The 84,801-nt window shown below is 63.5% G+C and carries 95 protein-coding genes, 1 tRNA gene and 1 pseudogene; 69 read left to right on the top strand and 28 right to left on the bottom strand.

Going from position 1 to position 84,801, the window contains the following annotated elements; translation table 11 throughout:
* Positions 1-3: 3 nt before the first annotated feature.
* From DTS01S_RS31080 to DTS01S_RS29780, 28 genes are all read left to right on the top strand, one after another.
* The gene (locus DTS01S_RS31080) at positions 4-243 is read left to right on the top strand and encodes a hypothetical protein (protein ID WP_255247324.1); all 240 of its coding nucleotides are present in this window, start codon (positions 4-6) and stop codon (positions 241-243) included.
* A complete protein-coding gene (locus DTS01S_RS19150) occupies positions 243-677 on the top strand; it encodes an antiterminator Q family protein (RefSeq protein ID WP_061288462.1) in 435 nt (144 codons plus the stop codon). Before DTS01S_RS31080 ends, DTS01S_RS19150 begins: the two co-directional genes overlap by 1 nt.
* A gap of 129 nt (positions 678-806) precedes the next feature.
* A complete protein-coding gene (locus tag DTS01S_RS30580; RefSeq protein ID WP_139223872.1) occupies positions 807-1,154 on the top strand; it encodes a hypothetical protein in 348 nt (115 codons plus the stop codon).
* A 933-nt stretch (positions 1,155-2,087) separates the two neighbouring features.
* Entirely contained in the window at positions 2,088-2,612 is a 525-nt protein-coding gene (locus DTS01S_RS19145) for a P27 family phage terminase small subunit (protein ID WP_061288460.1), read from the top strand.
* Positions 2,613-2,619: 7 nt separating this feature from the next.
* The gene (locus tag DTS01S_RS19140; protein WP_254788036.1) at positions 2,620-4,377 is read left to right on the top strand and encodes a terminase large subunit; all 1,758 of its coding nucleotides are present in this window, start codon (positions 2,620-2,622) and stop codon (positions 4,375-4,377) included.
* Entirely contained in the window at positions 4,374-4,589 is a 216-nt protein-coding gene (locus DTS01S_RS19135; protein ID WP_074931962.1) for a hypothetical protein, read from the top strand. The genes DTS01S_RS19140 and DTS01S_RS19135 overlap by 4 nt, the downstream gene beginning before the upstream one ends.
* Positions 4,590-4,592: 3 nt before the next feature.
* Entirely contained in the window at positions 4,593-5,867 is a 1,275-nt protein-coding gene (locus DTS01S_RS19130; protein ID WP_061288456.1) for a phage portal protein, read from the top strand.
* The gene (locus DTS01S_RS19125) at positions 5,864-6,817 is read left to right on the top strand and encodes a S49 family peptidase (RefSeq protein ID WP_061288454.1); all 954 of its coding nucleotides are present in this window, start codon (positions 5,864-5,866) and stop codon (positions 6,815-6,817) included. Before DTS01S_RS19130 ends, DTS01S_RS19125 begins: the two co-directional genes overlap by 4 nt.
* A 68-nt stretch (positions 6,818-6,885) precedes the next feature.
* Positions 6,886-8,199 (top strand): phage major capsid protein, encoded by a 1,314-nt coding sequence (locus tag DTS01S_RS19120; RefSeq protein WP_061288452.1) that lies wholly within the window; start codon positions 6,886-6,888, stop codon positions 8,197-8,199.
* Positions 8,200-8,249: 50 nt separating this feature from the next.
* Positions 8,250-8,594 carry a hypothetical protein gene (locus tag DTS01S_RS19115; protein ID WP_061288450.1) on the top strand — a complete coding sequence of 115 codons (345 nt, stop codon included), beginning with the start codon at positions 8,250-8,252 and terminating at the stop codon, positions 8,592-8,594.
* 2 nt (positions 8,595-8,596) lie between these two features.
* Positions 8,597-9,142: a hypothetical protein gene (locus DTS01S_RS19110; RefSeq protein ID WP_061288448.1), complete on the top strand. Its 546-nt coding sequence runs from the start codon at positions 8,597-8,599 to the stop codon at positions 9,140-9,142.
* A gap of 10 nt (positions 9,143-9,152) precedes the next feature.
* Positions 9,153-9,500: a head-tail adaptor protein gene (locus tag DTS01S_RS19105; RefSeq protein ID WP_061288446.1), complete on the top strand. Its 348-nt coding sequence runs from the start codon at positions 9,153-9,155 to the stop codon at positions 9,498-9,500.
* A complete protein-coding gene (locus DTS01S_RS19100) occupies positions 9,493-10,125 on the top strand; it encodes an HK97-gp10 family putative phage morphogenesis protein (protein WP_061288444.1) in 633 nt (210 codons plus the stop codon). Before DTS01S_RS19105 ends, DTS01S_RS19100 begins: the two co-directional genes overlap by 8 nt.
* Positions 10,122-10,517 carry a hypothetical protein gene (locus DTS01S_RS19095; RefSeq protein ID WP_061288442.1) on the top strand — a complete coding sequence of 132 codons (396 nt, stop codon included), beginning with the start codon at positions 10,122-10,124 and terminating at the stop codon, positions 10,515-10,517. Before DTS01S_RS19100 ends, DTS01S_RS19095 begins: the two co-directional genes overlap by 4 nt.
* The gene (locus DTS01S_RS19090) at positions 10,514-10,696 is read left to right on the top strand and encodes a hypothetical protein (RefSeq protein ID WP_061288440.1); all 183 of its coding nucleotides are present in this window, start codon (positions 10,514-10,516) and stop codon (positions 10,694-10,696) included. The genes DTS01S_RS19095 and DTS01S_RS19090 overlap by 4 nt, the downstream gene beginning before the upstream one ends.
* A 50-nt stretch (positions 10,697-10,746) precedes the next feature.
* Entirely contained in the window at positions 10,747-11,667 is a 921-nt protein-coding gene (locus DTS01S_RS19085) for a phage tail tube protein (protein WP_139223871.1), read from the top strand.
* A gap of 1 nt (position 11,668) precedes the next feature.
* Positions 11,669-12,109 carry a hypothetical protein gene (locus DTS01S_RS19080; protein WP_139223870.1) on the top strand — a complete coding sequence of 147 codons (441 nt, stop codon included), beginning with the start codon at positions 11,669-11,671 and terminating at the stop codon, positions 12,107-12,109.
* Between the two features lie 68 nt (positions 12,110-12,177).
* Positions 12,178-12,522: a DUF1799 domain-containing protein gene (locus tag DTS01S_RS19075; protein ID WP_061288434.1), complete on the top strand. Its 345-nt coding sequence runs from the start codon at positions 12,178-12,180 to the stop codon at positions 12,520-12,522.
* Positions 12,523-12,524: 2 nt separating this feature from the next.
* Positions 12,525-17,621 (top strand): phage tail length tape measure family protein, encoded by a 5,097-nt coding sequence (locus tag DTS01S_RS19070; RefSeq protein WP_061288432.1) that lies wholly within the window; start codon positions 12,525-12,527, stop codon positions 17,619-17,621.
* Complete coding sequence (locus DTS01S_RS19065; protein WP_061288430.1) at positions 17,618-18,574, top strand: hypothetical protein; 957 nt, start codon at positions 17,618-17,620, stop codon at positions 18,572-18,574. The genes DTS01S_RS19070 and DTS01S_RS19065 overlap by 4 nt, the downstream gene beginning before the upstream one ends.
* On the top strand, positions 18,571-19,767 hold the full coding sequence (locus tag DTS01S_RS19060; RefSeq protein WP_061288429.1) for a hypothetical protein: 1,197 nt from the start codon (positions 18,571-18,573) through the stop codon (positions 19,765-19,767). The genes DTS01S_RS19065 and DTS01S_RS19060 overlap by 4 nt, the downstream gene beginning before the upstream one ends.
* On the top strand, positions 19,764-20,462 hold the full coding sequence (locus DTS01S_RS30575) for a hypothetical protein (protein WP_139223869.1): 699 nt from the start codon (positions 19,764-19,766) through the stop codon (positions 20,460-20,462). The genes DTS01S_RS19060 and DTS01S_RS30575 overlap by 4 nt, the downstream gene beginning before the upstream one ends.
* A 13-nt stretch (positions 20,463-20,475) precedes the next feature.
* Positions 20,476-21,015: a hypothetical protein gene (locus DTS01S_RS19055; protein WP_061288427.1), complete on the top strand. Its 540-nt coding sequence runs from the start codon at positions 20,476-20,478 to the stop codon at positions 21,013-21,015.
* Positions 21,016-21,080: 65 nt separating this feature from the next.
* Positions 21,081-21,407, top strand: a complete 327-nt coding sequence (locus DTS01S_RS19050; RefSeq protein WP_139223868.1) for a hypothetical protein — start codon at positions 21,081-21,083, stop codon at positions 21,405-21,407.
* Positions 21,404-21,853: a D-Ala-D-Ala carboxypeptidase family metallohydrolase gene (locus tag DTS01S_RS19045; RefSeq protein ID WP_061288425.1), complete on the top strand. Its 450-nt coding sequence runs from the start codon at positions 21,404-21,406 to the stop codon at positions 21,851-21,853. The genes DTS01S_RS19050 and DTS01S_RS19045 overlap by 4 nt, the downstream gene beginning before the upstream one ends.
* Positions 21,854-22,378 (top strand): DUF2514 family protein, encoded by a 525-nt coding sequence (locus DTS01S_RS19040; protein ID WP_061288423.1) that lies wholly within the window; start codon positions 21,854-21,856, stop codon positions 22,376-22,378.
* 247 nt (positions 22,379-22,625) lie between these two features.
* A complete protein-coding gene (locus DTS01S_RS29785) occupies positions 22,626-23,618 on the top strand; it encodes a reverse transcriptase domain-containing protein (protein ID WP_082774929.1) in 993 nt (330 codons plus the stop codon).
* A gap of 3 nt (positions 23,619-23,621) precedes the next feature.
* Positions 23,622-24,959: an AAA family ATPase gene (locus DTS01S_RS29780; protein ID WP_074931958.1), complete on the top strand. Its 1,338-nt coding sequence runs from the start codon at positions 23,622-23,624 to the stop codon at positions 24,957-24,959.
* An 86-nt stretch (positions 24,960-25,045) separates the two neighbouring features.
* Here DTS01S_RS29780 and DTS01S_RS19035 read toward each other — a convergent pair whose 3' ends face one another.
* The gene (locus DTS01S_RS19035) at positions 25,046-26,704 is read right to left on the bottom strand and encodes a recombinase family protein (RefSeq protein WP_082774928.1); all 1,659 of its coding nucleotides are present in this window, start codon (positions 26,702-26,704) and stop codon (positions 25,046-25,048) included.
* Between DTS01S_RS19035 and rimO the strand changes: the two genes are divergently transcribed.
* Both rimO and adhP read left to right on the top strand, forming a co-directional pair.
* Positions 26,703-28,097, top strand: coding sequence for a 30S ribosomal protein S12 methylthiotransferase RimO (rimO, locus tag DTS01S_RS19030; RefSeq protein ID WP_034399347.1), 1,395 nt, complete (start codon positions 26,703-26,705; stop codon positions 28,095-28,097). The two genes, DTS01S_RS19035 and rimO, sit on opposite strands and share 2 nt — an antisense overlap.
* A gap of 150 nt (positions 28,098-28,247) precedes the next feature.
* Positions 28,248-29,276 carry an alcohol dehydrogenase AdhP gene (gene adhP / locus DTS01S_RS19025; protein WP_061288421.1) on the top strand — a complete coding sequence of 343 codons (1,029 nt, stop codon included), beginning with the start codon at positions 28,248-28,250 and terminating at the stop codon, positions 29,274-29,276.
* A 63-nt stretch (positions 29,277-29,339) separates the two neighbouring features.
* Here adhP and DTS01S_RS19020 read toward each other — a convergent pair whose 3' ends face one another.
* From DTS01S_RS19020 to DTS01S_RS19000, 5 genes are all read right to left on the bottom strand, one after another.
* Positions 29,340-30,761 carry an MATE family efflux transporter gene (locus DTS01S_RS19020; protein ID WP_046983666.1) on the bottom strand — a complete coding sequence of 474 codons (1,422 nt, stop codon included), beginning with the start codon at positions 30,759-30,761 and terminating at the stop codon, positions 29,340-29,342.
* A gap of 47 nt (positions 30,762-30,808) precedes the next feature.
* Positions 30,809-31,408: a DUF2239 family protein gene (locus tag DTS01S_RS19015; protein ID WP_017406154.1), complete on the bottom strand. Its 600-nt coding sequence runs from the start codon at positions 31,406-31,408 to the stop codon at positions 30,809-30,811.
* A gap of 153 nt (positions 31,409-31,561) precedes the next feature.
* Positions 31,562-32,116 carry an elongation factor P gene (gene efp / locus DTS01S_RS19010; protein WP_016445346.1) on the bottom strand — a complete coding sequence of 185 codons (555 nt, stop codon included), beginning with the start codon at positions 32,114-32,116 and terminating at the stop codon, positions 31,562-31,564.
* A 163-nt stretch (positions 32,117-32,279) separates the two neighbouring features.
* Positions 32,280-33,413 (bottom strand): elongation factor P maturation arginine rhamnosyltransferase EarP, encoded by a 1,134-nt coding sequence (gene earP / locus DTS01S_RS19005; protein ID WP_061288419.1) that lies wholly within the window; start codon positions 33,411-33,413, stop codon positions 32,280-32,282.
* Positions 33,414-33,418: 5 nt separating this feature from the next.
* The gene (locus DTS01S_RS19000) at positions 33,419-34,303 is read right to left on the bottom strand and encodes a LysR family transcriptional regulator (RefSeq protein WP_017406152.1); all 885 of its coding nucleotides are present in this window, start codon (positions 34,301-34,303) and stop codon (positions 33,419-33,421) included.
* A 168-nt stretch (positions 34,304-34,471) separates the two neighbouring features.
* Between DTS01S_RS19000 and DTS01S_RS18995 the strand changes: the two genes are divergently transcribed.
* From DTS01S_RS18995 to DTS01S_RS18960, 8 genes are all read left to right on the top strand, one after another.
* Positions 34,472-35,689, top strand: a complete 1,218-nt coding sequence (locus DTS01S_RS18995) for a CaiB/BaiF CoA transferase family protein (protein WP_016453012.1) — start codon at positions 34,472-34,474, stop codon at positions 35,687-35,689.
* Positions 35,686-36,675: a hydroxymethylglutaryl-CoA lyase gene (locus tag DTS01S_RS18990; protein WP_017406150.1), complete on the top strand. Its 990-nt coding sequence runs from the start codon at positions 35,686-35,688 to the stop codon at positions 36,673-36,675. Before DTS01S_RS18995 ends, DTS01S_RS18990 begins: the two co-directional genes overlap by 4 nt.
* 51 nt (positions 36,676-36,726) lie before the next feature.
* A complete protein-coding gene (locus DTS01S_RS18985; RefSeq protein WP_016445351.1) occupies positions 36,727-37,713 on the top strand; it encodes a Bug family tripartite tricarboxylate transporter substrate binding protein in 987 nt (328 codons plus the stop codon).
* Positions 37,714-37,771: 58 nt separating this feature from the next.
* On the top strand, positions 37,772-39,724 hold the full coding sequence (gene uvrC, locus DTS01S_RS18980; protein WP_016453009.1) for an excinuclease ABC subunit UvrC: 1,953 nt from the start codon (positions 37,772-37,774) through the stop codon (positions 39,722-39,724).
* Between the two features lie 77 nt (positions 39,725-39,801).
* On the top strand, positions 39,802-40,371 hold the full coding sequence (gene pgsA / locus DTS01S_RS18975) for a CDP-diacylglycerol--glycerol-3-phosphate 3-phosphatidyltransferase (RefSeq protein WP_026062576.1): 570 nt from the start codon (positions 39,802-39,804) through the stop codon (positions 40,369-40,371).
* 452 nt (positions 40,372-40,823) lie between these two features.
* The gene (locus DTS01S_RS18970) at positions 40,824-41,096 is read left to right on the top strand and encodes an HU family DNA-binding protein (RefSeq protein ID WP_012204727.1); all 273 of its coding nucleotides are present in this window, start codon (positions 40,824-40,826) and stop codon (positions 41,094-41,096) included.
* Positions 41,097-41,110: 14 nt separating this feature from the next.
* Positions 41,111-41,186 (top strand) — tRNA-Val (locus DTS01S_RS18965).
* Positions 41,187-41,355: 169 nt separating this feature from the next.
* The gene (locus DTS01S_RS18960; protein WP_061288417.1) at positions 41,356-42,474 is read left to right on the top strand and encodes a site-specific integrase; all 1,119 of its coding nucleotides are present in this window, start codon (positions 41,356-41,358) and stop codon (positions 42,472-42,474) included.
* On the opposite strand, the gene DTS01S_RS18955 is transcribed toward DTS01S_RS18960, so the two are convergent.
* The 8 genes from DTS01S_RS18955 to DTS01S_RS18920 form a co-directional block, all read right to left on the bottom strand.
* Entirely contained in the window at positions 42,421-42,678 is a 258-nt protein-coding gene (locus tag DTS01S_RS18955) for a helix-turn-helix domain-containing protein (protein ID WP_034368642.1), read from the bottom strand. The genes DTS01S_RS18960 and DTS01S_RS18955 overlap by 54 nt on opposite strands.
* On the bottom strand, positions 42,675-43,367 hold the full coding sequence (locus tag DTS01S_RS18950) for a hypothetical protein (RefSeq protein ID WP_061288415.1): 693 nt from the start codon (positions 43,365-43,367) through the stop codon (positions 42,675-42,677). Before DTS01S_RS18950 ends, DTS01S_RS18955 begins: the two co-directional genes overlap by 4 nt.
* Positions 43,360-43,911 carry a hypothetical protein gene (locus DTS01S_RS18945; RefSeq protein ID WP_061288413.1) on the bottom strand — a complete coding sequence of 184 codons (552 nt, stop codon included), beginning with the start codon at positions 43,909-43,911 and terminating at the stop codon, positions 43,360-43,362. Before DTS01S_RS18945 ends, DTS01S_RS18950 begins: the two co-directional genes overlap by 8 nt.
* A gap of 1 nt (position 43,912) precedes the next feature.
* Positions 43,913-44,107, bottom strand: a complete 195-nt coding sequence (locus DTS01S_RS18940) for a hypothetical protein (protein WP_061288411.1) — start codon at positions 44,105-44,107, stop codon at positions 43,913-43,915.
* Positions 44,100-46,187, bottom strand: a complete 2,088-nt coding sequence (locus tag DTS01S_RS18935; protein ID WP_061288409.1) for a hypothetical protein — start codon at positions 46,185-46,187, stop codon at positions 44,100-44,102. Before DTS01S_RS18935 ends, DTS01S_RS18940 begins: the two co-directional genes overlap by 8 nt.
* A gap of 145 nt (positions 46,188-46,332) precedes the next feature.
* Entirely contained in the window at positions 46,333-48,171 is a 1,839-nt protein-coding gene (locus DTS01S_RS18930; protein WP_061288407.1) for a DNA cytosine methyltransferase, read from the bottom strand.
* Between the two features lie 8 nt (positions 48,172-48,179).
* Positions 48,180-49,259, bottom strand: coding sequence for a DNA-methyltransferase (locus DTS01S_RS18925; protein WP_061288404.1), 1,080 nt, complete (start codon positions 49,257-49,259; stop codon positions 48,180-48,182).
* Positions 49,256-49,504: a DUF7220 family protein gene (locus DTS01S_RS18920; RefSeq protein WP_061288403.1), complete on the bottom strand. Its 249-nt coding sequence runs from the start codon at positions 49,502-49,504 to the stop codon at positions 49,256-49,258. The genes DTS01S_RS18925 and DTS01S_RS18920 overlap by 4 nt, the downstream gene beginning before the upstream one ends.
* A gap of 87 nt (positions 49,505-49,591) precedes the next feature.
* On the opposite strand from DTS01S_RS18920, the gene DTS01S_RS30570 reads away from it, so the two are divergent.
* Together DTS01S_RS30570 and DTS01S_RS30565 are read left to right on the top strand one after the other, a co-directional pair.
* Complete coding sequence (locus DTS01S_RS30570; protein WP_139223867.1) at positions 49,592-50,173, top strand: hypothetical protein; 582 nt, start codon at positions 49,592-49,594, stop codon at positions 50,171-50,173.
* A 190-nt stretch (positions 50,174-50,363) separates the two neighbouring features.
* On the top strand, positions 50,364-50,543 hold the full coding sequence (locus DTS01S_RS30565) for a hypothetical protein (RefSeq protein WP_156493773.1): 180 nt from the start codon (positions 50,364-50,366) through the stop codon (positions 50,541-50,543).
* Between the two features lie 7 nt (positions 50,544-50,550).
* On the opposite strand, the gene DTS01S_RS18910 is transcribed toward DTS01S_RS30565, so the two are convergent.
* The 10 genes from DTS01S_RS18910 to DTS01S_RS31425 form a co-directional block, all read right to left on the bottom strand.
* A complete protein-coding gene (locus tag DTS01S_RS18910; RefSeq protein ID WP_061288399.1) occupies positions 50,551-50,904 on the bottom strand; it encodes a hypothetical protein in 354 nt (117 codons plus the stop codon).
* Entirely contained in the window at positions 50,864-51,703 is an 840-nt protein-coding gene (locus DTS01S_RS18905; protein ID WP_061288397.1) for an HNH endonuclease signature motif containing protein, read from the bottom strand. Before DTS01S_RS18905 ends, DTS01S_RS18910 begins: the two co-directional genes overlap by 41 nt.
* Positions 51,700-52,029 (bottom strand): hypothetical protein, encoded by a 330-nt coding sequence (locus DTS01S_RS18900; protein WP_061288394.1) that lies wholly within the window; start codon positions 52,027-52,029, stop codon positions 51,700-51,702. The genes DTS01S_RS18905 and DTS01S_RS18900 overlap by 4 nt, the downstream gene beginning before the upstream one ends.
* Positions 52,030-52,055: 26 nt before the next feature.
* Positions 52,056-52,271 carry a hypothetical protein gene (locus DTS01S_RS18895; RefSeq protein WP_061288393.1) on the bottom strand — a complete coding sequence of 72 codons (216 nt, stop codon included), beginning with the start codon at positions 52,269-52,271 and terminating at the stop codon, positions 52,056-52,058.
* Positions 52,249-52,377 (bottom strand): hypothetical protein, encoded by a 129-nt coding sequence (locus tag DTS01S_RS31285; protein WP_255247323.1) that lies wholly within the window; start codon positions 52,375-52,377, stop codon positions 52,249-52,251. Before DTS01S_RS31285 ends, DTS01S_RS18895 begins: the two co-directional genes overlap by 23 nt.
* A gap of 13 nt (positions 52,378-52,390) precedes the next feature.
* Positions 52,391-52,624, bottom strand: coding sequence for a hypothetical protein (locus DTS01S_RS18890; protein ID WP_061288391.1), 234 nt, complete (start codon positions 52,622-52,624; stop codon positions 52,391-52,393).
* 28 nt (positions 52,625-52,652) lie between these two features.
* Positions 52,653-52,904, bottom strand: coding sequence for a hypothetical protein (locus DTS01S_RS18885; RefSeq protein ID WP_061288389.1), 252 nt, complete (start codon positions 52,902-52,904; stop codon positions 52,653-52,655).
* On the bottom strand, positions 52,901-53,242 hold the full coding sequence (locus DTS01S_RS18880) for a hypothetical protein (protein WP_139223866.1): 342 nt from the start codon (positions 53,240-53,242) through the stop codon (positions 52,901-52,903). Before DTS01S_RS18880 ends, DTS01S_RS18885 begins: the two co-directional genes overlap by 4 nt.
* 742 nt (positions 53,243-53,984) lie before the next feature.
* Positions 53,985-54,284, bottom strand: a complete 300-nt coding sequence (locus DTS01S_RS18875; protein ID WP_061288466.1) for a hypothetical protein — start codon at positions 54,282-54,284, stop codon at positions 53,985-53,987.
* 153 nt (positions 54,285-54,437) lie between these two features.
* Positions 54,438-55,160: a S24 family peptidase gene (locus tag DTS01S_RS31425; RefSeq protein WP_061288385.1), complete on the bottom strand. Its 723-nt coding sequence runs from the start codon at positions 55,158-55,160 to the stop codon at positions 54,438-54,440.
* 75 nt (positions 55,161-55,235) lie between these two features.
* Between DTS01S_RS31425 and DTS01S_RS18865 the strand changes: the two genes are divergently transcribed.
* Together DTS01S_RS18865 and DTS01S_RS30560 are read left to right on the top strand one after the other, a co-directional pair.
* On the top strand, positions 55,236-55,508 hold the full coding sequence (locus DTS01S_RS18865) for a transcriptional regulator (protein WP_074931955.1): 273 nt from the start codon (positions 55,236-55,238) through the stop codon (positions 55,506-55,508).
* Positions 55,501-56,046 carry a hypothetical protein gene (locus tag DTS01S_RS30560; protein ID WP_139223865.1) on the top strand — a complete coding sequence of 182 codons (546 nt, stop codon included), beginning with the start codon at positions 55,501-55,503 and terminating at the stop codon, positions 56,044-56,046. Before DTS01S_RS18865 ends, DTS01S_RS30560 begins: the two co-directional genes overlap by 8 nt.
* Positions 56,047-56,143: 97 nt before the next feature.
* On the opposite strand, the gene DTS01S_RS18855 is transcribed toward DTS01S_RS30560, so the two are convergent.
* A complete protein-coding gene (locus tag DTS01S_RS18855) occupies positions 56,144-56,407 on the bottom strand; it encodes a hypothetical protein (protein ID WP_254788035.1) in 264 nt (87 codons plus the stop codon).
* 12 nt (positions 56,408-56,419) lie between these two features.
* Here DTS01S_RS18855 and DTS01S_RS18850 point away from each other — a divergent pair, with 12 nt between their 5' ends.
* From DTS01S_RS18850 to DTS01S_RS30550, 26 genes and pseudogenes are all read left to right on the top strand, one after another.
* Positions 56,420-56,950 (top strand): phage regulatory CII family protein, encoded by a 531-nt coding sequence (locus DTS01S_RS18850; protein WP_061288377.1) that lies wholly within the window; start codon positions 56,420-56,422, stop codon positions 56,948-56,950.
* Positions 56,940-57,788, top strand: coding sequence for a hypothetical protein (locus tag DTS01S_RS18845; protein WP_061288375.1), 849 nt, complete (start codon positions 56,940-56,942; stop codon positions 57,786-57,788). The genes DTS01S_RS18850 and DTS01S_RS18845 overlap by 11 nt, the downstream gene beginning before the upstream one ends.
* Before the next feature lie 29 nt (positions 57,789-57,817).
* Positions 57,818-58,159, top strand: coding sequence for a hypothetical protein (locus DTS01S_RS18840; RefSeq protein WP_061288373.1), 342 nt, complete (start codon positions 57,818-57,820; stop codon positions 58,157-58,159).
* Between the two features lie 24 nt (positions 58,160-58,183).
* Positions 58,184-59,251, top strand: a complete 1,068-nt coding sequence (locus tag DTS01S_RS18835; protein ID WP_061288371.1) for a YdaU family protein — start codon at positions 58,184-58,186, stop codon at positions 59,249-59,251.
* 199 nt (positions 59,252-59,450) lie between these two features.
* On the top strand, positions 59,451-59,939 hold the full coding sequence (locus DTS01S_RS18830) for a hypothetical protein (RefSeq protein WP_061288369.1): 489 nt from the start codon (positions 59,451-59,453) through the stop codon (positions 59,937-59,939).
* Positions 59,936-62,032, top strand: coding sequence for a phage terminase large subunit family protein (locus tag DTS01S_RS18825; RefSeq protein ID WP_061288368.1), 2,097 nt, complete (start codon positions 59,936-59,938; stop codon positions 62,030-62,032). Before DTS01S_RS18830 ends, DTS01S_RS18825 begins: the two co-directional genes overlap by 4 nt.
* Positions 62,033-62,036: 4 nt before the next feature.
* Positions 62,037-62,390 (top strand): Mor transcription activator family protein, encoded by a 354-nt coding sequence (locus DTS01S_RS18820; RefSeq protein WP_061288366.1) that lies wholly within the window; start codon positions 62,037-62,039, stop codon positions 62,388-62,390.
* A 53-nt stretch (positions 62,391-62,443) separates the two neighbouring features.
* The gene (locus DTS01S_RS18815; RefSeq protein WP_061288364.1) at positions 62,444-62,674 is read left to right on the top strand and encodes a phage head-tail joining protein; all 231 of its coding nucleotides are present in this window, start codon (positions 62,444-62,446) and stop codon (positions 62,672-62,674) included.
* 2 nt (positions 62,675-62,676) lie between these two features.
* Positions 62,677-64,182, top strand: coding sequence for a phage portal protein (locus DTS01S_RS18810; RefSeq protein ID WP_061288362.1), 1,506 nt, complete (start codon positions 62,677-62,679; stop codon positions 64,180-64,182).
* 53 nt (positions 64,183-64,235) lie between these two features.
* Positions 64,236-66,317 (top strand): prohead protease/major capsid protein fusion protein, encoded by a 2,082-nt coding sequence (locus tag DTS01S_RS18805; protein WP_061288360.1) that lies wholly within the window; start codon positions 64,236-64,238, stop codon positions 66,315-66,317.
* A 41-nt stretch (positions 66,318-66,358) separates the two neighbouring features.
* Entirely contained in the window at positions 66,359-66,718 is a 360-nt protein-coding gene (locus tag DTS01S_RS18800) for a DUF2190 family protein (protein ID WP_061288357.1), read from the top strand.
* A gap of 17 nt (positions 66,719-66,735) precedes the next feature.
* Positions 66,736-67,044 carry a head-tail joining protein gene (locus DTS01S_RS18795; RefSeq protein WP_061288355.1) on the top strand — a complete coding sequence of 103 codons (309 nt, stop codon included), beginning with the start codon at positions 66,736-66,738 and terminating at the stop codon, positions 67,042-67,044.
* A gap of 13 nt (positions 67,045-67,057) precedes the next feature.
* Positions 67,058-67,516 (top strand): hypothetical protein, encoded by a 459-nt coding sequence (locus DTS01S_RS18790; protein ID WP_254788033.1) that lies wholly within the window; start codon positions 67,058-67,060, stop codon positions 67,514-67,516.
* Positions 67,517-67,528: 12 nt separating this feature from the next.
* Positions 67,529-68,197, top strand: a complete 669-nt coding sequence (locus DTS01S_RS18785; protein WP_061288351.1) for an InlB B-repeat-containing protein — start codon at positions 67,529-67,531, stop codon at positions 68,195-68,197.
* Positions 68,198-68,264: 67 nt separating this feature from the next.
* Positions 68,265-68,702, top strand: coding sequence for a hypothetical protein (locus DTS01S_RS18780; RefSeq protein WP_061288348.1), 438 nt, complete (start codon positions 68,265-68,267; stop codon positions 68,700-68,702).
* Positions 68,703-68,836: 134 nt separating this feature from the next.
* Positions 68,837-69,166 carry a phage tail assembly chaperone gene (locus DTS01S_RS18775; protein ID WP_061288346.1) on the top strand — a complete coding sequence of 110 codons (330 nt, stop codon included), beginning with the start codon at positions 68,837-68,839 and terminating at the stop codon, positions 69,164-69,166.
* A gap of 15 nt (positions 69,167-69,181) precedes the next feature.
* Positions 69,182-69,832, top strand: a pseudogene (locus DTS01S_RS31270) (tape measure protein); the annotation flags it as partial.
* A 684-nt stretch (positions 69,833-70,516) separates the two neighbouring features.
* A complete protein-coding gene (locus DTS01S_RS18770; RefSeq protein WP_255247325.1) occupies positions 70,517-74,155 on the top strand; it encodes a hypothetical protein in 3,639 nt (1,212 codons plus the stop codon).
* Positions 74,152-75,102, top strand: coding sequence for a hypothetical protein (locus tag DTS01S_RS18765; protein ID WP_061288342.1), 951 nt, complete (start codon positions 74,152-74,154; stop codon positions 75,100-75,102). Before DTS01S_RS18770 ends, DTS01S_RS18765 begins: the two co-directional genes overlap by 4 nt.
* Complete coding sequence (locus DTS01S_RS18760) at positions 75,099-76,322, top strand: hypothetical protein (RefSeq protein ID WP_061288340.1); 1,224 nt, start codon at positions 75,099-75,101, stop codon at positions 76,320-76,322. The genes DTS01S_RS18765 and DTS01S_RS18760 overlap by 4 nt, the downstream gene beginning before the upstream one ends.
* Positions 76,319-77,014: a hypothetical protein gene (locus DTS01S_RS31420; protein WP_074931952.1), complete on the top strand. Its 696-nt coding sequence runs from the start codon at positions 76,319-76,321 to the stop codon at positions 77,012-77,014. The genes DTS01S_RS18760 and DTS01S_RS31420 overlap by 4 nt, the downstream gene beginning before the upstream one ends.
* A gap of 8 nt (positions 77,015-77,022) precedes the next feature.
* Positions 77,023-77,544, top strand: coding sequence for a hypothetical protein (locus tag DTS01S_RS31260; RefSeq protein WP_254788032.1), 522 nt, complete (start codon positions 77,023-77,025; stop codon positions 77,542-77,544).
* 8 nt (positions 77,545-77,552) lie between these two features.
* Positions 77,553-77,855, top strand: a complete 303-nt coding sequence (locus DTS01S_RS18750) for a hypothetical protein (protein ID WP_034392018.1) — start codon at positions 77,553-77,555, stop codon at positions 77,853-77,855.
* Entirely contained in the window at positions 77,852-78,463 is a 612-nt protein-coding gene (locus tag DTS01S_RS18745) for a lysozyme (RefSeq protein WP_061288336.1), read from the top strand. The genes DTS01S_RS18750 and DTS01S_RS18745 overlap by 4 nt, the downstream gene beginning before the upstream one ends.
* The gene (locus DTS01S_RS18740; RefSeq protein WP_061288334.1) at positions 78,460-78,969 is read left to right on the top strand and encodes a hypothetical protein; all 510 of its coding nucleotides are present in this window, start codon (positions 78,460-78,462) and stop codon (positions 78,967-78,969) included. The genes DTS01S_RS18745 and DTS01S_RS18740 overlap by 4 nt, the downstream gene beginning before the upstream one ends.
* Before the next feature lie 144 nt (positions 78,970-79,113).
* Positions 79,114-80,406: an AAA family ATPase gene (locus DTS01S_RS30550; protein ID WP_139223864.1), complete on the top strand. Its 1,293-nt coding sequence runs from the start codon at positions 79,114-79,116 to the stop codon at positions 80,404-80,406.
* Between the two features lie 167 nt (positions 80,407-80,573).
* Here DTS01S_RS30550 and DTS01S_RS18735 read toward each other — a convergent pair whose 3' ends face one another.
* From DTS01S_RS18735 to DTS01S_RS18725, 3 genes are read right to left on the bottom strand one after another with little or no spacing between them, the layout of a single operon-like run.
* The gene (locus DTS01S_RS18735) at positions 80,574-80,789 is read right to left on the bottom strand and encodes a hypothetical protein (RefSeq protein WP_082774927.1); all 216 of its coding nucleotides are present in this window, start codon (positions 80,787-80,789) and stop codon (positions 80,574-80,576) included.
* Between the two features lie 14 nt (positions 80,790-80,803).
* Positions 80,804-82,090, bottom strand: coding sequence for a Y-family DNA polymerase (locus DTS01S_RS18730; protein WP_061288332.1), 1,287 nt, complete (start codon positions 82,088-82,090; stop codon positions 80,804-80,806).
* A 7-nt stretch (positions 82,091-82,097) separates the two neighbouring features.
* Positions 82,098-82,541 carry a LexA family protein gene (locus DTS01S_RS18725; protein WP_061288330.1) on the bottom strand — a complete coding sequence of 148 codons (444 nt, stop codon included), beginning with the start codon at positions 82,539-82,541 and terminating at the stop codon, positions 82,098-82,100.
* Between the two features lie 307 nt (positions 82,542-82,848).
* On the opposite strand from DTS01S_RS18725, the gene DTS01S_RS18720 reads away from it, so the two are divergent.
* Complete coding sequence (locus DTS01S_RS18720) at positions 82,849-84,744, top strand: SurA N-terminal domain-containing protein (RefSeq protein ID WP_061288328.1); 1,896 nt, start codon at positions 82,849-82,851, stop codon at positions 84,742-84,744.
* Positions 84,745-84,801 lie beyond the last annotated feature (57 nt).

Here is an 84,801-nt window from a genome sequence, read left to right as displayed (position 1 = left end):
TTCATGCCCGAGGTCTACAGGACAATCCAGCGCTATGCAGAGAAAGACGCCAGGGTGTGGCGTCTGGTGCGGATGGGGTTGGCTGGCCGGCCTGGCTGCTTTTGGGCCACAGAGGCGGGGCAGGTGGCAGGTACGCCCTTCACCAAGCTGAGCCGGACTGTCGAGGTCTCGCGCCTCATCTCGCGAATGGGCTGTGCACACGTCTGCATCATCGCCGGCCATGGTGATCTGGGGGCGAATTGATGGCACGCATCGAGCACATCAAGCGCAAGCTGGACAACTGGGCGTTGTGGAAATCCCGGCTCAACAGCACTGGCCTCGGGTTCCATTCGGTCAGCGTGCTGGCCGTCGATGTCTGGGGCCGCAACAGCTACGGCGGTTGCCAGATTCCACACATCGACCAGGAGGCCGAAGAGGTGGACAAGGCGGTGCAGGAAATGGAGCAGGCAAAGCGCCATCTCTATGCAACGGTTTGCGACTACTACCTGCTGGATCTGGGTGTGTCGGAGATTGCCCGCAACATGGGGAAGGGACCGAGCACCATCCATGCCCAACTTGGCCAGGCCGACCAGTTCATTGACCGCTGGCTGCAGGAGCAGCAGCGCATCAGGGAGGAACGCGAGGCGCTGGCCCGTGGCCGTGAGTACATGCGACGCGCGGGGAGTTTTCCACCATAGAGAGTTGGGCTACATTTGCGGCAAGCTAGTGCTCAGTGCCCCTAACCGCTGAACACTTGCCAGCCCCGCCCGGTGCAGACCCGGCGGGGCTTTTCTTTAAGCCGGGCTCTTTTTATTTCTGGAGGTGCTATGGACGATGAAGGTAGGGCTGTAGCTCAGCCTGCTGAGGCGCACGCGCCATTACCCGTGATCGATTCTTCGCATCCCTTGAGCAACCATCCGGCCAACTTCCAGCGCGAGGTTGGCGAGGCGGCAATGTTGCCAAAGACCTGTACCAAAAGGATCACGGTTGTCGGCGATTCATGTGGAGGTGGCGGCAGCGTGCTGCCGGCCTCAGACTCCAGCCCCGATGGCGTAGCGCTCCTCGTGCAGCTGCTGGCCGACGAGTTGCGTACGCTGCGGCAGGAAGTGCAGACCATGCGCGAAGCTGCTGCACATGGTGTAGTTCCAATGCGTGTGGAATGCTACCCGGGATGAGAGGCCATATCGATCACAAGTAGCGTCTCATGTTGCTTGGCGATCCAGCGGCGACCAGTGACGACGAATCGTTGATCTGAATCTGGGTATGCGAAGACGTCGCCTGTTTGGGGCACTCCAGTAAGAGACGTGAAAGCTACCCTCTGCATGTTTTCTGATCCTGTGCCATCCGGGAAGCTTAGTACTACCTTGGTTTCGAGACTCATGTTCGCCCTCCTGGCGATAGGTTGTGTGGAAGCTCTTATCGTATGCCAGCAGGGCAATTCATTTAGTCGGTTGACTTGCCAGCGCCGGATCCGTAACCGGCTTTATGCCAGCCCCATCAAGCCAGTTTTGATGGGGTTTTTCTTTGTCCCCCTCGGAGCATCTATGACGCCGGAGACCCGCCGAGCCATCAGTCGTCAGGACCACGATGAGCGGCGCGGTTCCGCCTCCTCGCGTGGCTACGGTGCGGCCTGGCGCGCTGCTCGGGACCAGTTCTTGCGGGATCACCCGCTTTGTGCTGAGCACGGAAAGCGTGGCGAGTCGATCCCGGCCCAGGTCGTGGATCACATCGTGGCGCCGCGCCTGGCTGAAGCTCGGGAATCTGGAGACCCGGAGCGCATGGGCGAAGCGCAGCGGCTTTTCTGGAGCCGGTCAAACTGGCAGCCGCTGTGCAAGCTGTGCCACGACTCGGACAAGCAGCGCCTGGAGAAGTCCGGGCGTGTCGCCGGCTGCGGGCCTGATGGTCGCCCGCTGGACCCGCGTCATCCGTGGAATCGGCCCGCCGCATCGACGATTTCGGCGTTTTTGGCCCGACCTGGACAAAACTGGCTCCGAGGGGGTAGGGGGGTGAAAAACTTTCGCCCTTTTTAGCAAGAGACCGACCGTTCCTCTCCGTACGCAAAATGCGGGAAATATGGGGAGGGGGGGTATACGACAGGAGGCACCTCGATGGCTGGAAACGCCAATTCCGGGCGCAGTGCAAAACCGCCGTTCCTGCATCTGGCGGGTGGCAACCCCGGAAAAAAAGACGCGGCTGCACTGCTGCGCGAGCAGGAGGCCAACACAGTTTCCGCCAGCGAGCCTGACATGCCCGAGGTGCTTACGCCGGAAGCGCGGGAAGAGTGGAAGCGCGTGATGCCCGACTTGCTGCTGCTGGGCTGGGTGCACCGTATCGATGTCATGGCGCTTTCGTCCTACTGCGAGGCGGTGGCCGACTGGCGGCGCTTTCGCGCGCTGATCGTCAAGAAGAATGCAGAGCAGGCCGAGGCCGGCGATGTGCAGACCTATGCGACGGGCGCCAAGCAAATCAGCGTGTGGCGGCAGCTCGCCAACGATGCCGAGAAGCGGGCGAACGCCGCCGGCGCGTTGTTCGGAATGTCGCCCCTGGCGCGACGAAACATGAAGGCCCAAGCGGCGCCGCAAGGGGAGTTGTTCGGCAATGACGAAAAGGACGCTGCCGCTCGCTACTTCTGACTGCCGAGTGAAGAAGTTCGCCCGCCGCGTGCTGCAGGGGCGAATCATTGCAGGGCCGTATGTGCGGGCCGCGTGCAAGCGCCATCTGCAGGATCTGAAGCAGGGGCACAAGCGTGGCCTGGTGTGGGATCAGGCGGCGGCAGACCGAGCCATCGGATTTTTCGAGGATGTGCTCAAGCTCAACGGCGGCGAATACGAAGGCAGGCCTTTCCTGCTGGCCCCCTGGCAGGCCTTCATCGTGGGCAGTCTGTATGGCTGGTACACCGAGGACGGCTACCGGCGCTTTCGCGTGGTGTACATCGAGACCGGCAAGGGATCGGGGAAGAGCCCGCTTGTCGCTGGAATCGGGTTGTACGGCCTGACGGCGGACAAAGAACAGCGCGCCGAAATCTACGCTGCCGCGACAAAGAAGGACCAGGCTCAGATCCTGTTCCGCGATGCCGTGGCGATGGTCAACCAGTCGCCGCATTTGCAATCGCGCCTGGTGCAGTCGGGCCGTGATGAGAAGGTTTGGAACCTCTTCTATGCGGAGACGAACAGTTTCTTTAAATGCATCTCTGCAGATGAAGGGCAGTCCGGCCCGCGTCCCCATGTCGGGCTGATCGATGAGGTGCATGAGCACAAGACGGCGACGGTGATTGACATGATGGTGGCCGGCATGAAGAGCCGCCGGCGTGCCATGGTGGTGATGATCACCAACAGCGGCAGTGACAAGACGACGCCGTGCGGCCAGTACCACGACTACGGTGCAGACGTGTGCACTGGGCGTGCACAGGATGACCATTTCTTTGGCTTCATCTGCTCGCTGGACAAGGGCGATGACCCGTTCAAAGACGAACGGTGCTGGCCGAAGGTCAACCCGTCGCTGCGCTTTCGCCTGGCAGGGCAGCGCGAGGGCATCCCGGGCTATCAATATCTCCGTGCCCAAGTGCAGAACGCGCGAGGCATGCCGGCGAAGCTGGCCAAGGTTTTGCGCCTCAATTTCTGTGTATGGACACAGGCTGAATCGCCATGGCTCGACTGGGAGATATGGGCGGCGGCCGAGGGGAGGGTGCCGCTGCAGCTGCTGCGACATCGCAAGGCGGTGGGCGCGCTGGACCTGTCCAGTACGACCGACCTTACGGCATTCGTTCTGCTGTTCTTTCCGACGCTGGAAGATCCCTACTGGCGGTTGATGCCGTATTTCTGGATTCCGGATCACGACCTGGACGAGCGGGAGAAACGCGACAAGGTGCCGTATCGGCAGTGGATTGCCGAGCGCTGGCTGGAGACAACGCCAGGCCGAGCGGTGAGCCGGCTGTTTGTGCTGCGGCGCCTGCAGGCCATCAGCGCCTATTTCACGGGGCTGGAGCGCATCGCGTTCGACCGTTGGCGTATCGAAGACGTGATTCAGCTGATGGCCGAGCACGGGATAACACTGCCGCCCCTGATTGGCTTCGGTCAGGGCTATGAGTCTTTCGGGCCGGCCGTCGATGAATTTGAACGCCGGCTGCTGGGTGCGCCGGTGGATGCGGGAAGTGCGGACGAGCCGGCCGAGCCGCTCGCCGAAGTGGAGCAACTGCGCCATGACGGCAACCCGGTGCTGACTTGGAACGCCGCAAATGCGGTGTTGACCCATGACCCGGCCAATAACCGCAAGGTGGACAAAGCCAAGTCCGTGGGCCGTATTGACGGCGTTGTGGCCTCAATCATGGCCTGTGGCATCAGCGGCAAGGGCCGCAAGCTGGGCGGCCCGTCCGTCTATGACAAGGGGATCAAGATATGAAGTTTCAGCTGCCGAGTTTTCGGGTGGCACTGGTGCTGCTGTCGCTGCTGTGCGGCCTGCTGGGCTTCGGCTTGGTGGTGGCGGGCATCTGGCGCATGCACCCACCAACTGCCATGGTGGTGGCGGGCGTGGCCCTGGTTGCCTACGCTTGGCGTGTTGACCGCGCCGCATCTGGGCTGGCTGCGCTGACGGTTGCGCGCGGGGAGGGATAAGACATGTTCTTTTCGTCCTTGGTTGGCGCCAATGAGGGCTTGGTTTCTGACGGCTCCAGCGGCTTTTGGCGTGGACTGATCGGCGCCGCTCGCAGCAGCTCCGGCATGCGTGTGACGCCAGAAACTGCACTGGCCCTGCCGATCATTCAGAACTGCGTCACGCTGCTTGCCGAAAGCCTGGCGCAGTTGCCGCTGGAGTTGTATGAGCGCAAGGGTGGCGGGCAACGCGAGTCTGCGAGCAGCCATCCTCTTTATCAGGTGCTCCGGTTCAAGCCCAACCCGTTCCAGACGCCGTATGACCGGGTGGAGCTGTCGCAGATGTCGGCAGGCCTGCGGGGCAATTCGTACACGTTCATTGAACGTGGGCGGGACGGCCAGGTGGCGCAGCTGTGGCCCCTGGATACGGCAAAGGTGACGGTGCTCAAGGGGCCTGACATGCTGCCGTACTACCAGGTGGCTGGCGTGTCCGATCCTCTGCCTATGCGCCTGGTCCATCACGTTCGATGGCATTCCCACAACGGCTATGTCGGGCTGTCGCCTATCGAGCTGCACGCCGACTCCATCGGCCTGGCTCAGGCGGTACGCCAATACACCGGCAAATCGTTCGCTAACGGCGTCACGCTGTCAGGGGTGATCGAGCGGCCGAAGGAAGTCGCCGCGATCAAGGAGCAGGGCACCATTGACTCCATCGTGAACCAGTGGGGCAGCAAATTCAGCGGCGTGGACAACGCCAGGAAAGTGGCGCTGCTGCAGGAGGGCATGACCTTCAAGCCGGTGTCCATGAGCAATGTGGACGCGGACGTGGCGGCCATCCTCAAGCTGTCGGGCGTGGACGCGGCGCGCATCTACAAGGTGCCGCTGCCCATGGTCAACGACCTGGACAAGGCCAACTACAACACGATTGAGCAGCTGCTGATTCACTTCGTGGTGTTCGCATTGTTGCCCTGGGCCAAGCGGCATGAGCAGGCCATGATGCGCGACTTTCTGCTGGACGATGAGCGGCCGCGCTACTTCATTGAATTCAACCTGTCGGGCCTCATGCGGGGCGATCAGAAGAGCCGCTATGAGGCCTACGCCATTGGGCGGCAATGGGGCTGGCTCTCTGTCAACGACATCCGGCGCCTGGAAAACCTGCCGCCCGTGGCCGGCGGCGATACCTACCTGCAGCCGCTCAATATGGTTGCGGCGGGTGCTGCGGCGCCCGATCCGAAGAATCCCGCAGTGCGGGCACAGCTGGAGATCCAGCGGCAAGAAATCGAAAGGCTCCTGACCCAATGAAAAGCTATCTTCGCGCAGCGGGCCTGCTGTTCAATCAGCCGCTGCTCACTACCTCGGATGCCATGGACATGGCGGTGCGCTGGGCCAATCAGGTGATGAGCCTCAACATCATCAATCTGGCCCCGGTGGCAGAGCCCCGCATGTGGCACGACGATGATGACTATGAGTCGCGCATTGCCCGCGAAGAGGAACGGCGCCGGGCCAACCTGCAGGCCACGGGCGTGCAGGTGATCCCCGTCCATGGGCTGCTGGTCAGCCGTGCGGCGCACCTCAATGTCTGCGAGACCATGACCAGCTACGAGGATCTGCGCAGCCAGCTGCGCCAGGCGGTGGCTGATCCCCTGGTCGAGCGCATCGTGCTGGACATCGACAGCCCGGGGGGAGCGGCCACCGGCGCATTTGAGCTGGCGGCGGATCTGCGGTCCATGGCTTTGCAAAAGCAAATCATCGGCCTGGTCAATTTTTCGGCCTACAGCGGCGGCTACCTGATCGGTGCGGCGTGCACCGAACTGGTGGTAAGCCGCACCAGCGGCGTGGGCAGCATCGGAGTGATCGCCAAGCACATGGACCGCTCGGCCATGCTGGAGCGAGAAGGGATCAAGGTCACGACCGTATATGCCGGCGCGCACAAAAACGACCTGTCGCCGCATGAGCCGCTGACAGAACAGTCCATGAAGTTCCTGCAGGAACTGGTCAACGAAGGCTATGACATGTTCGTGAACGCCGTGGCCGAGTACCGGGGCCTGAGCGCCTCTATCGTGCGCGCCACTGAGGCCGGTCTCTACCGTGGCCAGACCGCTATCGCCGCTGGCCTGGCCGACCGGTTGCAGACCCCCACCGATGCCCTGGACGGTATCACTCGCGCCGTGGCCGAAAGCCGCGCCAATCGACCCGCGCCTGGCCGGTTGGCTGTGCGTGCTGCTGCAGCCCATCTGCAATCCCAGATCTGACCGCGTTCGCGGCAGTTTTCCGGCCCGCCTCGGCGGGCTTTTTTCATTGCTCTTTAGGAAGCAAAACCATGTCCCTTGTGACCCAACTGCGTAGCGAACGCGCCCAGCTCAATGACACGCTGCAGGCCCTCGCAAAGAAGGATGCCGCCGGCGAGCAACTGTCTGCAGAAGAGCTGCAGCAGTTCACATCGCTGGAAACCCAAATCGGCGAGCTGTCCGCCAAGATCGCACGCGCCGAATCCGCCGAACGCCTCAATGCCGCGGCGGCGGTGCCCGTCAACGAAAGTGCGCGCGGCATCAACGGCCCGCCCGCCGGCGCCCACGTCACCGTGACCGACAACGCCCCGCCGGGCGCATCCGTCGCCCAGGTGGCGCGCCTGCTGGCCGCTGCTGGTGGCAACCAGCAGCATGCGGCCCAGATGGCGCAAGAGGGCGGCTTCGGGCAAGACATCGTGCAGACCCTGAGCACGGTCACTCCGGGTGCGGGTGGCGTGCTGATCCCCGCCAACATGGCCGCCTCGGTGATCGAGGCGCTGCGCCCTCGCTCTGTCGTGCGCTCCATGGGGGCGGTCAGCCTGCCCCTGGTCAACGGCAACATGACGCTGCCGCGCATCAAGGACTCCACGGTGGTGGGCTACATCGGCACCGAAACCGATATCCCGGTGACCGACATGACCTTCGCGGACATGAAGCTGCAGGCCAAGAAGATGGGCGCCCTGGTGCCGATCAGCAATGACCTGCTGTCGTTCGCTGGCATCAATCCGCGTGTGGACAGCATCGTCGCCAATGACCTGCTGATCAGCACCGGCCTGGCCGAGGATCTGCACTACATCCGCTCGGCGGGCAGTGCCCTGCTGCCCAAAGGCCTGCGCTATTGGGCGCTGCCGGGCAACGTGGTGGACGCGCCCGTCGATCCAGACCTCAAGGCCATCGATCTGTTCCTGGGCGGCCTGATGCTGCGCCTGGAAGCCGCCAATGCCGCGATGGCCAACTGCGGGTGGCTGATGCATCCGCGCACCATCCGCTGGCTGCAGTCGCTGCGCGACGGCAACGGCAACAAGGCCTATCCCGAGATCGATCAGGGCCAGCTCAAGGGCTACCGCTTCGGCCTGTCCACGCAGATCCCGGTGAACCTGGGCGCCGGCGGCGATGAGTCGGAAATCTACTTCGTGGACTTCTCCGATTGCTACATCGGCGAAACGGGGCAGCTGTCCATCGCCTACAGCACTGAGGCCTCCTACAAGGACGCGGGCGGAAACATGGTGTCCGCCTTCCAACGCGATCAGACCCTGGTGCGTGTGATCGCGCACAACGATTTCGGCGTGCGCCATGTCGAGTCCGTTGCGGTCGGCGCCAAGTTGAAGTGGGGCGCGGGCATGTGAGATGACGCCCCGGCAGGCGCCGGGGCGCAACCAATCGAAAGGACAAGGCGATGAGCAAGCAAGAAGCAGGCAAACAAGAGATCGTTGCGGTGGTGTTCCTGAAGCACTGGCGCGGCTACAACCCGGGCGAAACCGCAGCATTTCCGGCGGACCAGGCGGACCGCCTGGAAGCGGGTGAGGTGGCCGAGAAATCGGGCACGGCCAGCAGTGCAGCAACCAGCGGACGCAGTGCACGGGGTGCGGGGCGCGGCGGCAAGTCCGCAGCGCGTGATCAGGCGCAAACGGTGGACCCCGAAAACGGTGGTGACGGCGCGCCGCCTGTCGCTGCACCTGCTGCTGCCAGCACGGAGGCAGGGGCGGGCGATACGGGCAACCTCAACGCTGACCGGCCCTGACCATGGCCCGGCGCAAGCGTTACGCAGGCGAGCCCGTGCTGTCTGCGGCCGAGGTCGCGCAATGGTGCCGCGAGCACATCGATGACCTGCAGCGCTCGCTGGTGGAAAACATCATCGTGCCGGGCGTGACGCAGATGTGCGAGGCGGAAACCGGGGCGGCCATCCGTACGGCTGAGTATGTCGAAGACTGGCCGCAAGACCGTTTGGGCAATGTGCTGGATGTCGGCCAAGTGCGGTCCATCAGCAGCGTGAGCCTGCTGCGCGCTGGGGCAGATTCGATCCCGGTTGAGGGCTTCGAGCTGGAGGTGGACCAGCGTGTCGGCCGCCTCGTTTTTGCGGGCGGCCGGCCATCTGGCCGTCTGCGCATCGAGTACGTGGCTGGGGTCGATCTTGACGCATACCCATCGGTACGCACCTGGCTGCTGCTGCAGGCGGGGACGCTGTATCAACAGCGGGAAGCCCTGGTGACCGGAACCATTGTTTCCGAACTTCCCTTGAAATTCCTGGGCAGTATGCTGGCGGAGATCGCCGTGCCGCCCCGATTCTGAAAGGTGGGCCATGCTGCAATCAGGAAGGCTCAGGCGCCTTATCGTGATAGAGGCCCTCCAGCAGGGCAAGGACAAATCAGGAGGCAGTGAGCAGGTATGGATTCCGGTCACGCCAGCAGATGGCATCTATGCCGGGCACACCAGCGATTCGGGCACATTGCGTCCCGCCACCAAGGCGGCGGGGGGCGAGGTTCCCGTGTCTGCGGAGGTGTTCACACTCCGGTGGCGCGATGGCATCAGGGCCGGTATGCGCGTGGTCAGTCGCGGTCTGTACTACCAGATTCGACATGTCAAAGATTTGGCGGATCGCCATGAAACGCTGATCCTGACCTGCGAAACGGGGGTGCGCGATGGCTGACAAACCCGATGTCACAGGCGTGCCCGACCTGACCGCAGCGTTCCGCGAAGTCCGTGAGGACATGGCGCAAAAGGTCTCGCGCCGCATGGTGGTCGCCGGGGGCAAGGTGATCACGGAGCGCGCCAAGGCGATTGCCAAGGCGAACGGATCAGTGATCACCGGCGCCATGGTCGAGAACATCGCCATCAAGCGCGAGCCCAACGCCCCGGACGGAACGGCGCAGTACCACATCGGGGTGCGCCACGGCCGCGACCAGACCAAGCGCGTACAGGCCAAGGGGCAAAAGCGCCTGGTCGTGAGCCGAGGACGCATCAAGGTGCGGCGCGACAACGACCCGTTCTATTGGCGCTGGGTCGAGACCGGCCGCCGTGTGGTCCCCGCATCGGTCAAGTCCGGCACCACGACATACACCCAGCGGCTGCGCAATGGCCGCGTGGTGGTGCGCTCGCGCAAGTACGAGGCCTCAAGCCTGCGTGCTCGCCGGCGTGCTGCATCGCAGGGCGTGGTCGGCCGCAAGCCGTTCATTGAGCCCGCGCTGCAGCAGGAGCGTGACAACGCCATCACGGCCATGGACCGGGCGCTGCAGCGCTACCTGGCCAGCGAAAGAAAGAAGGGAGGCGCATGACGGCAGCCCCGAGCATCCACCAGCGTTTGCTGCCTGTACTGGAGTCTGCGCTGGGCAATACATGGTGGCTTGAACTGCCGGCGCGTCCTACCTGGCCGGCGGCAGTTTTCAGCGTCGAGACGGCACCGGAGCCCGGATGGTGCGCCGGCGGCGGCTACGACGCACACGACGCCACGGTGATCGTGCTCAGCCGCAGCGCGGTCGAGCTGGACACCCTGCTGCCGACCAGCGGCGGCGGCAGCGTGCGCGCGGCTGTCGAGGCCATGGAGCACTACCAATGGGAAGTGGGCTGCGAGGACGCGGACTATGAAGACGATCCGCAGGTCTACGCCCGCGCCCTGATCGTGCGCTTGCGCACGCCCCGATTCACCACAGCAAAGGACACGCCATGACGGCAAAGAAAGACAAGGACGAGGCAGTGCACACGTCTGCACCGGCACCGCAGAACGCCAAGCCGGCGAAGCCCGCGCACCACCAGGCCACTACTCTGCCGCCCCCCGATGAATTCCACGGCAAGGCGGGCCGCTACGTGCGCGACCCCGCCACCGGCCTGCGCGTGCCGCAGGACTGATCGCCAGCCCTATCCCTCAACCTCTGAAAGGAACCCCCATGGCAAAGTCCATGAAACAGATGCTGCTGCTGGCGATGGTCCAGACGGCGGCGGGCGCAGCAGCCACGCCCACGGCGGCGGCCAATGCCATCCTGTGCCGGGCGCTGATGCCCGAGCCCATCACGGCCGACCAGGTGGCGCGTGATCTGATCCGCCCCTACAAGGGCAACAGCGGCAAGCTCACGGCCGGCGAGCATCGCAAGCTGTCGTGCGAAGTGGAAATCGCCGGCAGCGGCACGCCGGGCGTGGCGCCTGCCTATGGCGACCTGCTGCAGGCCTGCGGCTTCGCGGAGACCGTCACGGCCGGCACCGATGTGCAGTACACGCTGGTGAGCGGCGGTGAGCCGCTGCTGACGCTGTATGGCTATCTGGATGGCACGCTGTTCAAGCTCGTGGACGCCAAGGGTACGGTCAGCTTCGAGCTGAACCCCAAGGGCATTCCCGTCATGAAATTTGAGTTCCTGGGCGCCTACTCCAAGCCGGAAGAGGGCGCCATGCCCACGGGCGTGGATTACTCGAAGTTCATGCAGCCCAAGGTCGTTGGCAAGACCAACACGCCCACGCTCACGATCTTCGGGCACAGCGCCTGCACCAGCGCGTTTTCGGTCAACCTGGCCAATCAGTTGAACTGGCGCGAGCTGATCAACTGCGCAGGCGCCGCCAGCCCCGACCGCCAGCCCACGGGCTCCATCACCATGGAGTTTCCGAAGGTCACGACAAAGGACTGGACCGAGATCGTGCGCAACAGCGAGCGCGGCGCGGCCGTGATCGTCCACGGCGTGGACCCCGGCAACATCGTTGAGGTGCAGATGCCCAACATCCAGCCCGGCCCGTTCACGCTCAGCGATGACCAGGGCGTGGCAATGATGGCCTTGCCCTTCGACCTGGTGCCCATCGTCGGCGATGACGAATTGGTGCTGATCGTGCGCTGACGTGATTTCCCTTCCCCTGCCGCCAGAGGCCGCCTTGTGCGGCCTTTTGCTTTTGGTGCTCGCACGGGCCGCCGTGCGCCGCCGCATCCGCTTCCTTATTCAACAACTCTGGAGTTCATCCATGTTCAATCTCACCCCCTCGGAAACCTTCAAGGAAACCGTAAAGATTCAGGTCAAGACCGAAAGCGGCTCTTGGCGCGAAGAGTCGTTCACGGCTATTTTCCAGCGCTCCGATGAAGAGCGCCGCCAGGAACTGCACAACAAGCCCTTTGCGGAAGTCGTGGACGAATTCCTGGTGGGCTGGGAAATGAAGGATCTGCAGCGCCTGCCGGTCGAGTTCACTCCGGACAACAAGGCCGCGTTCATGCGCCTGCCTGCCGCCGTGCGTGAAACGGCCATCACTTACCTGCGCACCAACGCGGGCGCCAAAGAAAAAAACTGATTGAGGCCGCGCGCTGGTGGGCGGGCATCCGTCCGCTGCCGGTCGATCCCTTCGCGCCGCAGGAATCCATGCTGGATGCCATGCGCGCGATGGGGGCGCCGGCCGGGGACATCGAGCGCGTGGCACAGGCCATTGCCGAGCAGCGCGCAGCCGTCGATCAGTCCCCCGAGGAATTCGGGATCTACCGGGATAACTGGCCCGTTGTCACGGCCTGGCGAGCGCTGGAAACGCAATGGCATTTCGCGGGCATGGATGGCACCCGCATGGGCCTGCACTACGGCTGCGCCTCTGCCTGGCTGGACATGTTCGTGCCCCAGCGGCAGCGCCGCAAGGTCATGGTGGGCCTGATGGTCATGGAGCGCGGCGCGCTCGCGGCCATGAATGAAATCCGAGAACAAAGCAAGGAGGACTAGCAATGTCTGCATTGGGATCGCTGGTCGTCAAGCTCGCGCTGGAGTACGCGCAATTCAGCCAGGGGCTGCAGTCCTCTGAGCAGGACGTGAAGCAGCACGCCAAGCGCGTGCAGGATGCCTATGACAACATGGCCGCTGGCGTGTCGGCCCGCATGGACAGCCTCAAGGGCGCCGTGCTGGGCGCCATCGGTGGTGCCATCAGCGTGGTCGGGATCACCTCGGCCATCGCCAAGATCAAGCAGGAGACCATCGACGCCGAAAAGGAGCAGACCCAGCTCGCGGCTGCGATCAAGTCCACGGGGGGCGCGGCTGGCTGGAGCGTTGAACGGCTCAACGCCATGGCCGACAGCATGGAAAAGACCAGCACTTTCAGTGCCGGTCAGATTAACCAGGCGCAGACCCGCATGCTCAGCTATGCGGGCGTGGTGGGCGATCAGTTCCCGCGTGCCATGCAGGCCGTGATCGACATGTCCGAGCGCATGGGCTACGAGGTCACGGCCTCGGCCGAGACCATCGGCAAGGCGCTGGACGTGCCCAGCGAAGGGCTGACGGCGCTGTCAAAGCAGGGCTTTCGGTTCACCGATGCGCAAAAGGAGCTGGTCAAGCAATTCGAGCGCACGGGCCAGACCGCCAAGGCGCAGGACATCATCCTGCAGGCCCTGGAGTCCAGCTATGGCGGCGCGGCCAAGGCGGCGCGCGACACGCTGGGCGGTTCGCTGACGGCTGTCGGCAACACCATCAACAGCCTCATGACGGCGGACAGCGCGAGCCTGCCAGGCCTGCGCGATAGCGTCGAAGGGCTTAACAGCATGCTCAACAGCGATGACGTGCGCAACGGCTTTCAGACGCTGATCAGCGGGCTGATCGATGTGGGCAGCTTTGCCGCCAGCAGCATGGCCGGCATCGTCAAGCTGGGCCAGGCCGTGGCTGAGCACAAGGGCGAGATTGGTGTGGTGCTGGGCATGATCGCCGGCACGGCCACGGCTGCCGGGGCGCTGCAGGTTGCCAATGCCATCGGCGCCGCTGGCGGCGTCTGGGGGGCATTGACCAAGGTTCGCGGCGCGGTGATCGCGCTGAGCCTGGCCCTTGCGGCGAACCCGGCCACCCTGGTGCTGCTGGGCATTGGTGCGGCCACGGGCGCTGCCATTGCGTCGAACTTGGGCGACCCTGTGGGCGACCGGCTCAGCAAGGAAATTGAGTTCCAGACCGAGCGCCTGGCACAGGCCGAGGCTTTGCTTGCGCGCGCTGGTGGCCCCAAGGGGCAGATGACGGCCAAGCTTGAAGAGCGCATTGCCGGCATCAAGAGCCATCTGGATGTCTTGCGAACTGCCGCCGGCGCTGCAAAGCCAGCTGTTGAGGAGGTGGCTAATCAGGTTGCCGGTGTGGCAGCTGCCGCCAACAGCACGCAGATCCCGCTGGGCCAGTCCGAAGACTGGATCAAGAAATACGGCACGGCGGCGCAGAAAGCCGCGCTGGAAGTCGAGGAATGGAAACGCAAGCTCGGCTCTGCATTCACGCCCGAGATGCAGCGCCAGGTGGAAGAGACCTATGCCAAGCAGGATGCGGGGGCCAAGGCCAGCGCTCAGTCGGCCAAGCAGCTGCAAACCAGCTACGACAACCTGCTGCAGTCCATCGCAGAGAAGACGGCAGAGCAGCGACAGGAATTGTCCAGCGGCCAAGCTCTGGCCGAGTCCGACAAGATCCGCATCAAGTTCAATGAGGATCTGAAAGACAGCCTTAAGGGCCTGACAGCTGCCCAGCGCGCCAACGTGCTGGCCAAGATCGATACGCTGGCGGCGCTGGAGAAGGAAAACGAGGCCGCGAAGAAGGCAAAGAAGGCCGCCGAGGAAGAGCGCAAGTACCGCCAGGAATGGCTTGGCGTACAGGCCAAGACGGTCGAAGAGCTGGAGGCCGGCAACAAGTCCCTGCGCGAAGAGATTGAGCTGATCGGCCTGAGTGCGGACCAGCAGCGGGCGGTCCTTGAGCTGCGGCAACTGGCTGTGATCCTGTCCAAGGAACAGCAGCTGGCTGAGATGGAGCGTGCTGCTGCCTTGACCGGCACCATGACGGCCGAGCATGCGCTGCTGCAGCAGGAAATCGCCCTGCTGCGCGAGCGCTTGGCGCTGACCTCCCAGAAGGACGGGAAAGAGGCCGCTGCCAAGGCCTCGGCCGCCAGCGTGACCGAATGGCAAAAGGGCGTTGACCAGATCGGCCAAAGCCTCACGGACCAGCTGATGGCTGGAGGGCGGTCGTTCGGCGACTACCTCAAGAACCTGGCGCGGACGTTGATCCTGCGGCCGCTCATCATGCCGATGGTGCAGCCTGTGGCCGCCTATGCGGCGAACATGCTGGGCCTGTCTGATGGCGGTGGTACGCAGGGCAATGCCCTGGCTGGCGTCAAAAGCGTGACGGATATCTGGTCTTCGTTCTCGGGCGGCAGCTCGGGAGTGGTCGCATCGGGCGTGATCGGTCTGGGCAAGCTCATGGGCAGCAGCTTTCTGGGTGAGCTGGGCGCGGGCATCGCTGCAGGCGGGCAGCTTGGAATCGGTGGTGTGGCTTCCCTGTGGGGATCTGCCAGCGGCACGACTGCGGCCGGCATGGGTTTGGGCGCTGCCATTCCCTACATCGGCGTTGCGATTGCGATTTTCTCGCTGCTCAAGAGCGGCCTGTTTGGTTCCCGTGGCCCCAACCACTCGGGCGGTGTCTATTCGACCAGGACGGACGACTGGGACGACGCCACAAAGCAGGCGCTGGGCCAGGATGCGTGGGGCAATGCGCTGGGCGACTTCACCAAGCGCGGCAACAAGGAACTGGGCGAGCAGCTGGGCACCACGGTGAAAGCCTTGGCCGAGGTCTACAAGTCCCTGTCCAAGTACGCGAGCGGCAACGTGCGCGAGGTGGACATTGCCGCAGGCTTTGCGACGAACCCGAAGTATGGCGATGAGGACGCGCACGGCTATTTCCAGATCATCGACAAGGTGACGGGCGAAGTGCTCAAGTCGTACAAAAACCGCGACTTGGGCAACGACCCGGAAAAGGCCTTCACGCAGTTCGTCGCCGACATGGGCGGCGCGCTGGTGGGTGAGCTGAAAAAGGCTGACCTGCCGACATGGATGCGCGATGTCTTTGATGAGCTGGGCGACGACATCACGCTGGAAAGCTTCAATGCGATGCTGCAAAAGGTCCAGCTCACGGCCACGGCGGTGGAGGGGTGGACAAACAACATCGTCAACTTCGGCGAGATGGGCGACAAGGCGATTGCCAAGCTCATCAAGGACATGGGGGGCATCGAGAACGCGATAGCGGGCATCGACGCCTTCTATGCCGGCTTCTACACCGAAAGCGAACGGGTCGAGAACGCCGCGAAGGTGCTGGACAAGTCGCTGAAGGATCTGAAGCTGGAGATTGACCCGCGCCAGGGCCAGGCCGCAAAAGAGCAGTTCCGCAAGCTGATCGAAGCGGCGATGGCCGCCGGCGATGTCGAACTGCTCGCCAAGCTGCTGCCCATGGCACAGATGTTCGGCGAGGTGGCCGATGCTGCTGGCCGCGTGCTGGATGGCCTGAAGGAGGACCGCTCCAAGCTGGAGGCCGAATATCTGCGCGCAACGGGCCAGACGGACAAGTACCGCGAGGCCCTGCGCAAGCTGGCGACCGAAGGAATGACTGAGGCCGAGCGCGCCGCGTGGGACTACAACGAGGCGCTGCGTGCCGAGATCGCAGCACGCGACAAGCAGACGGATCTGGAGCGGCAGTTGCTGGAGCTTTCCGGCGACACGGCCGAGCTGCGCCGGCGCGAGCTGGCCGCGCTGGACCCGAGCAACCGCGCGCTGCAGCAGCGGATATGGGCGATTGAGGACGAGCGCGAGGCCGTGACAGCGGCCCACGATCTGTTCCGGCGCGCGTACCAACGCGACCGCGATGCGCTGCAGGACCAGGCGGCAACGCTGCAAAGCACCATCAGTGCGATCAGCTCGGCCGTGGGCATGCTCAACAGCACGGCCAATGATTTGTGGGGCAGCGTGGACAGCACGCGGCAATTGCTGGCAGCGCAGGGGATGGTCTACATCGAGCGCGCGCTGGCGGGCATGCGTGCCGGGGCTTCGGTCACGGACTATGCAGGCCTGCAGGACGCCATCGGTGCAGCGCGCAATGGCATCACCAGCGGGGAGTACACCAGCGAGTTTGAACGCCGGCGCGACACCAAGGTGCTGGCGGGTCAACTGGCCGAGATGGGCGAGATTGCCGGCATACAGCTGTCGTTTGAAGAGCGGCAACTGAAGGCGGTGCAGACCCAGATCGAGCAGCTGGATGCCCTGGCCAATACCGCTGACGAGCTCGTCAACGGCACAGCTGCGCTCAGCGACACGGTGCGCGGGTACTTCGACAAGCTGCTGGCGGCGCTTGGCACGACAAAGCCGAGCACGCCGGGCAAGCAGCCTGGCAAGGACGACGGCGGCGCAGTGTGGGGGCCTGGAGGTGGCGGCACCGATCCCGTGGACTCAAAGTATTCGCGGCCGCGCATTGATGGCTCTGGCGGCACTTGGTATGAGCCTGTCGTGGACGCCGGGACTGTCGGCAAGCTGGATGGCTTGTTTGACAAGTACCACGCCTATGACGGCACGGGCGACCTCAACAGTCTCATGCAGACCATGCGGGACGCCGGCGCCACGCTCCAAGACCTGGAGGCCTTGAGCGGGTTCTACGCGCGCGATTGGGCCGAGGTCGAAAAGATCACCGGCATCAAGTTGCCCGCCTTCGATATCGGCACCAACTACGTTCCGTTCGACATGCCGGCCATCGTGCATGCGGGCGAGCGCATCGTGCCTGCGGCCGACAACCGCAGGCTGATGGCTGCGCTGGATGGTGCTGGCGGCCCTGCAGGCGGGGCAGTGCTGGAGGTGCTGCAGGCGGTGCGCGAAGGGATCGATGCCCTGCGCGAAGCGGCCGAAGCAACCGCAGGACACACGAGCGTGCTGCCCGATTACACGGACCAGCGCGACCGCGTGAGCGGCGGCGGAAATGCGGACTACGTGGTGATTGCCAATGTGGAAGAGGTGGCCGAAGGGCTGGCGAAGGTATTGGAGAAAGGAACGGCATGAACATACTTTTGCCCATCACGATCACGGAAGCCATGATTGCGGCCGGGACCACCATCCCGGCCGTCGATGCGGGCATGGGGGAGGTGGCGTGGGTGGCCGGCGACTATGCGCTGGGCGCCCGGCTCACCTACAAAGGGTGGACCTGGCAGTGCACCAAAGCCATTGCCGGTGCCCCCGTCAATGCCTACACGCCCGACGATCCGCGCGCATCGCAGCACTGGGAAAAGGATGAGACCTCTCCCACGAATCGAATGGCGCCGTTTGACGAATATGTCTTCACGGCAGCGAAGCAACGCGGGGGCCTCAAGTATGTCTTGACGCCCCCGTTTTTCAATGGGGTGGCGATGTACGGGGTGGAGGCGGACCAGACCGATATCAAGGTCTATGAGCCAGGTGCTGCACCTGGTGCGCCGCCCATTCACTCGCATGGGCAAACCATGTGGGAACAGGCGTTTGGCGAGTGGGAATACCTGTTCGGCAATCTCGACAAGACCAACAAATACACGGGCTCGGGTTATCCAATCCGGCCCGTGTCTTCGTTGGAAATCACGCTGAGCCGCAGCGATCCGCAGGCCATGGCCGAGCTGGGCTATCTCAGCATCGGCCAATGGCAGCAGCTTCTTGCGCCGCTGTCGGACAAGGGCGGCACGGAGTTTGGCGCGGAGGTTTCGCCCAAACGCTATGGCCTCTGGAAAGCCAATGGCGACGGCACCTACCTGCGGCAAAAAGGCCGCGTGGCCAAGCTCATCACCGCATCGGTGCTGATCAATGCCAAGGACGCCCCGCGTGTCTCGCGGCTGCTGGAAAAGATCATCGATATCCCCGTGGCTGTCGAGGCCAGCGATCTGCCGCAGTACGGCCATATCTCAACAGTCGGTTTTGTTACCGGCACGGTGCGCGCTGAGCGCGCCACTTACGCAAGAGTCAATATCAAAGTAGAGGGCAACGTATGAGCCTGATCCCTGAAATTCCGGCGGCACCATTCGTGCCGCTCTATCCGGCCCTGGGGAGCCTGAATTTCAACCAGGAGGCCTATGCCTATGGCACGGCCATGCCTGGCGTGACGACGCGGCTGCGGGAGATTGCGGCTGCTTGCCGTGAGTGTGCCCTTGCTGCCCGTGAAGATGCGATGTCGGCAGAGGCCTCGCGCATGCAGTCAGCGCAGCAGGCTGACCAGGCCATGAGCTATCGCAACCAGGCAGCGAACTCGGCGACCGCTGCAGCTGGCAGCGCGGCCACGGCGAGCACTCACGCGAGCAACGCCGTGGGGGCTTACACGCAGATGCAGGCCCTGTATCTGGGGGCGAAGACCTCCAACCCTATCAAGGACAACCAAGGCAATGCGCTGCAGCTCGGTGCCTGGTACACCTATGTGGGCACTGACCCGGCTCTCAAGGGGGTGTGGCTATGGTGGGACGGCACAGGCTGGAATCCCGGGATCGGGCCTGTGATCGGCACGCTGATGCCTAAATCTGGTGGCAAGTTCACGGGGTACGCATCCGGCCCTGCGGGTGCCAAGGGCGAGGAGTTTCCGCAGGCCCAGGAAGTGCTGCCACGCAAGGTGGTCAATCTTGCAACGGCTACTGCCGACCTGAACCTGTTGCCGCATGAAGTGATGTTTGCGGATGGCGCCGACTTGTCGAACAGGCCGGCTTCTGGCGATACATGGCACTACTTCTTTCAGATTCCGCACTCTTCACCGGGCTACAAGCTGCAGATATCTGCGGGGCTCACGGCGAACACACCTCTGTTTTTCCGCCGGCAGGTAAACGGCCAGTGGAACACCCCAGGTGGCTGGCGGCGCTTGCTTGACGCCATGGATTGCACGCCCGATGTCAAAGCCGAAGCCATCGCGTCTAGCGTGACGGACTGGGAAATCAATGCGGGCGCTGGTGCGATCCAGCAAGTCTACATATCAGGTCCGATTAAGTTCTGGATGGCTCCACATCGCAGGCCTTCGGAAACTGTGATCCTGAAAGTCCAGTTCCTTGGCGCCCCCCACGCAATCGCTTTTGACGCTGCCGTCATCCAGCCAAAAACGCCTATCCCTCCCTACGCTGCTAATGATGTGCTGACCATGTTGTTTATGCACCGGGTGGGCACAAGCCGGTACGACCTCTACTACTGCGGAGTTAACCTGCCGTGATCCATCTGTACTTGCTGGCTGCGGCGGCACGAACGGCCGTCGTCAACATCAATGCACACGCATGGAAGCCCAATGTGCTCGCGCTCGCGCAAGCGGCCGGCTGGCGCCTTGGGATGATGCTTGAGGTGAATGTGGCGGCGGGTGTCAACGTCTGCAATCTTGTCTTCACCGGGCTCCCGCATGACATCGCCACGCTGACAAATCGCGGGGATATCGGTGGGGAGCGCAATAGTGGCACAGGCCTCAAAACTGACGTACGCATTCGCGTCAACAACCTCAATCGAATTTTTGGAGGTGGCGGCGGTGGAGGCAGTGGCGGCGGCGCGTCGGGCAGCTACAGCACCGCGAGGCTCTTTGGCTACGGCGGTGCGCCAGGCGACGGGGCTGGTTTCTACCAAGCCGGTAGCTCCTTTGTGCTGGGCACAGCGCAAAGCGGTAGCTGGGGCGGGTACGAGGCATACAGCGGGGCTTTGTTCGGTGGGGACTCCATGCCTTGGGTTTCTGGTGGAGGTGGCGGCAACGGCGGAGCGCTGGGACAGTCCGGCAGCTATGGAGGACCTGGCAGCTATGGCGGCTCCATCTGGAGTCCTGCTGCAGACAACGGATGGGAGGGCGGCCGGGCGGGCTATGCGGTAGAGGGCAATGCCCTTATTACCTGGATAGCTCAAGGAACGATCACTGGCCCCCGTATCTGAAGGGCATCAATCTATGAACTACATCGACAAAGAAACAGACGCATGGCCGCTGACGGTAGAGGCCATCGCGCAAGCGCATCCCGAATGGGCCAACCCTTGGCTGCTGCCGCGCTATTCCTCTATCACTGAGGCGCAAGCTCCTGACTACGACAGGCTCACGCACAAGCTGGTCCGCAAAACGGTGCTTGATGTGATGGACGGAGAGCATGTGTGGGACTGGGAGACTGTGCTGCTGGATGCTCAAGAACTGGCCGACGTGCAAGCCCAGGAGCAGGCCCGCAGGCAGGCGCAGTTGGAGGCCATCCGCCTCGCGCGGCGCGTAACGAAGCGCCAGGCCCTGCTTGCGCTGTGGGACCTGTGCGGAATCAAGGAGGCCGATCTGCTGGCCGTCATTGATGCAGAGCAAGACGAGAACGCACGCTACAGGACACAAATCGACTGGCAGGGTGCCGCATACATCGAGCACGACAGTCCCACGGTGCTGATGCTCGCACAGGCACTCAATATCACTCAACGGCTCGGCGAGCTATTCGACTACGCGGCTGCCCAGTAGCAGTGTGCAGCGCGATCCCATCACAACCCGCCTCGGCGGGTTTTTTCATGCCCGGAGGAGGGCACATGGACAACAACTGGTTCGATCAACTTCTACCCAAAGTGCCGGGGATTCTCGGCAGTGCAGGAGCGCTTATGTGGATGCAAGGTACATGGCCCCGTAAGGGTGCAATGTTGGTGCTCGGGATAGCGGCGAGCAACTACGGTACGCCTGACTTCGTGGTGGCGACAGGCCTTTCCGAGGGGCTGGCCGGCTTCGTCGTCGGCATGTTCTCGATGACTGCGGCCGACTGGGTGTTCCGGGCGTGGGATCAGTTCGCACTCGGGCCGCTGCTCAATGAGTGGGTGCGTAAGCGCCTGGGTCTGCCGCCAAAGGATGGGGGTGCTGTATGACTCCCCATTTCAGCTTGGCCGAACTCACTGCCAGCGCCACGGCACAGCGCCTGGGACTGGACAACATGCCAACGCCCGAGGCTCTGCAGCGCCTGGCACTCACGGCCGCGATGCTGGAGCGCGTACGTGCGCACCTGGGCGTTCCCATCATCGTGACCAGCGGCTATCGCTCGCGCGCCGTCAATGCGGCCGTGGGCGGTGTCACCAGCAGCGATCACGCCATCGGCGCGGCCGCTGACATCGTGGCACCCAGCTACGGAGCGCCGTATGCCGTCGCCAAGGCCCTGGCCCCGCATGTCAACGCGCTGGGCATCGGGCAAATCATCTATGAGTCCGTGGGGGGCAAGCGCTGGGTGCACTTGTCCACGCGCACGCCGGACAAGCCCGTCAACCGCGTGATCACCGTCAGCGGAAAAAACACCCTAATGGGCATTCAGGAGGTCTAGATGCTGACCCTCCTTAAATCCCGCGCCTGGCAGCTCCTGGTCCTGGTGCTGGCCGCACTGCTGCTGTGGCAAGGCCTGGCGCACCAAGTTGCACTGCGTGCGGCCGACAAGGCCCGCGCCGACCTGGCGACCGAGCGCGCGGCTGCAGCTGCAGCGGCCGCTGAAACCTCCGAGCGATATCGAAAACTGGAAGGGACCTACCGTGAAAACCTCGACGCCATCACCCGCGAGGCGGGCCAGGCACAAGCTCGTGCTGCTGCCGATGCTGACGCTGCCCGCGCTGCTGCTGGCCGGCTGCGCGGCGACCTCGCCGACTACATCACCGCCCATCGTGCGGCCGCCAATGCTCGCGCCTCTGCCGGACAGTGCGCGCCAGACACCGGCGCCCTCGATCTGCTCGCCGAGCTGCAGCGCCGCGCTGACGAGCGAGCGGGAGCGCTGGCGCGCATTGCTGACAACGCCCGTGCCCGGGGCGGTGCCTGCGAGCGTGCCTTTGATGCCGGCATCGGGATGCAATCTTCCTAACCACAAGGCGTCACCAATCAAAAGCAGCAGAGCCTGCTCCGGTAAGCGAGCGCGTTCAGCGCAGCGGTGATGTAAGGCGGGAGAAGGGGGGCGCGGGTCTGAGTGGACTCTACAGCTTGTGTGGCGTACTGAACAGTACGCCACACAAGTAGATCAGACGGCCTAGAGGTCAACTTTAGTCAGTGACTAGCGACCGGAGATGCTCCTGGTCGTTGACATGGGTATAGTGTACAAAAAATTTCTTGCTATGTCTACCCAACCTACTCCTCAATTTTCGATCAAGAAGCAGCGCATCGATGTCCTGTTTGAAGCTATGTTCCATGGGAAATGGAGCTTTGGGGATTTTGTTAGTGCGTCGGTACAAACAAACACTATTTCCAAGTCTTTTACTCACGGTGGAAGAACTCGGAATCTACTGGTGCCTAGCGAAAAACTTAAGAGCTTTCATGAGTTTTTGAGATTGTTTTTGTTGGATTTTCTTCCGTTCAATGAAGATGTAGTCTTTTCATACCGAAAAGGCATGAGTGCTTACGACGCAGTTATAAAGCATGCGGCAAGCAAGTCCTTCTTTGTTTGTGACATTGCAAATTTTTTCCCGAGTATTAAACGTGACCGTATAAGAACTGCTCTGCTTAGAGCAAAGGAATGTTGTCCTATCGAGGACCTGGAATCCGTTATTGAAAGAATTTTAGATCTTGTTTGCACTGATTCCGGTTTGCCGCAGGGATTTTCAACTTCTCCGGTAATTAGTAATTCAGTGCTATTGGATTTCGATAATGCCTTTCATGCGTATGCTCTCGGTGAGGGCTTGGAGTTTACGCGATATTCGGATGACATAATAATTTCTTCAAGAAATTCTGAAGCGATTCAGGGGATTGAAGCCATTGTGAGTCATTGTCTTCACGATACTATGGGGGGTGATTTTTCTTTGCATTATGGAAAATCTAGGCTTCTGCATAGTGGTGTAAAGATCAAGCTGCTTGGTATGGTGTTATTGCCGAATGGAAAAGTGTCGGTGGATGCAAATGTGAAAGATGAAATAGAAGTATTGATTCATTTTTATTTGCATGACAGAAGCAAGTTCGCTGATAAGGTTGATGGTGACACGCGAAAAGCAGAGGCACGACTCTCTGGTCTTATTAATTACGTGAATACAATTGATCAATCATATCTTGATAAGCTTCGGAGAAAATTTGGCGTGACAGTTGTTGATTATTTTCTGCATCGCTCTTTTTCTTAAGTCATGATATTCCGCGTTGAAATTGAAAATATTCATCCAATCTCAAAATTGACATTTGAGTTGGATCTCACTCAACATAAAATTCATTGTCTTGTAGGGAGAAATGGAGCGGGCAAAACAACGTTGGCCAAAGCTATTATGAATCTGTCGCAGGCAGATACCTTTGTAAAGACTTCTTCTAACGGGGTTTTCAATCCTTTAAGCACTATTCGTTATACCCTTGGGGAGGAGGTGCATGTATTTGCGTATGACTCTGATCTTCGGTCTATATCTACAAAAAAGCCTATACCGGAATATCATAAAAAAATCGCCACCGTTGAAATGCCTGCTCCCCATGGGCAAAGGTTTACTTTCTTTCGAACCTTAGCGGAGCAAGATGGGGAGATCCGGCGATCTATCATAATTGGTAGATATAAAAAGCCAAAGGAATTGATTGATTTTCTGACTGCAATTTACCAAGATCAGAGGTTCGAGGATCTCGTTGAAGTCGAATTTCGTAGAGGGGTGTGCTGTTGTATAGTTTATGAGGATAAGCGCTATCTTCGTGAAGATTATTTCAGTTCTGGAGAGTATTTTCTAATAAGTCTTTATCGGAAAATTGCGCAAAGAAAGCAGCTTGTTGTTATTGATGAAATTGATATCTCATTAGATTCAAGTACGCAGGCAAGGCTCGCTGAGGAGTTGCGAAAAATCTGCGATCGATATAAGTCATCAGTGGTTTTTAGCAGTCATTCACTGGCGCTTATGCAAACTCTTATGCCCGGGGAAATCCGGTACTTTGAGCGCGATAGAATAGCAGGAAATACGACTCTGTCAGATATGTCGTTTAACGGTGTGAAGAGCCTGATGTTTGGTTTTGAAGGTTATGACCGTTATATTCTGACTGAAGACGAGAGGTTGGAGCAATTCGTTAAGTATGTTGTAAATCGCTACTGCACACCCACTTTTTACTCTTACCAAGTTATTTGTGCGGGTGGCCATGGTTACGTGACATCACTTATGAAACTCAATCATCAGTACAAATTCTATGGGGCCAAAGAAAATGTCATCTGCATTCTAGATGGAGATCAGGCAGGGCGCCCGAATCGGGAGCACGTGCACTGTCTTCCTATTGAAAACGTTGAGAATGCTCTATGGTCTCTTTATAAACGGGAAGATTTCCCTTATAAATTTGAAGGTGGTGATACCCTTCTTCCTAAGCCCCTGTATGGTCAGCTTACAAGGATAAGGAAAATTCTATCCTCGGAGGAGGTCTGTAAACTACTTTGTGATCACCATGAGGAAATAATGCAAAAATTTTCAAGAACGCTGTCTGCTTTTCTTTGTCGTAGTAATGATTAGTTTGTTTGAAATTTTATTTTTTTGTTAATTGGTATGGTTTATTAAAATATTTCAGTGTGTTTTTTTAATTTAAGAGCTAAGCGGTATCAGCATCCAGCAACTTGTGGTATGGAGGATTGCTCGCCCGCAAGCCAGTTGCCTTGTCTGTCTAACGTCAGCAGTCGGGCGCTCCCGCCACGTGCGATCAACACTAAGTCAATCTTGTAGTCGCGTTCAGAGGCATTGGGGTCGGGATTGACGCCCCGGGCGTACACCACGATGCGCTCAAAAGTGTCCGCAACGAGTTGGCGGGCCCGCAGTCTGGGCTCGATCTCCTGTGCCTCCACGCCAGCGGCCAGCGCGCGCCAGGCGGCATCGGCGCCAGTGATGTCTGTGCGCGCCGCGCTGGCCAGATCCAGTTCAGCCGCCTGCAGCCTGGCTTGAGCTGCGGTTAGCTCGACCTCCAGCTGGCGAGCGCGCCGAGCGAAGACTGCCGGCGTGCCCTCGTCGGCGCTGGCCAGCATCGCATCTGTGAGCTTGTCGAGCTGGGCGCTGATCTTGTCCACCTCCTGACGTGCCGCGGCCACCTGGGCGCGGGGCGCCTGGCTGCGGTCTGCCCCGTACAGCGCCTGCAGGTTCACGATGTCGCTGCAGTAGGACATGATCGCGCGCTCCACGGGTGCCACACTGGTGCTCCCAGACACGGGGCAGCCCCCGCCGTAAGCGGCGGTCGAGGCGCAGAGCAGGCGCCTATTCCCGTCCCGCAGTCGGCCATCTGGCAGGCGATTTTTGGTCGCCAGGTGCTGGCCGGACATCGGTCGACCGCAGTATCCGCAGATGGTGATACCCAGTCCCGTGATGACATGCGGCAGATCCCCCTTGACGCGCCTGCGGCCGCTCTGCGCTGCGACACGTTGTAGCTCGGTCCACTCGTCTGCACTCAGTAGGGCGGGGTAGTAGCCGCGCAATTGGTACTCCTCGCCATCGATGGCGACGGGCTTGATGCCGGCCAGTTGGGGCATCTTCAACAGGCGGTAGATCTGCGGCGTCCTATTCTCGGCCGATGTGCTGTAGAGCTTCAGTCCCTCGGCATCGAGGCGCTGCACGATGCCCTTGCCCCCATGGCCTTGGACATACAGCTGAACGGCCCGGCGCACGGCGGCTGCGCGGTCGGCGTCGATCTCCCACCCGCTCTCCACCTCCTTGACCCATTCGGGGTCATGTCCCTGGCGCACATGCCCCCGATACGTGCCGTTCTGCCACCCCTCGCACAAACGCCTGATGCTGGCCTTTACGCGCTTGCTCTTCGTGTCGCTTTCTTCGTGCGCGCGGATCATCACCAGTAGGCTGTAGACCAGATCCATGGGGTTTTCTTTGAGCCGTGTGCGGCTGTAGGCCTTTCCGTCGCTCGCTGTGACCACGGTGATGCCCGCATTTACAATCTGGGCCAGTTGCGCCTGAGCCTGGATGGGCTCTGCGCGAGAGAGGCGGTCCAGCCCCTCCACGATCAGCACAGATCCATGCGGTACACGTCCGTCCTCCACGGCCCGCAGGAACACCCCGAGCGCACCACTTTTTATGTGCTGCTGGTGGTAAGCGCTTAGGCCCTCGTCGCGGAGGGTCAGGCTGCTGTCAAGCTGCAGGCCGTGCTCTGAGGCCCATTTTTCCGCGTATGCCAGCTGCCTGTCCGTGCTGCTCCCCGTTGACTGCTTGGGGTCCGAGAACCGCAGGTAGCTATAGACAAGACCTTTAGAAGTTTTTCCCATGAATGAAACTGCTGTCAAAGTGGATCGGCTGCCCCGTATAGGTATGGTATCCCTCGGGTGCCCCAAGGCACTCACGGACTCCGAACTCATCCTTACCCAGCTCAGCGCCGAGGGCTACCAGACCTCCAAGACCTTCGAGGGCGCTGACCTGGTGATCGTCAACACCTGCGGCTTCATCGATGACGCCGTGCGCGAGAGCCTGGACACCATTGGCGAGGCGCTGGCCGAGAACGGCAAGGTCATCGTCACCGGCTGCCTGGGCGCCAAGGCGGGCAAGGATGGCGGCAACCTGATCCAGGAAGTGCACCCCAGCGTGCTGGCCGTGACCGGTCCGCACGCCACGCAGGAGGTGATGAATGCCGTCCACACCCATCTGCCCAAGCCGCACGATCCCTTCATCGACCTGGTGCCGGGCGCCTTTGGCGAGGCGGGCATCAAGCTCACGCCCAGGCACTACGCCTATCTGAAGATTTCCGAGGGCTGCAACCACCGCTGCACCTTCTGCATCATCCCTTCCATGCGCGGCGATCTGGTTTCGCGTCCGGTGGGCGATGTGCTCAAGGAGGCGCGCGCGCTGTTCGAGGGCGGCGTCAAGGAGCTGCTGGTGATCAGCCAGGACACCTCGGCCTATGGCGTAGACGTGAAGTACCGCACGGGCTTCTGGGACGGCAAGCCGGTGAAGACACGCATGCTCGAACTGGTGCAGACGCTGGCCGAGATCGCCGAGCCCTATGGCGCCTGGGTGCGCCTGCACTATGTCTACCCGTACCCCAGCGTGGACGAGATCATTCCGTTCATGGCCACGGGCCGCGTGCTTCCCTATCTGGACGTGCCCTTCCAGCACAGCCATCCTGATGTCTTGAAGCGCATGAAGCGCCCCGCCAACGGCGAGAGGAACCTGGAGCGCCTGCAGCGCTGGCGCGAGATCTGCCCGGATCTGGTGATCCGCTCCACCTTCATCGCCGGCTTCCCCGGCGAGACCGAGCAGGAGTTCGAGCACCTGCTGCAGTTCCTGCGCGAGGCGCAGATCGACCGCGCGGGCTGCTTTGCCTACAGCCCGGTCGAAGGCGCTGCCGCCAACGAGATTCCCGGCATGCTGCCCCACGAAGTGCGTGAGGAGCGCCGCGCGCGCTTCATGGCCGTGGCCGAGGAGGTTTCCACTGCGCGCCTGCAAAAGCGCGTGGGCCAGACCATGCAGGTGCTGGTGGACAAGTCCGTGGGCCTGGGCAAGAAGGGCGGCGTGGGCCGCAGCTATGCCGATGCCCCCGAGATCGACGGCCTGGTGCACCTGCTGCCGCCCGAGAAGGCCAGCAAGACCTACAAGGTGGGCGACTTCGTCAAGGCGCGCATCGTGGGCACGCAGGGCCACGACCTGGTGGGCCAGCCCGTGTAAGGCCTGCATTCGCATCCCTGAAAAGCGGGCAAGGTTTTCCTTGCCCGCTTTTTTTGTCCTTGATGGTTCAAGGCCTGATTTTGATCAAGGCGTTCAGGTCGCTTCGCTGATATGCTGTACCTACTTTGACGCAAAGAAAGGATGGCGCGAATGAACAGGACCATGAAGGCCGCCGTGGTGCGGGAGTTTGGCAAGCCGCTCACCATCGAGGAAGTCCCGGTGCCCAGGCCCGATCCCGGCCATGTGCTGGTGAAGATCGAGGCCTGCGGCGTCTGCCATACCGATTTGCACGCGGCGCAGGGCGACTGGCCCGCCAAGCCCAATCCGCCCTTCATTCCCGGCCACGAAGGCGTGGGCTACGTGGCCGCCGTGGGCGCGGGCGTCACCCACGTGAAGGAGGGCGACCGCGTGGGCATTCCGTGGCTGTACACGGCCTGCGGCCATTGCGAGCATTGCCTGGGTGGCTGGGAGACGCTGTGCGAGCAGCAAAAGAACACCGGCTACTCCGTCAACGGCGGCTTTGCGCAGTACGCGCTGGCCGATGCCAATTTCGTGGGCCTGCTGCCCGGCAGCGTGGACCTGATCGAGATCGCGCCCGTGCTGTGCGCGGGCGTCACGGTCTACAAGGGCCTGAAGGTCACCGACACCAAGCCCGGCAACTGGGTGGTGATCTCGGGCATCGGCGGCCTGGGCCACATGGCCGTGCAATATGCCAAGGCCATGGGCCTGAACGTGGCGGCGGTGGACGTGGATGACGACAAGCTGGCGCTGGCACGGCGCCTGGGCGCACAGGTCACGGTCAATGCCATGACCACGGACCCTGCGGCCTACCTGAAAAAGGAGATCGGCGGCGCGCACGGCGCCCTGGTCACGGCGGTCTCGCCCAAGGCCTTCGAGCAGGCGCTGGGCATGGTGCGGCGCGGCGGCACGGTATCGCTCAACGGCCTGCCGCCCGGCAGCTTCCCGCTGCCCATCTTCAACATGGTGCTCAGCGGCGTGACGGTGCGCGGCTCCATCGTGGGCACGCGGCTGGACCTGCAGGAGTCGCTGGATTTCGCGGCCATGGGCAAGGTCAAGGCCACCGTGTCCACCGACCGGCTGGAGAACATCAACGACATCTTCGCGCGCATGCATCAAGGCAAGATCGAAGGGCGCGTGGTGCTGGACCTGAACGCCTGACGCTTTGCCCACCCCCAAAAAAACAGGCTTCCCTCGGGAAGCCTGTTTTGCATGGCGCACGCCTTACACCATGCGGCGGATCGGGCGCTTCTTCCACACCAGCTTGTAGTAGGCGGTCTGCAGGCACAGCGTCAGGGTGTAGGACAGCGGAAAGGCCATCCAGATTCCCATCAGCCCGAAGCTGCGGCTCAGCCACCATGCCATGGGCAGCTCCAGCACGGCGAGCACCGTGATGGTGATGGCCGTGGGAATGACCACATCGCCGCTGGCACGCATGATGGACGACAGGGCAATGAAGCAGCCCAGCAGCAGGCCGCTCCACAGCACGATGTACAGCAGCTCGATGGCCAGCACCAGCACCTGCTCGTCGGTGATGAACATGCCCAGCAGCGGCCGCGCGAACAGGCTGCCGATCAGGGCCAGGGCGGCACCCAGCACCAGGTTCATGCGTATGGCCGTGGCCGTGATGGCGCCCAGGCGCTCGCTGCGGCCAGCGCCGATGGCCTGGGCGCCGAGGATGGAGGCCGTGATGGCCACCGAAATGACCGGGAACTGCGCAAACGAGTTGATCTGGTTGACCGCACCATAGGCTGCCGTGGCGCTGGAGCCGAAGCCGTTGACCAGCGACACGACGACCAGCCCGGCCATGGACGAGGCGATCATCTGCACGCCCGTGGGAATGCCCACGCGCAGGATGCTCTTGAGCAGGGTCCGGTCAATGCGCATGGCTTTCCACAACGCGGCATTGGGCGCCAGCGGGCTGGCTATGCGGCGCAGCCGCCAGCCCAGCCAGGCCAGGGCCAGGGTGAAGCCCAGGATCATGGACACGCCCGCGCTGGCCACGCCCAGGCGCGGCAGGCCGCCCCAGCCCGCAATCAGCGCCGGCGTGCAGACCAGGCCCGTGCCGGTGGAGATCAGCAGGGCCAGCATGGGCGAGACCGTGTCGCCCACGCCGCGCAGCAGCGAGGTGGCCAGCAGGAACACGAACAGCCCCGGCATGCCCAGCAGCACGATGCGCGAATACAGCGTGGCCTGCTCCATGATGTCGGGCGGCGTGCCCAGCAGACGCATCAGCGGCTCGGTGAACAGTCCGCCGAACAGGGCCACGACGGCGCCGAACAGCAGCCCTATGCACATGGCCGTGCCTGCGATGGCGCGCAGCTTGTCGTGCATGCGCGCACCGTAGGCCTGGCCTATCAGCACCGAGGAGCCTGCGCCCAGGCCGATCACGAAGGCGATGAAGAGAAACATCACCGGAAAAAAGGCCGCGACGGCCGCCAGGGCCTGCACGCCCAGCATCTGGCCGATGAAGACGCTGTTGATGGTGCCCGACAGCGACTGCAGGATATTGGCCAGGACCATGGGGCCCAGGAACACCAGGAAGGTGCGCCACAGCGGCTGGGTGCCGTGGGCGATGGGCGGCCCGGCGGGGCTGGATGCGGCAGGCGCAGCAGCCTGGGGCAGAGGTTCGTTAGGTTTCGTCATGTTGTGTCTGTTAATGCGACGAGAAAATGCAATGGAAGGCGGGGGCTTCAGTCCTGCGCTGGCGATGGCGGCGAGGACCAGGCAGCGCTGCTCAGTTGCTGCAGATAGCTTCGCACATCCTCGGGCCAGGTGGCGGTGTGCCTTGCAAAGGCGTCGGCCTGGTGTGCAAAGAGGGCGCGGCTGGCGTCCTCGAAATGGGGCAGGTCGCCCGCCATCTCGCTCATGAATCGGTAGGCGGCCTCGGTGGCGGCGCGCACGGCATCCTGTGCGGCATGCTTGCCACGCGCCTCGTCCACCAGTCTGCGCAGTGCGCCGGAGGCGCCGCCGGGCTGGCGGTTCAGCCATTCCCAGTGCCGTGGCAGCAAGGTGACTTCGCGTGCCACCACGCCCAGCTTGGGGCGGCCCACGCTGCGCGGTGCGGCGGCTTGTCCGGGTGCGGGCGATGCGGCCAGTTCGCTGCGCCAGTCCAGGTCCAGCCGCATGCCGCTGTGGTCGTCGAAAACCCACAGCGGCGGCGCCGATCCGCTGCCTTGCGGCTGCTGTTCATGGCTTTGCAGGAACTGCAGGACGGCAGGCCTGTCCCCCTGCAGCAGGCGGCCATGGCCCTGGAAGATGGTGTAGCTGGGTGCGGGCTCGGCGCCCGCCATGCAAGAGTCGGTAGTCATGTGCTGGATATTAGCCGGGTAAAATATGCAAGTCAATTAAACCCGGGTAAATATCTGCATGGATGCCGCGCGCCCAAAGAAAAAGCCCCTGGCAGAGACTGCCAGGGGCTTCGCAGAGGGAACTGCAAGCGTTGTTTAGACGCGCTTGCGGTACTCGCCCGTGCGGGTATCGATTTCGATCTTGTCGCCCTGGCTCACGAACAGGGGCACGGGCACTTCGAAGCCGGTGGCGATCTTGGCGGGCTTGAGCACCTTGCCCGATGTGTCGCCCTTGACGGCGGGTTCGGTCCAGGTGATTTCGCGTTCCACGGACGTGGGCAGTTCGCAGGAGATGGCCTTGCCGTCGTAGAACACGACTTCGGCCTGCATGCCGTCTTCCAGGTAGTTGATGGCGTCGCCCATGTTGGCGGCTTCCACTTCGTACTGGTTGTATTCGGCATCCATCCAGACGTACATCGGATCGGCGAAGTAGGAGTAGGTGCACTCCTTCTTGTCCAGGATCACGTTGTCGATCTTGTCGTCGGCCTTGAACACGACTTCGGTGCCCATGTTCGACAGCAGGGCCTTGAGCTTCATGCGCACGGTGGCGGCGCCGCGGCCACCGCGAGCGTATTCGGTCTTCAGGACGATCATCGGGTCCTTGCCGTGCATGATCACGTTGCCGGCGCGGATTTCTTGAGCGATTTTCATAGCTTGCTTGGCTGAGGTTGAAGCCGCTCAACAGGGCAGGCAAGCGAAGTCGCTGGGACGGTGCGCCTGCCGCAGTTCCGCGGCGGGTGCAACCCTGGTTGGTCGATGGCGGCCGGCTGGCGGTCGCCCGCAACGGCGCCTCCAGGGAGGCAAAACGTGCATTCTAGCTTTTTTCGGTCACGAAAGCTTGCAGCTGCTCAATCAATGGGGTCTGTTGCAGCAGCCGCGCGCGCGCGGCCAGTGCGCAGTCCTGCCATTGCCGCAGCAGCGCAGGCGTGATCGCGGGCAGGGTGCTTGCCGGCGTCATGCCGTTCCAGGCATGGTGGAAGGCGCGCAGGCTGGCCGGCGCCTGCAGCCAGTCCAGGAAGGCGTCTAGCTTGTCGTGGTGGGCGTCGTCGTGCTGGGGATAGATGTGCCAGACCAGGGGCTGGCCGGCCCACAGCGCACGTATCAGCGAATCCTCGCCGCGCACCAGGTTCAGGTCGCAGGCCCAGAGCATCTCGTCGAACTGCGGCTGGGGGCAAGGCTGCAGCGCATGCCGGGTCACCGAACCGTGGTCTGCGGCGGTCACGCCGGCCATGGCCTGCTGCACCGCGGCTGCCGCGCGCCCGGGCGTCACCAGCAGATGCGTGGCCTGTGGTGCGGGCGGCGCAGCATGCAGCTGGCACAGCCAGTGCGGCAGGGCAGGGGGCTCGTAGCAGAACAGCGAGATGGCGCAATCGCCGGTGCCTATGCCGTGGCGTGTGCGCCAGGCCTGCCGGCCCTCGGAAGCAAAAGTCGCCTGGCGCGCGGCCAGGTCCGGCTCGCGCAGCAGGCCGCCCGTGGCGGCCGTGAAGCCCGGGTAGAAGAACCAGCGCGTCAACCCCGCAGCCGGCCCCGACATCAGCGGCGAGGGCAGGCGGTGGCAGCGCTCCACATAGTCCTCGGCCGACAGGTACTCCAGGTTGATCCACAGCGGCGCGCGGCGCGCGATGGCCGCCAGAAAGGGCGGCGGAATCTCGCAGCCGAAGGCCTCGATGACCACATCACCCACGGCCTGCGGAATGTCCTGCGCCTGCGTGGGCCAGCCGTGCGCGCTGAGTCCGGCCGGGTGCGGCCGGGGCGCCATCCAGGTCAGGGCGCTGGCGTCGTCCATCCACAGCCGCACGCGCTGGCCGCGTGAGGCCAGGTCGGCAGCCGCGCGCCAGCACACGCCGATGTCGCCGAAGTTGTCTATGACCTGGCAGAAGATGTCCCAGGTCCGTGCAGCGGCCTGTTCTGGCAGAGGGGCCGGGGGGATGGGGTTGAAGGCAAGCATCGGAATCAGGGTTCGCACAGGTGTTCGACCAGCAACTGCGCCACGGGCGGCAGGGCCTCCTGCGAGCGCACGCACAGCATCAGCTGGCGCTCGGCCCAGGGCTCGTCCAGCGCAATGCAGCGCAGCGGCAGGGCACCCAGGTACAGGCGGGCACTGCCTTCGGGCAGGATGCCGACGCCCAGGCCCGAGGCCACCATCAGGCACAGCGCGTCATAGCCCGTGACCTTCATGCGCAGCCGGGGCTGCAGGCCCAGGTCGGCCGCGGCGCGCGTGATCTGGTGGTTGAGCGCGCTGCCGGCGTGCATGCCCACCAGGTCATGGTCCAGCACCTGGGCCAGCCGCAGCGAGCGCCGGCGCGCCAGCGCATGGCCCTGGGGGACGATGACGATGAGGCGATCGCGCCGGTACGGGCGCAGGCGGATCTTCTCGCCGTAGCTGCCCTGGTTGAGGATGCCGATATCGGCCTCGTTGTCGGCCACGGCGCGCGCGATGTCGCTGCTCACCCGCTCCTGCAGGCGCACGTCCACATGCGGGTGCTGGTCCAGGAAGCGCTGCAGCTGGGAGGGCAGGAACTGGGTGATGGCCGAGATGTTGGCCATCACGCGCACATGGCCGCGCAGGCCGCTGCCGTACTCGCGCATCTGCTCGCCGATGCCGTCCAGGTCATTGAGCACGCCGCGCGCCATGTTCAGCAGTGCATAGGCGGCGGCCGTGGGTACGCTGCCGCGGTTGCTGCGGGTGAACAGCTCCACCTGCAGCTGGCTCTCCAGCTCGGCCAGCCGCCGGCTGGCGGCCGAGGGGGCGATGTGTTCACGTGCGGCGGCGCGGGCGATGGCGCTTTCCTCCATCACGGCCACGAACAGGCGCAGCGAAATCGGGTCGAGTTTCATGGGGTGGCGATTATCGCCCGGCCCCGCCCGACCGGGTTCTGCCATGCCGGTTTGCGATGGCAGCGTCGCGCTTGAGCGTTTTGCGGCCGTCGCGGACGGCGGCAAGATCGGCGCCGCGGCAATGCCATCGGAGGCCGGCCGCAGGAGACAAAGAGGAAGCGCTAACCCATGACACAACAGACAAGGCAGGCCCCCACACCCGGCGCGCTCAGCGGCGTGCGCGTGGTCGAGATGGGGCAATTGATCGCCGGGCCGTTCTGCGGCAAGACGCTGGGCGAATTCGGCGCCGACGTGGTCAAGATCGAGGCGCCGGGCGCGGGCGATCCGCTGCGCAACTGGCGCCTGATCAAGAACGGCACCTCGGTCTGGTGGCAGGTGCAGTCGCGCAACAAGCGTTCGGTGGCGCTGGACCTGCGCCAGCAGGAGGGCCAGGACATCGCGCGGCGCCTGATCGCCGAGGCCGATGTGCTGGTGGAGAACTTCCGTCCCGGCACGCTGGAGGGCTGGGGCATGTCGCCCGAGCAGCTGCATGCGCTCAACCCCGGGCTGGTCATCCTGCGCATCTCGGGCTACGGCCAGACCGGCCCCTACCGCGACCTGCCGGGCTTTGGCGTGATCGGCGAGGCCATGGGCGGCCTGCGCCACCTGACGGCCGAGCCGGGCCGGGTGCCGGTGCGCGTGGGCGTCTCGATTGGCGACACGCTGGCCGCGCTGCATGGCGTGATCGGCGTGATGATGGCCCTGTACCACCGCAAGGTGAACGGCGGTGCCGGCCAGGTCATCGACGTGGCGCTGCATGAGGCCGTGTTCAACGTCATGGAAAGCCTGCTGCCCGAATACAGCGCCTTCGGCGCCGTGCGGGAGGCCGCAGGCAGCGCGCTGCCGGGCATCGCGCCGTCCAACGCCTATCCCTGCCAGGACGGCTGGGTGCTGGTGGCCGGCAATGGCGACTCCATCTTCAAGCGCCTGATGGCCACCATCGGCCGCCAGGACCTGGCTGACGATCCGCAACTGGCCGACAACGCGGGCCGCGTGGCGCGCATTGCCGAGATCGATGCCGTCATCGGCGGCTGGACGCGCACGCAGAGCGTGCAGGCCGTGATGGACCAGCTGGCCGCCGCACGCGTGCCGGCCGGCAAGGTCTACACCGCCAAGGACATTGCCGAGGACCCGCACTACCGCGCCCGCGACATGATCCTCAGCCAGCACACGCGCGACGGCGACGACATCGAGGTGCCGGGCATCGTGCCCAAGCTCTCGCTCACGCCGGGCACGGTGCGCACCAGCGCCCCCCATGTGGGCGACGACACCGACGCGGTGCTGGCCGAGGCCGGCCTCACGGCCGAACAGATTGCGCTGCTGCGCAGCAAGGGAGTGATCCAATGAACGCCGTCCACACCACGGATGTCTGGCAGGGCGCGGGCCGCCGCGTTTTCTTCAACGAGGTCGGCACGCGCGACGGGCTGCAGATGGAGCAGGCCTTTGTCCCCACCGAGGACAAGATCGCCCTGGTCAATGCGCTGTCGCAGGCCGGCCTGTCCAAGATCGAGGTCACGGCCTTTGTCTCGCCCACGGCCATTCCCGCACTGCGCGATGGCGAAATCGTCATGCGCGAGATCGAACGCCGCCCCGGCACCGTCTACACCGCCCTGGTGCCCAATGCGCGGGGCGCCGAGCGCGCCATCGAGGCGCGCACGGACGAACTCAACCTCGTCATGTCGGTCAGCGAGACCCACAACCTGTGCAACCTGCGCATGCAGCGCAGCCAGTCGTTCGCGGCGCTGGCCCAGGTCGTGGCCACGGCGCAGCAGGCGGGCGTGCCCGTCAATGTCTCGCTGTCGTGCTGCTTTGGCTGCCCCATGGAGGGCGATGTGCCGCAGCAGGAAGTCTTCGGCTGGGTGCAGCGCTTTGCCGATCTGGGCGTGCAGGGCATCACGCTGTGCGACACCACGGGCATGGCCTTCCCGACCCAGGTGCGCGCCATGGTGGCCGCCTTCCGGCAGCGCTGGCCGCAGCTGGGCATGACCCTGCATTTCCACAACACGCGCGGCATGGCGCTGGCCAATGTGCTGGCCTCCATCGAGGCGGGCGGCGACCGCTTCGATGCCTCCATCGGCGGCCTGGGCGGCTGCCCCTATGCGCCGGGCGCCTCGGGCAATGCCTGCACGGAGGACATCGTCCACGCGCTGCAGCTCATGGGCTACGACACCGGCGTGGACCTGGCGCAGATCGTCGCGGCCGCGCGCAGCCTGCCCGCGCTGATCGGCCATGACACGGCCAGCCAGATCGCCAAGGCCGGCGCGCGGCTGGACCTGCACCAGCCACCAGCCGACTTTGCAGCCATCCGCGAACGGGCTTTGGCCAAGGGCTGAGGCCGGCGCGCATTCTCATTCACAAGAACCGAGCAAACCAAGGAGACAAAGATGAAGAAGATTCAACGCAGACAGATCGCAGCCGTGGCCATGGCCATCGCAGGACTGGGCCTGGGCGGCACGGCCGCGCTGGCCCAGGGCGGCTACCCCGCCAAGACCATCACCATGATCGTGCCGGCCGCAGCCGGCGGCACCACCGACCTGGCCGCGCGCATGGCGGCCCAGGCGCTGGCGCCGGTGATCGGCCAGTCGGTGGTGGTGGACAACAAGGGCGGTGGCAACGGCTCCATCGCGGCCAGCCTGGTCAAGCGTGCCGAGGCCGATGGCTACACCCTGCTCATGCAGTACTCGGGCTACCACGTGATCTCGCCCCACCTGACCAAGGCCCGCACCTGGGAGCAGGGCGACTTCCAGCCCGTGGCCAATGTGCTGTCGGCGCCGCAGATCATCGTGGTGCGGTCCGAGCTGCCCGTGAAGACGCTGGCCGAACTCGTGGCCTATGCCAAGGCCAACCCGGGCAAGCTGAACTACGCCTCTTCCGGCAACGGATCGCTGCAGCACGTGACCGGCGCCATGCTGGAGCAGCAGGCCGGCATCAAGATGGTCCACGTCCCCTACAAGGGCACGGGCCCCGCGCTGCAGGACCTGCTGGGTGGCCAGGTGGACCTGACCTTCGGCACGGCGCCGCCCTTCATGCCCCATGTGCAAAGCGGCAAGCTGCGCGTGCTGGCCGTCACCGGCACGCAGCGCCTGCCCAGCCTGCCGGATGCGCCCACCACGGCCGAGGCCGGCTACGCAGGCGTCAACGCCACCTCCTGGTTTGCCGTGTTCGCGCCCGCCGCCACGCCCAGGCCCGTGATCGACAAGCTCACGGCAGACCTCAAGAAGGTCGTGGAGAACCCGGCCTTCAAGCAAAAGGCGCAGGAGCAGGGCGCCACGGCCGACTACATGAACCCGCAGCAGCTCGGCGCCATGGTCAAGACCGACTGGGCCAACTGGGCCCAGGTGGTCAAGTCCTCGAAGATCGAGGCCGAGTAAGAGCCCGAGGGCCCGCAGGCCCGCTGCGGCGGGCCCGGGCAGCGGCCACAATAGGCGCATGTCCGAACCCCATTCCGATGAACTGCTGGCCCAGGTGGCAGCGCTGCCGGGTCTGCCCGGCGTCTACCGCTATTTCGACGCGGCAGGCACGCTGCTGTACGTGGGCAAGGCCATCAACCTCAAGCGCCGCGTCTCCAGCTACTTCACCAAGAACCATGGCGGCACGCGCATAGGTCACATGGTGGGCAAGATCGCCCGCATGGAGACCACGGTGGTGCGCTCCGAGGCCGAGGCCCTGCTGCTCGAAAACAATCTGATCAAGACGCAGCAACCCAAGTACAACATCCTGTTCAGGGACGACAAGAGCTATCCCTATCTGAAGATCACCGGCGTGGCCGCGCGCGACGGCCGGGATGGCGAGCCGGCCCACCAGCTCTTCGCCCGCATGGCCTACTACCGCGGCGCCGTGGACAAGCGCCACCGCTACTTCGGCCCCTATCCCAATGCCTGGGCCGTCAAGGAAAGCATCCAGCTGCTGCAAAAGGTCTTCAGGCTGCGCACCTGCGAGGACACGGTCTTCGCCAACCGCTCGCGGCCCTGCCTGCTCTACCAGATCAAGCGCTGCTCCGGCCCCTGCGTGGACCTGATCTCGCCCGAAGCCTATGCGCTGGATGTGCGCAATGCCGAGGCCATGCTGCGCGGCGAGACCCAGGAACTGCTGCGCCAGCTGGAGGCCCGCATGATGGAGCACGCCGGGCGCATGGAATACGAGCAGGCCGCCGAGGTGCGCAACCAGATGACGGCACTGTCGCGCGTGCTGCACCAGCAGGTCATAGAAACCGCCGACGACCGCGACGTGGACATCCTCGCCGTGAAGGTGCAGGGCGGCCGCGCCTGCGTGAACCTGGCCATGGTGCGCGGCGGCCGCCACCTGGGCGACCGGCCGTACTTTCCCGCCAACCTGGGCGATGCCGCCTCGGTCTACGCCGGCGAGGAAGAGGCCAGTCTTGCCGAGTCCGCGCGCCCGGTCGAGGAGATCGTGCTGGAGGCCTTCATCGCCCAGCACTACACCGGCGTGGCCGTGCCGCCCGTGCTCATCGTCAGCCACCCGGTGGACAAGAAACTGCTGGCGCTGCTGAGCGAGCAAGGCGGCGTGCGCATCACCGCCGTGCAGCAGCCGCGCGAGCAGCGGCGCATCTGGCTGGAGATGGCGCAAAAGAACGCCGACATCCAGATGGCCCGCCTGCTGGCCGAAGAAGGCTCGCAGCAGGCGCGCACGCGCGCGCTGGTCGAGGCGCTGGACCTGGCCTGCGAGAACCTGGACGAACTCACCATCGAATGCTTCGACATCTCGCACACGGCAGGCGAGGCCACGCAGGCCTCCTGCGTGGTCTTCCATCACCACAAGATGCAAAGCAGCGAATACCGGCGCTTCAACATCGAAGGCATCACGGGCGGCGACGACTATGCCGCCATGCGCCAGGTGCTGACGCGCCGCTACAGCCGCGTGGCCGAGGCGCAAAGAGAGGCGGGCGGTGCCGAGCTCACCGGCAAGCAGCCGCAACTGCCGGACCTGGTGCTGGTCGACGGTGGCAAGGGCCAGGTCAGCATGGCGCGCGAAGTCTTCGAGCAGCTGGGGCTCGATGTCTCGCGCATCGTGGGCGTGGAAAAGGGCGAGGGGCGCAAGGTCGGCCTGGAAGAACTGGTCTTTGCCGACGGGCGCGAGAAGATCTACCTGGGCTACGACTCGGCCGCGCTGATGCTGGTGGCCCAGATCCGCGACGAGGCCCACCGCTTCGCCATCACCGGCATGCGCGCGGCGCGCGCCAAGGTGCGCGTGGGCGGCGGCAAGCTCGAGGAGATTCCGGGCGTGGGCCCCAAGAAGCGCGCGCGCCTGCTGCAGCGCTTCGGCGGCGTGCGCGGCGTGTCGGAAGCCACGGTGGAAGACCTGTGCAGCGTGGACGGCATCTCGGCTGCGCTGGCTGAAGATATCTACCGTGCATTGCATTGAAACGACTGTCCCGCGGGCTGCACCGCAGGCCCGCAAACAGAACCTCAAACACCAAGGTACGTGACACAATGGCGGCCATGTTTCTCACAATCCCCACCTTGATGACCTGTACGCGGATCGTCGCGATTCCGCTGATCGTCGGGGTGTTCTATGCGCCTTTCGACGTGGCGACCCGCAACCTGGTCGCCACGGTCATGTTCATCGTCTTCGCGGCCACCGACTGGCTCGACGGCTACCTGGCGCGCAAGCTCAACCAGACATCGGCCTTCGGCGCCTTCCTCGATCCCGTGGCCGACAAGTTCCTGGTCTGCGCCTCGCTGCTGGTGCTGGTGCATCTGCAGCGCACCGATGTGTTCGTGGCCCTGATCATCATCGGCCGCGAGATCGCCATCTCGGCCCTGCGCGAATGGATGGCCCACCTGGGCGCGGGCAAGAGCGTGGCCGTGCACATGCTGGGCAAGCTCAAGACCACGGCGCAGATGGTGGCCATCCCCTTCCTGCTGTACGACGGCCGTGTGTTCGGCATGATCGACACCGGCGTCTGGGGCCAGGTGCTGATCTGGGTGGCGGCGGTGCTCACCGTCTGGTCGATGGTCTACTACCTGCAAAAAGCCCTGCCGGAGATCCGCGCGCGGGTCACGCACTGAGGGCGTTGCGGATCGCTCCCCCAGCCCATGCGCCTGACATGCGGGGCGGTCTGGGGTGCTCTTCTTTTGGAAGCATATGAGTGAGGCAGGGCAGCTGCTGCAGCCTTGCCGGCGCGCAGCGCCAAGGCGCATTGCAGCACTGGCAAGGCCTGCGGCGGGCAAGTCCATTGTCAACCCTTGTCAATTCGTGAAGCCGCTAGCACCCGCTGCGCGCAAAAAACCGGCCGCAAAGCCAAAGCTGGCGCCAAAACCGCATAGAATCGTGCCCTGTCGTTGCGATGCACAGCGTGCATTGACACCTGGAAGGTCGATGGCTTTAATTCACCGATGCCTGCCCCGAGGCAAGCGTCGAACGGCAAGCCAGATTCCGTATCCGTCGCGCCGGGTTTCTGGTCGCGCCAAGTTGGTGGCCGCAGAGACATTCCATTCACTTATTTCTCCAGAGGCATCTTGTGAATAAAACCGAACTGATTGAGCACATCGCTAACAACGCCGACATCTCCAAGGCTGCGGCTGCTCGCGCACTGGATTCCACGATTGAGGCTGTGAAGAAAACCCTCAAAAAGGGTGGTACAGTGTCGCTCGTTGGTTTTGGTACATTCGCCGTTGGCAAGCGCGCCGCCCGCACGGGCCGCAACCCCCGCACCGGCGAGACCATCAAGATCAAGGCCGCCAAGGTTCCCAAGTTCCGTCCGGGCAAGGCATTGAAGGATGCCCTGAACTGACACCAGTCAAGGTGGGGTGCTTAGCTCAGTTGGTAGAGCGGCGCCCTTACAAGGCGTAGGTCGGCGGTTCGACCCCGTCAGCACCCACCACCAAAAACTGAATGAAATCAAGGCCCTAGAGACATCTAGGGCCTTTTTCTTTGCCCGTTTTACCCGCCAGAATGGTAGCCAAAGGGAGCGTCTACCAGCCGAGAATAGTTGTCTACCATCCTGCCTGGGCGTAGACTCGCGCCCCATTTGCAGCACATCGGAGGCCGGCTTGGCAGGCAAGAAACAGTTCCCAAATGGCACCTGGCAGTACACGTTCAAGCGCCGGGGCGTGCTGGACAAACCGCTCTACCTGACCTTTGCAACCGAGGCAGAGGGCGATGAATATGCAGCCAGGCTGGATGCGTTGCTGTCACGCGGCATCGTGCCCGCCGAGCACCAGAAGGCTGAGGTTGTGCTGACGATCAAGGAGCTGGTGCGCGAGTACGAGCGTGATGCGCATCCGTCGCCGAAGGATCGAAGTGCCCTCGGCACGATCCTTGAAAGCCGTGGTCACTACCCGCTGAGCGAGATCAATTCGGCCTGGGTCGATGGCTGGATTACGGAGATGAAGCGGGTGGAAAACCTCGCACCGGCCACCATCCGCGCCAAAGTGGGGGCGCTGGCCAGGTGCACAGACTGGGGGATGCGAAAGGGGCTGCTGTCCCTGCCAGACCATCCGCTACGCACGTTGCCGGACGGATATGCGCAGTACACAAAGACGGATGCCGCGCTGGCAGAAGGTGGGGCGCGCACCGATGTGGAGCGTGACCGGCGCCTGGAGCGGGGCGAATATGAGGCCGTGCTGGACGTGATCGAGGGGGGAGTGCTCGCGCGCAAGCAGCGGCCGCTGAAGTTGGAGCATCAGGCGGCGCTGCGATGCCTGTTTGTCCTGGCCGTGGAGACAGCAATGCGGATGCGCGAGATGTACACGCTGACGCTCGCGCAGGTGGACCTGACGCGGCGAACGGTGTTTTTAGACAAGACCAAGAACGGGGACAAGCGGCAGGTGCCGTTGTCCACGGTGGCAGTGGGAGTGCTGGAGAGCTACCTGCAGGGCCTGGATGTGCCCAGCCCTCAGTCGTTGATTTTCCCGTGGTGGTCGAAGCGCGATGAAGACCTGCATGCCACCACTGATTACCTGTCGAACCTGTATGCCGGGATCATGGAGCAGGCCGGCGCCAAGGGCCTGCGATTTCATGATCTGCGTCACGAAGCGACCAGCCGCCTTTTTGAGCGGACAACGCTGAGCGAGACGCAGATCATGAAGATCACAGGCCACAAGACGCAGCGCATGCTAATGCGCTACGCGAACCTGCGGGGCACGGACCTTGCCAACGCCCTTTGGTGAACGCTTGCGCACAAGGCGTTCGGCTGTCTGCTGGAGGATGGCTTTCTCGGCGTAGCGCACCACGTCGCGGCGCATCAGGACATATGCCCGGCCGATTTTGCCGGCTGGGATCTCGCCATCGCGCACCAGGTCCTCGGCTGTCTTGACGTGGATTTTGAGAATCTCCGCTGCTTCCCGGATGTTGAGCGTTTCGGTATTGGTCATTGCCTTTTTCCTTTTTCTGTTGCTTTGGCGCGCTCGAATTCCACGACCCAGACCCAGGGGTTTGCGTCCCAAGAGTCGGGGCCGTTGATCGAACACCACAGCCAGCGGAACTGGTCGGACGGGTCAGCGTTCAGGCTGTCGGGCGACAGCGCCCCGGGCGCCCAGGTGGCCACGCCCTCTGCTGCCGCGTCCTGATCGCTGATGTCCTGCAGGCGCTCGATGCGCACGGCCTTGATGTCGAGCGTGATACGGCTGGCCCAGCGCGGCATGTGGATGCTCGGGCGCCAGTGATCGCGGCCCTCATACCCTGGGTAAGGTAGATGGCCATCAGCAGCGTAGGCAGCCACCCATGGGATATCTCGGCCGGCTTGGCTGCCTGTGAATGGTGCGCGCGCGCCGGCGCGGTCGGTGGGGATGGTCCCGGGGTCAAACCAGTTCCAAGTCTCGCGCACCCACAGCCGGTCGCCTGGCTGGCCATAGCGGCAGAGCAGCGGGTTCGCGGGCTCCAGCGGACCGCCGTCCGCCGCGCTGCGGCACCACGATGCGCGATAGCCGCCGACGTTCCAGTAGGGGAAGCCGCTGTGTGTGGAGTCGGGCTGCGGCTTCACGACTCGGCGCGTCTGGGTCTTCGTGCCTGCCAGCAAGGCGCGGACCATCGGCCCGCTGAAGAGAATGGGGCGATCACGCATGGCGAATCTCCTGTTGGTTTGCGGCGCGCTGTGCTTGCTGGCGCGCCTTGAGCGCGGCCTTGTAGCTGGCCTTGGCCTCCTTCTTCGTGGTGGCCCACTGGCCCTGCACGTCGCGGTAGCTGTCCCAGTCGCCGTCCCAGACCATGCGGTACATGCGGTATTCCAGGGTTCCCTCGATGACGTAGCCGCGTTTCTCGAACTTCGGCAGCCGGCTTCCGCACAACCACTCGCGGAATGTGCAGCCGGTATCCGCATCCAGCCACTGGCGGTACTGCGTCTGCTTCTGGGGTGGCGGTGGCTCGGGCAACCGCTCCAGCGCCAGGGCGGCGCCGGCCGTGGTGGTCACGAACACGATGTCGCGCGCTTCGCAGAATGCCGGCGTGCGCACGCGGGCCATGAGGCCCTGGCGCTCCAGCTCTTCGAGGTCGGGCATGTCGTGGTGGCCACGCCCGGCGACGAAGTGATTGCGGTAGGACCGGCGCTGGTGCTCGCTGAGGCCCAGCGTGTGCTGCAGCAGGCGGACCTGCTGGGGTGTTGCTTGCATGTCAGTTCTCCTTGCGCGGTGGCATGTGCACGCTGACGGTGAGGCCAGGTTCGTCCGTCAGGTCGCGCAGCAGGGCTTCGGTCAGTAGGACGAGGCGGGGCAGGGCCTGCTCGGTGGGCCGGCGCACGATTTCCTGGGCGGTGGCCAGGTACTCGCGGCGCAGGGCCATGGGGTGGGTGGGGATCGCGTCAGCCATGGTTGGTCGCCCCCTTGGTTGTTGCCTGGGCTGCGCGGTCGCGGCGTTCTGCTGCAGTGGTGAACGGCAGCGTGCGCGCGCCGGCCCAGGTGTCCAGCAAGTAGTCGCCGAAGTCCGTGGTGCTGTAGCGTCCAAAGCTGTGCGATTGCAGGCAGCCGAAGGCGCACAGGCGCGCGACGGCTTCCTTGCCGATGTCGTAGCTTTCGTCGTCCTCGGCTGTCTCATGAAAGCGCTGCAGGGCCTCCATGTCATCCGGCTGGAGCCACGCATCCACTGCAGGCGCAGCAGGTGCTGCCGGCCGCGCCACGCCAGCCTGCGGCAAGTTGTAGAGGTCCGCCACGATTCGATCCGCGAGATACAGAGCGGCCTCTGCCGTGGTGAATTCCTCGGCCAGGCCGGCCACACGGTTGCGCCAGTAGCCCGCCAGGGACTTGTCCTGACGCGCTGCGGCAAGGCGCTCGGCATCACCCAGGATGGGTGCAGCAGGTGCCTGGGAGACAGCACGCAGCTGGCGCGCGGCCCACTTGACCCGCCGCAGCAGCTCGGTGTCGTCGGGGGCGTCAGGGTGGTCGCAGCCCCAGCACGCAGCTATATCCGCGATCTGGCGCAGCTCGTCCAGTGCAGCAGGTGCCTGGGGCGCGGTGTAGAGCGGCTCGGTAGCGTTGCCTGCCTGCGTTGCAAGCACCATGCCACCCGCTGGGAAGTTGTTGACTTGTCGATGCTGTTCAAGGGCAGCCAGAGTCTGGCAGCTTGCCCACGCTACCGGCGCGGACTGAAATCCGGCAGGTGACTGGGGCGCTGCTGCCCTGTGGAGTGCTCGGTCGAATTTGATGGCCGCGCGCATGGCCTGGATGACCCAGAAATGCGGCCTCCACGTTGCTGCCTCTGCCGAGGTATTTGGGAGGTAGCTGTGGCGCTCTTTCGCATCCAGGGCCGCCTGCGCGGCAATGGCGCTCAGTTGCGCAGGCATTGCCGCCGCGTCCAGTTTTTCCACCTCCGCAGGGGCTGCAGGCGCTTCCAGGGCGGGCGCTGCCGGAGCGTGGCCAGCGATGAAGCCCAGCGCAGAATGCGCCCAGGCCATGTCCGCGTCGTAGTCGCGCGGCTTGTGCGACGGCGGGGCAGACGCCGCCATGTGGATGGCCAGCGCATGCACCTGCTGTTCGCCCCAAGTCGGCCCAGCCATAGCGGCAGGCTGCTCGGCCAGCAGGCGCTTGGCGGCGGCGCGAATGTCGGCGCCGATGTCCAGCGTCTCGCCCGGGGCGTCGTACTTGCATCCGTCCCATCCTTGGGCTATTTGCTCGAGCACGGCGGGCAGGTGGGCCACAGCGGCAGGAGATGCCCCGGCGCGGGAGATGCGTGCTATGCGAGCCTCCAGCTTCTCGACCTCGGCCTGCAGGTTGCGGATGGTCGTTGTGCCGTCCTCGGCTTCGGGCAGCTCGCGCAGCCACCACGCGACGGGGCCATCCTCCGTGTCGAAGATGGATACCAGCTTCCAGCCGTCGCCATGGGGCGGGGTGGGCAGCCAGTCGGTCCAGTTGACGGCCTCGCTCATCGCGCCGAGTACCTCCCCGTCCAACTGGTCCTCGGCCGACGTGTGCGCCAGCTCCAGACCGAGCGCGGCGAAGAAGCTGCGGGGCATCATGCCTTCGTCCAGCAGCGGCAGTTCGGGGTGATCGCCCAGCCCCATCTCGTCGCGCTCGATGGCGCGGCCGTCGAGGATGCGGGCCTTCCAGCGGTCGTCCAGCACAGGATGAGTCTTGCCGGCGCGCAGCTGCTCGATGGCGGCAATGATCGGCTCGGCGCCTGGGTTGATGTCCGAATTGATGCCCAGGCAGTCGCTGACTTGGCCCAGGGCCTCGCAGGCAGCGTCGAACATGCGGGCGTACTGCTCGATGGTGGTGCCTGCCAGGGTTGTGGGCTCCTCGATCTGTTGCAGGCACTGGCTGCCAGAGCGGGCGTGCTGGACCTCTGCGATGCGCACCATCGCGGCCCAGGCCTCGTGCAGTTCCTGGGTGTTGCAGCCGATGAAGGGGCGCAGGAGGGCGGTGCTGGGTTCGCGCGGGATCAGGATGTGGGTCATGGTTTGCTCCGTTCGATTTGCCATGCGCTGGCGGTTTTGGAAATGACGTGGCCGGCGCGCAGCAGCAGCTGGCACGCGGCCTTCGGTTGGGTCGGGGTCATGCGAAAACAGGGCGGCCCGCGCGTGGCGGGCCGGGTTGGTGGGATCAGGCGGCCCGGCGTAGCTGCCAGGCCGTGGACTCGGGCGAGTTGAGCGAGACGATTTGCCGCATGGGCACGGGGCTCACGGAGTTGCCCACCATCTTCACCTGGGCGGTTTTCGTCAGCGGCTTGCCGCTGGCGGTGCGGTCGATGACGTAGCCAGGGGGGAAGTCCTGGGCGTTGTAGAGCTCGCGCGGCACCAGCATGCGCAGCGTGATATCCACGATCACCCAGGGCTCGCCCTTGAGCCACACAGTCACGAGCGCCAGGCGGTCGCGCGTGGTGATGGTGGTCATCGGGTCGCGCAGGTCCGCCCACTGGCCGCCATTGGCGTGGTAACGCATCAGGAAGGCGGCGCAGCGCAGGGCGCCGGCCTCCTGCTCGGGCGACAGGTGGTACTGGATCAGGGCATGGTGCTCGGCCCCGGCCGTGACGGTGGGCACGGGCTCGCGCATGTCGCGGCCCACGCTGTTCCGGCGCAGCGTGCACAGGTGCGCGGCGATCAGCTGTTGCTGGCTGCCGCTGGTGGTCACGGTCGATACGGGGTCGCGCAGGTCGCGGGCCGGCGTGCTGTTGAAGCCGCCGTTGGCCTGGACCATGAACGCGGATGCCAGGCTCTGCCCGCCGCCGCTGGCCGTCACCGTGCCCAGCGGTCCCCGGATGTCGTTGGCGCCGTGGCTCCAGCGCTTGCCGCCGTCCTTGCCCTCGCCGTGCCCGGCCTGCACCAGGTATGCCGAGCTGACGGCGTGCTTGATGCCGCCGGCCACGGCCGTGCCCAGGGGTTGGGACAGATCCAGCGCGCGCGGGGCCTGGCCCTTGGCTTCGCCGTAGCCCATCTGGATCAGGGTGGGCGACACCAGGGCACGGCAGCCGCCTTTTTCCGTGGCGATGGTGCTCATGGGCCTGTCGAGCATTTCGATCTTCCCGCCGTGGGCCATGTTCACGATGAACGGCTGGAGGGTGTTCAGCACGAACTTGTCCAGGCCGTGGGCGATTCGCCGCATGGTGGCCGGCGCCAGTTCCTTCTTGCGCCCGAAGATGCTTTGCCCGGGGATGCTCCAGTCGATGCACTCGGCTGCTTGGCGGAATGGCTTCTGGCCCGGCTTCGGGTTCTTCCAGTGCGTCTGCGCTGGCCAGACGATGGGCAGGCCGTCGCGGCGGGCGATCAGGTACAGCCGCGTGCGGGTGCTGCGTGAGCCCAGGGTGGCGTTGCAGATAACCCGCCATTCGACCTTGTAGCCAAGGTCGCGCAGGGCCTGGATGAAGTGGCGCCAGTTGCGGCCCTTGTGCTTCGGGTCCGGCACCAGGAACTGATTGCGACGCGGCACCACCTCGCCGGGTTCGGCTACGCGGAAGGTGGCTTTCCCCGTGGCAGGGTCCGTGATGCGGTCCAGCGTGATGGCGCGGCCGGTGGCTGGATCGCGCTTCGCAATCAGCGGGGACCACTGCATCATCTGCTCGACGTTCTCCAGCGTGATGACATCGGGCTGGGTCTTGCCGGCCCAGCGGATAACGATCCAGGCAAGCGAGCGGATTTCCCCGTTGCGCGGCTGGCCGCCCAGGGCCTGGCTGTGGTGCGTGCAGTCCGGGGATGCGTGCAGCAGGCCCACCAGCTCACCCTTGGTCACGGCCAGCGGATCCACCTCGCGAATGTCGGCGCGGTAGTGCTTGGTCTGCGGGTGGTTGACCTCGTGCATGCCGATTGCGTCAGCATCGTGGTTGATGGCGGCATCGACCGGGCGGCCAATGGCTTGCTCGATGCCAGTCGATGCGCCGCCGCCGCCGGCAAACAGGTCGATCACCAGCTTGGCCGCGAGGGGCAGGAGAAATTGTGGGGTGAGCATGCGGCTCCTCAGAAAGAGAAGAGCCCGCGTTGTGCGGGCTCTGGTTCGGGTGTTCGTGTGGCGCGGCGCTGGGTCCTGGTCGCGGGCGGCGGTGCAGCAGAGGCCTCGATGCGCTCGCGCTGCAGTGGCTCGTAGTCGGGGTTCAGCTCGCAGCCCAGGTACTGGCGGCCGAGTTGGAGCGCGACGGCCGCCGTGGTGCCGCTGCCCATGAACGGGTCGAGCACGACATCACCGGGCCGGCTGCCGGCGCGAATGCAGGGCTCGATGAGCGCGGGCGGGAACGTGGCGAAGTGGGCGCCCTTGTAGGGCCGTGTGGCCACCGTCCAGACGCTGCGCCGGTTGCGCGTCGATCCTTCCCAGGGCACTGAACCCTGTTGGTGCCTGCTGTCGTTGAGCAGGCCGGGGCGAGGCTTACGTTCGAGGTTGCCTGATCGACTGGTCCGCTTCTGCGGCTTTTGGCCTGGCACGAGGTAGTCGGTTCGATCCCAGCGATTGCGGGGTGCGTGCGGGTCGCCGGCCACTGGCTCCTTGATCGCCTCGTGGTCGAAGAAGTACCGCTCCGACTTCGAGAGCAGGAACAGGTACTCATGCGCCTTCGTGCAGCGGTCCGTCACGCTCTCTGGCATCGGGTTCGGCTTGTGCCAGATGATGTCTTGGCGCAGATACCAGCCGTCCGCGCGCAGGGCGAAGGCCAGCATCCAGGGGATGCCGATGAGGTCCTTGTGCTTCAGACCTTCCGGCGCGCCGGCCGACCGCTGAGCATGCTGGTCACGGTATTTGGCCGCGCCCTCGCCGTGCAGATTGGTATAGGTGCTGGCCTTGGGGCCGTTCGGCCGGCTGGCATAGCTGTCCCCGATGTTGAGCCACAGGGTGCCATCGTCGGCCAGCACGTCGCGCACGCAGCGGAACACCTCGACCATCGCGGCGATGTACTGCTCCGGCGTCTGCTCCAGGCCCAGTTGGCCGGCATGGCCGTAGTCGCGCAGGCCGAAGTAGGGCGGGCTGGTGACGCACATCTGGGCCCGGACGCCCTGGGCCGCCCAGGCGCGCATGGTGTCTCGGCAGTCGCCGAATTCGATGGTATTCATGTGCCGACCGCCTCCGCCATCCGGGCGGCCGCGCGCTGCAGCCTGGCGTTGAACCAGCGGCGCAGCACGTACTGGCGAGCGATGGAGATGGCCGTGTAGATCAGGCTGATGGCCACGTTCTCGCCCAGGCTGGGCGCGAAGCCGAATCGGGGGAACACCAGGGCGTTTGCCACGATGCTGACCAGCAGCCCGATGGCCACGTTCATCAGGGTCTCGATCAGCGAGCCAAGGCGGGTTTGGTTCATTGGAGGCTCCAGGAATGAGGAAAAGCCCGAGCGGCTTGCACCGTTCGGGCTTCGGGAGATATAGGATTCGCCTGCAAAGGAGAGGCGATGGATACCAATCAGTTGATGGCAGGCCTTGCTGCTGCAGTCAATGCAGCCAAGCCCGCGCCAGAGTATTGTTTCTTGTGGATTGAATCGTGGGCAACCTGCATGACGAGATCGGAATGGTCCGGATGGATGCAGTTTTTTGGCGCTTTTGGCGCCTTAGTTGTTGCTCTCTGGTTGCCGTACTTGCAGGCAAGAATTGGTAGGGCAAATCATTTCTCACTAGCTGTGGCTTGCCTATCGCACCAGCTCAGTGTCTTTGATGAGATTGAACTATTTGCGGATCGCAAGGGTACGACTAGACAGGCACTTAGTCATTGCAGAGAATCTATTGATTCATTGACTGTTTTGTTTCAAGAGGTGAGAGCCTCAGAACTGCCCGCGCCAGCTCTTGCTCCGTGGAGAGCGGCGCGAGCGAATATTGCCAAACTGAAGCGCTTGGAGAGTACTTCCGGGCCAGATCGAGGTGCAAGAATCGTACTCAGTAGGTATCGAAAGACAGTTGAGCTGCTTCAAGATGAGTTAATTCAGCATGATCCTAGGCTGAGAAATTACATAAAGAGGATATTCACGATTCAAGGTTAGAGGGTGGGCCAAGAAATCTATCTCTGCCAAGCGAATGCGTTGACTCGGCTGTAAACAAATGCGGTGCGCAATCATTACCGCGAATTTCCCTCGTGGCTTGCAATCAGTGCTCCAGTATGGGCTGAGCCAGGGGTCTGTCGATCAATGGCCGTAAGGCAGGCCCTCGCCTTCGGCCAGTTCCGCAGGAACCGTGGCCCCGCAGCTCAGGCAGCGCCGCGATGGCGCGCCGGCAGCCGGCTGGTGGGCGCTGCACTTCACCGCCTTGACTCCATCCGGATATGCCTTGATGACGGGCATGGTGGCGAAGGGCAACGTTGCGCAGGTCTGGCTGCCGCCGCTGCAGGTCTGGCACATGGAGCCTTTGGGCTGATGATGAGTCATCGCGTGGGCTCCTCGTCGCTGGTGCGGTGGACAAGGCCTTGCCAGTGCTGGCCCGGTGGCAACGGCGTGGTGTGGCCGGACCCGTCTGCCGTGAGCCTTGGAAGCGCTGCCTGCAGCGCTGGCGAGTCAAGAAATCCCACGCGCGAGGACTTGGTGATCCGCGCGAACTCGATCTCTGCGCGGGAGCTGGCCACCAGGGTCTGGCCAATGTCGGTGATAGCCCGGGCGATCTGCGGTGTGGTGGAGCCGTTGCGCAGATCCTTGATGGTCTGGAGCAGCAGCGATTGCAGCTGGCCCATGCCGCTCGTTTCAGGTGGCGTGGGCTGGGTGTCGGTTGTGGTGGTGGTCATGCTCGGCTTTCTCAATTTCCTTGATCTCTTGGTCCAGCTGGCGTGTGAGTTGCCACACGGGCAGCAGGTCGATGGGTACGGCGGCCCCGTTGCTGCGGGACAGCTCTGCGCGTGAGATGCAGCGCAGGTTGTTGATGTCGAAATTGGAGGTGTCTCCGTCATGGAAGATGACGGCATGGCCCTCCGGGATCGGGCCGTGGTGCTGCTCCCACACGATGCGGTGCACCAGCGCCCAGCGGTTTGGCTCGGCTACCTTGCGTTTGAGGTAGCGGGCTGCGTGCGGCAGCGCGCGTGGCGGCGTGGTCCAGCGCTCTGTGCCCACGGGCACCCAGGTCGGTGGCCTGTTGCCGGTCTTGAAATGGCTTTTTCCCTGCTCCACGCTGTACCCATGCTTCCCCTTGTTCCACGGATTGAATCCTGCTGTGAACTGCCCCGGCCGCTGGCCCTGGCGCAGCATGGAAGCGCGGTAGGTTTGGGCAAGCACAGCAGGAGTCTTGTGCAGGCCCAGGCGGCTGGCCCGGGTGGCGATGTCCTGCATAGGCATCCCCAGCAGCTCACCCAGGTCCTCGTTGAGCATGTCGGCATACAGCAGCTGCAGCAGGTCATCAAGGTGTGTCCAGCGGCCTGTGCGCAGGGTCTTGGCGCCCGGCGCCTTTTTCACGCCCAGGTCATAGGCCCGCTGCTGCACATGCCTGGCCGTGCGCTGCAGGTGCGCAGCGACGTCGGCGGTGGGCTGGGTGGGGTAGTGCTCGCGCAGGTAGGCGTCATCCTCGGCCCGCCATGGCGTGTTCTTGCTCATAGTGGGAGACCGACCTGCTGCCCCTTGATCTGCAGCACGCGGCGTGCGTGGTTGCCGACTTCGGCGGTGACCGAGTAGCCGTACCCATCGGGGTTGATCAGCTCGCGGATCAGGTCGAAGGCCTCGGCCGCATCCGGTGCCAGGTGGTTGGCGTCGTAGGTGGTGGTTTCGAGGTTGGGCAGGTGCTGTGCCATGCGCAGCAGCTCCAGTGCGGCCGCGTCCTCGGTGTGCAGGCCGCGCCCAGGCACGGGCCGGGGCAGGTTGGTGGTCAGGGCAACGCGGCCCTCGTCGTCGGCGGAAATGGCAATGATGATTTGGCGGGCCATGGTGGTCTCCTGTGAAGTGGCGGGGGTCAGGACGGGGTGCCGTCAAGGTGCAGAAGGCGGTGGATCTGGTCGCGCGAGCGGTCGAACTGGACAGCCCACGCGACGCGTTGGGTGATGAGCGGGCGACGTGCCTGCCGAGCGGCAAGGGCGTGGGCGTCGGCCAGTGCGAAGGCGTGGCGCAGCGCGTAGTGCCAATCGCTGGCCCAGTGGTGTTCGCGGTCAGCGGTGGCAGATGACGACATAGGGCCGGTCTCCGAATTGCTCCAGCGCCCAGGCGCATGCGTCTTGCGTGCAGGCGCCGACGAATTGCTGCTGCGTGCAGCCGCATTTGATGGTGAAAGTGCGCATGTGGCTCCAGTAATCAGAGGGATGGCAGTTCCAGCGGGATCTGCTGGAGCTTGGTTGCGGCGGGCGCATCTGCGGTGCTGGCCTTGCGGCTGCGGCGCTTGGGTGGAGGGGCAGCAGCTGCAGCGCTGGCCAGCTGCTCGCGCGCCCTGGCGAAGGTCTGGGCCACGTTGGTGTGCTCGCTGCGGCGGTAGACAAAGGCCTGATCGGTGATCGGGGTGGAGGGGCGTGTGATGCGCGCGTGCTTCATGCGGCTCTCCTGAATGAGTACGGCCCGCTCAGTGGCGGGCCGTTGGTTGGTCAAAGAAGGTGGTTCCGCACCAGGCGTAGAGCAGCATTCCGCTGTGCCTGGCCTCGTCCAGTGCCGCATATCCCGCGTAGCTCAGCAGCGCACATGCGCTCCAGATCAGGGGGTGGCCGGCACCCTCGCGCTCCATCTCGGCGCCTTCGGCAAGGTCGCGGAAGTAGGTGGCCAGCCAGAACGGGCCAGGTGGGGTTGTCGGCGGTGTCTCGGGGTACGGCGGGCTCATTGATGCTCCGTGTCCGCGCCGAAAAACTTGGTGCCGGGCCAGGCGAAGAGCAGCATCCCGTCATCCCGGGTTCGTGCTGCAGACGCACTCGTCTCATCTGTCTGCTTGGTGCGCGCTCCATAGAGAGCAAGTTGGGTAACGTTGTCCGTGCCGGGGCCGCGCTTTGCGTGGCTGCGTTTGCAGAGCTGATCCAAGGCTGCGGTTTCCGCCAGATCCCGGAAATAGGCGGCGAGCCAGAAAGCTGGGTGATGTGTGCCAGGCGACTTTGGGTAGAGCATGCTCAGATGCTCCGCCTTCGGTTTGCGAGGTGGACGACTCGATGGGGTGGCGTTTGCCATGGCAGATCTCCGATGTTGGGCGAGACGAAGAAAAGAGCCGGTGCCGCGTGGCGGCTGCGTGGGCGAGATGGCTGGTGGTTGCGAAGAGAGAAACCCAGGCCCGGCGAAAAAGAAGGCCGCATGTGCATCCAAAGGCGGGTGCTTGAGAGGGCGGATGCGCGGCGTCAAACCGAAGCGCCCTGCAACCCAAGACGCTTGGGTTTGCCCTGCGTTGCGCAGGGCGGGTACTCTGTCCAGTTCTGGGCTGCTTGGCCGTGGCGCAGGCCGCTGGAGAAAGGCTCGCGATGATTCACGGTGGTCACTTCTGTGGCGGAAACAAAAGCGGCCTCCCTGGGAAGCCGCTTTTGTTTCGCCCGTTCTTTCCGGGCTGTCAGCGCTTTCGCGCAGGGCTTTGCTGATCTTGGTATCCCTGTAAACCTCAACATGTTTCTGATCTTGGCAATCCTGTTTGCCTCACCAAACTGCCCGTGTACCGTGCTTTGACGGACTGTGGCCTGGCAGGACTGCCAGAGCAGAGCAGCGGCCCCTGCCCGCTGATGCGTGTGCCGGAATGCCACCGCAGGTGGGGCAAGCATCGGCTGCAACTTGTGAAAGACCGGGGCGAGCCCGGCCGATGCCGTGGTGCCCAACTTCTCTGCCCGTCCGCATGTGCGGTGGCTGAGTAGGTTGAGTTTGATGATAAGGCGATGCCTAATTTTGTGCAATAGGCGATGCCTTATTTTTGATGTATTTGCCGATGTGGTCAGTGGAGACGGACTTCAAAATAGGCCTCCTCCACGGCAATCCCCTGGAGTCCGGCTTGCTGGGCCGCCTCATAGGCCTTCTGCCAAGAAAGCGCCACTGGCTCGTTCGCCTTCCCGATTACGCCGCCCTCAGCTGCATCGTTGAAGAGCTTGTAGGCCCGTGTCATAGCCTCTTGGTTAGGGAAGCTACGTTGAATCACCTTGGCAAAGCGGGCTTCGGCCTTGGCCTTGATGTCATGCTCGATGCCGATGCAGTCTTGAAGGGTGACTCGGAACGAGGTGAGGTCGGAAGTGGTCATGTGCATCCTTGGTGCTGGTTAAAAACACAGTTCTAGTATGCATGATGACTGTATGTGTGTACAGTAAGTTGTTGCATGGTTCTCTACCCACCAGCAGGCGGCCATGAAAAAGCCCGCTCAAGGCGGGCTCGCGTTCTCAGGGGGAGTGCGCATTCAATGTTTCATAGTCCACCAGGCCAACACCTTGCCGGCAATGTTGATGCACTCAGATGCTTTGCGAAGATCAATTCGCTCTTCGTCGGGATAGTCCACGATGTTGTCGCTGCGAAGAACCAGGGTGCCGTCAGAAAGGATTAGTGCTTTCTTCAACAAGAGACGGCTGTAGACATCGATGACATAAATGCCCTGTGCGTCAATGGTGCGCTGGCCCATATCCACAAACACCAAGTCTTCATCTTGAATCGTTGGTTTCATGCTGTGGCCGTTGCCCGTCATGATCTTGATGCGCTCGGGATTGACGGTCCCGATTTTCTTGCGGACCCAGCTTTCCAACACATCGAGATGCCGGACGATCTGCACGGCCTCGTCAATGTGCGAGCCTGGGCCCATCGACGGCCGGACCGAAAGATGCTGCAGACGCACATAACCAGGCGGCGGTGTGTCATCAATCACCTGGATCACGTTCTCTCCATGTTTGGACGCGTCGACGGTAGTCCCCGGCGGGTAATCTGGTAGCCCCCAGTGCGCTGGCTGGACCACGTCTGCGAAGTAGCTCCAGAGCTTGGGGAGCTTGTCCTTGCTGATCGTTCCGCGGTTCACCCAGTCTTGGACGGATGGAGGCCTAACCTCGAAGTGCTCGGCCACCTCCTTCTTGGAGACGCCCTTCAATTCGATGGCTTCAGCGATGGCCTGGCCTAATTTTTCACCAGTAAGCATTGCCTAATGTTCCATGTGTGAGTGCGAGTAGGCAATGCCTATTGATAAAAATTAGGCACGGCCTTATCATGGGGTATGAATTACTCACACCCCGGACTTGCGGTGCAGGCGGTTGTCGATCTTGTTGGCAGCCAAGCTGCCCTGGCTCGCGCTTTGCAGGTATCCGCGCCCACTGTGAACCAGTGGATCAAGAGGCGGCGCCCGGTTCCGAAGGCGCTTAGCCCCAGGATCGAAGCGCTGTCCAGCGGGACCGTCTCACGCCGAGACCTCCGCCCCAACGACTGGCAGGACATCTGGCCCGAACTGGCTCAGTCCGCAACCCAGGTTGAGGAGGTGGCCCATGGTTGACCTTCCGCCGTCCCCACTTGAAGGCGAATTTGGTTCACCAGTTCCCGTTACTGAATCCACCGCCGCGCGCGATACCGCCGAGTTTCCTGGGGGGCTGGGGCGGGGTGGGTTCAATTTGGACTGTCCTGCTACAGGCGTCACAGATTCCGTAGTAGGGGAGGATGCGCAAAACGCTCTTGTGCTTGCGAATATCGAAGCAAGGTTGGCACAAGAAGTGCGGGGGCTCATCGGCTCGCTCGACCAGTTCGGACGCAGCGCGCAGGGCATATACGTGGAGATCCCCGATGGAGCCCATTTTTGTAAGGCGATAACGAGCTTTCTCGCTTTGCTCAGCCTGCAGATTGCGTACGCGCTCACTAAGGGTTTGGATAAGTCCGTCTTTTTCGATGACGGCTCCCAATACTTGCGAGAGCTGGATCTGGACTTGGGCGAGTTTGTCCGAGAGTTGACTCTCGATGGTCGCCGCTTTTTGGCGGTCGCGCTCGTTGACCAACAGGCGACCAAGTTCGATGGCTCCGCTGACAGAGCTGACGAGTAATGAAACATCCATTTTTGCCTGCCCTCCCTGGGGATGTTCGTTGCTGTATGACTGCTCATATCGTACCCAACGCAGGGGATAGCACCAAGAACTGCTCTCATTCCACAACTCGCGCGGCGATACCCCGCAGATGGGTAATCACGTCCGGCTGCGCGCTCCCGCTCTCCTGCATGCGCTGGCAGCACAGTTCGCTCCACCGCGCCAGCGCGGCCGCGCTGAAACCGGCTCGGCCTTCGCCCTCCAGGACTTCGATCATCTGGCCCAGGAACAGCTCCAGGGCCTGCGCCCATTGGGGGCTGCCGATGTTGTCTGCTGTGGGCGTTGCGGGTGTTGTGCTGTGGGTCATGTCGATGGCTCGCAAGGGGTTGTGCTGATGAGTGCAACTTTCTCAGTTGGCATCGCCCCTGGCTATGTCGAATCTGATCCCCAATCCGACATTGCCGCCGGCATGGACGTGCTGGACGCGGCTTTTCTGATCGCGCAGACCAGTCAGGGCGGCATCAAGGCCCTGGCGGTGCGCATGGGCATCAACGCCGGCACGCTGCAACACAAGCTCAACACCAACAACGACACCCACCACCTGACGCTGCGCGAATCCGTGCGGCTGCAGGTGGTGACGGGCAATGCAGCGGTGCTGCATGCCATGGCCAGCGAACTCGGCTACGAGTGCCGGCGCACCCTGCCAGACCAGGCCGAAGGTGACCCGGTGGAGGCCTTCATGCATTTCCAGTCCGCCGTGGCCGAGGTCACGCGCGCTGCAGCTGATGCGCACCGCCAGCCGTCGCGCAATGCGGTGCGGCGGCTTGACCGCCAGGTGCAGGAACTCACGGTGATGGCGCAGTACCTTGCCCGTTCGGCACAGCAGCGCCTGGCCGACACGCCTGGAGGTGGCAATGCGTATTGATATCAAGCCTGAGGGCGGCGACCGATACAAGCGTGCCCTGGCTGGCCTGGATGGTGGGCAGATTGCTCAGGCCACGGCCGAGGCCATCAACATGGGTGCGGGCCGTGTCAAGAATTCCATGCGCGCTGAGATGCAGAGCGTTTTCGACAGGCCCACGGGCTATGTGCTGCAGTCGGTGCAGGTGGTCAAGAAGGCCACGGCCGGCGACCTCAATGCGCTGGTGGCTCCCACCTACATGGGCGGCAAGGGCGTGGACCCGCAGCAGATCCTGGCGGCGCAGGAGGATGGTGGCCGGCGCCGTGACAAGCGCAGCGAGAAGGCCCTGCGCACGGCAGGCATCTTGCCCATGGGCTACCAGACCGCGATCCCGGCCACTCCCTACCCGGGCAGCGATGACGGGCGCGGGAATCTCAAGGGCTCGACCCTGGTACAGCTGATTGCCTACTTCCAGGCCTTCGGCGAGCAGGGCTACCGGGCCAATATGACCAAGGGGCGCATGCAGGCCCTGCACCAGCGCGGCGGCAAGGGCGCGCGCTTCATGGGGCCGGTGAAGGGCATCCGCTACATCGTGGCCTATGGCCGTCTGCGCGGCGGTGCGCGGGCCACAGCGCGCGGCGAGTACGACAAGCGGGCATCCAACCTGCCGCCCGGCATCTGGGCTGTGACCGGCACAGGCGGCGCAGATGTGCGGCCGGTGCTGATGTTCGTGCGCGGCGGCAACTACAAGCCCCGCATCAGTCTGGACGGGGTGCGCAAGCGCTCGGGCATCGATGAGCTGGTTCCCCGCTGGGTCCGTGGCCGCGTCTATGACGCATTCAGGAAAGCCAGTCAGGGCTGATGGCCCGGCTGATATCAGGAGAGATAGACATGCAACACACCACCCATCAGGTGACCTCGCATGACACCAAGGCGGATTCGTTCTCCGCCATTGGCAATGCCACGCGGGTGCGCCTCAACGAACGGCTGTACAGCAGTCTGGCCGAGGCCCACCGCCGGGGGCAGCCCGCCCTGAGCCGGCGCGAGCTGCGGGACTTTCACAACGAGTGCACGGGCGAATGGCTGGAGATCTCCAGCGTGGCCAGCACGGTCAATGCGCTGGTCGCGGCCAAGCGGGTGGAAGAGGTGGAGGCACGGGCCTGCTCCCTGCCGCCGCACCGCCTGGTCAAGCCTGTGCGCTGCCGCCTGCAGCAGGCGAAGTTGACGGACTGAATTGATATCGAAGGTTGAGCAGGCATGAATCACTACCCCCACCACATCGGCGACTTCGACACGGAGACGCGGCATTTGTCACGGCTGGAGCGTGCCATCTACCGTGACATGCGTGACATGTACTGCAAGACGGAAGAGGCATTGGACGGTTCGGACATGGAGCGCTTGGCGCGGCGTCTGTTGTGTCGTTCGCCGGAAGAGATCGATGCCTTGCAGTTCGTGCTGGCAGAGTTCTTCACGTTGCTGCCTGATGGCCGATATCAGAACGATAAGTGCGAGCAGATCGTGGCCCAGTTCCGCCAGCAGCAGGAAGGGCGCGAAGAGGTCAAAAGCAACGAGCACCTACGTCAGAAGCGCAGCAGGGCTAGGCGTAGTGCTATCTTTTCTGCACTTCGTTCACTGGGCATCGTGCCCAACTTGAAGACGCAGATGGCCGAGTTGATGGCGCTGTGCCGTCAGCATGGAATCGTTGTGACAGACACCAGTGTCACGCTCAATGGCATGGATTTGCTGGCTGCTGATACGTCTGGTGTCACGCCGCGCCACGCTGATGTCACGGCCAGTGACACGGCTTGTCACGGAGATGGCACGGGTAACCAGAACCAGAACCAAAACCAATACATACCCCCCAACCCCCCTGCAGGGGGGGCGAACGGTGGATTGGCTATCGCCACGGCACTTGCAGGCAGCTTCCCGGAGCATCGGCGCACCCGATTGGTGGACGTGGCCGACGCCGTGGCCGATGCCATCGCCCGTGGCGACGTGACGGCCGAGGAGCTGCTGGCTGCCGCTGAGCAGCAGCGTGGACTGCTGGCGGCGAAGGATGGCAAGGCCTGCCCCAGCCTGCTGCGCTGGGTGCGTGAGCAGCGTTGGAAGGACGTGGTGATGCTGGCATCTGCGGCAGGCGAAGGGCAGCAGCCCGACAACTGGGCAGACACGCGCAGCGGCGTCGAGGGCATGGCGGCCAGCCTGGGCATGCCGAGCTACGACGACTGGTGCGATGCGCGAGCGGGGCAGGGCCTGCGGCGAGCGTTCGCGGACTACGAGGCGGCAGTGCATGCGCTGCTGGCGGCGCAGGGGGTGTCGGCATGACGGTGCGCACCCTCATTGGCGCGGCGGCGCCCCTCTCGATGTGCTCAAAAAATAGGCAGGATCGCGGGTCCTTTTTGGCCCCCTTGGAAGCGGGTAATTCGAGCCGCGCTCTCGGACTGTTGCGCAACCTTCCTAAGGGGGTTAAGTGAAGGTCCTGCCTTACTTTGATGCTCCTATTTCGCAAGCAGAATTTGCGGCTTTGGTCGGTGTCAGCGAGGCCCGCGTAAGCCAGCTGGTGAGCGAAGGCGTGATCGTCCGGGGCGATACGGGCCACGAATGGCTGCTGGGTTATTGCGAGCGCCTGCGCGACCAGGCAGCGGGCCGTGCCTCGGTCGGTTTGGGTGGCCTGGACCTGGTCCAGGAACGTGCGGCGCTGGCGCGCTCGCAGCGCGAGGCCCAGGACCTGAAAAACGCCGTCGCCCGTGGCGAATTCGCGCCCATCGGCGCCCTGGCGGACGTGCTGGGCCTGGCCAGTTCAGCAGTGGTGGACCGCATGGACCAGATCGAGGGCCAGCTGCGCAAGGCCTGCCCGGATCTGCCCGAGGATGCCCGCGTCACGGTGCTGCGCGTGCTGGCCGATGCCCGCAATGAGTGGATTCGGGTCACGTCCAAGCTGATCGGCGAGCGCGTGGCGGCCATGGCCGAGGCGCCCGACGAGGATGAGCTGGACGAGGAGGCCGCATTTTGAGCGCACCCCTGTCGAGAGAGGCGATTTCCGCCATCCAGGCCGCCGCGCAGCTGGGCCTGTCCAGCCTGCGGGCCGACGCACCGCAAACACTGTCCGAATGGGCAGCCGACCACTTCCTGCTGGCTGGCGAATCCAGCCACCAGAAGGGCGGTTGGGTGGCCTGGCCGTTCCAGGTGGGCATTCTGGACTTCATGAGCGACGACCGGATCGAGGAATTGGCCGTCAAGAAGTCCAAGCGCGTCGGCTACTCGAAAATGATCACCGCCTTCGTCTGCTACAACATCGCGCACCGCCGCCGCAAGCAGGCGCTGTGGCAGCCCACGGACGACGACCGTGACAGCTTCGTCAAGACCGAGATCGAGCCCCTGCTGGACAGCAAGGACGGCGTGCCTTCGGTGATCGCGGCCCGCAAGCGGGGCAGCCGGGTCGAGGAGACCATCAAGTACAAGCCTTTCCGCGACAGCGTGCTGCACCTGCTGGGTGGCAAGGCGGCGCGGGCCTACCGCCGGATCACGGTGGCCGTGGCCATCCTGGACGAATGGACGGCATTCGACCAGACCATCGGGGGCAGCAAGGACAAGTCCGCGGGCTCGCCCGGCACCTTGGCCAAAGGCCGGCTGGAAGGCGCTCCATACCCCAAATTCATCGGCGGCAGCACGCCCGGCATCAAGGGCCTGTGCCACGTCAGCCGTGCCTGCGAGGATTCCGAGGACGAGGTTGATTACCTGATCGAGTGCCCGCGCTGCGAGGCCGAGCACCCGCTGACCTGGGGCGGCAAGGAGGCAATGCACGGCTTCAAGTGGGAGGCTGGCAAGCCCGAGACCGTGCGCCACATGTGCCCCCACTGCCGGGAGACCATCAGCCAGGCCGAGTACCTGCCGGGCGGCTGGCCGCTGACGGGCGCCTGGGTGTGCCGGAGGTCTGGCCGTCGCTTCGGCGCCGACCGCATCTGGCGAACTGCCGATGGCACGCCCTGCAGGCCGCCGCGCACGCTGGGCGTGCACATCTGGGCCGCGTACAGCCCGCAGCGCACCTGGGCGTCCATCGTGGACGAGTTCGAGAAGGCCCACCGCGCGCTGCAGGAGGGCGATGCAGGCCCCATGACCTCGTTCACGAACGAGACGCTGGGCGAGGCCTGGGAACTGAAGGGGGAGGGCACCGACGACCATGTGCTGCAGGCCCGCGCCGAACCCTATGCCATCGGCACGGTGCCTGTGGGCGGCCTGGTGCTGACGGCCGGCGTGGACGTGCAGCGCACCTGGTGGCAGATCAACGTCTGGGCCTGGGCGCGCGGCATGGAGAGCTGGATCGTGGACCGCCACATCATCGAGGGCAACCCATCCAGCGAGGGCGACTGGGCGCCCGTGACGGCCTACCTGCAGCGCCGGTACCGCCAGGCCTGGCACGGTGGCAGCCTGGGCCTGAGCGCCATCAGCATCGACTCTTCCGACCAGACCCAGGCGGTCTACAACTACGTCCGCACGCACCAGCACATGCTGCCCAACCTGCGCGCCATCAAGGGCGACAACAACGACAACCGGCCCATCGTGGGGCCGGCCAGCATGCAGGACATGGACTGGCGCGGCCAGAAGATCAAGCAGGGCATCAAGCTCTGGCTGGTGGGCGTGGACAACGCCAAGGATCTGCTGTTGGGCCAGCTGGCGATCACGGACGCCGGCCCGGGGTGCGTGCACTTCAGCGAGGATCTGCCGCGCGAGTTCTTCGAGCAGCTGACCGCCGAACAGCGCATCCTGGCCAAGGTCCAGGGCCGCGAGGCATACCGCTGGGTCAAGCGCCGCCAGCGCAATGAGGACCTGGACTGCCGCAACTACGCCATCCACGCTGCCATGGCCCAGGGCCTGCACAAGTACACCGATGCGCGCTGGTCGCAGGTCGAGCAGATGGTGCAGCCTGCGCGCGACCTCTTCAGCCCACCCGAAGCGCCCGCCATCGTGGCGCCGCCGGCCCCCACGGCTGCGCCCACGTCAGACGCTCCACCCGTTTCCGCCACCATCGCGCCCCGTGCGCCGGCCCCCGCGCCGCGCCGTGCGGCACCCGTTCGCCGCAACGGCGGTTTCTCCCGTTCCTGGTAGACCCATGACCCCTAAGACCAACGCCCCAGCACCCCACATGGCCCCCGATGCGGCCAAGAATTCCGCCATGCCAGAGGCCGATTTCGCGCCCGATCTGGTGGATCGCATGTTTGACTATCTGGTGGAACTGCTGCCCGAGCTGCGCGGCAGCCCTGCCGCGATGGAGCGTGTCCAGCTTCAGCTGCGCCGGGAGTTTGCCGGCCAGGATGCCTACATCCCTGCCAAGTCCTCGGTGGACAAGGCCGAGGAGCGTCGGCAGGTGCTGCGGCTGTGGAATGGGCGCAATGCCACGGCCGTGGCGCGCACGCTGGGCATCAGCCGTGCCACCGTGTACCGGCACCTGAAGCAGCCCGGCTGAAACCGTCTCAGGTTTCCGGGAAATGAGACAGTTGCCCCGGTAGCGTGCGGCATATGAGCACGCTCCAAGACCTCCAGATGCGCCTCGCGCGCCTCAATGCCGCCATCCACAGTGGCGAGCGCACCATCACGACCGAGGATGGCGCCTCGGTCACCTATCGCAGCCTGGATGAGATGAAGGCCGCGCGCCGGGATCTGCACACGCAGATTTCGGCCGTGGCCGGCACCGGCCAGGCGCGCGCCCTGGTGGCGCGCTTTCGCTTCGCCGGCCTGCGGGACCGCTGATCATGCAGCGCCGTACCGTGGCCCGCAGGGCCTCCCCTACGCTGGTTGACCGTGTTGTCGGCTATTTCTCGCCCGCACAGGGCGTGCGCCGCCAAGTCGCCCGGGAAATGCTGGTGCGCGCCTACGAGGGCGCCAGCCGCGCCGATGGCTGGCGCGTCAAGCGCTCGGGGGCCAGCCCCACGGCAGACCACGCCGCTGATGCGCGCGAGCTGCGCATGCGTGCGCGCTCACTCGCGCAGAACGTGCCGAACATCGTGCGCGCCGTCAATGCCGTGCTCGCCATGCGCGTGGGCCAGGGCATCGTGCCCGTGTGGGCCGACGAGGGCCTGGCCAAGCGCTGGCGCGAATGGGTGCCCCATGCCGACTACGACGGCCTGCTGGACTTCTACGGCCTGCAGTACAAGGCCGAGCGCACGCGCGACGTGGACGGCGCCGTGCTCATCCGCAAGCACATCCAGCGCATGGGCTCCACGGTGCCGCTCAAGCTGCAGCTGCTGGAGATCGATTTCCTGGACGCGGAGCGCAATGGCGTGCTGGCTGGAGGGCGCGAGATCATCCGGGGAATCGAGTACGACAAGCGCGGGCAGCGCCTGGCCTATTACCTGTTCGACCGCCACCCCGGTGATACCGGCATGTGGACCCTAGGCCGCAGCGGCACCAGCCAGCGCGTGCCGGCAGATGAAATCATCCACTTCTTCGACCCCGAGCGAGCTGGCCAGCAGGACGGCATCACGCGCCTGGCGCCCATCATCGCCAAGGTGCGCGACCTGCATACCTACGGCGACTCCGAGCTGCAGCGCAAGCAGCTGGAATCGCGCATGGGGGTGTTGGCCGAGATGGACGGGGCCGGAGGCATGCCGCCGCCGCTGCTGCCAGACGAGGCCGCAGGGCAAAAGCCCGGCCTGATGGATCTGGGCGATCTTGCTGGCGGCGGCATCGTGGGCCTGCCGCCAGGCATGAGCAATCCCACCTTCATCGAGCCCAAGGCCGTGCCGGGCTTTGGCGACTACATGAAAGGGGGCTGGAAGGAGGTGGCCGCAGGCTATCGCTGCCCCTACGAGCTGATGACGGGCGACCTGACCGAGGTGAATTTCAGCACCTCGCGCATGTCCATGAACCAGTTCCGGGCCGAAGTCGAGTCCGAGCAGTGGCGCGTCACCGTGCCGCGCCTGTGCGCGCCCATTGCGCGGTGGTTCGTGGCGGCCGTGGATCTGGTGGCCACGGTGCCGGCCGATGTGGCTGCGCCGGACTGGAGCACGCCCCGCTGGGCCAGCCCGAACCCCGTGCAGGACGTGGCCAGCGACCTGAGCGCCGTCAAGGGCGGCATGCAGAGCATCAGCGAAGTCATCCGGCGCCGGGGCTATGACCCTGAGGCCGTTTTCAGCGAGCTGGAGGGCGACCTGGTGCAGCTGCGTGATCGCGGCATCCTGCCGCTGCTGGCTGCGCTGTGGGGTGCGCAGAACCCCATCGATCTGGTGGCCCAGATGGAGGGGCAGGGGCAGAAGTGAAATCGTCTCAGTTTTCCGGGATTTGAGACAGTCAAACCGGAAAACTGAGCGCCATGCCACAAGCCAACGCCCAATCTTCCGCGCCCCAGGTCCACGATTTGCCGGTGCAGACGCGCGCCGCAAGCCTGGTCCCCGACACCTACAACGAGGCCGACAGCACGGTCGAGGTGGTTTGGACCACGGGCGCCATGGTGCGCCGCTACGACTGGTGGAACGACCGTCCCTACGACGAGGACCTGCAGATCACTCCCGAGGCCGTGGACATGGCCCGTTTTGACGCCGGCACTGTCCAGGTGCTGGACGGTCACCGCGCCTATGGCGGCGTGGCTGCCATCCTCGGAATTGCCGAGCGCGGCTGGATCGAAGGTGGTGAAGGTCGGGCCGTGATCCGGCTGAGCCAGCGTCCCGAGCTGGCCGGCATCGTGGCTGACATCCGCGCCGGGATCATCCGCGCCATCAGCTTTGGCTACAGCGTCCAGCGCTACGAAATCACCCGCGCACAGGACCGCACGGACGGCATCAACGTCGATCTCTACCGCGCAGTCGCCTGGACCCCGCAGGAAATCTCTTTCGTCACTGTGCCTGCCGACCCCAACGCCGGCACGCGCAGCGCACCCACTTCCCAGGCCCCGTCCGGTGCAGCGCCCCAGGGCGGCATGCCGTGCGAGTTCTTCCAACGGGCAGCCGCCCAACCCACCACCCAGGAGCACCAACGTATGCCCCAAGCAAACCAAGCCGGTGAAGGCGGCCAGACCGCCAACACCAATCCCGGCGCCGCGCCCGCCAACGTGTCGCAGGTTCCTCAGAATCGCCAGATCGAGGGCACGCCCCAGCCCGCGCCTGTTGGCACGTTCGACGGCCAGCGCGCCGCCGACATTGTTGCGCTGTGCCAGCGCCACAACCTGGCCGATCTGCAGACCGAACTGCTGCGCAACCAGTCCACCATGGACCAGGCCCGCGCCGCCGTGCTGACCGCGCTGGACCGGCGAAGCCAGGAGCAGGCCACTGGCCCCACGACCTCCATTCGCACCGTGGGCGATGAGCACGAGAGCCGCATGCGCGGCATCGAAAACGCGCTCATGCACCGGCTGAACCCAGGCGCACAGCTGGATGACAACGGCCGCCAGTATCGCGCCATGACCATGGTGGAGATGGCGCGCGAGGTGGTTGAGGGGCTGGGCCAGAAGACGCGCGGCATGAGCCGCGCCGAGATCGTCAACGTGGCGCTGCGCGTGCGTTCCGGCATGCTGGGCACGGGCGACTTCCCTGCGCTGCTGGGCGGCGTGGGCCAGCGCGTGCTGCGTGCGGCCTATGACGAGGCGCCCAGCACCTACCAGCTGTGGGCGCGCCGCGCCCCCAACCTGCCGGACTTCCGCATCCGCCAGGTCATCGGCGTGGCCGGTGATGTCGAACTCAAGAAGCTCAACGAGCACGGCGAGTACACCTACGGCAGCCTTTCCGAGGATGCCACGGGCTACCGCGCCTTCACGTTCGGCCGCTCGCTGGCGATCACCCGCCAGATGATCGTCAATGACGATCTGGACGCCCTGACACGCACAGGGACCAAATTTGCCGCCGCAGCGCGGAGCCTCGAAAACCGTCTGGTCTATGGCCAGATCCTCAATAACCCGGACATGTCCGATGGCGAGCCTCTGTTCGATGCCGAGCACAACAACCTGCTGACCGGCGCAGGGTCCAAGTTCTCGCTGGAAGCACTGTCCAGCCTGCGCACGCTGATGCGCAAGCAAAAGGGCCGGGACGAGGAGGCGCTGAACATCGCTCCGGCCTACCTGCTGGTCCCCTCCGACCTGGAAACCCTGGCCTACCAGTACACCAGCCCCAACTACCAGCCTACCAAGGCCGGCGACATCAACGAATTCCGCACGGGCGGCCGCACGGCGCTGGAGCCCATCGTGGAGCCGCTGCTGGATGACGTGTCCACCACCGCGTTCTACCTGGCGGCCCGCGCCGGCCAGATCGACACCGTCGAGTTCGCCTACGTGGACGGCTACGAGGGTCTGCGCACCGAGACCTTCTCCAGCGAAGACGTGGACGGCGTGAAGCTGCGCGCCAGCCTGGACTTTGCCGCCAAGTGCCTGGACTGGCACGGCCTGGCCAAGAGCAACGGCGCCTGAACGCGCCGCCACCCACACACACGCTTTCAGGAGTTCAACCCATGAAAAACTACCAACAGCGCGGCCACGTCATCGAGGTCCTGGCAGCTGCCGCCGCAGTGGCTGCAGGCCAGCCCGTGGCCGTCGGCGCCATCCTCGCCGTGGCCAATGGCCCGGCCCAGGTCGGCGAGCCCTACAACGCCGAGCGCGTGGGCGTCTTCGTCCTGCCCAAAGCGGCAGGCACTGCATGGACGCAGGGCCAGCCCCTGCGCTGGGATGTCGAAACCGGCGCATTCGCAGTGGGCGGCGCGGCCACAGCCGGCGACGTGACGGGGGCGGCGTTCGCCTTCGAGGCGGCCGACAGTGCGGCCACGCAGGGCGCCGTCTGCCTGCCCGGTGTCATCGGCACCGTCGCGGCCTGAGCGGAGCAGGGCAGGGCATGACTTTCCTCCTCATCCCAGGCGCCGAGCGGGCAGGGCGCGTGCGCTCAGCCCAGCAGCGGCACCACGCCAATGCGGTGGCTGTCTGGCAGGGCGGCGAGCCCTTCGGCGTCATCCTGCGGCGCGGCCCGCGCGAGGCCTTGGGCATGGTGGGCGCCTATGTCCTGGCCTGCCGGCTGCCCGCAGACATGGTGCCTGGCATCGCCCAGGGCGAGCCCATCGAGATCGACCAGGTCACCTACAGGATCGCCGAGCCGCCCCAGCCCGACGAGTCCGGCTGGCTGCTGCTGCAGCTGGAGGTGGCCTGACATGGCGCAGCACATGCAACAGCAGATCCTGGCCGCTTGGCGCGTGGATCTTGTCCTCGCGGCCACCCTGGCTGGCGACAAGGTCCGCGTCGAAGGTCGCAACGCATACCCGGTAAGTGCCCTGCCAGCCATTGATATCAGCGCGGCAGACGAGGGCATCGAACCCCTCTCGGGTGGGCGCGGTGGCCTGGCCACGCTGCACCGGGAATTCCTGGTTGATGTCACCAGCATCGCCACGGGAGACCAGGCACGCGAACAGGCCATGGAACTGCATGCGCAGATCGAGGAGCGCATGGGGCCTGCTGCTGACGGCGTGCTGGCCGGCCTGCTGATCGCGCCACCGCGCCTGCGCGGCATCCGTGGGCAGTGGGACGACGCCGCTACCCAGCCCATCTACATCGTGCGCGGCATGTGGCTGTGCCGATACCTCACCGCCGAGGGCGCCCCGCGCGGCCCGGCATCCCATCCCTGAAAGGAAACGACCATGGCAGTCCAAAACGTTCGTACCTCGGCAGGCAGCAAGCTGCTGATCTGCGCCGCCCGGCCAGCATCCTACGATGCGGCCGGCTTCCAGGCCCTGGACTTCAAAGAGATCGCTGAGATCACCGACCTGGCCGAACTGGGCCGGGAATACAACCAGGCCACGCATTCGCCCCTGGCAACCCGCCGCATCGTCAAGCGCAAGGGCAGCTTCAACGATGGCAGCCTGACCGTGCCCATGGCCCGCGACATGAACGACGAGGGTCAGGTGCTGCTCAAGGCTGCATCCCAATCGGACGACAGCTACAGCTACTGCATCCGGCTGCAGGACGCTTCGAGCCACTATTTCACGGCGCAGTGCATGAGCTTCAAGCTCAACGTGGGCAGCGTGGACTCCATCACCGCGCACACGGCGCAGCTGGAAGTGGACAACGACATTATCGAAGTGCCGGCCATCACGCACACGCTGGCTTACACGGCTGGTGCCAACGGCTCCATCGTTGGCCCGGCAGCCCAGACCGTGCCCCAGGGCGCCACGGGCAAGCCCGTGTACGCGCAGGCTGCCGCCGGCTTCGACTTCGAGAAGTGGAGCGACAACAGCACGGACAACCCGCGCTCCGATGCCAACGTGCTCGCCAACGTGGCCGTACAGGCCAGCTTCATCCCCGAGTAATTCGCCGCTGCCATGCCCGGCTGCGGCCGGGTGGCATGCCCCTCATTTTTTTTTCATCGCCACCACCATGCTCAAGCTTTCCCAACTGACCGTCGCAAACACAGCTCCCATGCATCTGAAGGATGCGGCAGGTGAACTCATGTTCTACAAGGACCCGTCGCACGGCGATGAGGCCAAGGAACTGCCTGTTCGCATTCACGTCTTTGGCCCTGGTTCCGAGGAGCATCGCCAGGCGCAACTGCGGGCCCAGCGTCGCGTCATGGCGCTGGTCAAGAAAAGCCGGCGTGCGTTGGAAGAACGGACGCCAGAAGAGCGCACGGCCGATACCGCCGTGATCCTGGCCGACATCACGCATTCGGTCGAAGGTCTGGATCTTGAAGGCCGTTCGGTGCGCGAAGCGATGCTGGCCCTGTACTCCGATCCAACTTGCGGCTACGTGGCTGACCAGGTCAACGCCTTCGCGGCCGACTGGGCAAATTTTTCCAAGAGTGCGCCGAAGGTCTGAGCCTTTACGTGCGCACGTGGGCGTGGCTCAACGCCCCGCTCAAGACCAAGACCGGGAAAAAGGCTCAGCAGCAAGATGAAGAACCCAGGATCACACGCATCGAGAAAATCAGGACAGAAGGCCGTGAGCCTGACATGCCTGACCCTGGCCCGGCCGGCTATCTCCTCGAAGTGTTCTTCGACCTGGGGCCATCGCTGCAGTCGCCCATGGGCGAAACGCCCGTCGGTTACGAGCAGCTGGTGGCATGGCAGTCCATTCATGGCGTGCAGCTCACGCCCTGGGAGGGCAAAACGCTCTGCGACCTGTCCATCGCATGGCTGGTCGCCAAGGACGCTGCCAAGGACCCTGCTGCCCCACGGCCAGGCAGTGTCGATGAGTCACCTGAGCAGGCCGAGGAGCGGCGCGAGCGCGTGTCCAGCGGCCTGGGTGACATGCTGCGCTCGTTCCGACGCGCGCCGAAGTGACATGCAGGGGGCTGCATGATCGGCTCCAGCAATATCAACTACCTGCGGTTTCTGATTACGGGCGACAGCTCACAGCTGCAGGCCGAAGTCGAGAAGTCCAAGCGCACCGTCACGGGCATGGTCGATGGCATGGCAGGCTCGCTGGGGCGCCTAGGCACGTTGCTCGGTGGCGTGTTCACGGGGTTCACCGTCACAGCGTTCGCGGCCAAGCTGGTGTCCGTGCAGCGCGAGTTCGACAAGCTCAATAGCTCGCTGGTCACAGTTACGGGAAGTGCCCTGGCTGCCGGCCGTGAAATGGCTTGGATTGAGCAGTTCGCAAAGGACACTCCCTACGGTCTGGCTCAGGCTACCGAGGCGTTTGTGAAGATGAAGGCCTTGGGTCTTGATCCGACCCAGGCCAAGCTCACCAGTTTCGGCAACACAGCAGCCGGCATGGGTAAGAGCCTCATGCAGATGATCGAGGCCGTGGCGGATGCGTCCACTGGCGAATTCGAGCGCCTGAAGGAATTCGGCATCAAGGCGTCTAAGCAGGGCGAGATGGTGGCTTTCACCTTCCAGGGTGTCACCACGAAGGTAAAGAATTCTGCAAAGGAGATCACTGCCTATCTGGAAAGCATTGGCAATACCGCCTTCGGTGGGGCTATGGAGGAGCGCTCGAAAACCCTGGATGGGGCACTTTCCGCTCTTGGCGATTCTTGGGACAAGCTCTTTCGCAAGATCAATGAGAGCACTGGGTTCGCTGAAAAGGCTGCGGCTGGCGTGCGTCTGGTAACCGATGCCATTGATTGGCTTGGTGATGCGATTAAGAGCAATCAAGGGTTGGTGACAGGGATGCTCGGCGCCTTGGGCGGAGCGGCGGTCGTCGCTGGAATCATGGGTGTTGTCGGCGCCATCGGAATTTTGACGGGCGCATTCAGTGCGTTGGCAGCGGTCGCATTGGCGAATCCTGTGGCGCTCACTCTGTTGGGCATCGGTGCGGTTGCTGGTGTTGGAGTGGCAGCAGTAAGTGCCATCAGCAATTCTGTCGATGGCATCCATCGTTCCATCACTGGGCTGAAGGCAGAGATTGAACGGTTGGAGTCGGACAAGGCATTTGCGCGCACCAATGGTCGTGATCCCGGCTTTCTGCGAAATATCGACCTTGGGATTGAGGAGCGAAAGAAATCCATACAGGAACTGGAAGGCAAGCTGAAGGCGATTGATGCAAAGGACCCTCGCAACCAAATGCAATACAAGGGGCGTGGGCAGTCGTTTGCAGATGAGGCGGCCAGGCTCGCCCAGGAAGAAGCAAAGGCTGAGGAGGAGCTGGCGGAGATTCGCCGTGGTCTCTACGGCGTCAACAAAGACTATTTGCCGCAGCTTCAAAAGCTCAACGAGCTGCGCCAGGCCGGCCGCATTACCGAGGCTGCCTATGTCGAGCTGGTCAGCAAGCTGGCCAAGGAAAACTACAAGGAAGACGAATCGGCCAAGGCCCGTGCTGCCTCCGCCAAGCAGCTGCATACGGCCTATGGCAACTTGGTCGATTCCATTGAGGAAAAGATTGCCGCCCAGCGCCTGGAAATCTCCGGCGGGGAGAAGCTGGGCGAAGCCGACAAGCTGCGCATCAAGTATTCGCAGGACCTGCTGGGCTCGCTCAAGGGGCTCAACTCCACCGAGCGCGCCAACATCGAAGCCAAGCTCAAGACCCTCAAGACGCTGGAGAAGGAAAACGAAGCCAGGCAGAAGGCGCTGAAGCTGGCCGAGGAAGAGCGCAAGTACCGGCAGGAGTGGATGACCACCCAGGGCAAGACAGTCGAGGAGCTGACGGCCAGCAACCAGGCGCTGCGCGACGAGATTGAGCTGATCGGCCTGAGCGCCGAGCAGCAGCGCGTGGTCATCGAGCAGCGGCAGATGGCCATCATCCTGAGCAAAGAGCAGCAGCTGGCCGAGATGGAGCGCGCCGCCGCGCTCACCGGCACCATGACCATGGAGCACGCGCTGCTCCAGCAGGAAATCGAGCTGCTGCGCGAGCGCCTGGGCCTGACCTCGGTGAAGGCTTCGCGCGAAGCATCGGCCGAGGCTGCCAAGGCCAGCACATCGGAGTGGCAAAAGGGTGTGGACCAGATCGGCCAGAGCCTGGCTGACCAGCTGATGCAAGGCGGGCTCTCGTTCGGCCAGTACCTCAAGAATCTTGCGCGCACGCTCATTTTCAAGCCGCTGATTCAGGCAACGGTCCAGATCGCTGGCGGTGCCCTGGGCAGTTTGTTTGGCGCACCTGCTGCGGCTGGCCAGAGCGGCGGCGCTGGCATGGGCATGCTCAACAACCTGGGTACGCTGGGTGCAGGTGCCCAGGCAATGTGGGGCTTTATGCCTGGTGCCTCGGCTGCCAGCCTTGCTGGTGCCAATGCCGTGGGCCTGGCCGGCGGCGATGCCCTTGGCGCCCTGATCGCGGGCAATGGCAGCTGGGCCGGTGTCGGCAGCAGCTTCGGCTCGCTCATGAGTGGACTGGGTGCAGCGCTGCCCTGGCTGGCAGGTGGCCTGGCCATTTTCTCGCTGCTCAAGGGTGGCTTGTTCGGCTCGCGTGGCCCCAATCACAGCGGCGGCGTCTATTCGACCCGCACCGATGACTGGGACCAGGCCGCGCAGCAGGCTCTGGGCAAGGATGCCTGGGGCAACGCGCTGGGCGACTTCACAAAGCGCAGCAACAAGGACTTGGGCAAGCAGGTCGGCACCACGGTCGATGCCCTGATTGACGTCTACAAATCCCTCGCCAAGTTTGCCGGTGGCACGGCCAAGGACATTGATATCGCCGCTGGCTTTGCTGTCAATCCCAAGCATGGCGACGAGGATGCCTATGGGTATTTCCAGATCCTCGACAAAGCCACGGGCTCAGTGCTGAGTTCCTACAAAAACCGTGATCTCGGCAACGACCCCGAGAAGGCTTTTGCGCAATTCGTGGCCGACATGGGCGGCTCGCTCATCGACCAAATCAAGAAGGCCGACATCCCCAGCTGGATGCGCAATGTCTTCGATGACATGGGCGAGGAGATCACGCTGGAGAGCTTCAACGCGGCTCTGCAGACCGTGGAACTGACGGGTGTCGCCATCGAGGGCTGGACCCGCAACATCACCAACTTCGGCAAGCTGGGCGACGAGGCCATTGCCAAGCTCATCAAGAGCGCCGGCGGCATCCAGGACCTGATCGCCGGCATGGATGCGTTCTACACCAGCTTCTACAGCGAGCGGGAGCGCATCGAGAACGCGGCCAAGGCCGTGGACAAGGCGCTGGCCGACCTCAAGATTGACATTGATCCCCGCATGGGCCAGGACGCCAAGGCCAAGTTTCGCAAGCTCATCGAGGACGCCATGGCGGCCGGCGACGTGGAGCTGCTGGCCAAGCTCATTCCGCTGGCCAAAGAATTCGGCGCCGTGGCGGATGCCGCTGGCCAGGTGCTGGACACGCTCAAGAACGACCGCCGGCAGCTGGAAGCCGAATACCTGCGCGCCACGGGCCAGACCGACAAATACCGCGAGGCCCTGCGCAAGCTGGCCACCGAGGGCATGAGCGAAGCCGAGCGCGCCGCCTGGGACTACAACCAGGCGCTGCGCGAAGAAATCGCCCGCGTGGACCAGCGCACCGACCTGGAGCGCAAGCTGCTGGAGATGCAGGGCAACACGGCAGAATTGCGCCGCCGGGAACTGGCCGCGCTGGACCCCAGCAACCGCGCCCTGCAGGAACGCATCTGGGCCATCGAGGACGAGCGTGCTGCCCAGGTGGCGGCCAAGGAAGCGCAATCCGCCGCTTACGACCTGTTCAGCCGCGCCGTGAACCGTGACCGCGAACTGCTGCAGCAGCGCGTCAGCAGCGTGCAGGAATCCATCTCGGCCATCACGGCGGCGGTTGGGCAATTGAAGGGTGCTGCGACGGATCTTTATGGCACCGTGGACAGCACCACGCAGTGGATGGCTGCGCGCGGCATGGTCTACATCGAGGAGGCCTTGCAGGGCGTGCGCGCGGGCCGCAAGGTCTCCGACTATGCCGACCTGGGCTCTGCCATCCAAGCCACCCGCTCGGGCTTGACCGGCGGCGTCTACGCCACCGACTTCGAGCGCCGCCGCGACGCCCTGGTGTGGGCGGGCAAGTTTGCGGAGCTGGGCGACCTAGGCGAATCGCAGCTGAGTATCGAGGAACGGTCCCTCAAGGCCCTGCAGTCGCAGATTGAAGGCCTCGATGCCCTGGCCAAGCGCGCCGACGAGCTGGTCAACGGCACCACCATGCTCACCGGCACGGTGCAGAGCTATTTCGAGAAGCTGCTGGCAACGTTGGCCAAGGATGCCGGCACAGCCACGCCGGGCACCAAGCCAGGCACCGGAACCAACGGTGGCGGCGCGGTCTGGGGGCCGGGCGGTGGCGGTCAGCCGGAGCCCGTGGACTCCAAATATTCGCGACCCCGTGCGGACGGCTCGGGCGGCACTTGGTATGAGCCTGTGGTGGATCAGGGGACGGTCAGCAAGCTGGATAGCCTGTTCGACAAGTACCACAGCTATGACGGCACAGGCGACCTGGCAGGGCTCATGCGCGACATGCAAAAGGCCGGCGCAACCGTGTCCGACATGGAGGCGCTGTCAGGGCTGTATGCCCGGGACTGGGCGGAAGTCGAGCGCATCACCGGCATCAAGCTACCCGCTTTCGCCAGCGGGGGCATGCACGCTGGCGGGTTGCGTGTGGTGGGCGAGCGCGGCTGGGAAGTCGAGGCCACCGGGCCGGCCCGCTACTGGAACCAGCAGCAGCTCAGCCAGGCCATGCGCGGGGGCAGTGAGGGCATTGACACCGCAGCTCTGATTGCCGCGCTGCTGGCCGAGGTCAGTGCCCTGCGCGTCGAGGTGGCGGGCTTGCGTGCTCCTGCAGAGGCCACTGCGCGCAACACGGCGCCATTGCCCGAGCTGGGCGAGCAGTTTGACCGCGTCACCAATGGCGGCAACAGCATGCGCATGAAGGCTCTCATATGAACATCCTTGTTCCGAAGACCATCACGCCGGAAATGTTCGTGGCCGGCACCACCATTCCCGAGGTCGATGCGACCGCTGGAGAAGTGGCCTGGGCCAGTGGCACAGATGCTGCCGTGGGCCTGCGCCGCGTGTGGAATGGCTACACATACGAATGCGTCAAGGCCGTGACCGGTGCGCCTGCCAACACCTACGAGCCTGGCACGCCCAACGCCGCCACCTTCTGGGAGCGTGACGAAGGGGCGCCCACCAACCGCATGGCGCCGTTCGACAAATACCTGTTCACCAAAGCGCGCCGGGTCACTTCACTGACCTATGTGCTTCGGCCTGGTTTCGTCAACGGCCTGGCACTGTACGGCCTGGAGGCCGACAAGCTGACCATCACCGTCAAGGCGGATGGCGTGGACCTGATGCCGCCTGTCAATGCGCAGTTGTGGGAGCAGGCATTCGGCGAATGGGAATACCTGTTTGGCGACCTGCAACGCGGCACATATTTCGTCCTCAAAGATCTGCCCATTCACCCGGGCATGGAAATCACCATCACCGTGGCGCGAAACAACGCCGGGGTGGAGGCGGCCGTGGGCTTTATCAGCGTGGGCAATTGGAAGCAGCTTTTGCTGCCTGGCCGCGAGCGCATGGGCGGCGCGCAGTACGGCGTCGAAGCCAGCACGCGCGACTACTCCTATGTCGATGACCGCAAGGACGGCACCTACACCGAGGTGCAGGGGAGGCTGGCCACCAACATCAACCTGAGCTGCGTCATCGAAGCGGTGCAGGCGCCTGCAGCCAAGACGCTGCTGGACCAGATCCTGGGCAAGGCCGTGGCCATCGAGGTCAGCGACCTGCCGCGCTACGGGCACCTTGCCACCGTGGGCAAGGTCACCGGCACCGTGCGCTCAACAGATTGGACTTCGGCCCAGGTGGACCTGCAAATCAAAGGCAACGTATGACCGACATCGTCAACATCCCAGACCTGCTGCCCATCTCGCAGTATCCCGCGCTCGGAAGCGCCAATTTCAACCAGGAGGCGTACAACTACGCCACCAGCGTCCCGCCCGCTGTGTCGCGCATGCGGGAGGTTGCCGTGGCCTGCCGAACCTGCGCCATCGTTGCTCGGGAGCAAGCAGACGCGGCGATGGGCTATCGCAATCAGGCGGCAAATTCCGCTGCAGCGGCCGAGGCTGCGAAAGCTATTGCGCAGGCTGCAGCCTCGTCGGCAGAGACGGCCAAGAATCAGGCGCAGAGCGCTGCGGCATCTGCGGCCTCCAGCGCGCAGGCTGTTGATCAGTACATGCTCGGCCCCAAGGCAGTCCCGCCGAGCACTGACAACCAGGGCGGGGCCATCAAGCTGGGCGCGATGTATATCAACGTCGGCACCGATCCCAATCTCAACAATCGTTGGTTCTGGTGGGGTGGCAATGTCCTGAGGTGGGTGCCTGGCGTGGGGGATCTGCCGGCGACGTTCATGCCGCGCGGGGGCGGTATCTTTACAGGGCATATTGAAGTCCCGCAGGGTGCAAGTGGCAACCAGGCGCCGCGCGCAAATGAAGTCGTGCCGCGCTCGGTCGCCTATTACGACAAGTCCATCCCCATGTCTGCGGCGCCAGTGGGCACCGTCTGTTTCTTTGAGTCCACCGACGGCGGTGGCATTGACTGGCCGTACAAAACCAACGTCACCATTCACGGATGGCTAGTTGAGACCTGGGATCGCGGTGGTGTCCGGTCCATGCAGGAGGCCACCTTTACGCTAAGCGGCTTTGCAGCGACAGGGGCCAAGTTTCGGCGCTATAAGCACGATACAGGTTGGTCAGCGTGGGCGAGGGAGCTGAGCGATCTGGATTTCCGTGAGCGGGTCGTCTCAGCTTACACCGGGGTCGGCCCCGGAGCGGCAAAGCTGTACTACCTGGACCCGAAGGTTGGCTCAATCCACCATGTGATTGTCGAATACAACACCCATTTTGCTGCGGCGTTCCGAGATATTGGGGATCAGGTAACTCTGCGCATGCAGTTCTACGGGGGGGCATGGCCTGTCTCTTTTAATTCTGATCTGAGATTCCCTGTCGGAGCCAGCATGCCCACATATACCGCCGGCCAGATTGTTACTGTGACCTTTATCTGGACGCGCGCCGGGTACATCGATGCTTTCGTCGCAGGAGTGCACACAGCATGAGCGTCCGATGGCTTATGGCTTGCTCCAGCCGCGCGGTGCAAGTTGTTATCTCGGCGAACGTGCGAAGCCCCAACATCCTGTCCCTGGCAACCGCAGCAGGCTATGTCGCAGGCATGCAGATTGAGTGCGTCATCAATGCCGGCGTCGATGTCGCATCGCTGCAGGTGATCGGCATCCCGGACGATGCGCTGCACATCATCAACAACGGCCGGATAGGCGGCCTAATCAACGGCGGCACAGGCCTCTACACACGCACTCGTTTGCGCCTCACGAATAACGGGACAATTTTTGGTGGGGGTGGGCAAGGCGGATACGGAGGCGGCGCATGGGTGCAGTACCACGGCTCATCAGGCGGCGCTTCTGGCGGCGGCGGGGGCAATGGCGCAGGCTTCAATGCCTCCGGTACTTTGGCGCTGATGGCTGCTCAGCCAGGCGGGCGAGGTTCGGACTATCAGTATCAAGGTGCGGTATTCCCCGGCGATACAGCTCCAGCGGCTTCAGGTGGCTGGGGCGGCAGTGGAGGATCAATCGGGCAGTCGGGGTTTGCTGGCAGTTGGGGCGGCGTCGGAGGCTCCGCATCGGCATCGGAAACAACACCACCCGGTAACGGTCAACCTGCAGGTTATTACGTTGACGGCAACTCGTATATCACTTGGCTTGCGACTGGCACGCGCCTTGGTCGCGTTATCTAGATTTAAATATGTATATCCATATCGACACAAAAGAATATCCGCTGACTGAAGTTGATATTCGTGAGCGCAATCCAAACACAATGTTCGGCTTGCCTTTTATTCCGACTGAGCACTATGTGCGGGTCGAGCCCTCAGACACGCCCACATACGACGCGGATACGCAAAAGCCCATCGAGATCGAGCCCATCGAGATCGATGGCGTGTGGCGGCAGCAGTGGGCAGTCGTGCCGCTGAGCGCTGAAGAGTTGGCAGAGCTGCAGCGACAGCGCGAGGCCGAAGCTGCAGCACTCATACCGAAGTCCTGCACACGTCGCCAGGGCCGACTTGCATTGCTCGCGTATGGACTGCTCGATGACGCTGAGACGGCCATCGCTGCGATCACCGATGCAGCCGCAAAGCGCGAAGCGCAGATCGAGTACGAGGCTGACACCTGGGAGCGCAGCAACCCGTTTCTTGCGGGACTGTGGGCGCAGTTGGGTGGTACTCCCCAATCCCTGGACGAGGCCTTTGTTTTGGCGGTAACGCTTTAGGAGTGCCCATGCAGGACGACTATGGAAACGCAATCACTCCGAATACGGCGCGGACCATCAATGCGCGGTTGGACGAGGGGGATGCGCGCATGACGCGCATTGAAGCAGAGCTGCGCGCGAACACCGAGGCCACGGAAAAGGTACGTGTCAACACGGCCGAAATGGTGGAGTTTTTCGCTGCCGCGCAGGGGGCTTTCAAGGTCCTGAACTGGATTGGCAAGGTGGCAAAGCCCATCACATACATCGTGATGATGGCCAGTGCTGGCTTGGCTTTCTGGAAGGCGCTGACCATTGGCGGAGGCGGCCGATGAACGAGACTTTGCGCAATCGCCTTTTGGCCACGGCAGCGGGCTTGGCTGTCACTGCGGCTGGCGGTTATGTCGCCACTCAGGAGGTCGGCCCCAGCCCCGCTGTGACGCTGGCCCGTGAGATCGGGCTGCACTACGAAAGCAGCGGCCGCCACATCGGCACGCCGTACATCGACCGCCTGGGCAAGGGGCAGCCGCTGACCGTCTGCGCGGGCGTCACAGGCCCCGAAGTTGTGGCTGGGCGCTACTACACGCCCGAAGACTGCGAGCGCCTGGAGCGTCCCAAGTACCGCGAGGCCGAGCGCTTGGCGCGTCGCGCGCTGCGGCACTGGGACGGCTACAACGTGTGGGTGCAGGCCAGCTTTATCGACATGGCCTACAACGTGCCATCCTCGCTCGCGCCTGACACCACGGTCATGCGGCTGGCCAACGCCGGGCAGCTCAATGCGGCATGCGAGCAGATGCCGCGATGGGTCTACGGCACTGTGAACGGCGTGCCCACGCGCCTGCCTGGTCTTGTTGATCGCCGCGATACCACGCGCGAGCTGTGCGCGCAGTGGGGTAGGGATGGGCATTTCAGCGCAGGTCTTGTTGCGAGGGCTGCTCCATGATCAGTCCCCTCTCTACCCACTTGACAGTCGCCATTGCGGCTCTTGCCATCGGTGCTGGCGGTGCATGGTGGACCCAGGGCCAGCGCTATGGCCTGCAGCTGGAGCAGCTGCGACATCAACAGACCAGCACCGAATTGGGCAGCACAAAGCAGGCTGTGCGCGACATGGCTGGATTCCAGAAAGGACTGACCGATGCACTCGCAACATTCCAAGCAACGGGCCAGCGCAACGCGGCCGCACAGCAGGATCTCGATCGCAGTCTGCGCGAGCTGCGCACTACTACTGCAGGCATGCGGGGCGACTTTGCAGGCCTCCCCGAGCGCATCGCTGGAGCTGCCCAGCCCGCCCTCGCTCAGTACGCCTCAACCTGCACAGCCGTACTCCAAGAGCTGGCAGACCGAGGTGGACGCATGGCAGAGCGCGGTGCAGAAATCGCGCGAGCAGCTGATGGCCATGCCGCTGACGTCACGCTGATGCGAGATGCTTGGCCTTTGATCTCACGCTGAAGGGTTATGGTCATTTGCTTTTGATGTGCTAGCAGGCTATGTATTCGTGCTTTCTTGTCCGTGCCGCCTGTATGTTCGTGCAAGAGATTTTTGTCTACAATGTGTATCAAAATCTTTTTATTTTAATAAGATGATGGATTACATATGCATGAAGAACTTAGTGCGGTTTGCAAGTCGTTAGATAATTTATCTAAGTTGGTCCTCAGTTCCTGGTCAGAGAATAAGACCCTTGCAGAAGCATATGGATGGCATCATCCTGCTATAACAAGGCATGATGTTGCCGATGTTCCATCAGCATTGGCTTCAAAGATCAGAAACGCGAATTTAAGCGAGATCGACGAAAATATGCTGGAGCAGATTAAAAAGGTTCCAGGTAGGTTGGAGTTATTGCACTCTACAACCGTGCCTTACATTTTTAATGGAAATGCTCAACAGGCTTTACCTGCCTTCATGATTACTTTGGATTGGGTGAATTCAATTTTTCTTCCTGTGCTGGGATGGCAGAAAATCCAAGACCTTAAGGCTATGCCAACGCCAATGGCTCGCCGTCTTAGGGGCATCCAGGCTGATATTGATGAGCTGGCTCCCAACAAGGAGCGCCTGGAAGAGCAGATTAGGCAGATTCAAGACGCAACGGATGCGGCTGAATCCCTTCCAGCAGACATGAAAGCGTTAAAAGAGGCACGTAATACTATAAATCGATTGTCGACTGAATCTGCTGAGTTGTATGGAAAAATCGATGAGCGCTATATTGAAACAAATGAATTGGCTAAGTTGATTTCTGATCGGGAGCGGGAGGCCGATAAGCTAGTTCAGCAGTGTGAAGAGGCATATCGGATAACGACCACCAAGGGGCTTGCAGCTGCATTTGACCAGCGTGCAATGCGGCTGGGTATGTCTATGTGGATTTGGGTATTTGGATTGCTATGCGCCTTGGCTATAGGTGCATATATCGGATCGAATCGTGTAGAAACATTATCTGCTGCCATTGCGAACAATGATCCCCGCTGGGGTGTCATATGGATGAACATTGCTCTATCTGTTCTAAGCGTTGGTGCTCCACTGTGGTTTGCTTGGATTTCTACGAAACAGATTGGGCAACGTTTTAGACTTGCTGAAGATTACGGGTTCAAAGCTTCTGTGGCGAAGGCTTATGAAGGTTATAAGCGAGAAGCAGCGCGTATTGATCAGGAATTTGAGGCGCGTCTTTTCTCATCAGCACTTGCTCGTCTTGAAGAACCGCCCTTGAGACTTGTAAGCAGTGAAGATCATGGCAGTCCATGGCATGAGTTAATTAGCTCTGACGCTTTTAATAAGGCGCTTTCTCAAGTGCCCGAGCTAAAGGAGAAGTTTTTCCAACTCTCGAGAGAAGGTTTGTCTAGTATTGGGAGAGTAGGAAAGAAAACAGGAGTAAATCCGCCATCGTCATCTGAGTAATCATGTGTTCAGCTTTAACGCATGCCGCCACACTATATTTTCCAGATGCCATGATCAATGTTAAGTCTAGCTATGGTGCGTGCGGTAGCGAGCAGGAGTTATGCGCGGAAAACACATCTAGCATCGGGTGGAGTGCCTTCAGTTGAGGATGCCATGCAATCGGCATTTCAGAAGGGCGCCGGAGACTTCTCAACAGACACAGGCCCCAAGCCGCTGTAGATCCTGTCCCCGTCAAGATCCGTGACAACAAACCAGCCGGGCTGTACCTCATCAATTGAGTAGTGCTCCGGAAGGCCTGGCAGGATCTGGACCTCTGGGGTGCCAAACCATCTGGGCATGGTCAGCAGGGTTGGGTACAGCTCAACCTCAAGAGGCATTTTCATGGGGTCTCCTGGGATTACGTGCGTGCGATGGGGATGTCGTTCAGCTCTGTCGTATAGCGGGGTGTCCGGCGGTCCTGGCGCATGCCCCAGCCAGAATCCTGCAGTGCGCTGGCCATGCCTACTGTTCCCCTGCCGAATCGCGTGTTGAGGTGGTCCATCGCCTCCATGAGCGGGCTGTGGTCGCGGGCGAAGCCAGTGGCCTCATCGAGCAATGAGGCTTGTTGCACTGCCACGGAGGACAGATCCAGCAGCATCACGCCGGCCTTCGACAGCTGATAGCCGGGCTCGTAGATCTTGGCGATCCCGCGCGCTGCAGCACGCACCAACAGGGCCGTGTCACTGCTGGGTTGTGGGAGCTGGATGGTGGTGCTGCGAGCAAACCGTGGTCCGTCACGGAATGGGCTGGTGTGCGTAAAAACATGTACGGCTCCGGCCCTGTGGTCTTGAGCGCGCAGCTTTTCTGCCGCGCGCTGGGCAAAGGTGGACACGGCCTCCACAAGCGGTGCCAGGTCGCTGACTGGGCGGCCGAAAGATCGGGTGCACGCAATCTGCTGCTTCGGTGGTGGCTCGTGCTCCAGGCCTAGGCAGGACGTGCCCTGCAGCTCGCGCGCTGTGCGCTCCAGAACGACGCCAAAATGCGCGCGCAGCAACGGCTGAGGCGCGTGCGCGAGGTCCCAGGCGGTGAAGATCTTGTGATCCAGTAAGCGCATCTTGATGCGCCGGCCCACTCCCCAGACATCCCCCACAGCGACGCTTTCCAGTAGCGACTGCAGTTGTGTCGGCGATAGCTCGGTGAGGTTGCACACCTGAGCCAGCTCCTTCGGGTAGCTTCCTGGCTTGCGTTCGGCATCTTTCGCAATGTGATTTGCCAGTTTCGCCAGCGTCTTCGTGGGGCCAATGCCGATGCACGTGGGGATGCCCACGCCGCGCAGGATGCGGTCACGAATCGCCCAGGATCTGCGCGTCACGTCGCGCACGCCCGCCAGGCCAATGAAGCATTCATCGATGCTGTAGATCTCTTGCTCTGGGCCGAGCCCGGCCGCAAGAGACATCATGCGGTCGCTCATGTCGCCGTAAAGCACGAAATTCGCGGAAAGGGCAACCAGTCCTTGGTGCACGCGATGTTTGAACTGGAAGAAGGGCTCGCCCATCTTGATGCCCAGCGCCTTGGCTTCTTCGGATCGGGCGATGGCACAGCCGTCGTTGTTGCTGAGCACAATCACCGGTTGGCCTTTGAGCGATGGGCGGAACACGCGCTCGCAGCTCACGTAGAAATTGTTGCCGTCCAGTAACGCGAACATGGCCAGCTCACAGAGTGCGAAACGTCTTCACGGAGCACACGACTACGCCCCATATCTCAAGCTGTTGCCCCTCTTTTGCCCGAATGTCGGGATACGTGGGATTCTCTGGCCGCAGCATCACCTGGTCGAATCTGGACCACAGTCGTTTGCAAGTGAAGTCGCCATCGACTTCGGCGACAACGATGTCCCCGTGCTGGGGGCGCAGATACTTGTCGACTACAAGCAGGTCGCCGTCGAAGATCCCCGCGCCAATCATCGAATCTCCACGCACGCGTAGCAGGAAGGTGCACTGGGGATGCTTGACCATGATCTTTGCCAAGTCGATCCGCGCACAGCTGAAGTCCTCGGCAGGGCTAGGAAAGCCAGCGCGTACTGGGCTGTCAGGGGCCGGTAGCGGTGTCGGCGGCATGATGGCCGCAACCAGTTGTGTGGGTGTGATGAGGTGGGGCATGGCCGAATTCCTTGTGCTGTATAAATATACAGTAACCGCCGATTCCCTCAAGTCAGCGCGTTCCCGCGCTGTGGCGTATATGACCCGGTGAAGCGAGAGGCTGATGCGCGGAAGAAAGTAGAATGTTTCGCTTCGACTCCTTAAAGTTGGTGGGGCGAAGTTGGTAGACGCTGTAAGCTATTGATTTGTAACGGTGTAATTTTCCCTTACAAGGCGTAGGTCGGCGGTTCGACCCCGTCAGCACCCACCAAGAACAAAAGGCGAACGAAAGTTCGCCTTTTCTATTTCTGCCACTGAAAGACAGACCATGTTCGAATCCATCCGCAAGCATTCCAAGTTCGTGATGATCTTGTTGTTCTTGCTGATCATTCCCTCGTTCATCTTCGTGGGGGTCAACCAGAACTACTTCACCGAATCCAGCGTGATCGTCGCGCGTGTGGATGGACATGAGATCAAACAGGCCGACTGGGAGAACGCGCACCGCATGGAAAGCGACCGCCTGCGCGCCGAGAACCCCAACGTCGACCCCAAGCTGCTGGATTCGCCGCAGGCGCGCTACGCCACGCTGGAGAAGATGGTGCGTGACCAGGTGCTGGCCGCTGCCGTGCAGAAGATGCACCTGGCCGCATCGGATGCACAGCTGGTGCGCACGCTGCAGGAGATTCCCGCGATTGCCGCGCTCAAGAAGCCGGATGGCTCGATGGATGCCGAAGCCTACCGCGCCTTGGTCGGATCGCAGGGCCTGACGCCTGAGGGCTTCGAGGCCAATCTGCGCCGCGAACTGTCCATGAACCAGGTGATGGGTGGCGTCACGGGCACGGCCTTTGCGACCGACGCCCAGGTCAAGCAGGCCATCGATGCGCTGTACCAGCGCCGCGAAGTGCAGGTGGCACGCTTCGAAGCCAGCGCCTACGCCAGCAAGGTCCAGCCCACCGAGGCCGACCTCAAGGCCTACTACGACGCCCACACCAGCCAGTTCCAGCAACTGGAGCAGGCCAAGGTGGAATACCTGCTGCTGGATGTGCCCAGCATCGAGGCCGGCATCACGCTGAGCGAAGACGATGTGCGTTCCTACTACAACCAGAACGCCGAGCGCCTGGCCGGTCCCGAGGAGCGCCGCGCCAGCCACATCCTGATCAACGCATCCAAGGATGCCCCCGCGGCAGAGCAGGAGAAAGCCAAGGCCAGGGCCGAGGCATTGCTGGCCGAGCTGCGCAAGGACCCCAAGCGCTTCGCCGAGCTGGCCAAGGCCAACTCGCAGGACGGTGGTTCCGCTGCGTCGGGTGGAGACCTGGGCTACTTCGGTCGTGGCGCCATGGTCAAGCCGTTCGAGGACGCAGCCTTCGGCATGAAGGTCGGTGACATCAGCGACGTGGTGCACAGCGACTTCGGCTACCACATCATCTCGCTGGTGGACATCAAGAAGCCCAAGGCGCCGAGCTTCGAGCAGATGCGTCCCAAGCTGGAAGCAGAACTCAAGCAGCAGCAGGCGCAGCGCAAGTTCGCCGAACTGGCGGAAGGCTTCTCCAACGCGGTCTACGAGCAGTCGGACAGCCTGCAGCCCGTGGCCGAGAAGTTCAAGCTCACCGTGCAAAAGGCAGACCATGTGACGCGCCAGCCCGGCCCCAACGTCAAGGGCCCCCTGGCCAATCCCCGTTTCCTGGAGGCGCTGTTCTCCAGCGATTCGCTCAACAACAAGCGCAACACTGATGCGGTGGAGCTGGGTTCCAACCAGTTGGTGGCCGGCCGCGTGGTGGAGTACACGCCTGCCCGCACGCTGCCCATGGCCGAGGTCGGCGACAAGCTGCGCACCCTGTATGTGGCGCAAAAATCCGCCGAACTGGCCAAGGCCGATGGCGAAGCCAAGCTCGCCGCATGGAAGGCCAAGCCTGACGCGGCGCAATTGCCCGCAGCCAAGGTGATCAGCCGTGACCAGCCCGAAGGCCAGTCGCGCGAAGTGGTGGACGCTGCCCTGCGTGCGCCCACGGCCCAGCTGCCTGCATGGACGGGTGTTGACCTGGGCGCGCAAGGCTATGCCGTGGTCAAGATCAACCGCATCGTCGAGCGTCCGGCCGATGATGCGCAGGCGGCTGCCGCGCAGAAGCAGGACTTCCTGCGAAGCTCGGCCGTGGCGGAAGCTATGGCATACTACGAGCTTCTCAAGAAACAGCTCAAGGTGCAGATCAAGGTCCCGCGCCCCTGATGAGGGAAATTTCTAGAAAAACAGAAATCAAGCAGTTTTTTGGAATAGAATAGCGTT

This window comes from Delftia tsuruhatensis NBRC 16741 (assembly GCF_001571325.1).
Classification (GTDB): domain Bacteria; phylum Pseudomonadota; class Gammaproteobacteria; order Burkholderiales; family Burkholderiaceae_C; genus Comamonas; species Comamonas tsuruhatensis.
The sequence above is the reverse complement of the archived record's forward strand: the minus strand, read 5'-3'. Positions and strand labels throughout refer to the sequence as shown.

Bases quoted from the DNA above. Each gene is read 5' to 3' on its own strand.
- DTS01S_RS31080 (WP_255247324.1), top strand. From the start codon at position 4: ATGCCCGAGGTCTACAGGACAATCCAGCGCTATGCAGAGAAAGACGCC.
- DTS01S_RS19150 (WP_061288462.1), top strand. From the start codon at position 243: ATGGCACGCATCGAGCACATCAAGCGCAAGCTGGACAACTGGGCGTTG.
- DTS01S_RS30580 (WP_139223872.1), top strand. From the start codon at position 807: ATGGACGATGAAGGTAGGGCTGTAGCTCAGCCTGCTGAGGCGCACGCG.
- DTS01S_RS19145 (WP_061288460.1), top strand. From the start codon at position 2,088: ATGGCTGGAAACGCCAATTCCGGGCGCAGTGCAAAACCGCCGTTCCTG.
- DTS01S_RS19135 (WP_074931962.1), top strand. From the start codon at position 4,374: ATGAAGTTTCAGCTGCCGAGTTTTCGGGTGGCACTGGTGCTGCTGTCG.
- DTS01S_RS19130 (WP_061288456.1), top strand. From the start codon at position 4,593: ATGTTCTTTTCGTCCTTGGTTGGCGCCAATGAGGGCTTGGTTTCTGAC.
- DTS01S_RS19125 (WP_061288454.1), top strand. From the start codon at position 5,864: ATGAAAAGCTATCTTCGCGCAGCGGGCCTGCTGTTCAATCAGCCGCTG.
- DTS01S_RS19120 (WP_061288452.1), top strand. From the start codon at position 6,886: ATGTCCCTTGTGACCCAACTGCGTAGCGAACGCGCCCAGCTCAATGAC.
- DTS01S_RS19115 (WP_061288450.1), top strand. From the start codon at position 8,250: ATGAGCAAGCAAGAAGCAGGCAAACAAGAGATCGTTGCGGTGGTGTTC.
- DTS01S_RS19110 (WP_061288448.1), top strand. From the start codon at position 8,597: ATGGCCCGGCGCAAGCGTTACGCAGGCGAGCCCGTGCTGTCTGCGGCC.
- DTS01S_RS19105 (WP_061288446.1), top strand. From the start codon at position 9,153: ATGCTGCAATCAGGAAGGCTCAGGCGCCTTATCGTGATAGAGGCCCTC.
- DTS01S_RS19100 (WP_061288444.1), top strand. From the start codon at position 9,493: ATGGCTGACAAACCCGATGTCACAGGCGTGCCCGACCTGACCGCAGCG.
- DTS01S_RS19095 (WP_061288442.1), top strand. From the start codon at position 10,122: ATGACGGCAGCCCCGAGCATCCACCAGCGTTTGCTGCCTGTACTGGAG.
- DTS01S_RS19090 (WP_061288440.1), top strand. From the start codon at position 10,514: ATGACGGCAAAGAAAGACAAGGACGAGGCAGTGCACACGTCTGCACCG.
- DTS01S_RS19085 (WP_139223871.1), top strand. From the start codon at position 10,747: ATGAAACAGATGCTGCTGCTGGCGATGGTCCAGACGGCGGCGGGCGCA.
- DTS01S_RS19075 (WP_061288434.1), top strand. From the start codon at position 12,178: ATGCTGGATGCCATGCGCGCGATGGGGGCGCCGGCCGGGGACATCGAG.
- DTS01S_RS19070 (WP_061288432.1), top strand. From the start codon at position 12,525: ATGTCTGCATTGGGATCGCTGGTCGTCAAGCTCGCGCTGGAGTACGCG.
- DTS01S_RS19065 (WP_061288430.1), top strand. From the start codon at position 17,618: ATGAACATACTTTTGCCCATCACGATCACGGAAGCCATGATTGCGGCC.
- DTS01S_RS19060 (WP_061288429.1), top strand. From the start codon at position 18,571: ATGAGCCTGATCCCTGAAATTCCGGCGGCACCATTCGTGCCGCTCTAT.
- DTS01S_RS19055 (WP_061288427.1), top strand. From the start codon at position 20,476: ATGAACTACATCGACAAAGAAACAGACGCATGGCCGCTGACGGTAGAG.
- DTS01S_RS19050 (WP_139223868.1), top strand. From the start codon at position 21,081: ATGGACAACAACTGGTTCGATCAACTTCTACCCAAAGTGCCGGGGATT.
- DTS01S_RS19045 (WP_061288425.1), top strand. From the start codon at position 21,404: ATGACTCCCCATTTCAGCTTGGCCGAACTCACTGCCAGCGCCACGGCA.
- DTS01S_RS19040 (WP_061288423.1), top strand. From the start codon at position 21,854: ATGCTGACCCTCCTTAAATCCCGCGCCTGGCAGCTCCTGGTCCTGGTG.
- DTS01S_RS29785 (WP_082774929.1), top strand. From the start codon at position 22,626: ATGTCTACCCAACCTACTCCTCAATTTTCGATCAAGAAGCAGCGCATC.
- DTS01S_RS29780 (WP_074931958.1), top strand. From the start codon at position 23,622: ATGATATTCCGCGTTGAAATTGAAAATATTCATCCAATCTCAAAATTG.
- rimO (WP_034399347.1), top strand. From the start codon at position 26,703: ATGAATGAAACTGCTGTCAAAGTGGATCGGCTGCCCCGTATAGGTATG.
- DTS01S_RS19035 (WP_082774928.1), bottom strand. From the start codon at position 26,704: ATGGGAAAAACTTCTAAAGGTCTTGTCTATAGCTACCTGCGGTTCTCG.
- adhP (WP_061288421.1), top strand. From the start codon at position 28,248: ATGAACAGGACCATGAAGGCCGCCGTGGTGCGGGAGTTTGGCAAGCCG.
- DTS01S_RS19020 (WP_046983666.1), bottom strand. From the start codon at position 30,761: ATGACGAAACCTAACGAACCTCTGCCCCAGGCTGCTGCGCCTGCCGCA.
- DTS01S_RS19015 (WP_017406154.1), bottom strand. From the start codon at position 31,408: ATGGCGGGCGCCGAGCCCGCACCCAGCTACACCATCTTCCAGGGCCAT.
- efp (WP_016445346.1), bottom strand. From the start codon at position 32,116: ATGAAAATCGCTCAAGAAATCCGCGCCGGCAACGTGATCATGCACGGC.
- earP (WP_061288419.1), bottom strand. From the start codon at position 33,413: ATGCTTGCCTTCAACCCCATCCCCCCGGCCCCTCTGCCAGAACAGGCC.
- DTS01S_RS19000 (WP_017406152.1), bottom strand. From the start codon at position 34,303: ATGAAACTCGACCCGATTTCGCTGCGCCTGTTCGTGGCCGTGATGGAG.
- DTS01S_RS18995 (WP_016453012.1), top strand. From the start codon at position 34,472: ATGACACAACAGACAAGGCAGGCCCCCACACCCGGCGCGCTCAGCGGC.
- DTS01S_RS18990 (WP_017406150.1), top strand. From the start codon at position 35,686: ATGAACGCCGTCCACACCACGGATGTCTGGCAGGGCGCGGGCCGCCGC.
- DTS01S_RS18985 (WP_016445351.1), top strand. From the start codon at position 36,727: ATGAAGAAGATTCAACGCAGACAGATCGCAGCCGTGGCCATGGCCATC.
- uvrC (WP_016453009.1), top strand. From the start codon at position 37,772: ATGTCCGAACCCCATTCCGATGAACTGCTGGCCCAGGTGGCAGCGCTG.
- pgsA (WP_026062576.1), top strand. From the start codon at position 39,802: ATGTTTCTCACAATCCCCACCTTGATGACCTGTACGCGGATCGTCGCG.
- DTS01S_RS18955 (WP_034368642.1), bottom strand. From the start codon at position 42,678: ATGACCAATACCGAAACGCTCAACATCCGGGAAGCAGCGGAGATTCTC.
- DTS01S_RS18950 (WP_061288415.1), bottom strand. From the start codon at position 43,367: ATGCGTGATCGCCCCATTCTCTTCAGCGGGCCGATGGTCCGCGCCTTG.
- DTS01S_RS18945 (WP_061288413.1), bottom strand. From the start codon at position 43,911: ATGCAAGCAACACCCCAGCAGGTCCGCCTGCTGCAGCACACGCTGGGC.
- DTS01S_RS18940 (WP_061288411.1), bottom strand. From the start codon at position 44,107: ATGGCTGACGCGATCCCCACCCACCCCATGGCCCTGCGCCGCGAGTAC.
- DTS01S_RS18935 (WP_061288409.1), bottom strand. From the start codon at position 46,187: ATGACCCACATCCTGATCCCGCGCGAACCCAGCACCGCCCTCCTGCGC.
- DTS01S_RS18930 (WP_061288407.1), bottom strand. From the start codon at position 48,171: ATGCTCACCCCACAATTTCTCCTGCCCCTCGCGGCCAAGCTGGTGATC.
- DTS01S_RS18925 (WP_061288404.1), bottom strand. From the start codon at position 49,259: ATGAATACCATCGAATTCGGCGACTGCCGAGACACCATGCGCGCCTGG.
- DTS01S_RS18920 (WP_061288403.1), bottom strand. From the start codon at position 49,504: ATGAACCAAACCCGCCTTGGCTCGCTGATCGAGACCCTGATGAACGTG.
- DTS01S_RS30570 (WP_139223867.1), top strand. From the start codon at position 49,592: ATGGATACCAATCAGTTGATGGCAGGCCTTGCTGCTGCAGTCAATGCA.
- DTS01S_RS18910 (WP_061288399.1), bottom strand. From the start codon at position 50,904: ATGACCACCACCACAACCGACACCCAGCCCACGCCACCTGAAACGAGC.
- DTS01S_RS18905 (WP_061288397.1), bottom strand. From the start codon at position 51,703: ATGAGCAAGAACACGCCATGGCGGGCCGAGGATGACGCCTACCTGCGC.
- DTS01S_RS18900 (WP_061288394.1), bottom strand. From the start codon at position 52,029: ATGGCCCGCCAAATCATCATTGCCATTTCCGCCGACGACGAGGGCCGC.
- DTS01S_RS18895 (WP_061288393.1), bottom strand. From the start codon at position 52,271: ATGTCGTCATCTGCCACCGCTGACCGCGAACACCACTGGGCCAGCGAT.
- DTS01S_RS31285 (WP_255247323.1), bottom strand. From the start codon at position 52,377: ATGCGCACTTTCACCATCAAATGCGGCTGCACGCAGCAGCAATTCGTC.
- DTS01S_RS18890 (WP_061288391.1), bottom strand. From the start codon at position 52,624: ATGAAGCACGCGCGCATCACACGCCCCTCCACCCCGATCACCGATCAG.
- DTS01S_RS18885 (WP_061288389.1), bottom strand. From the start codon at position 52,904: ATGAGCCCGCCGTACCCCGAGACACCGCCGACAACCCCACCTGGCCCG.
- DTS01S_RS18880 (WP_139223866.1), bottom strand. From the start codon at position 53,242: ATGGCAAACGCCACCCCATCGAGTCGTCCACCTCGCAAACCGAAGGCG.
- DTS01S_RS18875 (WP_061288466.1), bottom strand. From the start codon at position 54,284: ATGACCACTTCCGACCTCACCTCGTTCCGAGTCACCCTTCAAGACTGC.
- DTS01S_RS31425 (WP_061288385.1), bottom strand. From the start codon at position 55,160: ATGCTTACTGGTGAAAAATTAGGCCAGGCCATCGCTGAAGCCATCGAA.
- DTS01S_RS18865 (WP_074931955.1), top strand. From the start codon at position 55,236: ATGAATTACTCACACCCCGGACTTGCGGTGCAGGCGGTTGTCGATCTT.
- DTS01S_RS30560 (WP_139223865.1), top strand. From the start codon at position 55,501: ATGGTTGACCTTCCGCCGTCCCCACTTGAAGGCGAATTTGGTTCACCA.
- DTS01S_RS18850 (WP_061288377.1), top strand. From the start codon at position 56,420: ATGAGTGCAACTTTCTCAGTTGGCATCGCCCCTGGCTATGTCGAATCT.
- DTS01S_RS18845 (WP_061288375.1), top strand. From the start codon at position 56,940: ATGCGTATTGATATCAAGCCTGAGGGCGGCGACCGATACAAGCGTGCC.
- DTS01S_RS18840 (WP_061288373.1), top strand. From the start codon at position 57,818: ATGCAACACACCACCCATCAGGTGACCTCGCATGACACCAAGGCGGAT.
- DTS01S_RS18835 (WP_061288371.1), top strand. From the start codon at position 58,184: ATGAATCACTACCCCCACCACATCGGCGACTTCGACACGGAGACGCGG.
- DTS01S_RS18820 (WP_061288366.1), top strand. From the start codon at position 62,037: ATGACCCCTAAGACCAACGCCCCAGCACCCCACATGGCCCCCGATGCG.
- DTS01S_RS18815 (WP_061288364.1), top strand. From the start codon at position 62,444: ATGAGCACGCTCCAAGACCTCCAGATGCGCCTCGCGCGCCTCAATGCC.
- DTS01S_RS18810 (WP_061288362.1), top strand. From the start codon at position 62,677: ATGCAGCGCCGTACCGTGGCCCGCAGGGCCTCCCCTACGCTGGTTGAC.
- DTS01S_RS18805 (WP_061288360.1), top strand. From the start codon at position 64,236: ATGCCACAAGCCAACGCCCAATCTTCCGCGCCCCAGGTCCACGATTTG.
- DTS01S_RS18800 (WP_061288357.1), top strand. From the start codon at position 66,359: ATGAAAAACTACCAACAGCGCGGCCACGTCATCGAGGTCCTGGCAGCT.
- DTS01S_RS18795 (WP_061288355.1), top strand. From the start codon at position 66,736: ATGACTTTCCTCCTCATCCCAGGCGCCGAGCGGGCAGGGCGCGTGCGC.
- DTS01S_RS18790 (WP_254788033.1), top strand. From the start codon at position 67,058: ATGCAACAGCAGATCCTGGCCGCTTGGCGCGTGGATCTTGTCCTCGCG.
- DTS01S_RS18785 (WP_061288351.1), top strand. From the start codon at position 67,529: ATGGCAGTCCAAAACGTTCGTACCTCGGCAGGCAGCAAGCTGCTGATC.
- DTS01S_RS18780 (WP_061288348.1), top strand. From the start codon at position 68,265: ATGCTCAAGCTTTCCCAACTGACCGTCGCAAACACAGCTCCCATGCAT.
- DTS01S_RS18775 (WP_061288346.1), top strand. From the start codon at position 68,837: ATGCCTGACCCTGGCCCGGCCGGCTATCTCCTCGAAGTGTTCTTCGAC.
- DTS01S_RS18765 (WP_061288342.1), top strand. From the start codon at position 74,152: ATGAACATCCTTGTTCCGAAGACCATCACGCCGGAAATGTTCGTGGCC.
- DTS01S_RS18760 (WP_061288340.1), top strand. From the start codon at position 75,099: ATGACCGACATCGTCAACATCCCAGACCTGCTGCCCATCTCGCAGTAT.
- DTS01S_RS31420 (WP_074931952.1), top strand. From the start codon at position 76,319: ATGAGCGTCCGATGGCTTATGGCTTGCTCCAGCCGCGCGGTGCAAGTT.
- DTS01S_RS31260 (WP_254788032.1), top strand. From the start codon at position 77,023: ATGTATATCCATATCGACACAAAAGAATATCCGCTGACTGAAGTTGAT.
- DTS01S_RS18750 (WP_034392018.1), top strand. From the start codon at position 77,553: ATGCAGGACGACTATGGAAACGCAATCACTCCGAATACGGCGCGGACC.
- DTS01S_RS18745 (WP_061288336.1), top strand. From the start codon at position 77,852: ATGAACGAGACTTTGCGCAATCGCCTTTTGGCCACGGCAGCGGGCTTG.
- DTS01S_RS18740 (WP_061288334.1), top strand. From the start codon at position 78,460: ATGATCAGTCCCCTCTCTACCCACTTGACAGTCGCCATTGCGGCTCTT.
- DTS01S_RS30550 (WP_139223864.1), top strand. From the start codon at position 79,114: ATGCATGAAGAACTTAGTGCGGTTTGCAAGTCGTTAGATAATTTATCT.
- DTS01S_RS18735 (WP_082774927.1), bottom strand. From the start codon at position 80,789: ATGAAAATGCCTCTTGAGGTTGAGCTGTACCCAACCCTGCTGACCATG.
- DTS01S_RS18730 (WP_061288332.1), bottom strand. From the start codon at position 82,090: ATGTTCGCGTTACTGGACGGCAACAATTTCTACGTGAGCTGCGAGCGC.
- DTS01S_RS18725 (WP_061288330.1), bottom strand. From the start codon at position 82,541: ATGCCCCACCTCATCACACCCACACAACTGGTTGCGGCCATCATGCCG.
- DTS01S_RS18720 (WP_061288328.1), top strand. From the start codon at position 82,849: ATGTTCGAATCCATCCGCAAGCATTCCAAGTTCGTGATGATCTTGTTG.